Source organism: Mesorhizobium sp. M1E.F.Ca.ET.045.02.1.1 (assembly GCF_003952485.1).
Classification (GTDB): Bacteria; Pseudomonadota; Alphaproteobacteria; order Rhizobiales; family Rhizobiaceae; genus Mesorhizobium.
Genome location: NZ_CP034447.1, coordinates 1544977 through 1656603, shown reverse-complemented (window position 1 = coordinate 1656603; position 111627 = coordinate 1544977). Strand labels below are relative to the sequence as shown.

The 111627-nt window shown below is 63.5% G+C and carries 111 protein-coding genes, 1 tRNA gene and 3 pseudogenes (2 of these 115 cut by a window edge); 52 read left to right on the top strand and 63 right to left on the bottom strand.

Annotated elements, in window-relative coordinates; translation table 11 throughout:
• The 3 genes from EJ070_RS07745 to EJ070_RS07735 form a co-directional block, all read right to left on the bottom strand.
• On the bottom strand, positions 1–468 hold the 5' end (the start) of the coding sequence (locus EJ070_RS07745) for an ABC transporter permease (RefSeq protein ID WP_126090808.1). 528 nt of this gene lie to the left of the window's left edge; only the first 468 of its 996 coding nucleotides appear in the window; its start codon is at positions 466–468; the stop codon falls past the left edge of the window.
• Positions 465–2030, bottom strand: coding sequence for a sugar ABC transporter ATP-binding protein (locus EJ070_RS07740; protein WP_126095676.1), 1566 nt, complete (start codon positions 2028–2030; stop codon positions 465–467). Before EJ070_RS07740 ends, EJ070_RS07745 begins: the two co-directional genes overlap by 4 nt.
• 136 nt (positions 2031–2166) lie before the next feature.
• The gene (locus EJ070_RS07735) at positions 2167–3129 is read right to left on the bottom strand and encodes a sugar-binding protein (RefSeq protein ID WP_126090807.1); all 963 of its coding nucleotides are present in this window, start codon (positions 3127–3129) and stop codon (positions 2167–2169) included.
• A gap of 585 nt (positions 3130–3714) precedes the next feature.
• On the opposite strand from EJ070_RS07735, the gene EJ070_RS07730 reads away from it, so the two are divergent.
• Both EJ070_RS07730 and EJ070_RS07725 read left to right on the top strand, forming a co-directional pair.
• Entirely contained in the window at positions 3715–4821 is a 1107-nt protein-coding gene (locus EJ070_RS07730; RefSeq protein WP_189350428.1) for a LacI family DNA-binding transcriptional regulator, read from the top strand.
• Between the two features lie 98 nt (positions 4822–4919).
• A complete protein-coding gene (locus EJ070_RS07725; RefSeq protein ID WP_126090806.1) occupies positions 4920–5720 on the top strand; it encodes a class I SAM-dependent methyltransferase in 801 nt (266 codons plus the stop codon).
• Positions 5721–5861: 141 nt separating this feature from the next.
• On the opposite strand, the gene EJ070_RS07720 is transcribed toward EJ070_RS07725, so the two are convergent.
• From EJ070_RS07720 to EJ070_RS37000, 4 genes are all read right to left on the bottom strand, one after another.
• Positions 5862–6203 (bottom strand): putative quinol monooxygenase, encoded by a 342-nt coding sequence (locus EJ070_RS07720; protein WP_126090805.1) that lies wholly within the window; start codon positions 6201–6203, stop codon positions 5862–5864.
• A gap of 77 nt (positions 6204–6280) precedes the next feature.
• Positions 6281–6739 carry an antibiotic biosynthesis monooxygenase family protein gene (locus EJ070_RS07715; RefSeq protein WP_126090804.1) on the bottom strand — a complete coding sequence of 153 codons (459 nt, stop codon included), beginning with the start codon at positions 6737–6739 and terminating at the stop codon, positions 6281–6283.
• A gap of 119 nt (positions 6740–6858) precedes the next feature.
• Complete coding sequence (locus tag EJ070_RS07710) at positions 6859–7629, bottom strand: glucose 1-dehydrogenase (RefSeq protein WP_126090803.1); 771 nt, start codon at positions 7627–7629, stop codon at positions 6859–6861.
• A gap of 197 nt (positions 7630–7826) precedes the next feature.
• Positions 7827–7994 (bottom strand): hypothetical protein, encoded by a 168-nt coding sequence (locus EJ070_RS37000; RefSeq protein ID WP_245464992.1) that lies wholly within the window; start codon positions 7992–7994, stop codon positions 7827–7829.
• Between EJ070_RS37000 and EJ070_RS07705 the strand changes: the two genes are divergently transcribed.
• Together EJ070_RS07705 and EJ070_RS37430 are read left to right on the top strand one after the other, a co-directional pair.
• The gene (locus EJ070_RS07705; protein ID WP_245464934.1) at positions 7920–8789 is read left to right on the top strand and encodes a LysR family transcriptional regulator; all 870 of its coding nucleotides are present in this window, start codon (positions 7920–7922) and stop codon (positions 8787–8789) included. The two genes, EJ070_RS37000 and EJ070_RS07705, sit on opposite strands and share 75 nt — an antisense overlap.
• Before the next feature lie 345 nt (positions 8790–9134).
• Positions 9135–9263, top strand: a complete 129-nt coding sequence (locus EJ070_RS37430; protein ID WP_281059647.1) for a hypothetical protein — start codon at positions 9135–9137, stop codon at positions 9261–9263.
• Here EJ070_RS37430 and EJ070_RS07700 read toward each other — a convergent pair.
• Genes EJ070_RS07700 through iolE form a run of 7 tightly spaced genes read right to left on the bottom strand, consistent with a single transcriptional unit; the run spans position 9250 to position 16343 of the window.
• On the bottom strand, positions 9250–10188 hold the full coding sequence (locus EJ070_RS07700) for a sugar phosphate isomerase/epimerase (RefSeq protein ID WP_126090802.1): 939 nt from the start codon (positions 10186–10188) through the stop codon (positions 9250–9252). The genes EJ070_RS37430 and EJ070_RS07700 overlap by 14 nt on opposite strands.
• A 33-nt stretch (positions 10189–10221) precedes the next feature.
• Positions 10222–11214 carry an inositol 2-dehydrogenase gene (gene iolG, locus EJ070_RS07695; protein WP_126090801.1) on the bottom strand — a complete coding sequence of 331 codons (993 nt, stop codon included), beginning with the start codon at positions 11212–11214 and terminating at the stop codon, positions 10222–10224.
• A gap of 60 nt (positions 11215–11274) precedes the next feature.
• Entirely contained in the window at positions 11275–12093 is an 819-nt protein-coding gene (locus EJ070_RS07690) for a carbohydrate ABC transporter permease (RefSeq protein WP_126090800.1), read from the bottom strand.
• Positions 12090–12995 carry a sugar ABC transporter permease gene (locus EJ070_RS07685; protein ID WP_189350426.1) on the bottom strand — a complete coding sequence of 302 codons (906 nt, stop codon included), beginning with the start codon at positions 12993–12995 and terminating at the stop codon, positions 12090–12092. The genes EJ070_RS07690 and EJ070_RS07685 overlap by 4 nt, the downstream gene beginning before the upstream one ends.
• Positions 12995–14308 (bottom strand): extracellular solute-binding protein, encoded by a 1314-nt coding sequence (locus EJ070_RS07680; protein ID WP_126090798.1) that lies wholly within the window; start codon positions 14306–14308, stop codon positions 12995–12997. The genes EJ070_RS07685 and EJ070_RS07680 overlap by 1 nt, the downstream gene beginning before the upstream one ends.
• A complete protein-coding gene (locus EJ070_RS07675) occupies positions 14305–15402 on the bottom strand; it encodes an ABC transporter ATP-binding protein (RefSeq protein ID WP_126090797.1) in 1098 nt (365 codons plus the stop codon). Before EJ070_RS07675 ends, EJ070_RS07680 begins: the two co-directional genes overlap by 4 nt.
• Positions 15399–16343 (bottom strand): myo-inosose-2 dehydratase, encoded by a 945-nt coding sequence (gene iolE / locus EJ070_RS07670; RefSeq protein WP_126090796.1) that lies wholly within the window; start codon positions 16341–16343, stop codon positions 15399–15401. Before iolE ends, EJ070_RS07675 begins: the two co-directional genes overlap by 4 nt.
• Positions 16344–16913: 570 nt before the next feature.
• Here iolE and EJ070_RS07660 point away from each other — a divergent pair.
• Positions 16914–18419 (top strand): PLP-dependent aminotransferase family protein, encoded by a 1506-nt coding sequence (locus EJ070_RS07660; RefSeq protein ID WP_126090795.1) that lies wholly within the window; start codon positions 16914–16916, stop codon positions 18417–18419.
• 406 nt (positions 18420–18825) lie between these two features.
• Here EJ070_RS07660 and ggt read toward each other — a convergent pair whose 3' ends face one another.
• The 5 genes from ggt to EJ070_RS07635 all read right to left on the bottom strand — a co-directional run bounded on the left by ggt (position 18826) and on the right by EJ070_RS07635 (position 23518).
• Entirely contained in the window at positions 18826–20418 is a 1593-nt protein-coding gene (gene ggt / locus EJ070_RS07655) for a gamma-glutamyltransferase (RefSeq protein WP_126090794.1), read from the bottom strand.
• A gap of 37 nt (positions 20419–20455) precedes the next feature.
• Entirely contained in the window at positions 20456–21148 is a 693-nt protein-coding gene (locus tag EJ070_RS07650; protein WP_126090793.1) for an ABC transporter permease, read from the bottom strand.
• Positions 21145–21858: an ABC transporter permease gene (locus EJ070_RS07645; RefSeq protein ID WP_126090792.1), complete on the bottom strand. Its 714-nt coding sequence runs from the start codon at positions 21856–21858 to the stop codon at positions 21145–21147. The genes EJ070_RS07650 and EJ070_RS07645 overlap by 4 nt, the downstream gene beginning before the upstream one ends.
• Positions 21859–21932: 74 nt before the next feature.
• Positions 21933–22784: a transporter substrate-binding domain-containing protein gene (locus EJ070_RS07640; RefSeq protein WP_126090791.1), complete on the bottom strand. Its 852-nt coding sequence runs from the start codon at positions 22782–22784 to the stop codon at positions 21933–21935.
• A 65-nt stretch (positions 22785–22849) separates the two neighbouring features.
• Positions 22850–23518 carry a GntR family transcriptional regulator gene (locus EJ070_RS07635; RefSeq protein ID WP_126090790.1) on the bottom strand — a complete coding sequence of 223 codons (669 nt, stop codon included), beginning with the start codon at positions 23516–23518 and terminating at the stop codon, positions 22850–22852.
• 300 nt (positions 23519–23818) lie between these two features.
• Between EJ070_RS07635 and EJ070_RS07630 the strand changes: the two genes are divergently transcribed.
• From EJ070_RS07630 to EJ070_RS07615, 4 genes are all read left to right on the top strand, one after another.
• Positions 23819–24715: a LysR family transcriptional regulator gene (locus tag EJ070_RS07630; RefSeq protein WP_189350424.1), complete on the top strand. Its 897-nt coding sequence runs from the start codon at positions 23819–23821 to the stop codon at positions 24713–24715.
• Between the two features lie 173 nt (positions 24716–24888).
• Positions 24889–27264, top strand: coding sequence for an aminotransferase class III-fold pyridoxal phosphate-dependent enzyme (locus EJ070_RS07625; RefSeq protein WP_126090788.1), 2376 nt, complete (start codon positions 24889–24891; stop codon positions 27262–27264).
• A 135-nt stretch (positions 27265–27399) separates the two neighbouring features.
• On the top strand, positions 27400–28497 hold the full coding sequence (locus EJ070_RS07620; RefSeq protein ID WP_126090787.1) for a polyamine ABC transporter substrate-binding protein: 1098 nt from the start codon (positions 27400–27402) through the stop codon (positions 28495–28497).
• Between the two features lie 255 nt (positions 28498–28752).
• Complete coding sequence (locus EJ070_RS07615; RefSeq protein ID WP_245464832.1) at positions 28753–29685, top strand: acetylxylan esterase; 933 nt, start codon at positions 28753–28755, stop codon at positions 29683–29685.
• 225 nt (positions 29686–29910) lie between these two features.
• On the opposite strand, the gene EJ070_RS07610 is transcribed toward EJ070_RS07615, so the two are convergent.
• The 4 genes from EJ070_RS07610 to EJ070_RS07595 are packed head-to-tail and all read right to left on the bottom strand — an operon-like array spanning position 29911 to position 33640.
• Positions 29911–30684 carry an ABC transporter permease gene (locus tag EJ070_RS07610; RefSeq protein WP_126095673.1) on the bottom strand — a complete coding sequence of 258 codons (774 nt, stop codon included), beginning with the start codon at positions 30682–30684 and terminating at the stop codon, positions 29911–29913.
• On the bottom strand, positions 30668–31498 hold the full coding sequence (locus EJ070_RS07605) for an ABC transporter ATP-binding protein (protein ID WP_126090786.1): 831 nt from the start codon (positions 31496–31498) through the stop codon (positions 30668–30670). The genes EJ070_RS07610 and EJ070_RS07605 overlap by 17 nt, the downstream gene beginning before the upstream one ends.
• A 12-nt stretch (positions 31499–31510) precedes the next feature.
• The gene (locus EJ070_RS07600; protein WP_126090785.1) at positions 31511–32512 is read right to left on the bottom strand and encodes an ABC transporter substrate-binding protein; all 1002 of its coding nucleotides are present in this window, start codon (positions 32510–32512) and stop codon (positions 31511–31513) included.
• A gap of 45 nt (positions 32513–32557) precedes the next feature.
• Positions 32558–33640, bottom strand: coding sequence for a 4-oxalomesaconate tautomerase (locus EJ070_RS07595; protein WP_126095672.1), 1083 nt, complete (start codon positions 33638–33640; stop codon positions 32558–32560).
• A 115-nt stretch (positions 33641–33755) separates the two neighbouring features.
• Between EJ070_RS07595 and EJ070_RS07590 the strand changes: the two genes are divergently transcribed.
• Together EJ070_RS07590 and EJ070_RS07585 are read left to right on the top strand one after the other, a co-directional pair.
• A complete protein-coding gene (locus EJ070_RS07590) occupies positions 33756–34655 on the top strand; it encodes a LysR family transcriptional regulator (protein ID WP_126090784.1) in 900 nt (299 codons plus the stop codon).
• Positions 34656–34695: 40 nt separating this feature from the next.
• Complete coding sequence (locus EJ070_RS07585; RefSeq protein ID WP_126090783.1) at positions 34696–34920, top strand: ATP-binding protein; 225 nt, start codon at positions 34696–34698, stop codon at positions 34918–34920.
• A 103-nt stretch (positions 34921–35023) separates the two neighbouring features.
• Here the strand turns inward: EJ070_RS07585 and EJ070_RS07580 are convergent, their stop codons facing one another.
• The 3 genes from EJ070_RS07580 to EJ070_RS07570 are packed head-to-tail and all read right to left on the bottom strand — an operon-like array spanning position 35024 to position 38579.
• Positions 35024–35839, bottom strand: coding sequence for an alpha/beta hydrolase (locus EJ070_RS07580; RefSeq protein WP_126090782.1), 816 nt, complete (start codon positions 35837–35839; stop codon positions 35024–35026).
• 8 nt (positions 35840–35847) lie between these two features.
• Positions 35848–37335, bottom strand: coding sequence for an NAD-dependent succinate-semialdehyde dehydrogenase (locus EJ070_RS07575; RefSeq protein ID WP_126090781.1), 1488 nt, complete (start codon positions 37333–37335; stop codon positions 35848–35850).
• A complete protein-coding gene (locus EJ070_RS07570) occupies positions 37332–38579 on the bottom strand; it encodes an iron-containing alcohol dehydrogenase (RefSeq protein ID WP_126090780.1) in 1248 nt (415 codons plus the stop codon). Before EJ070_RS07570 ends, EJ070_RS07575 begins: the two co-directional genes overlap by 4 nt.
• Positions 38580–38805: 226 nt before the next feature.
• On the opposite strand from EJ070_RS07570, the gene EJ070_RS07565 reads away from it, so the two are divergent.
• The 4 genes and pseudogenes from EJ070_RS07565 (at position 38806) to EJ070_RS07550 (ending at position 40633) form a co-directional block, all read left to right on the top strand.
• Complete coding sequence (locus EJ070_RS07565; protein WP_126090779.1) at positions 38806–39504, top strand: GntR family transcriptional regulator; 699 nt, start codon at positions 38806–38808, stop codon at positions 39502–39504.
• Positions 39505–39512: 8 nt separating this feature from the next.
• Positions 39513–39731: pseudogene (locus tag EJ070_RS07560) on the top strand (ATP-binding cassette domain-containing protein); the annotation flags it as partial.
• Positions 39732–39735: 4 nt separating this feature from the next.
• Positions 39736–39966: pseudogene (locus tag EJ070_RS07555) on the top strand (ABC transporter substrate-binding protein); the annotation flags it as partial.
• A gap of 73 nt (positions 39967–40039) precedes the next feature.
• A complete protein-coding gene (locus EJ070_RS07550) occupies positions 40040–40633 on the top strand; it encodes a DJ-1/PfpI family protein (RefSeq protein ID WP_126090778.1) in 594 nt (197 codons plus the stop codon).
• Between the two features lie 350 nt (positions 40634–40983).
• On the opposite strand, the gene EJ070_RS07545 is transcribed toward EJ070_RS07550, so the two are convergent.
• The 11 genes from EJ070_RS07545 to EJ070_RS07495 form a co-directional block, all read right to left on the bottom strand.
• The gene (locus EJ070_RS07545) at positions 40984–41895 is read right to left on the bottom strand and encodes an ABC transporter permease (protein ID WP_126090777.1); all 912 of its coding nucleotides are present in this window, start codon (positions 41893–41895) and stop codon (positions 40984–40986) included.
• Positions 41892–42992: an ABC transporter permease gene (locus EJ070_RS07540; protein ID WP_126090776.1), complete on the bottom strand. Its 1101-nt coding sequence runs from the start codon at positions 42990–42992 to the stop codon at positions 41892–41894. Before EJ070_RS07540 ends, EJ070_RS07545 begins: the two co-directional genes overlap by 4 nt.
• A complete protein-coding gene (locus tag EJ070_RS07535; RefSeq protein ID WP_126090775.1) occupies positions 42989–44512 on the bottom strand; it encodes an ABC transporter ATP-binding protein in 1524 nt (507 codons plus the stop codon). Before EJ070_RS07535 ends, EJ070_RS07540 begins: the two co-directional genes overlap by 4 nt.
• Before the next feature lie 2 nt (positions 44513–44514).
• Complete coding sequence (locus EJ070_RS07530; protein ID WP_189350612.1) at positions 44515–45609, bottom strand: BMP family ABC transporter substrate-binding protein; 1095 nt, start codon at positions 45607–45609, stop codon at positions 44515–44517.
• Positions 45610–45642: 33 nt separating this feature from the next.
• A complete protein-coding gene (locus tag EJ070_RS07525) occupies positions 45643–47022 on the bottom strand; it encodes an amidohydrolase (protein WP_126090773.1) in 1380 nt (459 codons plus the stop codon).
• A gap of 1 nt (position 47023) precedes the next feature.
• Positions 47024–47677, bottom strand: a complete 654-nt coding sequence (locus EJ070_RS07520) for a glutathione S-transferase family protein (protein ID WP_126090772.1) — start codon at positions 47675–47677, stop codon at positions 47024–47026.
• Positions 47674–48519, bottom strand: coding sequence for an aromatic ring-hydroxylating dioxygenase subunit alpha (locus EJ070_RS07515; RefSeq protein WP_126090771.1), 846 nt, complete (start codon positions 48517–48519; stop codon positions 47674–47676). The genes EJ070_RS07520 and EJ070_RS07515 overlap by 4 nt, the downstream gene beginning before the upstream one ends.
• Positions 48516–49166, bottom strand: coding sequence for a Rieske (2Fe-2S) protein (locus tag EJ070_RS07510; RefSeq protein WP_126090770.1), 651 nt, complete (start codon positions 49164–49166; stop codon positions 48516–48518). Before EJ070_RS07510 ends, EJ070_RS07515 begins: the two co-directional genes overlap by 4 nt.
• Before the next feature lie 162 nt (positions 49167–49328).
• Positions 49329–49562, bottom strand: coding sequence for an acylphosphatase (locus EJ070_RS07505; protein ID WP_126090769.1), 234 nt, complete (start codon positions 49560–49562; stop codon positions 49329–49331).
• Between the two features lie 488 nt (positions 49563–50050).
• Positions 50051–50869, bottom strand: coding sequence for an ergot alkaloid biosynthesis protein (locus EJ070_RS07500; protein WP_126090768.1), 819 nt, complete (start codon positions 50867–50869; stop codon positions 50051–50053).
• Positions 50859–51326 (bottom strand): nuclear transport factor 2 family protein, encoded by a 468-nt coding sequence (locus tag EJ070_RS07495; RefSeq protein ID WP_126090767.1) that lies wholly within the window; start codon positions 51324–51326, stop codon positions 50859–50861. Before EJ070_RS07495 ends, EJ070_RS07500 begins: the two co-directional genes overlap by 11 nt.
• A 59-nt stretch (positions 51327–51385) precedes the next feature.
• On the opposite strand from EJ070_RS07495, the gene EJ070_RS07490 reads away from it, so the two are divergent.
• Positions 51386–51997 (top strand): TetR-like C-terminal domain-containing protein, encoded by a 612-nt coding sequence (locus tag EJ070_RS07490; protein ID WP_126090766.1) that lies wholly within the window; start codon positions 51386–51388, stop codon positions 51995–51997.
• Positions 51998–52285: 288 nt separating this feature from the next.
• On the opposite strand, the gene EJ070_RS07485 is transcribed toward EJ070_RS07490, so the two are convergent.
• Entirely contained in the window at positions 52286–52741 is a 456-nt protein-coding gene (locus tag EJ070_RS07485; protein WP_210211974.1) for a MarR family transcriptional regulator, read from the bottom strand.
• 280 nt (positions 52742–53021) lie between these two features.
• Here EJ070_RS07485 and EJ070_RS07480 point away from each other — a divergent pair, with 280 nt between their 5' ends.
• Positions 53022–53849 (top strand): alpha/beta hydrolase, encoded by an 828-nt coding sequence (locus EJ070_RS07480; RefSeq protein ID WP_126090764.1) that lies wholly within the window; start codon positions 53022–53024, stop codon positions 53847–53849.
• Between the two features lie 90 nt (positions 53850–53939).
• Positions 53940–54722: an alpha/beta hydrolase gene (locus EJ070_RS07475; protein WP_126090763.1), complete on the top strand. Its 783-nt coding sequence runs from the start codon at positions 53940–53942 to the stop codon at positions 54720–54722.
• A 273-nt stretch (positions 54723–54995) separates the two neighbouring features.
• On the opposite strand, the gene EJ070_RS07470 is transcribed toward EJ070_RS07475, so the two are convergent.
• The gene (locus tag EJ070_RS07470; protein WP_126090762.1) at positions 54996–55865 is read right to left on the bottom strand and encodes an NmrA family NAD(P)-binding protein; all 870 of its coding nucleotides are present in this window, start codon (positions 55863–55865) and stop codon (positions 54996–54998) included.
• 119 nt (positions 55866–55984) lie between these two features.
• Between EJ070_RS07470 and EJ070_RS07465 the strand changes: the two genes are divergently transcribed.
• Positions 55985–56878, top strand: coding sequence for a LysR substrate-binding domain-containing protein (locus EJ070_RS07465; protein WP_126090761.1), 894 nt, complete (start codon positions 55985–55987; stop codon positions 56876–56878).
• 469 nt (positions 56879–57347) lie between these two features.
• On the opposite strand, the gene EJ070_RS07460 is transcribed toward EJ070_RS07465, so the two are convergent.
• Both EJ070_RS07460 and EJ070_RS07455 read right to left on the bottom strand, forming a co-directional pair.
• A tRNA-Arg gene (locus tag EJ070_RS07460) sits at positions 57348–57424 on the bottom strand.
• Between the two features lie 160 nt (positions 57425–57584).
• On the bottom strand, positions 57585–58490 hold the full coding sequence (locus EJ070_RS07455; RefSeq protein ID WP_126090760.1) for a LysR substrate-binding domain-containing protein: 906 nt from the start codon (positions 58488–58490) through the stop codon (positions 57585–57587).
• A 160-nt stretch (positions 58491–58650) separates the two neighbouring features.
• On the opposite strand from EJ070_RS07455, the gene EJ070_RS07450 reads away from it, so the two are divergent.
• Positions 58651–59556 (top strand): alcohol dehydrogenase catalytic domain-containing protein, encoded by a 906-nt coding sequence (locus EJ070_RS07450; RefSeq protein WP_189350422.1) that lies wholly within the window; start codon positions 58651–58653, stop codon positions 59554–59556.
• Positions 59557–59766: 210 nt separating this feature from the next.
• On the opposite strand, the gene EJ070_RS07445 is transcribed toward EJ070_RS07450, so the two are convergent.
• Positions 59767–60693 carry a DUF1003 domain-containing protein gene (locus tag EJ070_RS07445; protein WP_126090758.1) on the bottom strand — a complete coding sequence of 309 codons (927 nt, stop codon included), beginning with the start codon at positions 60691–60693 and terminating at the stop codon, positions 59767–59769.
• Positions 60694–61241: 548 nt separating this feature from the next.
• Between EJ070_RS07445 and EJ070_RS07440 the strand changes: the two genes are divergently transcribed.
• Positions 61242–61691: a universal stress protein gene (locus tag EJ070_RS07440; protein WP_126090757.1), complete on the top strand. Its 450-nt coding sequence runs from the start codon at positions 61242–61244 to the stop codon at positions 61689–61691.
• Positions 61692–61976: 285 nt separating this feature from the next.
• Here EJ070_RS07440 and EJ070_RS07430 read toward each other — a convergent pair whose 3' ends face one another.
• Positions 61977–62999 (bottom strand): D-alanyl-D-alanine carboxypeptidase family protein, encoded by a 1023-nt coding sequence (locus EJ070_RS07430; protein WP_126090756.1) that lies wholly within the window; start codon positions 62997–62999, stop codon positions 61977–61979.
• A 444-nt stretch (positions 63000–63443) separates the two neighbouring features.
• Between EJ070_RS07430 and EJ070_RS07425 the strand changes: the two genes are divergently transcribed.
• Positions 63444–65252, top strand: a complete 1809-nt coding sequence (locus EJ070_RS07425) for a methyl-accepting chemotaxis protein (protein ID WP_126090755.1) — start codon at positions 63444–63446, stop codon at positions 65250–65252.
• Between the two features lie 330 nt (positions 65253–65582).
• On the top strand, positions 65583–66689 hold the full coding sequence (locus EJ070_RS07420; protein ID WP_126090754.1) for a hypothetical protein: 1107 nt from the start codon (positions 65583–65585) through the stop codon (positions 66687–66689).
• Positions 66690–66799: 110 nt separating this feature from the next.
• Here EJ070_RS07420 and EJ070_RS07415 read toward each other — a convergent pair.
• Positions 66800–67254, bottom strand: a pseudogene (locus tag EJ070_RS07415) (LysR family transcriptional regulator).
• Between the two features lie 77 nt (positions 67255–67331).
• Between EJ070_RS07415 and EJ070_RS07410 the strand changes: the two are divergent.
• From EJ070_RS07410 to EJ070_RS07395, 3 genes are all read left to right on the top strand, one after another.
• Positions 67332–68249, top strand: a complete 918-nt coding sequence (locus EJ070_RS07410) for an alpha/beta hydrolase (protein ID WP_126090753.1) — start codon at positions 67332–67334, stop codon at positions 68247–68249.
• 372 nt (positions 68250–68621) lie between these two features.
• Entirely contained in the window at positions 68622–69233 is a 612-nt protein-coding gene (locus tag EJ070_RS07400) for a nucleoside triphosphate hydrolase (RefSeq protein WP_126090752.1), read from the top strand.
• A 150-nt stretch (positions 69234–69383) separates the two neighbouring features.
• The gene (locus EJ070_RS07395; protein WP_126090751.1) at positions 69384–69698 is read left to right on the top strand and encodes a hypothetical protein; all 315 of its coding nucleotides are present in this window, start codon (positions 69384–69386) and stop codon (positions 69696–69698) included.
• An 11-nt stretch (positions 69699–69709) separates the two neighbouring features.
• Here the strand turns inward: EJ070_RS07395 and EJ070_RS07390 are convergent, their stop codons facing one another.
• The 3 genes from EJ070_RS07390 to EJ070_RS07380 all read right to left on the bottom strand — a co-directional run bounded on the left by EJ070_RS07390 (position 69710) and on the right by EJ070_RS07380 (position 72055).
• The gene (locus EJ070_RS07390; RefSeq protein WP_126090750.1) at positions 69710–70414 is read right to left on the bottom strand and encodes a glutathione S-transferase N-terminal domain-containing protein; all 705 of its coding nucleotides are present in this window, start codon (positions 70412–70414) and stop codon (positions 69710–69712) included.
• Positions 70415–70587: 173 nt separating this feature from the next.
• Positions 70588–71796 carry a beta-ketoacyl-[acyl-carrier-protein] synthase family protein gene (locus EJ070_RS07385; protein ID WP_126090749.1) on the bottom strand — a complete coding sequence of 403 codons (1209 nt, stop codon included), beginning with the start codon at positions 71794–71796 and terminating at the stop codon, positions 70588–70590.
• 4 nt (positions 71797–71800) lie between these two features.
• The gene (locus EJ070_RS07380) at positions 71801–72055 is read right to left on the bottom strand and encodes an acyl carrier protein (RefSeq protein ID WP_059188710.1); all 255 of its coding nucleotides are present in this window, start codon (positions 72053–72055) and stop codon (positions 71801–71803) included.
• A gap of 202 nt (positions 72056–72257) precedes the next feature.
• Here EJ070_RS07380 and EJ070_RS07375 point away from each other — a divergent pair, with 202 nt between their 5' ends.
• The 4 genes from EJ070_RS07375 to EJ070_RS07360 all read left to right on the top strand — a co-directional run bounded on the left by EJ070_RS07375 (position 72258) and on the right by EJ070_RS07360 (position 74146).
• Positions 72258–73124, top strand: a complete 867-nt coding sequence (locus EJ070_RS07375) for an urease accessory protein UreD (protein ID WP_126090748.1) — start codon at positions 72258–72260, stop codon at positions 73122–73124.
• Positions 73125–73160: 36 nt separating this feature from the next.
• Positions 73161–73463 carry an urease subunit gamma gene (locus tag EJ070_RS07370; protein ID WP_041003069.1) on the top strand — a complete coding sequence of 101 codons (303 nt, stop codon included), beginning with the start codon at positions 73161–73163 and terminating at the stop codon, positions 73461–73463.
• 25 nt (positions 73464–73488) lie between these two features.
• On the top strand, positions 73489–73743 hold the full coding sequence (locus EJ070_RS07365) for a DUF1272 domain-containing protein (protein ID WP_126090747.1): 255 nt from the start codon (positions 73489–73491) through the stop codon (positions 73741–73743).
• A 97-nt stretch (positions 73744–73840) separates the two neighbouring features.
• A complete protein-coding gene (locus EJ070_RS07360; RefSeq protein WP_126090746.1) occupies positions 73841–74146 on the top strand; it encodes an urease subunit beta in 306 nt (101 codons plus the stop codon).
• A 34-nt stretch (positions 74147–74180) separates the two neighbouring features.
• Here EJ070_RS07360 and EJ070_RS07355 read toward each other — a convergent pair whose 3' ends face one another.
• Both EJ070_RS07355 and EJ070_RS07350 read right to left on the bottom strand, forming a co-directional pair.
• Entirely contained in the window at positions 74181–74708 is a 528-nt protein-coding gene (locus tag EJ070_RS07355) for a hypothetical protein (RefSeq protein WP_126090745.1), read from the bottom strand.
• 234 nt (positions 74709–74942) lie between these two features.
• Positions 74943–75314 (bottom strand): hypothetical protein, encoded by a 372-nt coding sequence (locus EJ070_RS07350; protein ID WP_126090744.1) that lies wholly within the window; start codon positions 75312–75314, stop codon positions 74943–74945.
• Between the two features lie 164 nt (positions 75315–75478).
• On the opposite strand from EJ070_RS07350, the gene ureC reads away from it, so the two are divergent.
• The 8 genes from ureC to EJ070_RS07310 all read left to right on the top strand — a co-directional run bounded on the left by ureC (position 75479) and on the right by EJ070_RS07310 (position 81707).
• Positions 75479–77194, top strand: coding sequence for an urease subunit alpha (ureC, locus tag EJ070_RS07345; RefSeq protein ID WP_189350610.1), 1716 nt, complete (start codon positions 75479–75481; stop codon positions 77192–77194).
• A 90-nt stretch (positions 77195–77284) separates the two neighbouring features.
• On the top strand, positions 77285–77878 hold the full coding sequence (locus EJ070_RS07340) for a hypothetical protein (protein WP_126090742.1): 594 nt from the start codon (positions 77285–77287) through the stop codon (positions 77876–77878).
• Between the two features lie 58 nt (positions 77879–77936).
• Entirely contained in the window at positions 77937–78542 is a 606-nt protein-coding gene (locus EJ070_RS07335; RefSeq protein WP_126090741.1) for a glutathione S-transferase family protein, read from the top strand.
• Positions 78539–79132: an urease accessory protein UreE gene (locus EJ070_RS07330; RefSeq protein ID WP_126090740.1), complete on the top strand. Its 594-nt coding sequence runs from the start codon at positions 78539–78541 to the stop codon at positions 79130–79132. The genes EJ070_RS07335 and EJ070_RS07330 overlap by 4 nt, the downstream gene beginning before the upstream one ends.
• Positions 79098–79790: an urease accessory protein UreF gene (locus tag EJ070_RS07325; protein WP_245464933.1), complete on the top strand. Its 693-nt coding sequence runs from the start codon at positions 79098–79100 to the stop codon at positions 79788–79790. The genes EJ070_RS07330 and EJ070_RS07325 overlap by 35 nt, the downstream gene beginning before the upstream one ends.
• Positions 79787–80227 (top strand): DUF3995 domain-containing protein, encoded by a 441-nt coding sequence (locus tag EJ070_RS07320; protein WP_126090738.1) that lies wholly within the window; start codon positions 79787–79789, stop codon positions 80225–80227. The genes EJ070_RS07325 and EJ070_RS07320 overlap by 4 nt, the downstream gene beginning before the upstream one ends.
• Positions 80224–80856 (top strand): urease accessory protein UreG, encoded by a 633-nt coding sequence (gene ureG / locus EJ070_RS07315; protein ID WP_126090737.1) that lies wholly within the window; start codon positions 80224–80226, stop codon positions 80854–80856. Before EJ070_RS07320 ends, ureG begins: the two co-directional genes overlap by 4 nt.
• Before the next feature lie 83 nt (positions 80857–80939).
• Positions 80940–81707 (top strand): class II aldolase and adducin N-terminal domain-containing protein, encoded by a 768-nt coding sequence (locus EJ070_RS07310; protein ID WP_126090736.1) that lies wholly within the window; start codon positions 80940–80942, stop codon positions 81705–81707.
• 358 nt (positions 81708–82065) lie between these two features.
• Here EJ070_RS07310 and EJ070_RS07305 read toward each other — a convergent pair whose 3' ends face one another.
• A complete protein-coding gene (locus EJ070_RS07305; protein WP_126090735.1) occupies positions 82066–82698 on the bottom strand; it encodes an HAD family phosphatase in 633 nt (210 codons plus the stop codon).
• Positions 82699–82901: 203 nt separating this feature from the next.
• On the opposite strand from EJ070_RS07305, the gene EJ070_RS07300 reads away from it, so the two are divergent.
• Positions 82902–83861: a sugar-binding transcriptional regulator gene (locus EJ070_RS07300; protein WP_126090734.1), complete on the top strand. Its 960-nt coding sequence runs from the start codon at positions 82902–82904 to the stop codon at positions 83859–83861.
• A 63-nt stretch (positions 83862–83924) separates the two neighbouring features.
• On the opposite strand, the gene EJ070_RS07295 is transcribed toward EJ070_RS07300, so the two are convergent.
• Positions 83925–84116, bottom strand: coding sequence for a hypothetical protein (locus tag EJ070_RS07295; protein ID WP_348639594.1), 192 nt, complete (start codon positions 84114–84116; stop codon positions 83925–83927).
• A 104-nt stretch (positions 84117–84220) separates the two neighbouring features.
• On the opposite strand from EJ070_RS07295, the gene gcvA (EJ070_RS07290) reads away from it, so the two are divergent.
• The 9 genes from gcvA (EJ070_RS07290) to EJ070_RS07250 all read left to right on the top strand — a co-directional run bounded on the left by gcvA (EJ070_RS07290) (position 84221) and on the right by EJ070_RS07250 (position 94398).
• Entirely contained in the window at positions 84221–85129 is a 909-nt protein-coding gene (gene gcvA / locus EJ070_RS07290; protein ID WP_126090733.1) for a transcriptional regulator GcvA, read from the top strand.
• Positions 85130–85297: 168 nt separating this feature from the next.
• On the top strand, positions 85298–86608 hold the full coding sequence (locus EJ070_RS07285) for a sugar ABC transporter substrate-binding protein (protein WP_126090732.1): 1311 nt from the start codon (positions 85298–85300) through the stop codon (positions 86606–86608).
• Between the two features lie 140 nt (positions 86609–86748).
• Positions 86749–87621, top strand: a complete 873-nt coding sequence (locus EJ070_RS07280) for a sugar ABC transporter permease (protein ID WP_126090731.1) — start codon at positions 86749–86751, stop codon at positions 87619–87621.
• Positions 87622–87827: 206 nt separating this feature from the next.
• Positions 87828–88652 carry a carbohydrate ABC transporter permease gene (locus tag EJ070_RS07275; RefSeq protein ID WP_126090730.1) on the top strand — a complete coding sequence of 275 codons (825 nt, stop codon included), beginning with the start codon at positions 87828–87830 and terminating at the stop codon, positions 88650–88652.
• Positions 88653–88695: 43 nt separating this feature from the next.
• Positions 88696–89700, top strand: coding sequence for an ABC transporter ATP-binding protein (locus tag EJ070_RS07270; RefSeq protein ID WP_126090729.1), 1005 nt, complete (start codon positions 88696–88698; stop codon positions 89698–89700).
• Positions 89701–89710: 10 nt separating this feature from the next.
• Entirely contained in the window at positions 89711–90481 is a 771-nt protein-coding gene (locus EJ070_RS07265; RefSeq protein ID WP_189350420.1) for an L-iditol 2-dehydrogenase, read from the top strand.
• A 150-nt stretch (positions 90482–90631) separates the two neighbouring features.
• Complete coding sequence (locus EJ070_RS07260) at positions 90632–92110, top strand: mannitol dehydrogenase family protein (RefSeq protein WP_126090727.1); 1479 nt, start codon at positions 90632–90634, stop codon at positions 92108–92110.
• Positions 92111–92131: 21 nt separating this feature from the next.
• Positions 92132–92815, top strand: coding sequence for an HAD-IA family hydrolase (locus EJ070_RS07255; RefSeq protein WP_126090726.1), 684 nt, complete (start codon positions 92132–92134; stop codon positions 92813–92815).
• A complete protein-coding gene (locus EJ070_RS07250; protein ID WP_126090725.1) occupies positions 92812–94398 on the top strand; it encodes an FGGY-family carbohydrate kinase in 1587 nt (528 codons plus the stop codon). Before EJ070_RS07255 ends, EJ070_RS07250 begins: the two co-directional genes overlap by 4 nt.
• Before the next feature lie 12 nt (positions 94399–94410).
• Here EJ070_RS07250 and ugpC read toward each other — a convergent pair whose 3' ends face one another.
• The 6 genes from ugpC to EJ070_RS07220 all read right to left on the bottom strand — a co-directional run bounded on the left by ugpC (position 94411) and on the right by EJ070_RS07220 (position 100850).
• Positions 94411–95499, bottom strand: coding sequence for a sn-glycerol-3-phosphate ABC transporter ATP-binding protein UgpC (gene ugpC, locus EJ070_RS07245; protein WP_126090724.1), 1089 nt, complete (start codon positions 95497–95499; stop codon positions 94411–94413).
• A 3-nt stretch (positions 95500–95502) separates the two neighbouring features.
• Positions 95503–96549, bottom strand: coding sequence for an NAD(P)-dependent alcohol dehydrogenase (locus EJ070_RS07240; protein ID WP_126090723.1), 1047 nt, complete (start codon positions 96547–96549; stop codon positions 95503–95505).
• 15 nt (positions 96550–96564) lie between these two features.
• The gene (locus EJ070_RS07235) at positions 96565–97392 is read right to left on the bottom strand and encodes a carbohydrate ABC transporter permease (protein ID WP_189350418.1); all 828 of its coding nucleotides are present in this window, start codon (positions 97390–97392) and stop codon (positions 96565–96567) included.
• Positions 97389–98255, bottom strand: a complete 867-nt coding sequence (locus EJ070_RS07230; protein ID WP_126090722.1) for a sugar ABC transporter permease — start codon at positions 98253–98255, stop codon at positions 97389–97391. The genes EJ070_RS07235 and EJ070_RS07230 overlap by 4 nt, the downstream gene beginning before the upstream one ends.
• 163 nt (positions 98256–98418) lie before the next feature.
• The gene (locus tag EJ070_RS07225; protein WP_126090721.1) at positions 98419–99693 is read right to left on the bottom strand and encodes an extracellular solute-binding protein; all 1275 of its coding nucleotides are present in this window, start codon (positions 99691–99693) and stop codon (positions 98419–98421) included.
• Between the two features lie 239 nt (positions 99694–99932).
• Positions 99933–100850 carry an AraC family transcriptional regulator gene (locus EJ070_RS07220; protein WP_126090720.1) on the bottom strand — a complete coding sequence of 306 codons (918 nt, stop codon included), beginning with the start codon at positions 100848–100850 and terminating at the stop codon, positions 99933–99935.
• Positions 100851–101088: 238 nt separating this feature from the next.
• Between EJ070_RS07220 and EJ070_RS07215 the strand changes: the two genes are divergently transcribed.
• Positions 101089–102492 carry an MATE family efflux transporter gene (locus tag EJ070_RS07215; RefSeq protein ID WP_126090719.1) on the top strand — a complete coding sequence of 468 codons (1404 nt, stop codon included), beginning with the start codon at positions 101089–101091 and terminating at the stop codon, positions 102490–102492.
• Positions 102493–102521: 29 nt separating this feature from the next.
• Here the strand turns inward: EJ070_RS07215 and EJ070_RS07210 are convergent, their stop codons facing one another.
• On the bottom strand, positions 102522–103640 hold the full coding sequence (locus tag EJ070_RS07210) for an acetylserotonin O-methyltransferase (RefSeq protein ID WP_245464831.1): 1119 nt from the start codon (positions 103638–103640) through the stop codon (positions 102522–102524).
• A gap of 175 nt (positions 103641–103815) precedes the next feature.
• Positions 103816–104358: a cupin domain-containing protein gene (locus EJ070_RS07205; protein WP_126090718.1), complete on the bottom strand. Its 543-nt coding sequence runs from the start codon at positions 104356–104358 to the stop codon at positions 103816–103818.
• 123 nt (positions 104359–104481) lie between these two features.
• On the opposite strand from EJ070_RS07205, the gene EJ070_RS07200 reads away from it, so the two are divergent.
• A complete protein-coding gene (locus EJ070_RS07200) occupies positions 104482–105501 on the top strand; it encodes a helix-turn-helix domain-containing protein (protein WP_210211973.1) in 1020 nt (339 codons plus the stop codon).
• Positions 105502–105735: 234 nt separating this feature from the next.
• Here EJ070_RS07200 and EJ070_RS07195 read toward each other — a convergent pair whose 3' ends face one another.
• From EJ070_RS07195 to speB, 4 genes are all read right to left on the bottom strand, one after another.
• Entirely contained in the window at positions 105736–106380 is a 645-nt protein-coding gene (locus EJ070_RS07195) for an amino acid ABC transporter permease (protein ID WP_126090717.1), read from the bottom strand.
• Positions 106377–107045 carry an amino acid ABC transporter permease gene (locus EJ070_RS07190; protein ID WP_126090716.1) on the bottom strand — a complete coding sequence of 223 codons (669 nt, stop codon included), beginning with the start codon at positions 107043–107045 and terminating at the stop codon, positions 106377–106379. The genes EJ070_RS07195 and EJ070_RS07190 overlap by 4 nt, the downstream gene beginning before the upstream one ends.
• Before the next feature lie 89 nt (positions 107046–107134).
• Positions 107135–107935 (bottom strand): transporter substrate-binding domain-containing protein, encoded by an 801-nt coding sequence (locus EJ070_RS07185; protein WP_126090715.1) that lies wholly within the window; start codon positions 107933–107935, stop codon positions 107135–107137.
• Positions 107936–108092: 157 nt separating this feature from the next.
• The gene (gene speB / locus EJ070_RS07180; protein ID WP_126090714.1) at positions 108093–109148 is read right to left on the bottom strand and encodes an agmatinase; all 1056 of its coding nucleotides are present in this window, start codon (positions 109146–109148) and stop codon (positions 108093–108095) included.
• Positions 109149–109355: 207 nt separating this feature from the next.
• Between speB and gcvA (EJ070_RS07175) the strand changes: the two genes are divergently transcribed.
• The gene (gcvA, locus tag EJ070_RS07175) at positions 109356–110330 is read left to right on the top strand and encodes a transcriptional regulator GcvA (protein WP_126090713.1); all 975 of its coding nucleotides are present in this window, start codon (positions 109356–109358) and stop codon (positions 110328–110330) included.
• A 177-nt stretch (positions 110331–110507) separates the two neighbouring features.
• Positions 110508–111627, top strand: partial view of a nicotinate phosphoribosyltransferase gene (gene pncB / locus EJ070_RS07170; protein ID WP_126090712.1) — the 5' portion only. Its footprint extends 185 nt past the window's final position; the window shows 1120 of its 1305 coding nt (coding positions 1–1120); the start codon lies at positions 110508–110510; the stop codon falls past the right edge of the window.

Genomic DNA, 111627 nt, shown 5'->3' with positions numbered 1-111627 from the left:
AGAGCGCCCGGCCGTGAGGAACTCGAGATCCGGGAAGTTCTGGCCGAAGGCGAAACCTGCCGTGCCGTCGGCGGTGTAGAACCGGGCGACGCCGCGATAGATCAAGAGGCCGCAGAGCGTCACCACGAAGGGCTGCATCTTGAGCCGCGTGATCAGCCAGCCATGCACGAAGCCGATGATGGCGCCGAGCGCGATGATCAGCGCGAAGGCCAGCGGCCAGTCCATCTCGCGCACGGCGATGAAGTCGATGAACAACGTGCCGAGCAACGCGACCAGCGAACCGACCGAGAGCTCTATGCCGCCGGTGATGATGACGAAGGCCTGGCCGATGGAGAGGATGCCGAACAGTCCGATCAGGTTGGAGGTGTTGGCGAGGTTGATCGGCAAAAGGAAACGCGGATTGATGGCAGTCACCACCGCGCCGACCACCAGGATCAGGACCAGCAGGCCGAGATCTTTCTTGCTCATTGCGCTCCTCCCGCAGCTTGCACCAGCTTGGGCTTTTTGCCCACCGCCAGCAGAAGCACGTTTTCCTGGCTGAAATCGTCCCGGTCGAGAATGCCGGAGATCTGTCCCTCATGCATGACGGCGATGCGGTCCGAGACGCCGATCACCTCTTCCATGTCGCTGGAGATCATCAGCACCGCGACGCCGGCATCCGCCAACGACCTCATCAGCCCGTAGATCTCGGCCTTGGCGCCGATATCGATGCCGCGAGTCGGCTCGTCGAGGATCATCACCTTGGGGTTCATCGCCAGCCATTTGGCCAGAACCACCTTCTGCTGGTTGCCGCCCGAAAGCGTGCCGGTGCGGGTGAGCACCGACGGCGCCTTGATGCCGAGGTCCTTCTTCTGCTTTTCGGCGGTTGCGAGCTCGGCGCTGGTCGAGACCAGCGAGCGCTTCGCATGGGCAGGCAGGTTGGGCAGCGAGATGTTCTGCGCGATCGAGAGGTCGAGCAGGATGCCGGTAAGCTTGCGGTCTTCCGGCACCAGGAAGATGCCGTTCGCCACCGCGTCGGCGGCCGATCCGACATCGAGCGCCTTGCCGTCCAGCGCGACGCTGCCGCCGAGCCGCTCGTCGACGCCGAACAGGACGCGCGCGAGCTCCGTGCGGCCGGAGCCCACCAGCCCGGCGAGGCCGAGGATCTCGCCGCGCCTGATTTCGAGATCGACCGGGTGATCCGGATAGGCTGGGGTGCGCACCGCGCTGGCCGAGAGCGCCACGCCGCCCGGAGCGCGCCCCGCTTCGGCGGCCTTCTCGCGCTCCTTCAGCATGCGGCCGATCATCAGCTTGACCATCTGGTCGTGGTTGATATCGCTCTTCGGCAAGGTGCCGGCAAGCATGCCGTCGCGCAGCACCACGACGCGATCGGCGACACGCTCGACCTCGTGCAGGCGGTGCGAGATGAAGATGACGCTGATGCCTTCCGCCCGCAGCCCCTTGATCACGTCGAGCAGCTTTTCCGTCTCGGCGATCGGCAGGCTGGAGGTCGGCTCGTCGAGGATCACCAGCCGCGCCTTGATCGACAGCGCCTTGGCGATCTCGACCATCTGCTGCTGCGCCAGCGACAGCGAGGCGACCGGCGCGTCGGCCGAGAAATTGGCGCCGACGCGCTTCAACAGCGGCGCCACCATCTCGCGCAACCTGGCGCGGTCGACCAGCCTCAGCGGCCCGGCCTTCAACGGCTCGCGGCCGAAGAAGACGTTGGCGGCGACGTCGAGATTTTCGAAGAGGTTGAGCTCCTGGTGCACGAAGGCGATGCCGGAGCCGATGCTGGCTTCCACGGTCAGCCCGTCATGCGCGACGCCGTCGACCGTGACGGTGCCGCTGTCCGGCCGCGTCACGCCGCCGAGGATCTTCATCAGCGTCGATTTGCCGGCGCCGTTCTCGCCGACCAGGCCGATCACCTCGCCCGGCTTGACCTCCATGGAGAACCCGTCCAGCGCCACGACGCCGGGATAGGTCTTGCGCACGGCCTCGAGGCTCAGGAACGGAGCGGACTGGACGATGGATGGGTCGGAATAGTTCATCGCGCCATGGTTCATCGCGCCACAATTCATGACGCATCTCAGCAGCCGGTGGGCTACAGACTGACGGGCCTCGCGAGGCCCGTCAATACGGACGCCGGCCCAAGGCGAACCTTGAGCCGGCGCAACGGTTCATCGATTAGTTGCCCGCCATCGCCTTCAGATTGGCGGCGTAGGCGTCGACATCGTCCTTGCCGATGATCTTGGTCGGCACGATGATCAGGCCGCCGGCCGGAATGCCCGACTTGTCGCCCTTGAGGTAGGAAGCCATCAGCTTCATGCCCTGATAGGCCCATTCGAAGGGCTGCTGCACGACGGTCGCTGCAACCGTGCCTTCCTTGACGCCGCCCAGCGTGATCGGATCGTCGTCGAAGCCGACGACGGTGATCTGGCCGAGCTTGCCGGCGTCGCGCAGCGCTTCATAGATGCGCGGCGTGTTGTAGGAATAGAAGCCGACCATGCAGGTGATGTCGGGGCTGGCGACCAGCGCGTCCTCGACATTCTTCTTGGCGCGCGCCTGGTCGATGTCGTCGCCGCGCACGTCGACCAGCTCGATCTTGCTGCCGGCGAGCCCGTCCTTCATGCCCTGGATGCGCTCCTTGGCGTTGTCGGCGCCGAGCAGGCCGACGAAGCCCAGGCACTTGCCGCCGTCCGGCATCGCCTTCTTGGCGATCTCGGCCGCCTGCTTGCCGGCATCGACGTTGGACGAGCCGATATAGGCGACGCGCTTGGTCTGCGGGGCGTCCGAGTCGGTGGTGAACAGCGCCGTCTCGGACGCGATCTTGTTCAGCCCGTCGGTCGAGGTCTTGGGATCGACGGCCGAGACCATGATGCCCTTCACGCCGGCCGTCACCAGATCGTCCATCAGGCGTTGCTGGATGGCGACCGAAGACTGCTCCGGATATTTGAGCTCGAGAGTGTAGTCGGGCAATTCGCCCTGCGCCTTCTTCACGCCGGCTTCCGCCGCCTTCCAGAAGTCTGACGCGCCGTTGACGACGAAGGCCAGCGTCGGCTTGTCGTCGGCGCGCGCGGTCGCGCTCGCAGACAGTCCGAGAGCCAAGGCCGCCGCGGCGACGGATGCGTTACGGATCATGGATTTCATGGTTCAACCTCCCTTTTTGAAACTCATCCCTGATGTGTCGGCTGCGGCCTGGACGCCCTCCTCCTCAAGGGGCTTGCCCAAGGTCTGGCAACTTAAGAACGGCGCAAATCCAGCCGCGACCAAGACACTAGACACTCATTTGGCGTTCGTAAATAGTCCGATTTGTCTGACATTTTCGTGAGAGCGAGGGCAGCCCTCCTCCGGCGGCTTGCCGGCCAGTCGCCACGCGTTCCTCCCACTGCCGCCACCGGCCGGAAGCCCCGGTTCGGTCGCGGCGAGTTGACAGTAAAACGCTTACAGCTATTAGTAAAGAGTATTAGTTATGAAGCTGGCATGGCGTATCCGCGGCGGCGACGGCCATATCCAGCCACGCAAGCGGGATGAGGATGGTGGCGGCAGGAAGGCACCTCGCTGAGGCGAGAATCACCGGCAATTCTCCGGTTTCACGGGATCGGTCATCTGTTTTTCGTTGACAGACGGAGCGGCTGGCGAGGAAGATGTCATCCTTGATAATAGTTATAAATTTGGCGCTTCCGCGCCGCACTTGACCACCTTGCCGTTGCCGGCGGGGTTTGGGAAACGACCATGAGCGAAACGACGGAACTGCGCGATCCCCCGGAGACGTCCAGGCGACGCAACGCCAAGCCCAAGGGCCGCGTCACCATGACCGACATCGCGCGAGCCGCCGGCTGCTCGCAAGCGACGGTTTCCTTCGTGCTCAACAATTCGCCGGGCATCCGGCTGTCGCAGCAGACGCGCGACCGGGTGGTCGAGGCAGCGAGAGCGCTCGGCTATTCGCCGCCGGTCTTTTCGGCGCTCCGCCCGGCGGTGACGCCGTTCGAAGGGCTGGACGGCGTCATCGGTTTTGCCGTCGACCAGCTCGCCACCAGCCCGGAGGCGGTGGTCGCCATCGAGGGCGCGCGCCAGGCTTCGTGGAACGCCGGCAACGTGCTCCTGGTCGCGCAGACCATGGGCGACGCCGTCATGGAGCCGAGGGTTATCCAGGCGCTGACGAGGCGCGGCATCTCGGCGCTGATCTACATGACCATCTTCACCCGCGAGATCGCCGCGCCCGATTTCCTCTACAGCCTCGACATCCCGGTCATCCTGCTCAACTGCTACACCGCTGATTATGCCTTCCCGGCGGTGGTGCCCTCCGAGATCGCCGGCGGCCAGAGCTCCACCCGTCACCTGATCGGCCACGGCCACCGCCGCATCGCCACCATCACCGGCGAGCCTTGGATGCAGGCGGCGCAGGACCGGCTGAAAGGCTATCGCCGCGCTTTAGCCACCGCCGACATCCCCTTCGATCCGGAACTGGTGGTCGAGGGCGACTGGTCGGCCAGCGCCGGTTATGCGGCGACCGTCAAGCTACTCGCGCTCAAAGAGCGCCCGACCGCCATCTTCTGCCAGAACGACCGCACGGCGATCGGCTGTTACGAGGCGCTGAAGGAAGCCGGCCTGCACATCCCCCAGGATATTTCCGTGGTCGGCTATGACGACGAGGAGATCGCCCGCCACCTCTTCCCGCCGCTGACCACATCGATCCTGCCGCATCTCGCCATGGGCCAGTGGGCGATCGAGCAGCTCGAGACGCCTCCGACGCCCGGCCGCGGACGCTACCCCATCACCAAGCTGGAATGCCCGTTGGTGGAACGTGAAAGCGTTGCGACCGTGAATTCGCCCACATAACCGCCTTCGCCTGCCCCGCTATCCTTGCCGCGACAATTGCCTCGCGCCTTGGCAGCAATTGCGTCGAGGTTTAGCGTGGGCTGATATGGGAGGTCCCGATGGCGTCTAGCTTTACCGTTCACGCAGCGTCCGGTTATGAGCAGCTCATGGGGCGCTGGAGCCGAAAACTTGCGCCGCTGTTCATCGACTTCGCCGGCTTGTCCGCCGGCGAAAAGATCCTCGATGTCGGCTGCGGCACCGGCAGCCTGACCTTCGAGCTGGCGAAATCCGCCGGTCTCGCCGAAATCCAGGCCATCGACTTCTCAGCCGTCTTCGTCGAGGCGGCGAGAGAGCGCAATACCGATCCGCGCGTCACCATCCAGCAGGCCGACGCCACCGCGCTGCCTTTCGAGGACAACACATTCGACCGCGCGCTGGCCCTGCTCGTGCTGCACTTCGTGCCGGAGGCCGGCAAGGCGGTGGCCGAGATGCGCCGCGTGGTGCGGCCGGGTGGCGTGGTCGCGGCCGTCGTGTGGGATCATCTCGGCGGCATGCCGGGCATGCGCATGATGATCGACACGGTTGCCGCGCTGAGCGAAAGCGGACGCCAGATGCGTAGCCGCTATTGCTTCCAGCCGATGATGCAGCCCGGCGAGATGAAGCGGACCTTCGTTGAACAGGGTCTCACCGATGTCACCGAAACCCAGCTGATGATCCGCATGGATTATGAGAATTTCGACGACTACTGGGCGCCGATCGGTGCCGGCGAAGGCCCGCTCGGCAAATACATGACCACGCTGGACGCGGCGGAGCGGACGCGCGTCGAAGCCGCCGTTCGCGACGCCTACCAGGCGGGGCGGCCGGATGGTGCGAGATCGTTCGCCAATGTAGCCTGGGCCTGCAGGGGGGTGGTGGGCTAAACGGGCCCACGGTGCCGGCGATTCAGCGCATGGACCGCTCCGGCCGTTTCATCTATGTCGGCACCTTCACCAAGCTTCTGTTTCCGGCGCTGCGTGTGATGGCGACGCGCGCTCCTGGCGCAGCCCGCGTCGCGGTGAGGTTTAGAAGGTTGGGTTGGCGAAGGGCGTCTTCATGGAAAAGCGCCGCAGGTCCATGTCGCCCTCGAGCACTTCGCAGAGGGTCGCGACGAAGGCCTGCATGTAAGGGAGGCGAAAGTGGTCCTCGAGATCGGATGCGTGGCGCCAGTTCTCGTAGAGCATCCACACGTCCGGATCCTCGTTCGAGACGTGCAGGTCATAGTTGATGTTGCCCTCTTCGGCGCGAGCCTGCTCGTAGAGGCCATGCAAGCGGCGGCCGAGTTCGGCGCCCTGGCCGGTCTTGGCCCGCAGGAAGGCCACGAGGGTTAGCTGGTCGGCGCTGGGGGTATGGGCTTGGGTGGTCACGGGGTGTCCTTCAGGGTTGGAACGCGAGGGAAGAGGGGCGGCGGGCGGTATGCCCGCCGCCCCGTGCGCGCCGCGGCTCAGCAGCACTCGGGGTTGGCGGCCGGGTCCGAGATCGTCGGGGCGGTGCGCGGTGCCGGCTGCATGTCGGCCACGAAGCGCGCACCGCCTTCGGTGATCGGCCTCTTCAGGTCACGATCGAACATGGCGAACAGCGTTTTAGTGTACGGCCGCTCGAAGTGCTCGTTCAGGTCCGCTTCCGAGCGCCACTGCTCGTACAGAACGTAGTGGCCGGGGGCGTCCATCACCTTGTGCACGTTGGTGATATTGCCGGGCACCAGTCGCGCGCAGGTAACCGAGCGGTGGAACACCTGCTCGAAGTCGGCCTCCTTGCCTGGCTTCACGTCGAAATCGACGACGATGTTGACTTCGCCATTCGGGCTCGGCTCGACCTTGATCTGAGCCATGGCCGAATGGGCGCTCAGCATAGCGCCGGCCACGGCCAGGGCGCTCAGGGTGTGCTTCAGCAACTGTTTCATTTCAGGGGTCCTTCGAAGAGTCGGGTTCGGGGCAGTTCAGAGGGCTGGCCAAGCGCGATGCGTGGGGAACCACGCCCGCCGCGCTCGGCCCCGCCGCGGCGGGAAATCAGGTCGAGGCTTCAGGCGATCGAGTAGCCGCCGTCGGCGAGTAGGCTGTGGCCGGAGACGTAGGAGGCGTCGTCGGAGGCCAGGAACGCCACCACGGCGGCCATCTCCTCCGAGGTGCCCATCCGACCCGGCACAGAGGCTTTGCCGAACTCGTCCTTCGCCTCCTTCGACGGCCAAATGCGGTCCTGAAATGGCGTGTCGATCAATCCAGGGGCGATGGCGTTGACGCGCACGCCCTGCTTGAACAGCTCGATCGACGCGGTCTTGGTCATGCCGATGACGGCATGCTTGCTTGCCACATAGAGCGAGGCATTGCCGAAGCCGATCACGCCGCCCATGGAAGCGTTGTTGATGATGGCGCCGGAGCCTTGCGCCAACATGGCCTTGGCTTCGTGCTTCATCGACCAGAAGACGCCGCGGACGTTGGCGTTGAAGATCGTGTCGTAGATCTCGTTGGTCTGCTCGATGAGTGGGGAGAAGCTGCCTTCCGTCCCGGCGTTGTTGAACGCCACGTCGATACGGCCATAGGTCGAGACGGTCTCAGCGACCAGGTCGATCACGTCCTGTTCAACGTTGATGTCGGCGACCCGGGCAGTGGCTTCGAAGCCCTCGGTCTTGATCTGATCTACGAGGGTCTTGAGCAGGGCCTCGCTGCGGGCGCTGGCCATGACCTTGGCGCCTCGGCGAGCCAATTCCAGGGCGCTGGCGCGCCCGATGCCGGAACTGGCGCCGGTGACCAGGATCACCTTGCCCGCCAGGGTTTGAAGGGGTTTGTCAGACATTGTCGCACCTTTCATCGTTCCTTCGGCGAGCGGGCTGTGCTTGCCGATGAGTACGAGAAGGAACTTAGTCCGAGCGGATTGCTCAGATTAGACGCTCAATTCAGCTCACGGTGATGACTCAAATAGCGCAATGCAGAGCGCGTGATGGCGATGGAGCGAGACGCCGGGCCGGCCCGTCGCCGGACGCGCTCATGAGTCTAGCTGCACAGCGGAATATCGATTAATGATAAGGAGAGAATAATTTGGGGGATGCGGTGACCGGTGCCGAGCTTGCGCAACTCGCGACCTTCATTGCCGTCGCTCGCCATAGAAATTTCCGTAAAGCTGCGCTCGAACGCAATGTAGCGTCCTCTGCCGTCAGCCATACAATACGGAGCCTCGAAGAACGTGTGGGTGTTCGGTTGCTCCACCGCACAACTCGGAGCGTGGCTCTGACTGAAGCCGGCGAACGCTTCCTTACCGAACTGCAGCCCGCCTTCACCCAGATCGCCAAGGCGCTAGACGGCCTCAACTCCTACCGCGGCACGCCCTTCGGCACCGTCCGGATCAACATCCCCACTTCGATTGCGCCGTTTGTGCTGGACCAGGTCATGGGACCGCTCATCAAGCAGAACCCGGGGCTGCACCTGGATATCGAAGCGACGGACCGTCTGGTCGACATCGTGAAGGACGGCTTCGATGCTGGCATCCGCTTCGGCGAACGTCTCAGCCAAGACATGGTGGCGGTGCACATCAAGCCTCGCCTACGCTTCGCGGTCGTCGGCTCGCGCGCGTACTTTGCCGATCGCCATCCACCGACGACGCCTGCGGATCTGCGGGACCATGCCTGCATTCGTTACCGCTATCCGAGCGGCGCAATTTACAATTGGCAGTTTGAAAAGAACGGCGAGGAGGTCGATGTCGAGGTCGCGGGACCTGTGACCCTCGACGATCAGATCCTTATGGTCCAGGCTGCGCTACAGGGATGCGGCCTGGCCTATGTTTGGGAAAACTGGGCGGAGTCCCATCTCACAAGCGGAGCCCTAGTTCGTTGCCTTGACGACTGGTGCGCACCCGATGATGGACTTTATCTCTACTATCCTAGCCGGCGGTATGTGTCCGCCGGGCTGCGGGCGTTGATCGACATGCTCCGCGCGCCCGACAGACGAGGACGAACTTAAGCCCAGCTTCCTCTGAACGCTGCGCTTCTCTAGAGAGCAATTCCAGGAAAAGTGCGTAGCGGTTTTCCGTCCGGAATTGCGCAAAAACAAATGCTTAGATGGGTCAGCGATTCTGTGAAAAGCTGAACCGCTCTAGGCTGCGCGCCACTGCTCCGTTGCGGATGGCGGGCGCATTTGCCAACGCCTCTCGCACTCCAGCCGCATCAAAAACCGTTCTGAGGGAGCATCCGTGCCGCAGGAACACGGCGCCAAACGGCACATGACTAGTCAGCGGGTAATGGCGTCGCCTGCGATCCGGTCGCCAGCGATCGGGAAATTCGCAACCTGTTCATCGGCCTGATCATCGTGCTGGCACTCGATCCCATCGACCAGAACGTCGTCGCGACAGCACTGCCGCGGATCGTCACCGAATTGGGCGGAATCGGCGGCGGCATCGGCCTTCCGGGTCGATCCGCCTGCATCAAGCCAGATTGATGGCGACGTTGCGCAGCAACGCCACGGATTTGCGCATGCCTTCCATCGGCGACAGCATCATGTCCTCGTGCTCGATGGACAGCACGTCGTCGTAGCCGACCTGCTTCAGCGCGGCGCAGAACTGCCGCCACCAGGTCTCACCGTGACCGTAGCCCAGCGTGATGTAATTCCAGGCCCTATCGGCATAGTGGTTTGGCGGGCGCGCATCGAGCACGCCGTCGATGGCCGCCGGTATCGGTTCGATGCGTGTATCCTTCGCATGTACATAGTAGATCGCAGAGCCCAGCTTGCGGACGGCAGCGATGGGATCGGCGCCCATCCACATCGGGTGGCTGGGGTCATAGTTCGCGCCGACCGTCTCGCCGACGGCGTCGCGCAGCCGGAACAGAGTCTGGACGTTGTAGACGGCCTGATGGCCGTGCAGTTCCAGGCAAAGCTTCCTGATGCCGAGATTGTTCGAATACTTCACCAGATCGCGCCAGTAGGGAATGATGCAGTCGTCCCACTGGTAGCGCTGGATGTCGACGCATTCGGGCGGCCAGTCGGTGATGATCCAGTTGGGGTTGGCATCGCCTGGGCCGCCTGGCAAGCCGGACATCATCACCACGCGATCGATGTCCATCAGGCTCGCCAGGCGGATCGTGTCCTCGGTCACCTGATGGTGCTTCTTGCCCTGCGGTCCCGGATGCAGTGGGTTGCCCGAGCAGTTGAGCGCAGCGATCGTCAGCCCGTGGTCGCGGACCCTGGCGGCGAATTCGGCGCGCGTCGCGGCACTGTCCAGCATGGCTGGGAGATCGATATGCGGCGCGGACGACCAGTTGCCGCAGGCGAACTCCAGTGTCTCGAGCCCGAGTTCGGCCGAGGCGCGAAGCATCTCGTCAAAGGAAAGATTGCCCAGGCTGTCGGTGATCATGCCAATCTTCATCTCGGGACTCCCGTTTGACTTGAGACCATCCGCTCAGGGCTTCACAGGCTCGAACCTGCCGGACCTGGCGGAGGCGAGGGCCGCCTCGCAAAGGATCATGGCCTTGCGGCCGTCGCTGGCCGTGACGGCGGGCTTGCTGCCGGTTTCGACGCAAGTGATGAAGTGATCGATCTCCGATGCGTAGGACTCGGCGTAGCGTTCGACGAAGAAGTAGAAGGGCTTGTCGCGCGATATGCCCCTGTCGCCGTACATCTCTACCGAGGTCGGCATCCGGTTGCCGGCCTGCAGCATGCCGTCGGCGCCATGCACCTCGATACGCTGGTCATAGCCATAGGCGGCCCTGACGCTGTTGTTGATGTGGCACTGCCGGCCGGACGCGGTTCGCAGGATGAACATCGCGGTGTCGTAATCGCCGAGCTTCCTGTATTGCGGCGCCACCAGCGAGGAGCCGGTGGCGAAGAGTTCGACCGGCTCCTCGCCGAGCAGGTTCCGAGCCATGTCGAAGTCGTGGATGGTCATTTCGCGAAAGACGCCCCCACCCCCGGCCAGCGCTTCCTCGGTTTCGGGTTCGGGGTCTCGGCTTGTGATGATGACCTGCTCGACGGCGCCGATCTCGCCGCCGGCAAGGCGCTCCTTCAGCGCCCGGAAGCTCGGATCGAAGCGGCGGTTGAAGCCGATCTGGAACGGCACGCCCGCTTTCTCGACCGCGGCCAGGCACTCGTCCGTGCGCTTGAGGTCGAGATCGATCGGCTTCTCGCAGAAGATCGCCTTGCCTTTCGCCGCCGCGGCCATGGCAAGCTCGGCATGCGTGCGCGTCGCCGAAGCGATGAACACCATCTTCACCGACGGATCGTTCATCACCGCCTCGGTGTCGGCGATCTCGGCGCCGGTAACGGCAGCAACCTTGGCAGCCGCCTCGCGATTGGGATCGACGATGTAGCGCAGCCGCACCCTTGGATGACGCGCGAGATTGCCCGCGTGCACGCGGCCGATCAGTCCCACCCCGAACAGACAAACATCCATCATGCGTTCGACTTTCCTGTCAGGTCGCGCCTGTCGTGGCCCGTTCATGTTTCGCCGGCGCACTCATTTGACAGCGCCCATGGTGAGCCCGCGCACCAGATGGCGCTGCACCAGGAGCGCGAAGAAAACGATCGGCAGCGCGCCGATGACGCCGGCCGCCGACATCGAGGCCCAGTCGGTGTCGATGCGGCCGATCAGCGTCGCGGTACCGCGCGGCATGGTCATGGCGCGCGGCGTCGCCGTCAGTGCCAGCGCGAAGAGAAATTCGTTGAAGGTGACCAGCACCGCGAAAATGGCGGTCGCCGCGAGCCCGGGAGCGGCCAGCGGCAGGGTGATGCGGCGGAAGGCGCCGAAGCGCGAATCGCCGTCCACCATCGCGGCTTCCTCGAGATCGACGGGAATTTCGCGGAAGAAGCTCTCCATCATCCAGACGCAGAAGGTGACGTTGAAGGCAGTGTAGGTGGCGATCAGTCCCAGCCAGCTGTCGAGCAGGCCGAGGCTGAGCATCAAGAGATAGACCGGAATCAGGATGACCACCGGCGGGATGATGCGCAGCGTCAGAAGGAACAAGCCAACCTTGCCCTCCATCGCAAGCGGCAGGCGGAAGCGGGCGATGGCATAGGCGCCCATGGCGCCGGCGACCAGCGCGATGGCGACGGAGAAGAAGGTCACCACCAGCGAGTTGGTCAGGTAGGAGCCGAACTGCTTTTCGGTGAACAGCCTGACGTAGTTGTCGAACGTCGGCACATGCGGGTAGAGCGTGCCTTCCTGGGTTATCTCCCGGTTGGACTTCAGCGAAGTCGAGACCAGCCAGTAAATCGGCAAAAGCACCACGGCCAGCACGAAAATCGTCGTCAGGATGCGCGCCACACGGGTACTCATGACGCATCCACCCTGCGCAGAAGCCTGATGGCGCTGAAGGCGAGCGCGAGCACCACGAGGCCGATGGTCACGAACAGCGCAGCCGCATAGCCGGTCTGTTGGAACTTGAACGCGGTGTCGTAACCGTAGATCGAAACCAGTCTGGTCGCCTCGCCCGGCCCGCCGCGCGTGAGCACGAAGACCTGGTCGAACGTGCCGAAGGCATCGATGGTTCTGAGCACGATCGCCACCGCCAGCACCGGCCGCATCATCGGAAAGGTGAGATCGGCAAAGACCCGCCAGGCCCCCGCCCCGTCGACGCGCGCCGCCTCGAACGGCTCGTGCGGCAGCGATTGCAGCCCGGCGAGCAGGATCAGGAACATCAGCGGCGTCCATTCCCAGACGTCGAGCACGACAAGCCCAATGAAGGCGTTGAGCGGGTTGCCGAGGATCTGCGCCTCGCCGCCGCCCATCGCCTCCGAGAGCGCCGTCAGCATGCCGGCGTCGCTGGCGTAGATCAGGCGGAAGACGATGGCGACGACGACCGGCGTGACCACCATCGGAATGATGAGTACGGTCCTGAGCAGGCGGATGCCCTGAAACTCCCGCAGGCAAAACAGCGCGAGCGCAAAGCCGAGCACGGCCTCGAAGGATACCGACAGCGCGACGAACTTCACCGTGACCCAGAGCGAATTCAGGAATTGTCCGTCGCTCCACAGATGCACATAGTTCTGGAAGCCGACATCGGCGACCGGCGAGCCATAACGATAGGCTCTTGTGCTGGCGCGCAGCCCATCCCACAGCGGATAGACGAGCACGCCGAGCACGATCATCAGGCCGGGCGCCAGCATGAGATAGGGGAGGGCGAGGTCGAGCCCCGCCCCCTGCAGGCGATATTTGCGCGCCTGCGCTGCTGCGCGCATCAGTAGTAACCGGCCGTGGTCAGGTAGTCCTTGACCTGCTTGGCGGCTGTGTCGAGCGCGGCGCCGCCGCCGGAACCGGCCTGCAGCGCCTTGTTGAGCTCGATGCCGAGCAGTTCCTCCACCTTCGCCCAGTCCGGCGTGCGCGGCCTCGGCAGCGAGCCGGCGTCGAGCTGCTGCAGCGCGACCGGGATCAGCCGGTTGCCCGGCTTGGCGATGCCGAAGGCGCTGCGCTTGACCGGGATCGAGCCCGCTTCCGACAGCTTGGCCTGGGTTTCGGCGCTGACGTACCATTTCAGGAACTCAATCGAGTTCGCCTTGTTGGGCGCCGATTTCGGCACGCCTGCGATGAAGATGCCCATCTGGCCGATCGCCGACTGCTGCTTCGGCACGACGCCGAAATCGAGCTTGCCCGCCACCTTGGTCTGGGCGGGATCGTCGGCCTTCAGCGCATTGCCCGAATACTGGATGATGGCGCCGGCATCGCCGCCCAGGATCGCCGCACCTTCCTGGTCGGAATCGAACTCGACCACGCCGTTCGGCGCGTTCTGCTTCATCGTGCCGACGAAGAAATCGGCCGATGCCTTGCCTTCCGCTGAATTGAAGATCGGGTTCCACTTGTCGTCGAAGAAGGAGCCGCCGAACGACAGGAAGACCGGATACCAGCTGGTGACGATGGGGTTGCCGGAGACGCCGCGGAAGACGACCGGGTACTTGATCTTGCCGGCCGCCACTCCTTCCTTGCCCTTGGCGATGACATCGTCCCAGGTCTTGGGCGCGCCGTCGGTGAAGACGTCGTTGCGGTAGGTGAGCGTCTGCAGGTCGCCGACGAAGGGCACGCAGATCAGTGTCGGCTTGGCGCTTTCGAAGCCCTTGACGCGCGGCCCTTTCTGCGGCGGCCAGTAGCCCATGTCGATCATCGAGCCGATCCAGTCCTTGTCGGAACCGTCGATGCCGCCGGCGCCGAGATCCTCGAGCACGTTGGCGGCGCCGAACTGCGGCACCCATGGATCGTCGAGCAGATAGAGGTCGTACTGGCCGGCGCCGCTCTGGGCGTCGGCGAACCACTTCTCCAGCGTCACGCCATATTCATCCTCGAGGAACTCGATGTCGAAGCCCTGCTCCTTGGCGAGCGGGATGATCTTCTGCTTGAACGGCGTCAGTCCGCCATCGGCGAAGGCGCCGATGATGACCTTCTTGCCGGCTGCCCTGGCGGATATAGGCAAGCCGAGCGTGGTGAGGGCCGTGGTGGCTAAAGCCAGGCCGAGCCCGCCTTTGATGACGGAGCGGCGAGTAAGTCTGCTGGAATGCATCATTTCTCTCTCCCATTGCTGTTGACCCTGTGGACGGCGGTGAGGCCGGCCGCATTGAAGAAACAGGCGTTCGCCGGGTCGAAGGCGACGCCGATGCTTTCGCCGACCGCGCCCCTGAAATCGCGGCCGGCCCGTACCGAGACGTTGCCGCCTTCGAGGCGGACATTGACCAGCGTCTCGTTGCCCATCGGTTCGACGACATAGATTTCGCCGGGCAGCGCGCCCGGCTCGCCCGGCTGGGCGACGCTGCAGTCTTCCGGGCGCAGCCCGATCTCCACGATCTCGGCCAGGCGGCATTGGGTGAGCCGCGTTCGCTCCAACGGCACGATCCTGCCGCCGGCGATCACGCCTTGCTCGCCAAGCGCAGCCGGCAGGATGTTCATCGGCGGGTTGCCGACGAAGGTGGCGACGAAACGGTTTGCCGGGCGGTCGTAGATGTCGATGGGCGGCGCCATCTGCTGCAGCTCGCCGCCATGCATGACTGCGACGAGGTCGGCCATCGTCAGGGCCTCGACCTGGTCGTGGGTGACGTAGATGGTGGTGGCGCTGAGGCGCTGGCAGAGCCGCTTGATCTCGCCGCGCATGGTGAGCCGCAGCCGCGCGTCGAGATTGGACAGCGGCTCGTCCATCAGGAAGGCCGCCGGGTCGCGCACGATGGCGCGGGCCAGCGCCACGCGCTGGCGCTGCCCGCCGGAGAGCTGGCGCGGCCGTCGGTCGAGCAGATGGCCGATTTCGAGGATGGCGGCGACCTCGCCGATCTTGGCCTTTCGCCCGGCTTCGGGCGTGCCGCGGATCCACAGCGGATAGCCGATGTTCTCGGCGACCGTCATCTGCGGGTAGAGCGCGTAGCTCTGGAAGACCATGGCGATGTCGCGGTCGCGCGGCTGCAGCCGGGTGACGTCGCGCTCGCCGATGAAGACCTTGCCGGCGGTCGGCATGTCGAGTCCGGCCAGGAGGCGCAGCGCCGTCGTCTTGCCGCAGCCCGACGGGCCGAGCAGGGCGAGGAATTTGTGGTCCGGCACGGCGAGGTCGAGCGATCGCAGCACGTTGAGCGCGCCGAAATTCTTGACCACGCTTTTGAACAGGACCGAGCTCATCGCCCTCCCCGCCGCTCCGCGCTTGCTCCCAAGCCCTTCCGCTCGTCGACCGTGAAGCCGGCCTTGCGGGCGAGGTCGCGCAGGTTGCGGTAGCCCATTGTAGCATAGGTCAGCGGATGCGCCTTGGCCGGGTCCTGCTCGGCCTCCACAACCAGCCATCCGGCATAGCCCTTGTCGGCGAGGATTTTCAGCAGGCTCGCATAGTCGATCGCGCCGTCGCCGGGCACCGTGAAGATGCCTTCCATCACCGCGCCCATGAAGCTCATGTCGGTGTCACGTGCCTTCTTCAGCACCGCCGGGCGCACGTCCTTGCAATGGACATGGACGACGCGGCCGACATGCCGGCGCAGCAACTGCTCCGGGTCGCCGCCGGAGAAGGCGCAGTGGCCGGTGTCGTAGAGCAGCCCGACCGCCTCGCCGGTCATCTTCATCAGCATGTCGATCTCGGCATCGGTTTCGACGATCGTGCCCATATGATGGTGAAAGGCCATGTCGACGCCGAAATCGGCAAAACGTTCGGCCAGCCGCGTGATCTTTTCGCCGTAGGGCTTCCACTCCTCGGCTGCGAGCTTCGGCCGCTGCGAGATCGGGTCGTGGATCGCGCCATGGCGGCCGCGCGAGGTGTCGGCATAAACGACATGGCTCGCCCCGAGCTCCTTGAGCAGCGTCAGATGCGGGCGGATCGCCTCGAATTCTTCGTCCACCTCGCGTTCGCAGATGCGCCCGTCATACCAGCCGGAGACCAGCGCCAGCCCGTAACGGTCGAGGATGGGGCCGAGCGTGCGGGCCTCGCGCGGGAACTTGCCGCCGAGCTCCGTTCCCGCAAAGCCCGCTTCCGCGGTTTCGCTGAGGCACGTCTCGAGCGGCGTGTCGCCGCCCAGTTCCGGCACGTCGTCATTGGTCCAGGTGATCGGATTGATGCCAAGTCGAACTGTCGTCATTGCTCGCTTTCCGCCTGCGCCCGAAGGCTGCAGGGTGTTCGTTTCGGGAGGGAAATGGCTGCGTGTGCTTTCGGAAGGAGGCAAAGCCTGCCATTTTCGTTTGGCCAGACGCCCTCCCAGAGCCTTGCCTAAACGCCTCGACGTCTTACCCCAACGTCAGCGATTGGAGTCTACGCCGCTCTGTCTCCATCGCGAGGGCCAGTTTTCCGGAAAATGAAGGAACCAGTTCAAGTCCGCCGACGGCTGTGGCAGGATGGGGAGGGAGAACCATGGAAGGGTGTGGCATATGGAAGAGCTGAGGTTCGCTGCCAGACCCGAGTGTCGATCGTCGGCGCGAGGCACCCCCCTCTGGCCTGCCGGCCATCTCCCCCGCAAGGGGGGAGATCGGCAGCTGCGCTGGCGGTTCCATGCTTGCGGCGCTGGAGATTGGCGAAAGCCGGAGCGACATCTGATCTCCCCCTTTGCGGGGGAGATGGCCGGCAGGCCAGAGGGGGGGTGGCGGGAACTCGACGCTGCAAAGCGAGCTTTTCGGAAGCTTCCATTGCCAGCAGGCCGCAGAGACTAATACCCATGCGCCCCCTCCACCCCAAACCCCAAGCCTTCCCCCTCGACATGCTCGCCGTCAACCGCTCGAGCCCCGAGCACCTCTCCCGCCAGCTCTATCACGGCCTCGTCGCCATCATCCGCAACCGCACGCTGGCGCCGGGGTCGGAGCTGCCTTCGACGCGCGCTCTGGCCGCCGAGCTCGGCCTTGGCCGCAACACCATCGTCTCAGCCTACGACCAGCTCGTCACCGAAGGCTATCTCGCGAACCGCCAGGGCGCCCGCCCGGTGATCGTCGACCTGCCCGACGGCCCGCGCGAGACGCCGGCCGAAGCGTCGCCGGTGCCGCTGCGCGCGCCCTCGCGGCGCGGCGAGCAACTGCTCAGCCAGCCCTGCCACCACGGCACGCCGGGGCGCTTCGCCTTCCACCCCGGCATGCCGGATCACGCGAGCTTCCCCTTCGGAGTCTGGGGCCGGCTGGTCGCGCGCCGCGCCAGCCATGGCGAAACCCTGTTCGGCACCTATGAGGTGACCGGCCATCCGGCGCTGAAGGAGGCGATCGCCGGCTATCTCTATTCCGCGCGCGGCGTGCGCTGCCAGGCGGAGCAGATCGTCATCACCACCGGCGCGCAGGCCGCCTTCGATCTTCTCGCCCGCCTGCTGCTCGACCCCGGCGACACGGTGTGGATGGAGGAGCCCGGCTATTACGGCGCCAAGGCCGCCTTCACCGTGGCCGGCGCAAAAATCCTGCCCATCCCGGTCGATCAGGAACGCGGCTGGCGCCTCGACGCGCCGGATTTTTCGCCCCGCCTCATCTATGTGACGCCGGCCTGCCAGCATCCGCTCGGCATCACCATGCGTATGGAGGAGCGGCTGCGCCTGCTCGACATCGCCGAGACCGCCAACGCCTGGGTGATCGAGGACGATTTCGACGGCGAATACCGCTTTCAAGGCAGGCCCGTGCCGGCGATCCAGAGCATGGACCGCTCCGGCCGCGTCATCTATGTCGGCACCTTCGCCAAGCTGCTGTTCCCCGCGCTGCGCATCGGCTTCATGGTGCTGCCGCCCGACATGGCCGGCCGCATCGCCAACGCGCTCTCCACCACGGGCCAGTTCGCGCCGCTCCTGCTGCAGGCCGCGCTCGCCGATTTCATCACCGAAGGCCATATGAGCCGGCACCTCAAACGCATGCGCCGCATCTACGCCCAGCGCCGCCAGCTTTTCCGCGAGATCGTCGCCGAGCGCCTGCGCGACGAGATCACGCTCTCCCCCGCCGAAGCCGGCATCCAGGTGGTGGGCTATCTGAGGGAAGGCATCGACGACATCCAGGTCAGCCAGGCGGCAGCGAGGAGGGCCATCAACGTCTCGCCGCTGTCGAAATATTTCCAGAACACGGCGGCGACCCAAGGGCTGGTGCTGGGCTATGCGGCGTGCGACGCAGCACAGACGCGGGAGGGCGTGGAGCGGCTGGCGGCGGCGATACGCGAGACGCTGGGAATGCCGCGTGCGACTGGTCGCAGGCCAACCGCATAGGGCAGCGCAGCCCCCGCTCCGTCTCGGCGCTGCGCGCCGAGCCACCTCTCCCCCATTTCATGGGGGCGAGGAAACGACAATCACCGAGGTCGCGACTCTCGCAAGCTTGGTTTTCCTCGCCCCCACGAATGTGGGGGGAGAGGTGGCTCGGCGAAGCCGAGACGGAGCGGGGGAAGCGCCCCATGCGATTACCCGCATGCAGCCCTCACGCCCGCCGCGCCACATGAAGGCAAGTCGGCCTCCAAAAACAGCCGAAACAGATGTTAGCCGATGATCCGGTTTGCTAGCCAGGCAGACGCAGGGTGCTCAGATTCTGCTCCGCCGCGTTGCTTGCAAAGTCGGCGCTCGGAGCAATTTGCGGGTTGCTTTTGCACCTCGATACATGAACCGCGAACAGCCAGGGGCACTAAATCCCCAGAGCAATGCCGTCTTTCCTTGGTTCCGACGCGCCGGTCAAAGTGCCGTTCTCCCAATCGATCCGGATCGCCTGAGCGCCGCCGATCGGCTCATCCGCGGGAGAAAAAGTGAAGCCTCTGCGTTCGAGCTCGGCTTTAGCCGCACCGTCAATCGTATGCTCTGCCTCCACTCTTGTTCCGTCCGATGTCGGCATCAGGCGCGGCAGATTGATCGCCTCCTGCAGGTCCATTCCGTAATCGAGGACCTTGGATATCAGATGGGCATGGCCGAGCGCCTGATAGTAGCCGCCCATGACGCCGAACGGCATTTCCACCCTGCCGTTGCGCGTCACCATGCCGGGGATGATCGTGTGAAGCGGCCGCTTCGATGGCCCGATCCGATTGGGATGACCGGGCTTGAGCGAGAAGCTCTGGCCGCGATTATGCAGGATGACACCCGAGCGAGGCGAGACGAGGCCGGCGCCGAAACTGTCAAAGATGGAGTTGATGAAGCTTACCGAATTCCGATTTCGATCGACGACCGAGATATAGACGGTATCGCGATGAAGTGGCATTTCGAAGGGCGGCAGGTCTGTCAGCGCGTTGCTCAGGTCGATCATTGCCGCAAGCCTGTCCGCCAATTCGTCGGACAGCAGGTGGTCGACCGGGACGTCCGCCTTATCTGGATCGGCGATCCAGGCGTCGCGGGCGGCATAGGCAAGGCGCGTCGCCTCGATCTCGACATGCAGCCGGTCGGGCGACTGCGGGTCCCGCTTGGCGTGGAAACGGTTCAGGATGTTGAGGATCAGGAGAGCGATGATGCCCTGGCCGTTCGGGGGACATTCATGGACCGTGTAACCGCGAAAATCGGTGGTCACTGGGGTCACATACTCGCCCCGCGCATTCGCGAAGTCTTCCAGCGTGTGGAGCCCGCCGAGCGCGTTCAGATAGGACACTATGTCCTCGGCGACCGACCCCTCGTAGAATGCGCCGCGCCCCTCTGCAGCAATGCGTTTTAACGTATGTGCCAGCTCTTGCTGCCGGTGAACCTCTCCGATCCTCGGCGCCCGTCCGCCGGGAAGAAAAATTCGCGCGGCCGTGGCGTCGGCCGCGAGCAGTTTTTGTTCAAGGGACCAGTCGCGATGAACGCGGGGAGTGATGGCATAACCCTCCTCGGCAAACCGGATGGCGGGCGCAAGCACGTCGGCAAAGGGGAGCGAGCCGTGATCGGCGTGCAGGCGTATCCACGCGTCGATCGCCCCAGGGACCGTTACCGCCGCTGGCGACTGGCGTGGCACCTCCGTCAGTCCCCGCTCATTGAACCAGTCGGCAGTGAGGGCCGCCGGCGTGCGGCCGGACCCGTTATAGGCGATGACCTTGTCGGAGCCGTTGGGCGCATAGAGCGCGAAACAGTCGCCGCCGATGCCGGTCGAGCCCGGTTCCACGACGCATTGGACTGCGCAGGCGGCAATGGCGGCATCCATGGCGTTACCACCCGCTTGCATGATCTGCAGTGCAGTGAGGGTGGCGGAAGGATGCGAGGTCGCCGCCATCGCATGTCGCGACACGGCAACGGACCGGGTCGGCTTCTCGAAATCGCGCATTTCGTTAGTTCTCCTCGTCATTGCGGCGAGACATGTCTCAGGCCCGCGCCCGATAGGGGGTGAGCCGGATTTCCAGCGCGTTCAGTGCCGAGATGATTGTGAAATTGAGGGTGAGATAGATCGCGCCGGCAGCCACGAAGACCTCGACGGCGCGATAGGTCTGCGAAATAAGCCCCTGCGCGATCCCGGTGACCTCCATCAGCGTGATGATCGATGCAAGCGACGTGCCCTTGACCATGAGGATGATCTCGTTGCTGTAATTCGGGATCGCCTGGCGCAGGGCCAGAGGCAGCACAATCAGGCGCAGCGTGAGCAGCTTCGACATGCCGGAGGCTGTAGCGGCCTCGGTCAGTCCGCGCGGCACAGCCTTTATTGCGCCGCGCAGGATCTCGCTTCCATAGGCAGCTTCATTGAGACTGAGCGCGATGATGGCGCACCAGTAAGGCTCGCGGAACAGCCACCAGATTCCGATCGCCTGGAGCGACGGCCGAAACTGGCCGAGACCATAATAGATGAGGAAGATCTGCACCAGCAGGGGTGTTCCGCGAAAGACTGCAACGAAGGCACGGATGGGCCATACCACGATCCGGCGATTTCCCTGTTGGGCGAGCGCGAGCAGCAACGCCATTAGGAAACCGATGCCCATCGAGGCTGCGGTGAGCTGCAGGGTCAACGGCAGGCCAGCAAGCAGGACGGGAATGATCTCGAGAAAGAAGGCGAAGTCGATCACGCGTGGACCATGCCTCTCCAGGCCCGCGCCTCGCCATAACGGAAGACGGAAGCGGTCACGGCGGCGATGACGAAGTAGAGCGCGGCGGCCGCAATATAGAAGATGAAAGGTTCTCGCGTCGAACCTGCTCCGATCTGCGCTTGGCGCATCAGTTCGACGAGGCCGATGACGGAGATCAGTGCCGAGTCCTTGAGTACCAGCTGCCAGACATTGCCGAGTCCCGGCAGGGCGTGGCGCATCAGTTGCGGCACAATGATGAGGCGCAGCGATTGAGATCGGGACAGGCCGAGCGCCTTGCAGGCGTCGAACTGGCCGCGATCCACGGCCTGGTAGGCGCCGCGATAGACTTCTCCCTGATAGGCGCCCGATATGATGCCGATCGCCAGGACACCGGTTGCAAAAGTCGGCAGCCCGACGAAGCCGGCGCTGCCAAAGAACTTGCCAATCTGCGTCAGGGCGATGCTGCCGCCGTAGTAGAGGAGGTATATCGTCAGCAAGTCGGGCACACCGCGAAATACTGTGCCGTAGACATGGGCGAGCCAAGCGGGGACGCCGCGGGACGAGAGCCGACCGGCCGCCGCCGCGGCGCCGAAGGCGGCGCCGAGGATAAAGCCGAGAACGGACAGTGCAAGCGTAACAGAGGATGCGACAAGCAGAGCGGCTCCCCAGCCGCCCTCTTGCAAACCCAAAATATGCATAGGATTGGTCATGTAAGTCGTAGCCTTTCAGCGCGCTGCCCGACGCAAACGGCTCGCGCCGCTCCGCCAGGCAGGTCCGCCAGCGCTTACTTGACCGGCGTCACATCCGTCTTCACCCATTTTTCCGAGATGCGTTTGATGGTCCCATCGGCGATCGCGGCGCTGATCGCGTCGTTCAGCATCTCCTTGAGCTTGGTGTCTTCCTTGCGCAGTCCCGCACCGGTTCCGGCGCCGAATAGGCCGCCGACGAAGCCCGGACCAGCGAGCGTGAAGCCGGAGAATTCAGGTTTTGCGAGCGTCGCGGCAAGTGCTGTCTTCTGGGCGAATATTGCATCGATGCGACCCGCAGCCAGATCGAGATCATGCTGCTCGGTCGTCTTGTATTCGCGGATTTCCACCGTGTCGCCGAAGTATTTCTTCAGGAATTCGAGCATCATCGTGGCCGCCTGTACACCGACCACCTTGCCCTTCAGCAGCGGCTTCAGCTTCTCGATCGCAGCCTTGGACGCAGCCTCGTCATCCAGTTTGAATTTTTCAGTCGAAACACCGAGTTTGCCGAGCTCGCTATCCTTGGCGACTGCAAATCCGCCCGGATCGATCGCATAAGGCTGGGTGAAGTCTATGGTTTCGAGCCGCTTCGGTGTGATGAACATGCCGGCCATGATCACATCGAACTTGCCGACCTTCAGCGATGGAATAAGACCGTCCCAGTCCTGGGCGATGATGGTGCATTTGACCTTCATCCTTGCGCAAAGATCATTTGCGAGCTCGATCTCCAGCCCGTCGAGCTTGCCGTCTGCGTTGGTGAAATTCCAGGGCGCGTAGGCACCTTCGGTCGCGATGGTTATGGCCTTTGGAGCATCCTCAGCGAATGTGGACTGGACAAAGCTGAGCATGCCGAATGCGGCCGCGACGGCGGCCAGGCGATGAATTTTCATATAGGTTCCCCTTTCTTGTGCTGATCTGGCTGTTCCGGTGGCCGGTTCTGGTCTTTTTGCCGGACTTAGGCCCTTTCTCCTGCCGGCGTTGATCCCCGGCTCGGAGTCACGAATTCGGCCAACATTGGTGCCGTGCCGAGAATATGATCCTGCATGACCTGTTCCGCATGCACAGCGTCGCCCGAGCGCAAGGCGGCGATCACGGCGGCATGCTCCTCGCGCGCAGAATGCGGCTTGTCACAATCGTCGAACCAGATGCGCATGTAAGGCTCTATGACCACATGCAGCGCCGATATCTGGTGGATGAGCTTGGGCCTCTGGCTCAACGCACAGATACGGCCGTGGAATTCCTGGTGGCGGACCACCCAGTCGCTGCTACCGCTCTGCCCGGCGCGTTCCATGCGATCGAGTAGGTTCTCGAATTCTTCGAGCGCCTCCTCATCGATCCGTGGCATCGCCAGCCTGACGGCGAGTCCTTCCAGAACCGAACGTATTTCGAAGATCTCGTAAAGCTCATCGACTGTGAGGCCGGCCACGACACACCCCCGATTGGGGCGGAGAACGACCAGTCCGTCGGAAGCCAGGCGCCGAAAGGCTTCCCGCACAGGCATGCGGCTCATGCCGATCTCGGCCGCGATGTCTTCGGGAATGAGCCGGTCACCCGGTTTGTAACGACCTAGGCGAAGCGCCCGCTGGAGATGCCGGTACGCTTCCTCCTCTGCAGTGGCGGACATGCGTGGCTCGACGGAGAAGGCTGCTGGCACTTGGCACCCAAAAGTATTTTTGTATCCACGTATCATCAAATCCGGATTTGGTTGCGACGTCAATACCCGGTCGGACCGGAGCGGGAGATGAGGCAAGGGAAGGGCGATCATCGCTCCTTCGCAGGCGCGGGCGTACGTTTGTTCCCAGCAGGTCAATCACAAAGTCGTCCGCCTCGATTACGCTCCGGCGGAAATGACCATTTGCACGCTGCATCATCCGCCTACGTCTGCCGGAATTGCCAACCAGTACATTTGGTGCAATCTGCTTTCATGAAGATATCGGGTTCCGATCTCCATCTGTTTCGTGTCTTTGAAAGCGTGGTCCGCAATGGCGGCATGTCCGCAGCGCAGATGGAACTGTCGCTGAGCCAACCCACAGTCTCCAATCATCTGACGGCGCTTGAACAGCGGCTTGGCGTGAAGTTGTGTGAACGGGGCCGTCGCGGGTTTTCGCTGACGGATGAAGGGCGTCGGGTTTACGAAATCTGTACGGAAATCACCGGGGTGCTTGAAGCCGGTTCGGCCCGGCTTTCGCGTGTTCGAAGCGCTTTGGCGGGAAAGGTCGGCGTCGGCATTGTCGACTGCTTAACGACCGACCCAAGTTTCCGGCTTGCCGACGCTATTGCCGAGCTTTCCAAAGCTGCGCCGGAAATCGAGCTTGATCTCAAGATCATGTGCCCCAACGATATAACGAAGGCGGTGGCGGAAAACGAAATAGATATTGGGATAGGCGGCTCCGACATCAAAGTCGCAAGCGTGCAATACCAGATCATCTACCAAGAGGAGCACGCGGTATTTTGCGGTTCGGCTCATCCTTTGTTTTGCCGAAATGACGAGATGATTACAAGTGAGGAATGCTACGGCCATCCATGGGTAGAGAGAGGATATTGGTACGGGATTAGGCGTCACCGCTTCGACACCGCCGCGAACCGGGTAGCCTTTGATATTGAGGCGCAGCTTCTGATGGTCTTGTCGGGCGCCTACCTCGGGGTCCTGCCGATACATTTTGCCCGCGTGTTCGAACAGCAGGGGCGTCTTCGCCGACTTCCCATAGCCGACGAGGCTTATTCCGCCGATATCGAGGTCGCCACGCGAACAGGCGAGCAGGCCGCCAACGTCGCCTATGTCCGCGACGCGATCATCAGGGCGCACCGGATGCATTTGTAAAAACCAATGTATCCGTTCTCTGAATGATATTCTTGCCACGTCGATAGAGGTCTAGCCTCTCGTACGGCTGGCGATGCGCAGCGCAAAAATGCCACCTGCGGACTTCCCTGCCAAACGTGCAACTGCGACGTGGTCGCCGCGTCGGGTATCGATATTTGGCCTTAAGGTATGGAATGAGCACGGACGCTCTTCTGCTTCGCAACCTTCCTAATTTTTCGCCGGAAGCGACAAGGCGCCTCGTGGCAACCCGGTATGGGATCGACGGGACGTACAGGCGACTGGCTTCCGAGCGCGATCTGTCGTGGCGGATCGAAGGCACTGATGGCCGCGACGTCGTCGTCAAGATATCGAATATAGGCGAACCTGAAGGTGTCGTGGATATGCAGGTCAAAGCCCTGAACCATATCTGCGAGCGCGATCCGACCCTGCCGGTGCCTCGCGTTGTGCCCTCCCTCGCTGGCGCCCCATATGAATGGATCGAGGACGAGCGCGGCTGCCGGCACATGATGCGTGTGCTTACTTTCCTTCCGGGGAAGGTCATGGAGCAGGTTGAGGAAGCCTTTTCCGCCGCCACTCGGTTCAACATCGGTGTGATGGTTGGACGGCTTGCCCATGCGCTGCGCGATTTTTTTCATCCATACGCGGGCAGCAATGTGCACCTCTGGGACATTTCACGTGCCCTGGCCTTGCGCCCGCAGATCGCAAAGATCTCGGACGCCAGGCTTCGGCAATTGTGCGAGGAAATCTTCGAGCGTGCCGAGCGCTTTACCCTTCCCCAATTGTCGAAGACGCGTCGCCAGGTCGTGCATCAGGATTCGCATGGCGGCAATATCCTGGTCGATCCTAACGACAGCACATCGCCGGTGGGCATCATCGATTTTGGCGATATGGGCCACAATTCCATTGTCGCGGACATTGTGACTGCTTCCGAGACATTCGCGGACTTCGATGACGATCCGATCGCCTACCTTTGCGACGTCGCATCAGGTTTCGATTCGACATACCCGCTTGAAGAAAATGAGATCGATCTCCTTTTCGATGCGCTGCTCCTGCGCCTCGCCATGGCCACTGTCATCGTGGAAGCGAGAGAAGCCACCGATGAATCCGGCATCCCGCATATCGACAACGCCAGCCACTACCCTCGGATGATGGAGTTGCTGAGCCGTCAAGGTCGCGCACAGGCGGCCCGCCGGCTTCGTCAGGCATGCCGGTTTCCGGTGTATGGCGCCACGAGCAACGATGGCGAGCATCTCGCATATGACTATGACGGGCTCAGGCATGAGCGCGAAGCTCACCTGGGACCGATTTGGCATTTCTACAACAAGCCACTGCACATCACGCGGGCTCACGGAGCCTGGATGTACGGTGCCGATGGCACCGCCTATCTGGATGTTTACAACAACGTCCCTCAGATTGGTCATTGCCACCCGCACGTGGCGAAGGCGATCTTCCGCCAGGCCGGCGCGTTGAACACCAATACGCGGTATATGTGCGATGTGGCGGTCGAGTACGCGGCGCGCCTGACTGCCGACCTGCCTGATCACCTCGACACCTGCATCTTCGTCAACTCGGGCAGCGAAGCCAACGACCTGGCGATGCAGATAGCCATGTCGCTCAGCAGACACGACGGCGGTTTGATCATCGACCAGGCCTACCATGGCTGCACCGAGCTCACGACCGCGCTCTCCAATGAAAACTGGCGTCACCTTCCGGCCGAAGAGCATCCCAGACGGATTGAAATCTTGATGGCCCCGGATATGTACAAGGGTCCTTTCGCCAACGCCCCCCAAGCTGCGGCAAAGTACGCTGCCGATGCGGACCGGGCGATAGCCGCCCTGCGCGAAAGAGGCCACAGGCCGGCGGCATTCATGGTCGACACCGCCCTATGTTCAAGCGGTGTGCTGCGGGCGCCTGAAAACTATTTCAACCTCGTTGCGGAAAAGGTCCGATCGGCGGGCGGGTTCGTCATTGCGGACGAGGTGCAGGCCGGTTGTGGCCGCATGGGAACGTTTTGGGGGTTCCGGGCAAACGGGCTCAAGGACGAAAACATCGATTTCATAACAATGGGCAAGCCGGTTGGAAATGGCCACCCTCTGGGCGTCGTCATTCTCGGCTCGGCACTCATGAAACGGTTTCTCGATGGCACCTATCCGCTGTTGTTCAGCACATTCGGCGGCAACACCGTCGCATGCGCGGCCGGCATGGCTGTGCTGGACGTCCTTGAGCGAGAGGACCTGATCAAGCGGAGCGCCGCCATCGGGGAGTATCTGCGCCAGGAGCTTGGGCGCCTGGCCGAACAGCACCCCGTAATCGGCGACGTACGCGGGCTTGGAATGATGACTGGCGTGGAATTGGTGACGGATCGCCTGACGAAGGAACCGGCCATCATACGGACCGAGCGACTGATTGATGACATGCTTGCCCGCAACATCCTCATCGGGAAAAGCACGCCTAACACGCTCAAGCTACGTCCCCCGTTGATTTGGTCGCGCGACGAAGTCGACATCTTCGTCAGCGCTTTCGATGACAGCTTGAGAAGGCACAAATGAGCCCCCCATGCATTCGCTAGAGAACGGATGCCAGGCCGGCCTCAAAAGGGGAGGTCAACGCCTCTCTCCTTGCCTTCGAGAATGGTGCAACGGCCTGCCACGAGAATGGCGGGCGCCACAAACAGGAGGACCTGAATGAAGAAGGAGCTACTCGGACTGGCGGTCACGATGACGGCCGTCCTGTTTTCCGCAGGCGTCTCGTTGGCGCAGGACAAGGTCGTCAACGTCTATAACTGGTCTGATTATATCGACAGTTCCATCCTTGATGATTTCACCAAGGAGACCGGCATCAAGGTCGTCTACGACACCTTCGATTCGAACGAAATTCTTGAGACCAAGCTGCTTGCCGGCGGCTCCGGCTATGACGTGGTGGTTACAACCGGACCTTTTCTGGCCAGGCAAATTCAGGCCGGCGTGTTCCAGAAACTCGACAAGTCCAAGCTGCCGAACTTAAAGAACATGTGGCCCGAGGTGATGGCGCGCCTGGCCAAGTATGACACGGGCAATGAATATGCCGTCAACTACATGTGGGGCACGACCGGCATCGGCTATAATGTCGACAAGGTGAAGGCAGCTCTCGGCGACGTGGCGATCGACAGCTGGGACGTGCTCTTCAAGCCGGAGAATGCGGCCAAGCTGAAGGACTGCGGCATCAATATCGTCGATGCGCCCGAGGAGACTTTGGCCGTTGCCATGAACTATCTCGGCAAGGATGGTGACAGCAAGAAGAAAGAAGACCTCGAAGCCGGCGGTGACATCTACACGAAAATCCGCCCCTACGTCCGCACCTTCAACTCCTCTGCCTATATCAACGATCTGGCGAACGGCGATAAATGCATCAGCATCGGCTGGTCAGGTGACGTGCTGCAGGCCAAGAACCGCGCCAAGGAAGCCAACAACGGGGTCAAGGTCGAATACCTGATCCCTAAGGAAGGCACCTATATGTGGTTCGACAACCTTGCGATCCCTGCTGACGCTAAGCATGTCGATGAGGCGCATGCCTTCATCAACTACCTGATGCGGCCGGAAGTCATTGCCAAGTCAACCAACTATGTCCAAACAGCCAACGGCAATCTGGCCTCGCAGAAGTTCATCGACCAATCAGTGTTGAAGAACCCTTCAGTTTATCCGACGCAGGAAACGCTCAAGAAGCTTTTCACTATTTCTTCATACGGGTCGAAGGAGCAGCGCGTACTCACCCGCCTCTGGACCCAGATCAAAACGGGCAGCTAAACGGGACATGGATGGGGCGGTCGCCGCCCCATTTTTTTCCGGCGGCACCTCTGGGTGAAGGTCTGCCGCCACCTGACGGCCATGCGCGGAAGAATGGGGGGATGCCGGAATCTGTTGGACCGGTAACCCGCAGATCCACGCTCGCGCTCGGATCCGAATGCGGAGCCATCCATATCAATCGCCGATTTTGTCTCTAATTTAATTTGGGAGGAACAATGCCGTTCCAAGATCTGATCCAGCCTCAACTAGGCGCCTATGTCAGCAAAGTCGCCACGCCGGGCGACTTTGCCCAGTTCTGGGCCTCGACTATCGCTGAGGCCCGCTACGCCGGCGGCGCGGTCAGCATCGTTCCGGCGCAGACAACGCTCAAGGCGGTTCAGTCACTTCGACGTCACCTTTCCGGGATTTGGGGGACACCCGATAAAAGGATGGCTGATCCTGCCCACGCACCGCCAGGGGCGTCTGCCCCTGGTCGTGCAGTATATCGGCTATGGCAGCGGTCGCGGCCTGGCGCATGAGCAGCTGCACTGGGCGGCGTCAGGGTTTGCATATTTTCGAATGGATACACGCGGGCAGGGAAGCGACTTGAGCGTCGGCGAGACCGCCGATCCGGTCGGCTCGACCTCTTCCTTTCTCGGCTTTATGACGCGCGGCGTGCTGGATAAGAATGACTACTATTACCGGCGCGTGTTCACCGATGCCGTGAGGGCGATAGATGCTCTCCTAGGGCTGGACTTCATCGATCCCGAGCGCATCGCGGTTTGCGGTGACAGTCAGGGCGGCGGCATCTCGCTTGCCGTCGGCGGAATCGATCCCCGCGTCAAGGCTGTAATGGCCGACGTGCCGTTTCTTTGTGACTTTCCCCGCGCTTTGGGGACTGCCGTCCGCGATCCCTATTTGGAAATCGTTCGTTTCTTGGCGCAACATCGCGAGAAGAAGGCGAAAGTCTTTGAAACGCTCTCCTATTTCGACTGCGTCAACTTCGCCCGGCAGTCCAAAGCGAAGGCGCTGTTTTCGGTGGCCCTGATGGACGAAGTTTGCCCGCCCTCTACCGTTTATGGCGCGTTCAATGCCTACGCGGGGGACAAGACCATCGTAGAATACGAATTCAACAACCATGAAGGTGGGCAAGGCTACCAGGAACGCGAACAGATGGCGTGGCTCAGCGAGCTGTTCGGTGTCGGCTGAAGTGAGCGGACCAGGACGGTTCGCGGGTTCCAGGCACCTTCGCGTCGCAGATCCGCTCCGGCCAAGTGCATCCCAATTGCCCGGCGTGGAGCAGGCGGCCTTTCTTGCGTTCCACCATCGTTCCCAGTTTCGGACCCAGAGAGTGCGCAGAATGCCTGCGCTCTCCCTCCTTGGCTGGGAGGGAGAGCGCTTGTGAACAAGCTTCTCGGTTGCCGCTAAAGATCCTCACGCAGGCCGTTCGGAAGCGCTCGGTCGCCACTTGATGAGATGCTTCTCGGCGACGTCCAGGATGCTGTCGATAATCAGGACGAAGATCGCGAGGATCAGGATCCCTGCGAAGACACCGACCGCATCGAAATTGCCTTCCGCCTGAGCGATCAGATAGCCAAGCCCGGCGGAGGAGCCGAGATACTCGCCGATAATCGCCCCGACGACGGCAAAACCGACCGAAGTGCGCAATGAGGACAGAATCCAGCTTGCCGCCGCCGGGAAGTAGACGTGACGAAGCAGGTCCGACCGCTTGGCTCCGAGAATGCGCGTGTTCGACAGCACAACCGGGTTCACTTCACGAACGCCCTGCATGGCGTTGAAGAAAGTGACGAAGAACACCAGCGTGACGGCGAGCGCCACCTTGGACCAGAGACCGAGGCCGAGCCAGAGTACGAATATCGGCGCAAGCACGACGCGAGGGATCGCGTTCAAGCCTTTGATGAAAGGATCCAGAATGCGCGCGGCCGAACGACTGAGGCCGAGCCAGACGCCTGCTGCCACGCCGAGTGCCGTCCCGACCAGGTAGCCGAGCACGGTTTCCGTCAGGGTGATGGCCACATGCTTATAGAAGCTGGCGTCCACTACCCAGGACGCCACCTGCTTGAGGATGTCGACCGGAGCCGGGAAAAAGAAGACGTCGATGATGCCCGCCGCGACACCGAGCTGCCAGCCGCCGACAATTGCCACCAGCAGTACGACTTGGATGAGGCGTTCAGTCGTGGCGTTCATAGCTTTTCTCCACTTCGCTGCGCAGCGATGACCAGATGTTGCGATAAAGATCCATGAAGCGTGGATCGAGCTTGATTTCAGCGACATCGCGGGGGCGTCGGAGATCGACGGGGAAGCTGTCGATCACGTGCGAGCGCGGTCCGGCGGCAAGCACCACGACCCGATCCCCGAGAGCGATCGCCTCCTCAAGGTCGTGCGTGATCATCACCACGGCGCGCCGTTGCTCCTGCCAAAGCCGCAACAGCTCATTCTGCATCAGGTGGCGGGTATGGATGTCGAGTGCCGAGAAAGGCTCGTCCATCAGGATGACCTTGGGGCCGGTAATCAGTGCCTGTGCCATCTGCACGCGCTTGCGCTGTCCGCCGGAAAGCTGATGCGGGTAGCGATGCTCGAAGCCCTTCAGACCAACCTTCGCCAGCCACTTCATCGACTGCTCGCGTCGTTCGGCAGCGCCTGTGCCCTTGAACATGGGGCCAAGTTCGACATTCTCGAGCGCAGTCTTCCAAGGAAGCAGTGCATCCTGCTGGAACAGATAGCCGATATCGTTTTGGATCCCGCGTACCGGCTGACCCTCAATCGCGACAGTACCGCTCGAGGGCTTCAGCAGCCCGGCAATCGCGTTAAGAATCGTGCTCTTGCCGCAGCCGGTCGGCCCAACGATCGCAAGAAACTCGCCATCGGCGACAGCCAAGTTCACATTCTGCACGGCCACATAGGCGCCAAAGGACATGGTGACCTTGTCGATGGAAACCATCGGCTTCGCATGATGCGGACTGTTCGTCGGGGATACGGTTTTCACTACGGCCAATGCCATGACCTCCTCCTGTCAGTTGGCGGCGACGTTCGGGACTTTGTCGACGAACTCGTTCGTGTAGGTTCTCTTGAGGTCGATCTCAGCCGCAGCGACTTTTTCATTGAAACTCTTTAGGACTGCGAGCGGAGTCTTGATATCTTCCTCATTTATGCGCCCGTCCTTCGAAAAGATCGCCTTCGCGTTCTCTACCGCCTTGACGTAGGTTTCACGATCGCCGGAGATGAACTCCTTCGGCAGCTTGTCGACGATCTCTTCCGCGGAGTGACTGTTCATCCACTCGAGCGCCTTGACCGTCGCATTCGTGACCTTCTGGACGGTCTCCGGATTTTTCTCGATATAGCTCTGTGTGGCATAGAGGACGGAGGTTGGGTAAATCCCGCCATAGATCGCCTTGGCTCCCTCGTCGCTGCGACCGTCGATCAGGATCTTGCCGACGCCCTTGGCCGCTATAAAGGTTGCCGCCGGGTCGTAGTTGACGAGGAGGTCGACCTTGCCCTGTTCAAGGGCCGCGACGGCGGCAGACCCGGAGCCCACGCCGATCAGCGAGACGTCGTTCGCGGACAAGCCGTTGCGCTGCAGGTAATAGCGGACGAAGAAATCGGAAGACGAGCCTGGCGAGGTGATCCCAATTTTTGCGCCTTTGATCGTTTCCGGTTTTGCCGGGTCGAAAGTGCTGTTCTTGCCGCCAGCCAACACGAGCCCGGAATTGCGGGCGAGCTGCACGAACGCCACGACAGCCTTCTTTTGCGCCTGCATCTGGATCGTATGGTCGTAGAAGCCTACGGCGATATCCGTCGAGCCGGCGACAAGGGCCTGAAGCGTCTTCGACCCGCCCGATGCGAAGTTCTCGACGGTCACCTCCAGGCCTTCCTTTTCATAAAGGCCAAGCCCCTGGGCGACCGGAAAGGGAAGATTGTTGAGATTGTAAGAGCCGACGCTGATGCGGACCGGATCCGCGAATGCGGAACCGGCAAACACGACGGTTGCCGCGAGGGCGAGCATGAGCTTGCGCATGATATTCTCCTCCTGTTGGTGGCGCCCTCCTGGCGGCCACGGTTATTATGCCGCGCAACCCAGTTGCGGGACAGGTTTTGCAAATACATGTCCTTCGAACAGCCGGCGGGCGGTGCGAAGGATTCCGGCGACGACTTTGCCGTCCCTTTCATACAGCTTGACGTCCAGGTGGCCGCTTGGGTGCTCTATGGAAAGCACGACTGGAGGGATCCGCCTGCCGATCAGAAGCGAAGCAACAGTATCCTGGCTGATACAGGCCGTGGCGATCCCCACGGCGCCCGTGGTTGCGAGCGACGGGTGACATTGATGCGGCATGAAATACCGCACGCTGATGTCGCCTCCCGACTTTGGCCGGGAAATCAGCACCGGCTTCGGCGTTACCTGATTGCTTACATCCCCAAGGCCCATCCGTTCGCCGGCAGCGATGCGAAGCTTCTCCAGCCGTCCCAGCAATTCCCTATCAGCATTGAGTTCAGCCGCGGATTCGAAGCCGGTTGCGCCGACCGAGTCTGCCTCGATCAACATCATCGGCATTGCGCAGTCGATGCAGGTGACAGCCACACCATCGATCAAGTCTACCGGCTTGCCGGTGGGAAAAAGCCGTCCGGTACGAGCTCCCGCCGCGTCCACGAAGGTCAATGCGATCGGCGCTCCACGGCCGGGCACGCCGTCAATGGCAGCTTCACCGAGATAGGAGACGCTGCCGTTTGGAGTGGGAACTTCGGCCTCGATCAGCTTGCTGGTGTTGACGTTATGGATCCGGACGAGCGTCGTTTCTCCACGAACCGGGACAAGTCCAGCTTCAATGGCAAACGGGCCGACCGCAGCCAGCATGTTGCCGCAGTTCGGGGAGGTGTCGACAATCTGCTGGTCGACCCGCACCTGGGCAAACAGATAATCCACGTCGGCGCCTGGAATGCTGGCAGGCCCGACGATGGCCACCTTGCTCGTGACCGGATTGCCGCCACCGATGCCGTCTATCTGCAACGGATGACCCGAGCCCATAACGGACAGGAGGATCTTGTCCCGCTCGATGGCGTCCGCAGGAAGATCGTTTGCCAGGAAGAACGGACCTTTTGAGGTGCCGCCTCTCATCAGAACGCAAGGGATCGCCAACAGGTCATTCATCGCTTGTGCTTGCATCAGAATTATGTCATCGCCGTATCAATCGGCGCTCTTTGATCCAATTATTGGAAAACACATTTATTTTGTGAAATGCTAAGAATCGGAGGATTGATGCAACATGAGCATTAATTGCGAGATCCTTGACCTTCGAGCCTTCCTGAGCGTCGTAGAGTTGGAGAGCTTTCATCGCGCGGCCGAAGCTCTGCATCTGTCACAGCCCGCGTTGAGCCGCCGCATTCAAAAACTGGAGCAGGCTATCGGAGCACCCATTTTGGAACGGACAACCCGGCACGTATCCGCGACGGCTCTCGGTACAGAACTCGTGCCGCTCGTGCGACGCATGCTGGAGGAGTTTGACGGCTCTCTGTTTGCTGTTCGTGACGTTGGAACCAACCGAGGTGGATTGGTGACGATCGCGTGCCTCCCCACTGCGGCATTCTACTTCCTGCCGACCGCCATCCGGCAGTTCAATGAGGAGTACCCGAACATCCGCTTTCGCATCCTCGACTTGCCGGCGACCGACGGTCTTCAAGCCGTGGCGCGCGGTGAGGTGGAGTTCGGCATAAACATCATGGGCACCTCGGATCCGGACCTGACCTTTGATCGGCTCGCGGAAGACCCATTTGTGCTTGCAGCGCGCAAGGATCACCCTCTGGCTGCCAAACCATCGGTCGGCTGGGCGGAACTAGAGCCCTATCATCTGATCACGGTTCATCGATCAAGCGGCAACAGAACGCTGCTCGACGCGGCGCTGGCAAAATCGAACATCAAGCTTCGCTGGTTCTACGAGGTAACCCATCTGTCCACCTCCCTTGGGTTGGTGGAGGCAGGCCTCGGGATTTCCGTTCTGCCACGAATGGCAACCCCGGGAGAAGACCATCCGTTTCTGATCACCCGCCCAATCCGCAATCCCGAGATATCACGCACGATCGGCGTGGTTCGCCGTCGCGGCGGCACCTTGTCGCCTGCGGCAGAGCGATTCCTTAAGATGCTGATAGGTTTATGGGGCAGTGATTGAGAGGCGCTAGGAAATCGCCAGCCGTAAAGCCAGAAGCCTTATGCGGCCAGAAAGGAGTCGGTACCGCTTGCGGAAAAGCACCGGGTTGGGCCTCTCCGTCGTTCGTGGGATCGCCCGGGCTCACGGCGGCGATGCATTGGCCCGTTCCGAACCCGAGGGCGGCACCATCATTGAAATTCGGCTGCCGCTGACGGCAGCCGGCCGCAAGGATGCGCCAAGCAGAGTTGATCTCGCCGGTACAATGCCTGGCAGCCGATTCGTCTGACCTCTCAAGATGTGAGTGTTGCCCGCAGTACACCGGATATGTTTGGCGTCACGTGAGTTCGGACTTGAAGAGCTGAATTGGGCGAGCCGGCCTTTGTGGCCTTTCACACGGTCAACAGACGAGCCAACAATGCAGCGGCCGGTGTGCCAGCCAAGCCAAGGTCGCGGACGCTGCTCATGTGATTTGCCGCTGCAAGGCTCGTGCGCGAGACGGCAAGCCCTTGCCGTTCGAAACGCTCCGCAAGCGTGGCGGCCTGGTTGTGGAACGGCGGCGTTTCATCAGCTCCAACGGATAGCTCGACGCGCACTGAAGGATCGAAGCGATGATTTATCGGGGAGAACCGCTCGACCTCGTCGTCGGTGATCGCGATCTCAGCAGCGAGAAACGACTCCTGCGACGGCCTTAGATCGTAAATACCCCCCAGCAGCAGCGCGCCTTTGATGCCTGATGGCCGGCCGTCCCCGCCGAAAAGCATCGTCGCGAGATGAGCGCCAGCGGAATGGCCACTTACCGTCAGTTGATCAGGATCGCCGCCGTAGCTCGCGATGTGGTCATGTATCCATTGCCTCGCGCGGCGTACCTGATCGACGATCGTCGCCATTCTCACGGTCGGCATCAGTGCGTAGCCTACGATGACGGCAATCGCCCCCGCGTTGGTAACAGTGTCCGCGACGTAGGAATAGTCGCGCTTGGAAAACATGCGCCAGTAGCCGCCGTGGATGAAGATGTGCACCGGCAGGCGATCGCGTTTGCCCTGCGGGAAAAACAGATCGACGGTTTCCCTCGGGTCGGGTCCGTAAGCGAGGTCGGCGGCCATCGGAACTTTCGCCCTGGTCTCCGCGCTTCTGCGGACGATCTCGGCGACGATGTCGTCGAACTCGGGGACGTGATCGCGAATACGGAATGGATCTTTCGCCATCTGTCTGCTCACATCGTCACGGCGATGTATTTCGCCTCCATGAACTCGGCTATGCCGTGCTTCTGGCCGCCCTCACGCCCGAGCCCGCTCTGCTTGACGCCGCCGAAGGGCGCGGCGGGGTCCGACATCAGGCCGCGATTGAGCGCGATCATGCCGGACTCGATCTTCGATGCCACGCGCATGCCCTTTGCAAGGTCGCGCGTGTAGATGTAGGCGGCAAGGCCGTATTCGGTGTCGTTCGCCTTTGCGATGACCTCCGCCTCATCTTCGAAGCGGCTCACCGGTGCCACGGGACCGAATATCTCCTCGTGAGCCATGACGGCGTCGGCCGGCACGTCGCTCAGCACCGTGGGTGGATAGAAAAATCCCCTGCCTTCAGCGATCGCGCCGCCGCACAGAACCTTCGCGCCGCGAGCGACCGCGTCCTGAACGAGCCGATCGATCTTGTCCACGGCCTTCCTGGTGATCATCGGCCCGCATTCGGTTTCTGAGTCCGTGCCCGGGCCGACGGCGAGCGCCGCCATGCGTTTGCGCAGGCCTTCCGCGAACGCATCATGGATGCCCGCCTGGACGTAGAGCCGATTGGCCGCCGTACAGGCCTCGCCGGCGTTGCGCATCTTGGCGATCATCGCGCCGTCGAGGGCTGCCTCCAGATCGGCGTCGTCGAAGACGATGAACGGAGCGTTGCCGCCAAGCTCCATCGAACAGGAGATGACGTGTTTCGCCGCCTCGGCCAGAAGCACGCGGCCGATTCCGGTCGAGCCCGTGAAGGACAGCTTGCGCACCCGCGCATCGGCCAGCATGGCCGCCGTCACCGGGCCGGGGTTCGAGGTCGTGATGACGTTGACGACGCCAGGCGGCACACCTGCCTCTTCGTATAGAGCTGCAAGTGCATAGGCGGTCAGCGGTGTCTCGCTGGCGGGCTTCAGGATGACGGTGCAGCCGGCTGCAAGCGCCGGCGCGATTTTGCGTGTCGCCATCGCCGCCGGGAAATTCCACGGCGTTATCAGCACGCAGATGCCGATGGGCTGGTAGTCGACCACGATCCGGTTTGCGCCAGACGGCGCGAGGCCGAACTCGCCGCTGATGCGCACCGCTTCCTCCGCGTTCCAGCGGAAGAACTCGGCCGCATAGGCGACTTCGCCGCGCGCGTCGCGCAAAGCCTTGCCGTTCTCCAGGGAAATCAGCGCGGCCAAGGTCTCGGCACGTTCGGTCATCAGCTCGAAGCAGCGCCTCAGGATCTCGGACCGCCGGCGCGGCGGGGTTTCGCGCCAGCTTGCAGCTGCCTCCGCGGCCGCATCAACGGCGGCAGCAGCGTCGGCCAGCGTGGCATCGGGAACCGCCGCGATCACGGCCTCCGTCGATGGGTCGACCACTTCGATGACGCGGCCGTTGGACGAGGGGGGCCATTGCCCGCCAATGTAGAGCCCATGCGAAAATGGAGTGTAGTCGGACATGTCGGAATCCTGCTCAAAAAGCTCCAGGGAAATGTTCATTGGAATCGGGCTCCATCCCTCATCATCGCGGCCGACATGTCGCCGCCATAGGCTGCCCTGACCAAGCGCTGCATCGCTGGCAGGTCGAAAGGGCGGGGATTGTTCTTGATCAGCCTGTCGATGCCGAGCGCCTGTTCCGCCGTCCAGTCGATCCTGTCCTCGGGAAGGCCGAGGTCGGCCAGCGTCCGGGTTATGCCGATGGCGTTGAACAGTCGCGCAACTTCCCTGATCGTGGCGTCCGCCAGCTGATCGGCGTTGCGGTCCTGGCGCGGCAGGCCAAGGGCAGTGCCGATTTCGGCGATCTCCGGCGTTGCGGCGGGCAGGTTGTAGCCCATCACGTAGGGGAGCATCGTCGCGACGCCCAGCCCGTGCGGCGTGTGAGTGAGCGCGCCGACCGGATATTGCACCGCATGGGCGGCGGCGGTTCCCGCCGTACCGAAGGCGCAGCCCGCGGCCAACGCGCCCATCATGACATCGGCGCGTGCATTCTCGTTCGACCCGTCACGATAGGCTGCTTCGAGGCTGCGGCCCAAAAGTCTGATTGCCAAAAGGGCGAAATGATCGGTCAGCACGCTCTTGCCGACGAAGACATGTCGTTGCGGCAGATCGGCATCGGCGTAGCGTCTTGCCGCGGTGAAGGCCTCGATCGCATGCGTCAGCGCGTCGGCACCGGCGATGGCTGTCAGGGAAGGGGGGCAGGTCGTCGTCAGATCCGGGTCGCAAAGCGCAACCGCGGCAATGAGGTGGGGGCTGGAAATGCCGACCTTGAGCGTCCGCTCCGGGTCGGAGATCACAGCGACCGGGGTCACCTCGGAGCCGGTGCCGGCCGTGGTCGGCACAGCGATCAGGGGCAGGGTGGGGCCCGGCACCTTGAACTCACCATAGTAGTCCTGGAGCTTGCCGCCATGGCTGAGCAGCAGCCCGGCGCATTTGGCCATGTCGAGGCAACTGCCGCCCCCAACCCCGATCACCATGTCCGGCTTGAAGCCTTTTGCTTCCGCGACACAGGCGCCGACGCTGTCGCGAGGCACGTCAGGCAAGGTCCGGTCGTGGACGAGTGTGTCGACCCCGGCAGTTTTCAATCCATCGAGGATTTCGACGAACTCTGACGTCTTGGCGAGGCGTTCGTCGGTGCAGATGAATGCGCGCCGGCCATATCGATCGGCAATGGCAGGCAGCGCATGGCGCTGGCCTTTACCAAAGAGAATTTCGCGCGGCAGGCGCGCGGCTGCAAACAAGGTCATGGACTGAGATCTTTCAAAACAAACCGATTGGCCAAGTGCCGCGATCGTCGCCGAGCCTGACTTGCGGGTCCCAGGGTTCAGCTTTCTTGCCGGTCCTGGCCGCCAGGCGCGGCCATAAAGGGTTCCCTAGCTCATTTGTTCGTATCCTCTATAAAATCGTATAGGATATAGTATTGAATTGACCGGAGCATCATGTTAGGGCTCGCTCCTGTCAAGAGGCAAAACGATGCAAGACCCCGATCTGACCGTCGACAACGAAGCTCGCTCTAGCGGCCGCATCCAGCGCGCCAACAGCTTGGCGGGCGATGTTTACGAAGCAATTTTTGCACAACTGATGTCGCTGAAGATTCCGCCGGGATCTCGGATTACCGTGGACAATCTTGTCAGGGAATTCGACGTTTCACACACGCCCATCCGCGAAGCGCTCGGTCGTCTGGAAGGCGAGGGCCTGGTCGTAAAAACTCACTTGATCGGCTATCGCGCCGCCCCGCAAATTACTCGGCGCCGGTTCGACGAGCTTTATGAATTGCGTCTTCTGCTCGAGCCCGCCGCCGCGGCCAAGGCCACGGCAACGCTTGACGAGGGGCGCCTCGCAGCTCTGCAGGAGGCGGCCGGCGTAATGGCCCGGCGGGTGGGTAAAGACGAGCGCCTCCGCTATTCCAACTTTGCGCGGCAAGACGCGATCTTTCACGACAAGATCATGGAGTTCGCGCAGAACGAGCTCATCCGCGAGACACTGAACCACCAGCATACCCATTTCCACATCTTCCGCCTGATGTACCACTCGCGCGTCACCGAAGAAGCGTTGGACGAGCACGAGGCCATTCTCGCCGCCTTCGCTGCCGGCGATGCGAGCGGCGCCGCCCATGCGATGCGCATCCACATCGAGAATTCGCGGGACCGACTCCTGCCTGCCTTCGAGTGACCGCTGCTATGTCCATTGCCGCTCGCATTGACAGAGATCGCGCTGTTGCGCCGGTCACCGCCCAGCCGGTCGCGCCCGTGCTGCGCGCCGAAAGCGTTTCCAAGCAGTATGTCGCCGTCACCGTGTTGTCGGATGTCACGCTCGATATCCTGCCCGGCGAGATCCATGCGATCATCGGCGAGAACGGGGCCGGCAAGTCGACGTTCATGCGGCTGCTTTCCGGCTACATCGCTGGCGCTCGGCGGCAACGGGATGAAGGACATCGTCAAGAAGGTGATCGACGGCGAAGCCATGACACCGGTCGAGACACCTTACCCGCCTTCGATGATCAAGACCGCCATCTACATGACAGTGGCGAACCTGATCGGCCAGGCGCCGGTCCGCGGCCACGTCAAGCTCGATGCGCCGCTCATCACCCAGGCCAACGCCAAGGAATACTACTTCCCGGATTCTTCCTTCTGACAATCGGCAAATCCAATTTGCGACAGCCAAGGCGCGACAGGGCCTTGGCATTTCAAAATCGAAAGGACAAGTCATGCCAGCCAAGAAGATTCTGATGCTGACCGGTGAGTTCACCGAGGAATACGAAATCTTTGTCTATCAGCAGGCGATGGAAGCCGTCGGTCACACCGTCCACGTCGTTTGCCCCGACAAGAATGCCGGCGACCTGATCAAGACCTCGCTGCACGATTTCGAGGGTGACCAGACCTACACCGAGAAGCTTGGTCACTATGCTCTGATCAACAAGACGTTCGCCGACGCGGAGAAACAGCTCGACCAGTACGATGCCGTCTATTGCGCCGGCGGCCGCGGACCGGAATACATCCGCACGGACAGGCGCATCCAGGCAATGGTGCGCCATTTCCACGAAACGAAGAAACCGATCTTCACTATCTGCCACGGCGTGCAGATCCTGATCGCGGTCGATGGTGTCGTACGCGGCAAGAAGGTAGGCGCGCTGGCGGCCTGCGAACCGGAAGTGACGCTCGCCGGCGGCACCTATATCGATCTATCTCCGACGGAGGCCTATGTCGACGGCACAATGGTCTCGGCCAAAGGCTGGACGGCGCTCGCAGCCTTCATCCGGGAATGCCTGAAGGTGCTCGGCACGGAAATCCGGCACGGCTAGCAGACGGCGCACTTCTCCTTCAAGATCGGTCACCGCGCTTTCGTATCGAACGCGATGGATCTTCGCCGGGAGCACCGTCTCCTAGCTGCCAACCGCTTCGAACCGTTGCTCAAACTCGCGACGCGGTTCGCGGCGAAGTTCCGCTGCCCGCAATCGGCGTTGGTGCGGTGCGTTCATCGTTTTTGAAGCCGGCACCTCTGCCGGCCTGCCGGCAGGATTGGCCCGGGATCAGCTCGGCATTTTAAGGCATGGTCTTGAGGATTGCGTGCAGCCCTTCATGCCCCAATTTAGGGACGGTCCGATCTGCGCTCAGATGTCGGGTTATTGCGCGCCCGGGCGGCGAGCGAACACTATTGTTCGAAAGGCTCTCCCAGCGAAGCCACGCCGTTGAGCTTGAGCAAACGCCGGTTCGAAGAAATGATGCCCAGCACGACGATTGTCACGAGATAAGGTAGGCTCGATAGAAGTTGCGAAGAAACGTCGAGCCCAGTTGTCTGGGCCGCGAGGCTTGCGAGGGACACGGCGCCGAAGAGGCAAGCACCGAGGAAGATACGGCTGGTAAGCCAGGTGCCGAAGACCACGAGCGCGATCGCGATCCAGCCGCGCCCGGCGATCATGCCATCGGCCCAGAGCGGAGTGTAGACCACGGCCGCGTAGGCACCGGCGAAACCCGCCAACGCGCCGCCGAAAGCGACCGCGGCGAAACGCACTGCGATTACCGGATAGCCTAGCGCACGGGCCGCCTTGGGATTCTCGCCGACGGCGCGCACGACAAGGCCGGTCTTGGTGTAGGCGAATATCGCCCAGATGGCGACGGTCGCAGCAAGCGAGAGCCACACGACGACGTCCTCGACGAACAGGCCGCCGATGACCGGGATATCTGAAAGCCAGGGCAATGAAAGCTTCGGTAGGCCTTTGACCGTGAGGCTCTCATAGCTCTTGCCGAACAGTGCCGAGAGGCCCTGGCCGAGTATGCCGATGGCGAGACCCACCGCGACCTGGTTGGCGCGGAACCCCAGCGCGATGACGGCAAAGACAAGGGAAAGAGCCGTGCTGGCGAGGCCCGCGGCGACGAAACCAAGGAGGTGGCCGCCGCCGTGATAGACGATGATGAAGGCGATGACCGCCCCCAGGGCCATCAGTCCCTCCACGCCGAGATTGAGGACGCCGGCCCGCTCGGCCACCATTTCGCCCAGCGCGGCCAAAAGGAACGGCGTGGCCGCCGCCAGCATTCCGGCGACGATGAACTCGAGGGCATTCATGGAGCGCTTCCGTGGGCGGCATGGCGCCATTCGAGCCGGTAGCGGACGAAGGCGATGGCGACGAGATAGGCGAGCAGCAGGCTGCCCTGGAAGACCCGGACCGCGGCGACGGGCAGGTTTGCCGAGACCATGGCGTTGTCGCCGCCGATATAGAGGGCCGCCATGAGCAGCGCGGAAAAAACGATGCCTATCGGGTGGAGGCCACCCAGATAGGCAACGATGATGGCCGCATAGCCGTAGCCGGTCGAGATGGAGCGCTGCAACTGGCCGAGCGGCCCCGCCACCTCGGCCGCCCCGGCGAGGCCTGCCGCGAAGCCGCCGATGAGGAGGGAAAGCCAGATCGCGCGTCCTTCGTTGAAGCCGGCGTATCCGGCCGCGCGCGGCGCAAGGCCGCCGACCTGCAGCTTGTAGCCAGCGAAACTCCTCTGCATGAAGACCCAGGCCGCAAGGGAGAACGCGAAGGCGATAAGCAGCGAGACGTTGACGCGGGTGCCGGGGATCAGGATCGGCACCATCGCGTCGTACTGGAACATCACCGACTGCGGGAAGTTGAAGCCGGCCGGGTCCTTCCAGGGGCCGAGAAGCAGATAGTTGAGCACCTGCGCGGCAACGAGCGCCAGCATGAGCGAAACGAGAATTTCGTTTGCGTTGAGCCGCACGCGCCAGAACGCTGTGAGCGAGGCCCAAAGCGCGCCGCCCAGTGCGCCGAGGACGAGCATGGCGGGCCAGATCCACTGGCCCGTCGCCTGCGGGAGCCAAATGGGAACGGCCGATGCGAAGATCGCGCCGAGGATGAACTGACCTTCGGCGCCGATGTTGAAGACCTTTGCGCGAAAGCCGATGGCAAGCCCCTGCGCGATCAGCAGCAGCGGCCCCATCTTCAGCAGGACTTCCGAGAAGGAGGCCCAGGACAGGAAAGGCTCCAGAAGCATCGCGTGGAAAACAGCGGCCGGATCTCGGCCCATCAGGAGGTAGAGCGCGAGATTGAGCAGCGTCGCCAGGCCGAGCGCGGCGGGCGGGGCGACCAGCTTGATTGCAAGCGAGGCGTGCTCCCGGCGAACCAGAACGGGAAGGAACGGCCGAAACAGAGCGCTCATGCGGGGACCTTTTCGGCCGTCGAATGCGCGCCGATCATGTAGCGGCCGATCTCCTCGGGTCTGGTGTCGCGCGTCACCAGCGGCGGGCTCAGCCGGCCCTGATGGATCACCTGGATCGAATCGCAGAGCTCGAACAGTTCCTCGAGTTCCTCCGAGATGACGAGGATGGCCATGCCTTCGTTGCGCAGCGCGACAAGGCGCCGGCGGATGGCGGATGCGGCGCCGATATCCACGCCCCAGGTGGGCTGCGCCACGAACAGCAATTTCGGGGACAGCATGATCTCGCGGCCTATGATGAACTTCTGCAGATTGCCCCCCGAAAGCGCCCCGGCCTCCGTTTCGGAACCCGGCGTGCGCACGTCGTATTGCCGGATGCAGTCCTCCGTGAAAGCCTTGGCGCGGGCCGTGTCGACGAGGCCGTGTTTCAAGAGGCCGGAGGGATGGGCGGTCAGAAGGCTGTTGAGGACGAGCGACATTTCCGGCACCGCGCCGCGGCCCAGCCGCTCCTCCGGAACGAAGGCGAAGCCCAGCCGCCGGCGGGCAGCCGCATCGAGCGCGCCGACGTCCCTTCCCATCATGAAGATACGCTGTGACTTTTCGCGCGGCAGCACCGTCTCGCCCGAGATCAGCGCCGCGAGCTCGCTCTGCCCGTTGCCCGAGATGCCCGCGATACCGAGGATCTCGCCCGCCCGGACCGTCAGGCTGACGTCGGAAAGCGTCGCGGCGAAGGGATCGTCCGGCCGATGCTCGAGGCCAACGATTTCAAGGCGCTTTTCTCCGCCGGAATGCGCAAGCGCCGGCATGGGCTGAGGCATGTCGCGGCCGATCATCATGCGGGCGAGGTCGTGCGCGTCGTGATCGCGGGGATCCACATGGCCCGTGATGCGCCCGCCGCGCAGGATGGTCGCGCGGTCGCAGACCGCGCGGATCTCCTCCAGCTTGTGCGAGATGAACAGAATGGACACGCCGCCGTCGCGCAGCCGCCGCAACGTCTCGAAAAGCTTGTCCACCGATTGCGGCGGCAGGACGGAAGTCGGTTCGTCGAGGATCAGGAGCTGCGGTCGGGTCATCAGGCAGCGGATGATTTCCACCCGCTGCCGCTCTCCGACCGAGAGAGCATGTACGTGGGCAAGCGGATCGACCTCCAGGCCGAAGTCGCGGCCGAGCTTACGGATGCCTTGCGCAAGGTCCGATTTTTTCCCGGGCACGACCAGCTGGATGTTCTCCACCACCGTCAGCGTCTCGAACAACGAGAAATGCTGGAAGACCATGCCGATCCCCTTGCGTCTCGCATCCGCCGGGGACGCGAGCGCGAGGGGCTCTCCTTTCCAGCTCGCCGTTCCGGCGTCCGGCTGTTCGACGCCGTAGATCAGCTTCATCAGCGTCGATTTGCCCGCCCCGTTCTCTCCGAGGATTGCGTGGATCGAGCGCGGAGCCACGTCCAGATCGATGTCCCGATTGGCATGGATCTGGCCGTAGCTCTTGGAGATGCCGCGCAGCGACAGAAGCGGGGCGGTCATGGTTACTTGGGCAGCGGCGTGGTGACACCCTTGACGTGCCAGTCCATGGCGACGATCTCGGCCTCGGTCATTGTCTTGCCGGCGGGAACGCCTTCGCTGCCGTCGGCCTTGGCGATCGGACCGGCAAAGGGCGAGAAGCTGCCGTCGGCGATCTTGGCTTCAACCTCCTTGATCTTGGTCATGATGTCGGCCGGGATGCCCGGGTTCCAGTCGACGACTTCGACGACCTTGTCGCCGACACCCAAGAAGGCGTTGGCGCCCTTGAAGGTACCGGCAAGGTGGGCGTCGACCGAGGCTTTGAAGAAGGGCGACCAATCGGTCGCCACGCAGCCGAGATAGGTCTTGGGCGCGTATTTCTTCATCGACGAGTTGAGGTTGAAGGCGGGGATGCCGGCCTCCTCGCAGGCCGCAATGACGGAAGGCGTGTCCTGCGCGTTGGAGAAGATGACGTCGCATTTCTGCGCCAGCAGCGCCTTGGCGGCTTCCTGCTCCTTGGCCGGATCGAACCAGGAGTTCACCCATACGACCGAAATCTCGACATCGGGCTTCACCGCCTGTGCCCCCAGCGTGAAAGCGTTGATGGAGGTGATCAGCTCGGGAATGGCGAAGGCGGAGACCGAGCCGAGCTTGCCGGTCTTCGAAAGCGCGGCCGCCGCCATGCCCATCAGGTAGGTGCCCTGGGAATATTGGGCAGCAAAGGGCGAGAAGTTCGGCGCCACCTGAAAACCGGAAGCGTGCAGCACGGTGACGTCGGGATTGCGGCGCGCGATCTGCAGGGCGCCGTTCTGGTAGCCGAAGGAACCGGCGATCAGGAACTTGTTCCCGTCGGCGACCGCCTTGTTCATGATGCGGTCGGCGTCGGGGCCTTCCTGAATGTTCTCGATGATGGTGACCTTCACCTTGTCGCCGTAGGCGGCCTTGACCGGCTCGAGCCCGTCGGCCAACGCACGGCCCCAGCCGACGTCGCCGACCGGTGAGGGGACCACAAGCACGATGCCCAGCGGTTCATCGGCGGCAAGCGCGCGGCTACCCACCGCGGCGACGAGCCCGGTAGCGGCAGCGCCCTTCATCAATGTTCTGCGGGTAAGATTTGTCAGCATGTCGGTTCCCCTTGCTTTTGGTTTTGGCTTCTAGAATTCCACAGTCGCGAGCGCCGCCTCGGCTTGCGCGAACAGCCTGGCCTCGTCGAGCCCCGGGAATTCTCCCTTGGCCCAAACGACACGGCCGTTGATCATCGTCATGTCGGTCGGCGAGCCGATGCCCACCTTGGCCAGCAGGCTCAGCGGATCATGCCGCGTGCCGACATAGTCCATGCGCCGCGTGTCGATGGCGAACAGGTCGGCGGCCATGCCGGGCGCCAGCCTGCCGATGTCGCCGCGCCCGAGCAGCGCCGCGCCCCCGGTCGTCGCATAGCCGAGGAAATCGGCCGGCGGCGGCACCGGATGGTCGCGCGTCGACGCCGCCAGACATTGCAGCATGTAGGCGGAATGGATGCAGTGCATCAGGTTGGAATTGTCGTTCGAGGCGGCGCCGTCGCAGCCCAGTCCGACACTGAGCCCGAGGGCCGACATCGCCGGTATGTCGGTGATTTCGGCGCCGACGAGATAGACCGGCTCAGGGCAATGCGCGACGCCGGTGCCGCTCGCCGCCATCTTGCGCAATTCGTCGTGGGTCAGCTCCCAGCAATGGGCATAGAAGGCATCCGGCCCGCAGAAGCCGATCTCGGCGCAATAGTCGACCGTGCGCAGGCCGTGACGGGCCTGCATGACCGGGCTTTCGCCCTCGCCGACATGGGTATGCATGCGCACCTTGCGGTCGCGCGCCAGCGCCACCGATTCCACGAATGTCTCGCGATAGCAGTTGACCGGCTGGCAGGGCGCGACGACGACCTGGCGCATGCCGAAGCGACCGGCATCATGGTAGGCGTCGATCAGCCGGGCGCAGTCGGCGATGAACTCGTCCGTCGTTTCCAGCATGGCGTCGGGGATGGTCGAGCCTTCCGATTTCGGCAGCGTGTTGCCGCCACGTCCGGCATGGAAGCGCATGCCGAGCAGTTCGGCCGCCTCGAACTGCCGGTCGATCAGCCTTTTGCCGGCATGCCGCGGAAAGCAGTACTGATGGTCGAACGCCGTCGTGCAGCCGTGCTTTATCAACTCTGCCATGGCCGTGACCGATGCGTGATAGAAGCACTCCTCGGTCAGCCGCGAGAAGATGGGATAGATGCGGTCGAGCCATTCGATGACCGACAGCTTCGTCCAGTCCAGATCGGCGCGGTTGCGCACGAAGCACTGAAAGAAGTGGTGATGGGTGTTGACGAGGCCGGGATAGACGAACCAGCCGGCAGCATCCTGCGCGACGGTCCCGACAGGCATCTCCCCGTTGTCGAGGCCTTCGCCGATGGCCCGTATCGCCGGGCCGTCAGTCAACACATCGACATTGCGACGGACGCGCGGACCGTTGCCATCGTCCACGATGACCGCAGCGCAGTTCTTCAACAGATAGCCCGCCACGTCAGGTCTCGCCTGGGACGGGCTCGGGTCTGAGCTCGTGCAGCCGGTGGATGCCGGGCATCTCGATGAAGCCGTCGAGACCGCGGATCGCCCGCGACCACAGCCGGATCACGGGATAGGGATCGAGCGAGACGCCGCCGTCCGGCGCCAGCGCCACATAGGGAAAGCAGGCGATGTCGGCGACACTCGGCCGGTCCGACGCGAGGAAACGCTGGCCACGGATATGCTGTTCGACGAGGCCGGCTTCCAGCTCCCGCAGGGCCGTTGTCCCCTGTCCCTGAAGGACATCGATATTGCCCGGACGCAGCAGCATCTCATGCAGGCGCGCCGCCCCCAGGCTGGCGGTTAGCCGATGCGAGAAGGAAAGCCATTGCTGGACCCGCGCCGCCTCTGCGGCCGTATCGTTGCCCAGCCATTGCGGTGCCGCCTTCGCGGCGAGGTAGACCAGCATGGCCGAGGATTCGGTCAGGACGAGGTCGCCATCCTCCAGGATCGGGATCGAACCCGCCGGGTTAAGCGCCATAAGTTCGGGACCGCGATGCTCGGCACCAGGATGGAAGTCGACGGGCCGGATGTCGAGCTTCACCCCGGCCAGCGCAGCCATCAGGCGCGCCTTGTAGCAGCTCGGCGACAGCACATAGTCGTAGAGCTTCATTGCGCCACCAGTTGCGCGCCGTAGGTGTAGCCATGGCGTTTCAGCCAGCGCCGGTAGGCAACCGACGTCAGGTCGGCTCGCGTGGGAATCTCCATGCCGGGATCGAGCGGCAGCAGCCCCGGAATCTGGTTTTCAAGGATCGACCGGTCCTGGACGAAGATCGTCTGCTGGAAATGGATCAGGTCTGTCATCGGCGTCTCGTCGTCGAACAGCGCCATCCATGGCCACACGTCGCACAGGTCTTCGGCAAGAGGCTGCACGAAAAGCGTAATGACGTCCCATTCGCCCGGGCGCGGCGGACAGGTCTTGTAGAGGATCGAGCAGGTCGGCGCAGGCACGCGATACATGTATTCCGTGGTTATGCCGCCTTGCGCCGACTTGGCGGCCTGCGGCTGGTAGAACTTAACCTGGGTCGCCCAAACCTCGTCCTCGTCCTCGCGGATCTCGACCTTGTAGCTCTGGACCTCGGTATGCGGTTCGGCCCCCAATATGTCGGTATGGACGAACGGAAAATGCGCAATGTCCAGGAAGTTCTCGACCGCGCGCAACGGCGAGCAACGCACGCGCACCACCCCGACATCGACAAGCCGGCGGCCGGGCTGATCGGCCTCGGGGATCGCAAACAGCGCCTTATGCGGATCACCGGGCGACGCCCAGACATGGCCATAGCGCACGCAGACCGGCAGGGAGCGTCCGTTGCCCCCCGTGACCATGGCGTTTCCGTCGTCGCCGAGCCGCACCTCGATCGGTTCGCCCATGAGGGCCGTCTTGCGCCCCTGCGCATCGAGCTGGCTGGCCAGGCCGACCGGATACCATTCGTCGATCATCGCATTGCGGGTCATTGGACGGCCCTGCCGCGCCGAATGCTCTCGGCCGCCCGCCGCAGTGTTTCGGCGGCCCGCGAAGCGGCGATCCGCTCGGTCGGATTGGCGTCCTCGCCCACCAGAACATGCATGAGCGTCCGCGCTTCCCCTTCGGGGGCAAGCAGCAGCCGCAGCGTCCGGCCATCGTGGGTATGGTCGAGCAGGCCTCCCTCGGCCTTCGCGCCCGCGGCCGCCTCCAGCGCCGCAGCGTCCGCTTCCACCATCATGGAACGCAGCGGGGTCACGCCGTCGAGCGGCGGCGGCGGGGCAGCGGCTTCGCCGACGGAGATCCATATGAGCCCGCCGCTGTCCTCGACGGCCTGGGTCGCGACGCGAATCGTCTCCGGCGGCGCAAGACCCGGATGGGCCGGGATGCGCAGGCAGTTTCCCGCCTGGGCATAGCTCCAGCCGTGATAGATGCAGGACAGGGCCTCGCCGCGCACGAAGCCATGGGAAAGCCGCATGCCGCGATGAGGGCATCTGTCGGCGAAGGCCGCCGCACGGCCGGAGCGGCTTCGCCAAAGGGCAATCGGTCCGACTGGGGATTGCGCCGGCATCACGGTTCCCGCCGGCAAGTCCGCGGAGAGGGCAACAGGCATCCATGAGCCGGTCGGATAAGGCGGCATGCATCAACTTTCAAACAACACCAGCATCTTCCCGAGCGCAGCTTCGCGGTCAAGGATATGCTAATAGGCCCGGGTTACGTTTGCACAACATTTCCTCACTGGCAATAATGCCCAAAAAAGGGGCACTCACGTCTCCCGGGCAAAGGCAGCGAGCTTCAAACCCTAGCTCGATTCGTTGTCGATCGGCGTCCGGCGAATGGTCTCGACCCAGACATCGATTGGTCCAAGAGAGCACCCCATCTCCATCATATCGATCAGTTCGGCCGGACCGGCGACGTCGAGCTCGATCCGATCGGGACCGGCAACGCATATGGCCTGCGCGAGCCCGAGCTTGGCGGCATGACGCTCGATCCACGGAAGGAAGGATGCCGCCTCGACATCGCCGAGGATCGTCATGTGCTCCCGCCAGGAATATCGATTTTGCTCGCTCACAGAAAACCTCGGCAATGAAACAGATATATATCTATCTATCTGCATTGTGCTCAATCGCTGAAGCACCCTGACCAAGCACCATGAACAGGCTGTGGTGTGGGGCTTGTGATCCCTCAATCCTCTATGACGTCCGCAAATTTTCGTCTGTGAGTAAGTTTCTGTCGCAACGCGCCAACGGGAGTATCATTGGAGGCATCTATTTTTGAGGCGTCGCCACGCCAGACCAGAAGTCGAAGATGGGAATGACCGCTATGTTCGATAGCGCGAACGCTGTGAGGGTGTCTCGCATACCGGGCAATGCGGAAATCTCCTGCCAGATCTGCCGGGTGCGATCGGCCTCCAACCCGTGGTCGGATTATGCGAGCATCCACGAGAACAGGTGAACAAGTCGCTACAGTCGAACAAGCGATACGCTTGTCACGCTGCTCACGTCATCCCTTTTCCCAGCGACCTTAGTTCCGGAGGATAAACTCATCGGCCGTTGTTGGCTGATGACCGGTCATCCTAAGCACGCCATCGGTCACGCGGTCCTCACTTCCCTGCTCGATGTTTGCGTCCATCGCGGCGAGCACTTTCGCATAGGCTTCGTCCAGCCCGCCTCGCCGATAACGCTCGGCGAGCAACTCGACGGTCAGACTTACATGCTCGATCTTGCGCCCGAGTGCCTTGGTGAGCTTGGCCGCTATGTCGGCATAGGACAATGCCTCCGGCCCGGTCAGAATGAAGTCCGTATTCCATGATTTTCTTGCAAGGAGCGCTTCAACTGCCGCGTCGGCGATATCGCCCACGTCAATGAAGCCGACCTTCCCGGCACCGGTCGCAGAATATATCGCACTCTCGTCCCTGATTGTTGCGAGATGCTGTTGTTCCGAGAAGTTCTGCATGAACCAGGTGGGGCGCAGGACCGTCCATTCCGGAGCCTTTCGTTGCAGATAGGCATGAACCTGCCCCATCATCGGCCCGCCGGCTTGCAGTGACGATGCGCTCAAGAGCACGAAACGCTGAACGCCACTGGAGAGCGCGATGTCGAGAACAGGCGGCACGATCGCTCCGTGGTCGCTACTGTCCGTCGGCGCGACGATGTAAACGGCGTGGATGCCTTCGAACGCGCGCCGGGCAAGTTCCGGCTGCTGCCAGTCGAAGGCGACGTCGCTTTCTGTTGCGGGCTTGCGAGTGCCGATCTTGGGAGTGGTGCCGCGTCCGACGAGCTTATTTGCAACGAGGCGTCCGGTCTTTCCCGTGCCGCCGATAACGAGGACCTCAGCCGTCATGTTTCGCACCCTTGGTCCGAGTTTCATTTGCCGCGTGCGAACCAGCTGAGGCCGCAAGCACCACAAGCGGATTCCAGTAGTCGCGATAGCGAGCGATCCGACCATCTTTCAGGTCGAGCATTGACACATAGTCCTGGTCGTAACGAGCGCCTGTTTGATTGGCGTATCCCTTGCAGCTGAACTCGATCGCGGCCGCGTCGCTCTGGGCTGAAACAAGAACCCGGCCGAGGGCCATGGACTCGATCGTGATCAACGTCGCGACCGTCGGAAGATAGGCTTCGAGCGCCGCCTTGCCGTCGAGCCTGCTGGTCCCGCCTGGCGGCGTGAACGGGAATTCGAAGAGAATGTCGTCCGTGCACATATCGAGGAAGGTTCTGGCGTCAGGGGCCAGCACGTCTCCCAGGGCCTGCCGAAGCAGGGCGGAAAGACTGGGGAAGAGATCGTGGTTTGTGGTCACGCGTCTTTACTCCTTCTGGATGGAACGATATCGTTCCGTTCATATAGAGGGATAGCTGGATGGAACGCAAGAGTATCGACGAAAATTTCCGACGGAAGCCGACCGGGGCCGCTGTCATGCGATCCGATCTGACGGATGCGCTCTACCGGGCCTTCTTTGAAGAATGGGCCGAGCATGGGTACACTGGACTGAGTCTGGAACGCGTTGCGGCGCGGGCGGGTGCGGGCAAAGCCGCCATTTATCGTCGCTGGCCCTCGAAACTGGCTATTGCCTCAGAGGCCGTCGAAAAGCTTGGCTTGGCCTTGACCGAAGTTTCCGACCGAGGCGGACTGACGGAAGAGCTTGAGGCCTATCTTCTCATGATGCGGCGGGCGCTCAGACATCGGCTTGTCAGAAGAATTCTGCCCGACCTCTATGCGGAGGGCGCGCGGTCCAACGAGCTCGCGCCCTTGCTGGCGAAATTCGCCGGCGCGCGACGTGGCGCCGGTGTTGCCATGATCGAGCGCGCTATCAGCCGCGGTGAGTTGCGACACAACATTGATCGCGAACTTGCCTTGGACCTGATACCTTCGGTTCTCTATTGGCGGATGATCATCTTGAAACGGCGGGTCACCAGAGAGCAAATCGGCCGGCAGGTGAAAGCTCTTGTCGCCGCTCTGAAGGCGAGCTGACTCCGGCTTGCCGCAGGCCCAGCTTCGTCGAGAAAGTTCCGCAGGCATTCGGCGAACTCAAGGCACAAATTGCTTGCGTTCGTGTATCCGCTTTGTCTGCATGCCTGTCGCCTGTCGCCTGTCGCCTGTCGCCTGTGGTCTTGCTCGCGCGAGCGCGTCGGCAGCGCTTCAAGCGGTTGGTACCGACGTCAGCCAACCTGCTGCAAGTTAGCAGACGCTCATCTTCATATCACCGTAGAAGGGGTCGTTTGTGGCAGAGGGCGAAATGCTACCTTACGCGGACATCTCTTAGGACGACTCTGACCTTTCGTCGGCGCCGCGCTGGAGCCGCTGTTGCACGAGCAGCATCTTGTCTTGCAGTTCCTTCAACTCATCCGTGGAAAAGCCCAATGCGCCCGCGACGCATGCAGGAACGCGCTCCGCCTGTTGCTTCAGCGACTTCCCCTGCTGCGTCAGGCGAATTCGCACCTGCCGCTCGTCTTTCGGGTCACGCGTCCTCGAGATCAGCTGCAATGCCTCGAGCCGCTTTAGAAGCGGTGTCAGCGTGTTCGACTCCAGCGACAGCGCCTGACCGATTTCCTTCACGGTCTGGTCGTCCTGCGACCATAGGCTCACCATCACCAGATACTGCGGATAGGTGAGGCCGATTTCGTCGAGGAGCGGCCGGTAGAACTGATTGAAGGCGTGGCCGGCTGAGTAGATCGAAAAGCATAGGAAGTTCTCCAGCTTCAGGAGGTCCGACATTGGGTTGGTCCTTTCCAAGGGCATTCGTCTCATCGTCCTAAAATAAATCGTGTACGCTTTAATCGCAAGCGCTTGACAGCAGGATTGGCATAAACTAGATAGATCGTGCACGATTTAATCGTCAACGAATGAAAAGGAAATGAAGCCCATGGGCCGGAACACATTCGAAATAACCCGCCGGGACACGCTCTTTCTCGGGACGGGCCTCGCGGCCTTCATGGCCGCCCCAACGCAACTTTTCGCCGCAACTGCAACGCTCAACTCACAAGGAGATTTGATCATGAGCACCATCACCACCAAGGACGGAACGAAGATCTTCTACAAGGACTGGGGTCCGCGCCAGGGTCAGCCCATTGTGTTCGCGCATGGTTGGCCGCTCTCTTCGGACGCCTGGGATGCCCAGATGCTTTACTTCGGAGGGAAGGGCTTCCGTGTCATCGCCCATGACCGGCGCGGCCACGGCCGTTCCGATCAACCCTGGGACGGCAACAACATGGATCAGTATGCCGACGACCTTGCCGAGGTCATCGAAGCGCTCGACCTGAGGAACGCCGTGCTCGTCGGTCATTCCACCGGCGGCGGCGAAGTCGCACACTATATCGGCCGCCACGGAACCGGCCGCGTTGCCAAGGTCGTGCTTGTCGGCGCCGTTCCCCCGCTGATGCTGAAGACCCCGGAAAACCCCGAAGGCACCCCGCTCGAGGTGTTCGATTCCATCCGCGCCGGTGTCGCGACAAATCGGTCGCAGTTCTACTACGACCTGACGATACCCTTCTATGGCTTCAATCGTGAAGGTGCCAAGGTGAACGAGGGCTTCCGCGAGAGCTTCCGCCTCCAGGGTCTCGCCGGCGGCATCAAGGGCCAGTACGATTGCGTTCGCGAGTTCTCGGAGGTCGACTACACCGAGGATCTAAAGAAGATCGACAGGCCGACGCTGATCATCCACGGCGGCGACGACCAGATCGTTCCGATCGCAGCCTCAGGCGACAAGGCTTCCAAGCTCGTCAAAGGCTCCACCTACAAGGTCTATGAGGGCAGCTCGCACGGGCTCGCTCAGCTCGAGGCGGACCGCTTCAACGCCGACGTGCTCGAATTCGTCAAGGCCTGATCCTCATCCGTGAAAACACAGCTCCCTCAGCCGCTTGCCTTCAGGCGGTTGGGGGAGACGACCACCACTATCAATCCAAGGAGATAAACCATGCGTAATTCGATCATCGCATTGGCTGCCCTGGCGGCAGCCTCCACCGCAACCGGCCCGCTTATCGCTGCCGAAGACAACAAGCCGACAATCGTTCTGGTTCACGGCGCCTTCGCCGATTCATCGAGTTGGAACGGCGTTGCCGATCTTCTGCTCAAGGACGGCTATCCCGTCGTCGCCATCGCCAATCCGCTGCGCAGCGTGAAGTCGGATGCCGACTATGTGTCGCGCGTGGTTGAGAACATCGGAGGGCCGGTCGTTCTTGTCGGCCACTCCTATGGCGGCGCGGTGATCTCGACTGCGGCCAATGGCGCCGAGAATGTGAAGTCGCTGGTTTATGTGGCCGCCTTCGCTCCCGACGCCGGTGAATCGGCGGCCGATCTGGCCGGCAAGTTCCCCGGCGGCACGCTCGGCCAAGCGCTTGCGGCCCCGGTCAAGCTCGCGGACGGCAATGTCGACCTCTATATCGACCAGGCCAAGTTCCACGGCCAGTTCGCCCAGGACGTTCCTGCCGAACAAGCCGCGCTGATGGCCGCAGGCCAGCGTCCAATAACGGAAGCGGCGCTGACCGAAAAGGCGGGAGAGCCGGCCTGGAAGGCTTTGCCGTCGTGGTTCGTCTATGGCGATGCAGACAAGAACATCCCGCCAAAAGCCTTGGGCTGGATGGCCGAGCGGGCGCACTCGAAGGGAACGGTCGTCATCGGCGGCGCCTCCCACGTCGTGATGGTTTCTCGTCCCGACAAGGTGGCTGACCTCATCGAGAAAGCGGCGACCGCAGAGTAAGCCACAGGGCGCCGGCGGCATGACTGCCGCCGGTGCCTCCTCTCCGTCGCGCTTCCGAGCATCGGCAATTCTTGTCCCGAGCCGCCTCCGGTCGAAAAACGTGAGCGACCGCCTTCGGGAAGTGCCGCGAAAGTCCGGGAAGGCGCGAGCACGACCGTCAGCTTGGTACCGCGTGGTGTCCGCTTTCGGGCAGTGGCAAGGGCACCATTCGACGCCGCGCTTTTCGTCGACTGGCTGCTCGACGCTGCGGCTCGCGATCGCGTGGCGCGGCCTTTAGGCCGCGCTCGCGATCCCGGCCGCAAAGTCGCGATAGGTGTGCAGGGGGCGGCCCAAAATACTGGTCAGCCGTCCAACGTCATCGGCCTCCGGGATCATGCCGTCGCTGACATAGCGCTCGGCCATCAGGCGCATCTCGTAGGCCGTCCATTTCGGCATGAAGCTCGCCATGTTCTGCTCGAACGCGCCGGGATCGTCGCCCCCATAGGCCACCGGGCGACCCAGAAGGTCCGACCAGATCTTAGCCACGTCGGGGCCGGTCAGCGTATCGGGGCCAACCACGTTGATGGTCTCGATCGGCAGCTTGCCGGGTGCGGAGTCGCGGCGGATCAGCTCGATCGCGGCTACTTCGGCGATGTCACGGGCGTCGACCATGGCTACGCCCTTGCTGCCGATCGGCATCGGATAGACGCCGTGCTCCACGATAACGTCCTTTACCATCGACTCGTTGTCGATGAAGTAGGTCGGACGCAAGATGGTGGCGCTGAAGTCCATCTCCACCAGCATGCGCTCGGCGCCGAACTTCACGGCGAAATGCGGGACGTTCACCGCCTGATCGGCTTCGAACACCGAGAGATAGACGACACGGTCGACGCGCGCTTCGCGAGCAACGTTGAGCGTGATGATCGCCTGGGCAAATTCGTCACCCGTGACGGCATTGAGTAGGAAGAGCGTGCTCACGTCTTTGAAGGCGCCGCGCAGTGCATCGATGTCGAGGAGATCGCCCTTGGCGACGTCGACACCGGTCGGGAAGCTGGCTTTCGCGGGGTCGCGGGTCAGCACACGCACCGTCGCGCCGCGCTGAAGGAGTTGGTCGACGACATGGCGGCCGACGCGGCCGGTGGCACCTGTAACGAGGATGGTCATTGGGGGTCACTTTCTGTTTGAGTTAAAAGGCACACTCAAAATGAGTGATCCACATACATCCCGATAGATGGTATGTTTGGACAGATCGTCTCATTGGTGGAACAGAAAAGAACAAAATCGTGGATCTTCTCGCTCTTGCCGACTTCAATCTGGTGGCCCGCCACGGCGGGTTCGGAAAGGCCTCGCGTGCCGCAGGCCGGCCAAAGGCGACTCTTTCCAGACGCGTGGCCGATCTCGAGGCAAGTCTTGATCTGCGCCTGTTCGAACGTGGTGCGCGGACGCTCAAGCTCACGGAGGAGGGACGAGCCCTGTTTGAACGAACGGGCTTTCTGCTCACAGAACTTGATGAGACGGCGAAAGCGATCGCTTCGGGCGGCCATAGCCCGCGTGGCCGGCTACGCATCAGCGCGCCACTGCTCTTTTCTCAGACCGCGATCGGAAAGCTCGCGGCCGGCTTCGTCCTTAGATACCCGGAGGTTCGGTTGGAGATCACCACGGAAGACAGGGCCGTGGACATGATCGAAGAAGCCTACGACCTCGTCATCCGGGTCAACCCGGAGCCGGATGCCACCCTTGTTGGGCGAGTGTTCCTGCGCGATCGGCTGGTGGTGGTGGCCAGTCCGCACCTGACGCCCCCAGCCTCGGGAGGTCTCGTTCCCGCGATCAGTCGAGGCTCGTTGAATGAGTCCGAAGCCTGGCAAGTCACGACCTCGTCTGGCAAGTCGACGATTAACGCCAAGCCAGTGCTCAGCCTGGCGTCGTTCGTCATGGTCAGGGATGCGGTGCGCATGGGGCTCGGCGCCGCGCGCCTCCCGTTGTCGCTTGCAACCGGCGATTTGGCTGCCGGCACGCTAGTGCATTGGGGGGATGTGTCAGGGCCCGAGACGGCGCTTTGGGCCCTTTATCCCTCGAGGCGTTTGCTCAGCCCCCGCGTGTCAGCGTTCCTCGACTACTTGAAGGAAGCCTTCCCGCAGGGGACGGCTGATGAATTGGCAGCCTATGTCGCGGACTGAACAATTCGGCCGACCTTCCCTATGAACCCACCTCTGCAGCGATCAAAACGGCGAACAAGACAAGCGGAGTAAGTGGGAAAACTCCCGGTGGCGCAGCACGCTCAACACCGCAGCCGCCATGGTGACGACCGTTGGTGCCAGCGCAACGCGTGTTTCTGACCCGAGAATCTACGAAGCAGACCGACCGCTTTCGGTCCCATTTCGGTCATCTCCGAGATCCGGAAGATTGGACCTGCGGCGGGGCCAAACTCTCCCCGTTGTGCGTTGCCCACGTGGGCAACGCTCAACCTTCGTTTTTGAAGCTCGTCCGCCGGAAACTAGCGTTTCGCATTGTTCTGCCCCGAAAATCTGCGGGATGTGGCGACATGGTTTTGCCCAAACTCGGGTTCTCAGCGCTTACGCCGCTCAGCCCTAAAGAACTTCAGGCAAGCAAAGCGTAGGGCTAACTTCTTGATGCGCAAAGAGAAATTGGCGCACCCGACAGGATTCGAACCTGTGACCTCTGCCTTCGGAGGGCAGCGCTCTATCCAGCTGAGCTACGGGTGCTTCCCGGGAAACCGGAAAACGAACCGGCCGATGAGCCGGCCAGCCACGGCTTCTTAGCGGAAGCCGCCCCGGGCTTCAACGGCCAAGTGCCTCATATGTGAAATCGCTGCGCGATCCGGCCAACATATCCGTTTGAGCCGAGGCAACTGCCGCTGTTCAGCTAACCCGGTCGAGACTTCCGGCTTTCCGCAACCCGGTTGGCCTTGAGGAACTGGCGGACGGAAGGCGCGGGGTTGCGCTGCCGCCATGCCAACCAATAATCGATCGTGTGCTTCCACCACGGCAGCGACCTGAGGACCAGGCCCGGAGTTTCGGCGCGCGCGATGCTGGCTTGCGCGAAGGCGCGCCCGGCGCCGGCCTCCACGAGACCGAGCAGCGCCGAGAGCTGCGCAACTTCATAACGGATGTCGGGATGAAACCCGGCATTTGAGCATTGCTGCAGGAACCGGTCGCGCCAATACGCGTCGCCTTCTCTTGGAAGTGCCACCCACGGGCTTGCCTCAAGATCGCTCGGGGTGATCGATCGCCTCGAGGCCAGGTTGTCCTCCGTGGATACGACAAGCCTCATGCTGTCGGACAGCAGCTTGCTGCTGGCAATGCCGTCGGGCCATTTGCGCGGCGTGTAGAGGATTGCGATATCGAGCTGATTGTTTGCGAGTGCGCTGAGCTGGGTTTCCGTGCTGGCGGCGACAAGATCGACGACAAGTGACGGAGCATGAAGCCGGAGGTTCCGCAGATGAGCGCTGAGAACCCCGCCTTGCATGGCGCCATCGACGTAGCCAACGCGGATACGCCCGCTCTCACCGCTCGACAGCGCGCGCGCATGGCGGACCAGGCCATCCGCCTGGGCGACGACGGCCCTCGCGTCTTCGGCCACTGCCGCGCCGATCGGAGTTAGGGCAATCCGTTGGCGTTGGCGGGCGAACAGTTCGACGCCGAGCTCGGCCTCCAACTCGCGTATCGCACGACTCAGAGGCGGTTGCGAGATGTGCAGCCGTTGCGCCGCGCGTGTGACGTGCCCGCAATCGGCGACCGCTAGGAAATAGCGCAGGTGCCGAAGCTCCATTTCATACCCGCCAGGTATCAATCAGATCCAAATCGGTCTTTGACTGTATCAATTCGAAGCGCGACCTTCCAGCCTTGATTGATCGTAGACGGGAAGCCTGATGAAAGCTGTCGTGTTTGATAGGCCCGGAGTTGCTGAGGAGGTTCTCAAGAATAGGGACATGCCTGTTCCCGCATGCGGCCCCCGGCAGGCCCTCGTGCGCGTCACGGCTCGCGTTGTCCAGCCGGCCGACTGGCTCTTCGTCGCCGACAAATATTCGACGAAGCCGTCTTATCCGCAGGTCGCCGGATTCGATGGGGCCGGCATTGTCGAGGCGATCGGCGCTGACGTGCGTGAGCTGGAGGTAGGGCGGCGCGTCGCATTCCGAAGCCCGGGCGCCTGGGCCGAATACGCACCCGTGCCGGTCGAGCGTATCTATCCGGTTCCGGCCGAGTTCGCGCAACGGCTCTCCGACGATATCGTCTGCCAGTTTCCGCTCAATCCGCTAACCGCGTGGGGCCTCTTGGACCTGGCCTCCGTCAACGCCGGGGAGCGGGTGCTTCTTACCGCGGCGCGGTCCGTCGTCGCCGCCGTGGCCGGTCAATTGGCCCGCGAGCGAGGAGCCGTCGTCGAAAGGCTCTATCGCCATGACGGGGGCTATAAGCTGCGCGATTGGGAAAACCGGACGATAAGCATCGGCGATAGCGTCGCCGATGCGCTCGCGGACGCCAAGCCGTACGACTTGATCCTCGATCCCGTAGGGGGGCCCGACACGTTGGCCCTCATCGCGCGCGCCGCGCAAGGGGCAAGCCTGTTTTCCTACGGCGTTCTCGACGATCGCCCGATCGAGATCAAGGCATCGACCTTGCTTTACAAAGCGCTGCGCTGGCGGGGCTTCGCCGTAAGTGTCTGGCAGAACAAGGCAAGCGCCGAAACCTTGGCCACTGCCGCGAGGGACTGCTGGTCCATCCTTTCGCGATATCCCGAAAAGCTGCCCGTCGTCGCCCGATATCGCCTCGAAGAATTCGCTATGGCGTTGCCTCGCGCCCGGACGAGCGCGGGCGAAGGCAAGGTCGTGCTCATCTGATTTGCGACGGAGCAAGCGCGGTGCCTGACACATTCAACCCGGCTATCGGCAAGTCGCCGCGGGCATGCTTCAACGGCCAATTCGGATGGTGGCATATTAAGGCACCGGGACGGTGGCACGAGCTCCGGCATCAGAAGGTCAGGCGTCGGTGGTCGAGGCGGCTTGCGGACCTGCCCCGGCTTAGCGCTTACTGATGCCGGGGCGCGGGCCTCACCCCTCCGCCCCAGCCTTCGCCACTCTCCTCCGCACCCCCCTTGCCGCCCGCTTCTGCTTCTTCGCGGTCAGCTCGTGCATGGCGTCGAGCTGCATCTGCTGCATTTCGGCCAGGCGCTGCCATTGGCGCGAGATGAGATAGTCGAGCTTTTCGTGCAGGTGCCGCACTTCCAGCTCGGCCTTGAGGTTCACCCGGTAGTCGTTGAAGGAGCGCAGCCGGTCTTTGGCTTCCTGCCGCTTCTGGCTCATCATGATCACTGGCGCCTGGATGGCGGCGATGCAGGAGAGCATGAGGTTGAGCAGGATGAACGGGTAGGGGTCGAAGGCGCTCGTCGCGCCCTCGGCGAGGTTGAGGCCGATCCAGATCAGAAGCACGGCCGCGAACGAGATCAGGAACCACCAGCTGCCGCCGAACTCGGCCATGGTGTCGGAGACGCGGTCGGCAAACGAGCGGTGCTCCTCGAATTCCTCTTCCGAGTTTTCCGAGATCGTGTCCTGTCTCGCGATCGATTCCACCACCTGGCGGTCGAGCTCGGAGAATTCGCCGTGCTCCTGCTGCAGCAATTCCTCCATATAGCGCATGCGGTAGCGGGCGAGCTCGGCGCGGCTGACGCGGGCGCCGCGCGGCAGGTCCGGATGGTCGGCGCGGATGCGGTCGGCGAGGCTGGGCCTGAGATCGTCGATGCGCACCAGGTCGCGCTTGCGGAATTTCCGGCCGCTGATCGCCGACGGTTTTTTCTTGGGCTTGGCCCTGGTCGCGCCGGGCGGGGTGGGCTCCGAATCCGGCACCTCCGGCGCTTCGAGGACCTCGTCGGCCGCCTCATGCGCGTCTTCCGGAACGGTGGCCGCCTCGAGATATTCGCCGCCGCTTTCGTTCTCGTCGTCTGCTTGCTTCTGCGCGGATGCCTTGGGATCGCCGGCCATGCTCAGTGCTCCTGTTCTCGGCTTTCGAGTACGATACGCCAAGCCGGCGCGGCATATCCATCGTGACTGTGAAGGTGGTGTGACCGAACAAGTTCTTGTGATGGGCGGAGCGCGAGCCGCTTCGCCGGCCGCCGCGTACAATTGTCGATGGCGGCGCAGCCCCCGCTCCGTCTCGGGCTTCGCCCGAGCCACCTCTCCCCCATTTCATGGGGGCGAGGAAATGCCAATCGCTGAGGGCGCGACCTTTGCAAACTTGGATTCCTCGCCCCCGCGAGAGCGGGGGAGAGGTGGCTCGGCGAAGCCGAGACGGAGCGGGGGAGCGCCATCCGCGATTGTCCGCCGCTTCTGGGGACAGGCCCGGAGAGAGGAATTGAGCTGCGCCCGGATGCGTTTGCGGGAAGCCCGCTGGAGCAATCGTCTCCGGCGGCTGGCCTTGATCCGAATCAAGCCGCCCTCTGTGGTTGGCCTGCTAGCAAAACTATATCGGGGTGACCGGTCAGGCGCCCGCCACTTGGGGCGCGCGCGTCGCCCCGCATGAAGAGGGATCCATGTACAAGCACATTCTCATCGCCACCGACGGTTCGGAGCTCGCCGGCAAAGGCGTCGCCCACGGCCTGGAACTCGCCAAGGGCCTCGGCGCCACTGTGACCTTCATCACCGTCTCCGAGCCGTTCCCGACGCTCGCCTGGGGCGGCGCCATGGCCGGCTATGTCGCCGGCGACGAGCTCACCTACTATGAGGAAAGCGCACGCAAATATGCCCGCGAGGTGCTGGACAAGTGCAAGGCCGACGCCGACGCGCTCGGTGTGCGCGCGAAGGTGCTGCATATCGAGAACAGGACGCCCGCCGAGGCGATCCTCGACACGGCCCGCACCGAGGCCTGCGACCTCATCGTCATGGCCTCGCACGGCCGCCGCGGCCTCGGCCGGCTGGTGCTCGGCAGCCAGACGGCGGAGGTGGTGTCGCTGACCGAGGTCCCGGTGCTGGTGGTGCGGTAGGGCACGTCGATATTCAGCCGCCCTGCGAATGGCGGCTTCCTGCGCTCCGGCCGGCACAAGGCGAGATAGGTAGCGTTCCTTCACACCCCCCTCTGTCCTGCCGGACATCTCCCCCGCAAGGGGGGAGATCAGATGTCACGCCAGCTTTCGCCAATCACCAAAGTGCGAATTGAGTGCGCCGGCCTCACGTCTGCCAATCTCCCCCCTTGCGGGGGAGATGTCCGGCAGGACAGAGGGGGGTGCTGTCCCGCCGGCGTCTCAGATTTTCTCCACCGCCGCGACGCTCTATTGCGCCGGCAGCAGTGGCGAACTGGGCGAGGCCAGATCCGGCGACGGCAAATCGGACGCCGCCAAACCCGGCAGCGACGAACTTGGCGCCGTCGTGCCGGGCGCCGGCACACCCGGAAGCGGCGAGGCCGGCTGCTGCCCGGCATACATCAGCTGCGTCTTCGCATCCGCCACCGTCGCCGTAAGACTCCGCTGGATCAGCGCCTCGACATGGTCGTTGCGCTGGCGCGCGCTTTGGGCGCCCATCACCACCACGATCAGGTGCCTGCCGTCGGCATTGTAGGAGGTGACGATGTTGTAGCCGGAGGCGCGGATATAGCCGGTCTTGATGCCGTCGACGCCGCGCACCCGTCCCAGCATGTCGTTGTGGCCGCGCACCAGCCGGCCGCGGAACATGAAGTCGCTTTCGGAAAAATAGTGGAAATGCTGCGGAAAGCGGTGCTCGAGCGCGATCCCCAGCACCGCCATGTCGCGCGCTGAGGTCACCTGGCCGTCGTCGGGCAGGCCGCAGGCGTTGCGGAAACTGGTGCTCGCCATGCCGAGCTGGCGGGCCTTGGCGGTCATCATGCCGGCGAACTGGTCCTCGCTGCCGCCACCCAGATATTCGCCGACAGCCACCGCCACGTCGTTGGCCGACTTCACAACCATGGCGCGGATGGCGGAATCGACGTCGATCGTCTCGCCGCGCCGGAAGCGCAGCTTCGTCGGCGGCTGCGAGGCGGCGTGGTCGGAAACCGGGATCTGCGTCTCCTTGCTCACGCGGCCGCTCTCCAGCGCCTCGAACAGCATGTAGAGCGTCATCATCTTGGTGAGCGAGGCGGGGTAGCGCTGCGCCGTCGAGTTCACCTCGAACAGCGTCTTGCCGGTCGAGGCGTCGACCACGATCGCCGCATATTTCTGCGGCTGAGCCGGGACGGCAAGCACGCTTTCCGGCGGCGCCGCGGTGGTGCAGCCGGCAACCAGCAGCAAAAACGCAAAAGCGACGAGTAATTTATGGAGGAGAAGCAAGGGACGGGACAAGACTGTTCTAAAACTGTTGCTGAGATGCGAGGACGCTAACGTAACGCATGTGCCGCGTCCAACTGGTTAATGGCGATAACAAGGCATTTGCCCAGGTTTTAAAGGCTTGCGCCGTCGCCGACGCTGCCAATCTCCCCCCTTGCGGGGGAGATGCCCGGCAGGGCAGACGGGGGTGCTGTCCCGCCGACCTGTCAGTAAGCAGAGCTATATCCTCAGGCGGAGCCTCGGTTTAACATGGCTCAACTCGAACCGCCGCGATCCTTCACACCCCCCTCTGTCCTGCCGGACATCTCCCCCGCAAGGGGGAGATCGGATGCTGCTTAGGCTTTCGCCAATCGGCAACGTTGCAGCGGATGGGGCCGTCCGCACCGGCTCAGCCCCCGCTTTGCCATCACCACCCCCTTGCCGCTATGATGCACGCGGCTTGGATTTGGGGGGAATGGCATGTCGGAAATCGCCACGGGTACGACCTCGCTGCTGCGGGCATCGCTCAGCCGCACCGGCAAATGGGCGGGCAGCGTCGCTTTCCTCAGCGGCGCGGTGTCCGACGTGCTCAACCCGCTGGGGCCTTTTGCCGCCTATATCGCGCTCATCGCGGCGGTCGCGGCGGCGATCATCGCCATCGCCATGGTGCTGCGCCTGGTGCTGGCGGCCAAGGCCATGCCGGCGCTGATCTTCGCAACAAGCGCCGCCGCGATCGCCGGCGGCGTCTATGGCGTCCAGCAGGAGACCAACTCGCAGAACGGCGTCATCGCCGCCCTGGTGCCGGCGGTCGCGCAACTGCAGCAGTCGCTGGGCATCGTCTCGGAAAAGGTGGCGAAGATCGAAAAGACGGTCACGGAGACGCAGAAGACGGTCGAGGCGGTCAAGAAGTCCACCGACACGGTGGCTCAGAAGACCGACCAGATCGCCTCCGCCCAGCAGCAGCAGACGGCGCAGGGCGCCGAGACGCAGAAGGCCGTCGAGGCGGTCAAGCAGACGGCCGACACTTTAGCCGCCGGCCAAAAACAGCAGCAGGCGCAGGCCGAAAAGCTGCAGGCGACCACCGAGCAGATCGCCGCCTCTATCGACACGATCGCCAAGGGCTTTGCCCAGCTCGCCGCGCAGGGCGGCGCGATCGCCGATCCCAAGCGTCCCGACGAGTTCTATCACAATGCCCGCGTCTATGAGCTGGCGGGCGATATGCTGAATGCCCGGCGCGCCTATCTCGCCTTTGCCGGCTTCGACGTCGACGCCATCGACCCCTATACCCGCTTCGCCACGCTGCTGAGGGTCCAGGACGGCAAGGCCGGCGCCCGCGAAGTGTTCGGCCAGCTCGCCGAAAAGGCCAAGGCGCCGTCGATCAAGCTCGTCCATCTCCTGCAGTTCGACGATGCCCAGCGGCTCGGCAAGCTCAACGCCTTCATATCGGCCAACCCTGACTATGCGCCGGCTTACTTCCTCGAGGCGCAGGAGTTCTCCGAGGATCGTCTCGGCAGCCAGACGCTCGCCGACAAGCGCAGCGAAGCCCAGGCGCTGACCAAGTTCGTTTCCTACGAAAAAGATGGCGGCCTGCTCAAATATTTCGTCGACCAGAGGGAGTTGGCCGACTGGCTGGACCGCAGCCGGACCCGGCTGGCCGCGCTCGGCGACGTGCTCGACCCGTCGCGCTTCGTGCCGACGCTGACGCCGACGCGCTCCAACGCCGGCTGGTCGATGACGATCTCGCTCCCCGAACCGGCGACGGCGATTTCCTGGCGGCTCGGCGACTCTGGCCCGTTCACCGATACCGGCCTGATGGCGATGAACGACCAGCGCACCGGCAAGCCGATGCCCAACCCGAGCTTCGAGCTGCCCGACAGCACCGCGGCCACCAATATCGGCATAAAATATCTCGACATCAGGGGCCGCGAGACCGGCCCGTTCGACATCCGCTTCGATCCGGATTCGGCCCTCCAGCAGGGCAACAAGCAGATCCTCGACCAGTTCTGGACTTCGTGGATCGCCTTCGACGCCAGCGGCAACCAGGGCCTGGTCTATTTCACGCAGATGCTGTCCTTCCGCTGCGCCATCAAGGAGGTGCGTTACAGCCTGAACGACACCGCGCTCGACAAAGAGCTCAAGATGCCGCCCTGCGACGCCAAGGACCCGTATGCGATTCCCGCCGACTACCAGCCCTATTTCAAGGTCAAGGACGACGTGACGTCGATGGCGGTGCAGGTGACTTATACCGACGGCACCAAGTCGCCGGTCAGGGAGTATAAGCGGCAGTAGCGGAGCGCCCACCCTCCCCCTTGTGGGGGTGAGCGGCCGGTTCGCAAAGCGAATTCGTCGTGCCGGTGGCACGACGAAAGGCCAGCGAACGCTGGGACGCTGCGGAGCAGCGGGGACCCGGCAGATCCGCGCAGCGGATCGGGGTGGGGGTCGAAGAAGATTCTTTTGGTTGGACCCCCACCCCGTGGAGCGATCTCCGCCTTGCTCCGACCGCTCGCCGACCCTCCCCACAAGGGGGAGGGTGGCGCTGATGCAAAATGCCTGTCGCCCCGCTTGCGCAGCCCGCGCCAGGTAGGCTTTTCTGCTGCACAAGATTCGCGGGATAGAGCAATGGATACGGTCACGATCGGCGCAAAGGGCATCTCTGTCACCCTCGATCTCGCCGTCGGCCACATCGCCGCCATGGAGGTCGAGGCCGATGGCCGCGTCCTGAAGCCGCTGCACCGCGCGCCCTGGGTCGGCTCGCCGCGCGAGAGCCTGCCGGAAGGCCTGCCCGAGGGCACGGTCCGCCTCTCCGGCGATTTCCTCTGCGCGCCGTTTTCCACCAGCGATGTCGAGGCAGCGCCCCTGCATGGCTGGACGGCCAACAGTGAATGGGATGTCGTCGAGAACGGCGCCGTTGCCGGCGGCTGGCGCGCCGTCTTCCGGCTGCGCCGCAAGGTCATGGGCGCCGCCGTCGACAAGATTTTTATCCTGCGCGACAACCATCCCTTCCTCTATCAGGAGCATGTCTTTTCCGGGGGGGCTGGCGCCATTTCCGTCGCCCACCACCCGATGACCGCGATGCAGGACGGTGGGCGTCTGGCCTTCTCGCCAAAACGCCTGGCGGTCACGCCGTCGACTCCGCTGGAGCCCGATCCGGCGCGCGGCCGCTTCCGTTTCGCCTATCCCGCCCACGCCACCGATCTGGCCCATTTCCCGATCGCAGCCGGCGGTACCACCGATCTCGGCGATTACCGCATGGAAGACCGGCGCGAGGATTTCATCACCCTGGTCGAGGCCGATCATGGCGGGCCGGGCTGGACCGCGCTGGCGCGGCGCGCCGAGCAGGATCTGGTGCTGGTGCTGAAGAATCCGGCGGAGCTGCCGGTCACCATGCTGTGGTTCAGCAATGGCGGGCGCGACTACGCGCCCTGGAGCGGCCGCCATGTCGGCGTGCTCGGCATCGAGGACGGCCGCGCCGCGGTCGGCCATGCCGCCTCGCTCGGCGACAACTGGCTGAAGCACGAAGGCGTGGCGACCGCCTTCGCCCTTACGGAAGGGCGCAGCGTCTCCTTCCGTCATGTCATCGGCGCCGTGCCTCTGTTCGGCGGCGAGCCGCCGCGCGACATTGCGACCGCGCAAGGACGGCTGCGCATCCTCGGCGCCGACGGCACGACGAGGGACATACCCTTCGACAGCGATTTCCTGCGGCTTGGCCGGTCCGTTCCGGCTTGAGCATTCGGCGTTAATTTCCCGAGGGTTGGCCGAAGCCCTTGAGTTCGTCATTCCAGGGCGAAGCAGGAGCGAAGCTCCGTCGCGGAGACCCTGGAATCCATGCCGTGACTTCAGCCGAAGAATGCTGCAAAGCAAAATTCTGCACCGCAGGCGGCGCTGGTGTGTAACGGCATGGATCCTGGGGTCTGCGCCGCGTCGCTTCGCTCCAGTCGAAGCTCCACCTCATCGTGCGCCGCCAGAAACCGCGCGATGCGATCGGACAGGATGGAAGTGTCGGTGATCTCGATCGCGCCTAGCCGGAACGGGCCGGAAAGGGCGCGCGGATGGCCGCGCGCGTCGGCCGCGGCCTCGGTGACCAGTGCCTCGATCCTCCCCGCATAAGCAAGGAGACGCGCGCCAGCAGCGGTCAGCCGGATACCGCGCGGCATGCGTTCGAACAGCGGTTCGCCGAGTTCGGTCTCGAACTGGCCGATGCGCGCGAAAGCGCCGACTGAGCGGTTCCCAGCCGGGCTGCGGCAGCCGTGATGGAGCCGCATTCCGCAGCGTGAAGTGCGCGCAGGTCCATAAGGCATCGTATTATGCGATGCCAGATGTCGCAATGCATCGCTTGTTGCGAGGAAAGGTGAAGGGTAGGTTCCTGTCATGCCAGCGGAACTATATCATAAGATCGCGACCACATCCTCGCTCGATATCGCCTTTGAAGAGCACGGCCCTCCAGACGGCATGCCCGTCATCCTGCTTCACGGCTGGCCCGACGACGTCCGGACGTGGGACGAGATTGTTCCCGGTCTCGCGGAAGCGGGCTATCGCGTTCTCGTGCCATGGCTGCGCGGCTTCGGGCCGACGCGGTTTCGCGATCCGGACGCCATGCGGTCCGGTCAGCTTTCGGCCTTGGGCCGGGACGTGCTCGACTTCGCCGACGTGCTCGGGATCGAGCGCTTCGCCATGGTGGGACACGACTGGGGCGCGCGGGCGGCCTATATCGCCGCCTGCCTCGCGCCGGACCGCGTTATGGCCTGCACCGCTCTGTCGGTCGGCTGGGGAACCAACGACCCCGACCAGCCTCTATCCTTCGGCCAGGCGCAGAATTACTGGTATCACTGGCTGATGGCGCTGCCGCGCGGCGAACGACTGGTCCGGGAAGACCGGAAGGCATTCACGCGCTACATCTGGTCGATCTGGACCGGCGGCTGGGCGATCTCCGACGAAGCGTTCGCGATTACCGCCTCCGCGTTCGACAATCCCGACTGGGCCGATGTCGTGCTGCATTCCTATCGGGTGCGCTGGGGGCTCGCCGAGCCCGACCCGTCATGCGCGGCTCTGGAAGCTCGGCTGCGGGGCGATCCGGCGATCCGTGTTCCGACGCTCGTGCTTCACGGCGAAGCCGATCCATGCAACGCGCCTGCCACGTCCGAAGGCAGGGAGGCGCTGTTCGACAACGGCTACCGGCGGCATGTACTTCCGGGCATCGGGCATTTCCCCCAGCGGGAAGCATCCGATGCCGTCCTGCGTCATCTGCTGCCATTCCTCACATCGGCGATAGGAATGCCAGCGCCATGAGCGAGGTCTCACCAATCATGCCGTCCCTTCCGGGCTTCGGGCCGCGCATCCGGGTCTCGTCGAGTTTCCCGTCCGTCACACGCGCGGAGGAACCTCGACCGGGCTGGTCATCCACGAGCGATACGCACCGGAAAATCCGGCGTTGCGCGAGGAGTTGCTGCGCCACCTGATGGGCGTTCCGCTTGCCGGCGACAGTCCCGGCTATCGTCAGATCGCGGGATTGGGGCGTGGCCCTGCGACCAGCAACAAGGTCTTCTTCGCCGACATGGCTTGCCAACGAGCGGCTAAAACTTCTGCGTCGGGGATCCCAGGTTTGAAATTTCCGCCGACTGCCGCCAAGATGCGGACCAAATCGCTAGCGGAGAGGCGCTGATGTCTGACCTAGCCCATATCACCGCCGCCATCTTCAAGCGCGCCGGCAAGGCCAAGCGCTTCGTCGTCGCCATTGCCGGCCCGCCGGGAGCCGGCAAGTCGACGATATCGGGCAGGCTGCATGAACTGCTGCCGGAGGGCGCATCGGAAGTCGTGCCGATGGACGGCTTCCATTATGACGACATCCTGCTCGACCGCCGTGGCCTGCGCGCGCGAAAAGGCGCGCCGGAAACCTTCGACTTCGCCGGCTTCGAGACGCTTTTGAAGCGCATCCGCTCCGGCGAGCCGGACATCGCCATTCCGGTCTTCGACCGCAGCTTGGAATTGTCGCGCGCGGCGGCCGAAGTCATCGGCGCCGATACCAAGTTCATCCTGGTCGAGGGCAACTATCTGCTGCTCGACGAGGAGCCGTGGTCGCGGCTTGCGCCTTTGTTCGATTTCACCATCTTCGTCGACGTGCCGCGGGGCGAGCTCGAGCGCCGCCTGATGGAGCGCTGGCGCGGCCATGGCAAGTCCGACGAGGACGCGCGCGCCTGGATCGCCTCCAACGACATGCCGAATATCGAGCGCGTGCTGGCGCATCGCCGGCAGGCCGATCTGGTGATTGGTTAACCTGCTCAATTTTCACTATTTTTGGACGGGAACCTTAAGACTTACAGGTCGTTATGGCCGATATCCCGATTGTCCGGCGCTGAGGCAATTCCAGGAAAGGTGCGCAGCGGTTTTCCGTCCGGAATTGCGCAAAAAAAACGGAGCCGTCTGATGGCAACCAAGACCAGAAAACCCGCGCCCGCGAGAAGCAGGGCCAATCAATCCAAAGCGACGCAATCGAGGGCCGGCGCCGCACCGGCGACCGCCGAGCGCTCCAAGGACGCCAAACCGGCCTTCGGCAAGGCTGCTCCCAAGAAAGTGGTGCACGGTGCAGCGCACAAGGCCGCCGCGAAACCGCATAAGCCGGTGGCGAAGTCGGGCCCGATCCGCACTGTCGCAAGCGTTGCGACCGGCGCGGTGGTGGCCACCGCCCGGCTTGCCGCATCCGTGCTCGGCCGAGGCCGCGCAAAGGCCAAAACGAAGTAGGGGCCTGCGCCTCAACCCCTTGCCGGGATGGTCAAGCCCCTCTGCACGGCCGGCCGTGCAAGGCCTCGCTCCAGCCATGCCGCGACGGTCGGAAAATCGTCGAAGCCGACGAGGTCGCGCGCTTCGTAGAAGCCGATCAGGTTGCGCACCCAGCCAAGCATCGAGACGTCGGCGATGGTGTATTCGTCATCCATGATCCATTGCCGGCCCTTGAGCCGCGTTTCCAAAACGCCGATCAGCCGCCGCGACTCGTCGCGATAGCGTTCCAGCGGCCGCTTGTCGGCGATCTCGCGCCCGGCGAACTTGTTGAAGAAGCCGACCTGCCCGAAGATCGGGCCGATCGCGGCCATCTGGAAGAACACCCACTGGATCGTCTCGTAGCGGCGGATGGGATCGGCCGGGATGAGCTTGCCGGTCTTGTCGCTGAGATAGAGCAGGATGGCGCCGGATTCGAACAACCCGATCGGCTTTCCGTCGGGCCCATTCGGGTCGATGATCGCCGGTATCTTGCCGTTCGGGTTGAGCGACAGGAATTCCGGCGTCCAGCTCTCGTTCTTGCCGATGTCGATATAGTGCGGCTCGTAGGGCAGGCCGATCTCCTCCAGCGCGATCGAGATCTTCACCCCGTTGGGCGTCGTGGAGGAATAGAGCTGCAGGAGGTCTGGTTTTTTGGCCGGCCAGCGCTTGGTTATCGGAAAGGCGGACAGGTCGGTCATCGGGAGGCTCCGGGTGCGGATTGGCGCCGAATGGCGGGCGTGGCGGGTGGCAAGAATTAGGACCCTGACCCCTCGGGATCAATATGCCGGTGAGCGGCTTGCCGTGCACGGACAGTCAACCAGGCAATTCCCCCGGGATGGAAACGCGTTCGGGCGGATGGCTGACGGTTGTATCAGATCGCCTTGAAGCCCAGCACCGCATTGGTGCCGCCGAAGGCAAAACTGTTGCTGAGGGCTACGCGCACCTTGCGTTCGCGCGCCACATTCGGCGTCACGTCGAGATCGCATTCGGGATCCGGCTCACGGAAATTCGCCGTCGGCGGCACGATGCCATTGCGGATCGCCATGACACAGGCGATCAGCTCCAGCCCGCCCGACGCGCCGAGGCAATGCGCGTGCATCGACTTGGTCGAGGACACCGAGAGCGCACGCGCATGCTCCCCGAAGACGCGCTTGATCGCCGCCGTCTCGATCTGGTCGTTGGCCTTGGTGCCGGTGCCATGCGCGTTGAGATAGTCGACATCCTCGGGGTTGAGCCCGGCATCCACCAGGCAGAAGCGCATCGCCGCTTCCGGCCCCTCGATCGTCGGCGCGACGATGTCGGAGGCGTCGGCCGAGAGGCCCACGCCGGCGACCTCGGCAAGGATAGTGGCGCCGCGCGCCACGGCGTGATCGTAGCTCTCCAGCACCGCCATGCCGGCGCCTTCGCCGAGCGACAGGCCCTGGCGGTCGGCCGAGAACGGCCGGCAGGTATCGGGCGAAAGCACCCTCAGCGCTTCCCAGCCCTTGAGCACGCCCCATACCAGCGGCGCTTCGGTGCCGCCGGCGACCATGACGTCGGCGCGGCCGAGCCGGATCTGATCGACCGCCGAGGCAATGGCGTGATTGGCCGAGGAGCAGGCGGAGGTGACCCCGAACACCGGCCCGCGCAGGCCGAGATTCATGCTCACCTGGCCGGCGGCCGCACCCGGCATCACCTTCGGCACGGTGAAGATGGCCGCGCGGTTGCGTCCCTCGATCAGGATCGCGCGGTAGTTTTCCTCGATCGTTTCGAAGCCGGCGACGCCGATGCCGACGACGGCGCCCATCCTGTAGGTATTGTCGGCATGGGCGACCAGCCCGGACTGCCGCATCGCTTCCCGCGCGGCAATCACCGCCAGGAGGCTGAAACGGTCCATCGACACCACCTGCTTGCGGTCGATGCCGTGATCGGGCAACTCCTTGATCTCGCAGCCGACCTTGACCTTCAGGTCATGCAGCGACGGATTGTCGATCGGGCCGATTGCCGAGCGGCCGGCGCGCATTGCGTCCCAGATCGCCGGCACATCGCTGCCGAGCCCGCATATCCCGCCAATGCCGGTGATGACGACGCGCTTCAGCATGCAATCAGGCTTTTTTCGCGATCAATTCGCGAACCGCCTCGACCATGTCGCCGACGTTCTTGAGGTTGCTCCAGGCATCGACCGTGTTCATCTCTATCTCGATGCCGTACTTCTCCTCGAGATCGAAGATGATCTCGGTCAACTCCAGCGAATGGATGCCAAGCGTGTTGAGATCGGTGCTGGTGGTGATTTCCTCGCCGCCAGTCTCGGCATGAGCCTTGATCTTTTCGATGATTTCAGTCGTTAGCTGGTCAGCCATTCGGTTCCTTCCCCTGTCGTTTCCCGACGCCAACTGATCAGCGCCCCTTCGTCCCCGGATTCACAAACGTCGGCGCCCCCTATCTCGCCAGGCATCGCGTAACCGATCCAAGGTGGCTCCCTCTATAGAAACGGAAACGATGTCAAGCAACAAGCTATATATCGACAAAGCCACCGGAGTGCTTAACGTTGGCGCCGTGAACATGATCGACCCTACCTTGGCTTCCCAGCCTGCCGCCCAACGTGTTGCAGGGCGAGGCAGGCTTTTCTGCGGCAGAGCTGGTGGCCGGACCCGGCTCCGGCGTCTTTATCAGGACGGATCGGCCAAGATTCGCATGCCGGCGGTGCACGGCGATCCGCTCGAGGCCGTGCTGATCAACACGGCCGGCGGCTTGACCGGCGGCGACCGGCTTGGCTGGGAGATCGAGGTCGGTGAGGGCGCCTCGGCCTCCATCACCACCCAGGCCTGCGAGAAAATCTATCGCGCCGCATCCGATCGCGCCGAGACGACAGTCAGTCTGGATGTCGGCGCCGGTGGCCGGATCGCATGGCTGCCGCAGGAAACCATCGTTTTTGACCGGGCGGCCTTTGTCAGGACGCTCGATGTGAAGCTTGCCGCGGATGCCGAGGCGCTGCTTCTGGAAGCCACGCTGTTCGGCCGGGTGGCGATGGGCGAACGGACAGTTCTGGGCAACTTCCACGATCGCTGGCGGGTTCGCCAACATGGCAGGCTCATCCATGCCGAGGATTTCCGCATCGGGCCGGACATCGCAGCCAGGCTCCGGCGCCCGGCGGTCGCCGGCGGCGGGCTTGCCGTCGCGACACTGCTTCTTGTCTCGCCGCGCGCGGAAAGCCTGCTGGAGCCGGCCCGCGCGATCGTCGGCGATCCCGTCGTCGGTGCCCCCATAGTCGGGGATTGGGGAGGCGCCAGTTTGTGGAGCGTCGGCCAATCTGGCAAGCTTCTTGCGAGGCTCACCGCCGGCGATGGCTACCAGCTCCGCAAACGGTTGGTGCCGCTCGTCGAACTGCTCAACGGGCGGGCGGGCCTGCCCAAATTATGGTCACTCTGACCTCGAATGGCTTGATCTTGAATACTGGGAAGACGCATGAACCTGACGCCGCGTGAAAAGGACAAGCTGCTGATCGCCATGGCGGCGATGGTGGCGCGAAAAAGGCTGGAACGCGGCGTCAAGCTCAACCACCCAGAGGCGATCGCGCTGATCACCGACTTCGTCGTCGAGGGCGCCCGCGACGGCCGCCCGGTGGCCGAGTTGATGGAGGCCGGCGCCCATGTCGTCACCCGTGCCCAGGTCATGGACGGCATTGCCGAGATGATCCACGACGTCCAGGTCGAGGCGACGTTTCCCGACGGCACCAAGCTGGTGACCGTGCACGAGCCGATCAGATGAGGGCCGATCCGGTGAGGAGGAACCGATGCTGGAACTGAGGCCCAATTGCGAATGCTGCGACAAGGACCTGCCGCCTCAGGCGACGGATGCGCTGATCTGCACCTTCGAATGCACCTTCTGCGCCGACTGTGCGGAAAACGTGCTTGGCGGCGTCTGCCCGAACTGCGGCGGCAATTTTTCGCCGCGGCCGATCCGGCCGGCGGCGATGCTGAAGAAATACCCGGCCTCGACCAGGCGCGTGCTGAAGGCCGAAGGCTGCGGCCCGCGCAAGGCCGCGTGAGCAATACGACCGCTGAAGAAAGGCATGCAGATGACAACAGCTCCGATGATACGAACCGCGCTCGCGGCGATTGCTTTCGGCGTGTTGTGAGGGCGCGATGATCCCGGGCGAAATCATTACGGCACAAGGCGAGATCGAGCTGAACAAGGGCCTGCAGGCGGTGACGCTCAAGGTCGCCAACAGCGGCGACCGCCCTATCCAGGTCGGCAGCCACTATCATTTCTACGAGACCAACGAAGCGCTGAAATTCGACCGCGAACGCGCGCGCGGCATGCGTCTGGACATTGCCGCCGGCACTGCCATGCGCTTCGAGCCGGGTCAGGAACGCGACGTCACGCTGGTGCCGCTCGGCGGCAAGCGTGAGGTCTATGGATTCCAGCAGAAGGTGATGGGCAGGCTGTGAGGTCCGGCAAGCTGTGAGGTCTGGGGCGCTCAAATCACTTCGGAGGCTTGGCGGCCGCATAGATGACGATCTTGCCCGGATTGTCGAATTCGACGGCAAGCACGTCCTCCGCGAGCACGCGCCGCGAATCGATGGCGTTGAACAGCAGCGCGTTCGCCTCGATCTCCTGCCGCAACTCCGCGACGTCGTCCTTATGCTGCTCAACCTTGTCTTCGATCATCGGCGGTGGCCCGCCCTCGCTGCGCGCGGCGTCCGTCAGGAATACGATGTCGACCGTGTCGAGCTTGGTCGTCTTGCGCACCGTGCCGATATTGTCGCGTGTGCGGTCGATAGCGGTGATGACCTTGCCGGCCTCCGTCTTCGACAGCGCCTCTTCCTGCCGGATGTCGGAATCGACGATCGCCGCACCCGGCTTGTTGCTGTCCAATGGCGGCTTGCCGTCCAGTGGCGGCTTGCCGTCCACAGGCTGCGCCGGGAACGCGGCATGCGGGACGGCGGCCATGAGAAGCATGGCCACGGCCGTAGCGGGGAACGCAATTGTGACGCGCGGGGCAGCCGCCATGGCTCGATCCTGACTGACCTTTTGGCGGGGCGAAAAAAGCGAAACGACTCTCGTCGGCCGGAAGTTCCCTCAGCCTTGCCGTTAGCGGGCCCGAATCTGGCCTGCCAGCGCTTGTGGAGCGGCTTTTCCAGAGCGGTTCAGCGTCTGGAGGAACCGCCGAACCGCTCTAACCATTTGTCTTTACGCAATTCCGCGCGGAAAGCCGTTGCACACTTTTCCTGGAATTGCTCCGGGTCAGCTCGCCTTCTTGGTGATCAGGGTCAGCGCGCCGTTGGGCTGCAGGCTGGCGGCGATCACCTGCGCCGAGCTTATTCCCTTGGCTTCGAGTGCGGACTTCACCTTGGGCGTCGCGTCGATCGATTTGCGCAATGTCTGCAGGCCGGCGTCGCCGCGTTGCGCCACGATCTGGTTGACCTGTGTTTGCGTGTCCTTGGGCAGTTCGGTGATGTCGACGATGTTTACACTCTCGATCGTCGGAGCCTTGGGCGTGGCGGGAGCAGGCGCCGCCGGCGCTGGGCTGGGCTGAGGCGAGGGCTGCTGCTGGGCGCTGGCGGCGCCCGCCAGCGCCAGGCTGACAGCGGCCGCGAAAAGTATCGTCTTGCGCATGGATATTCCTTCCATCGGTTTGGCAAACGGTCGTTTTGGGCTGACTCGGCCACCTCAACCGCCAAATGGGATCGGAAGGTGTCGCCGAGCGGGTCATTCAGTGACCATTGGATGGCGACAATGTGCGCGACACACTCAAATAACCTCACTTTCGGGAGCAATCGCTGATGGCCAGACTAACCCGTGCCGCTTATGCGCAGATGTATGGCCCGACCGTCGGCGACAAGGTGCGGCTCGCCGACACCGAGCTGTTCGTCGAGGTCGAGAAGGATTTCACCGTCCATGGCGAGGAGGTGAAGTTCGGCGGCGGCAAGGTCATCCGCGACGGCATGGGCCAGAGCCAGGTCGCGAGGGCGCAGGGCGCGGTCGATACCGTCATCACCAACGCGCTGGTCGTCGATGCCTTGGCCGGCATCGTAAAGGCCGATATCGGTCTGAAGGACGGCCGTATCGCAGCCATCGGCAAGGCCGGCAATCCCGACACTCAAGATGGCGTCACCATCATCATCGGCCCGGGCACCGAGATCATTGCAGGCGAAGGCAAGATCCTGACCGCCGGCGGCTTCGACGCGCACATCCATTTCATCTGCCCGCAGCAGATCGAGGAAGCGCTGATGAGCGGCATCACCACGATGCTGGGCGGCGGCACGGGTCCGGCGCATGGCACTTTGGCCACCACCTGCACGCCTGGCCCCTGGCACTTGGCGCGCATGATCCAGTCCTTCGATGCTTTCCCGATGAACATTGGCCTGTCCGGCAAGGGCAACGCATCCCGGCCGGCGGCGCTCGAGGAAATGGTGCTTGCCGGTGCCTGCTCGCTGAAGCTGCACGAGGACTGGGGCACGACGCCTGCCGCGATCGACTGCTGCCTTTCGGTCGCCGACGACTACGACGTGCAGGTGATGATCCACACCGACACGCTGAACGAATCAGGGTTTGTCGAGAACACGGTGGCGGCGATCAAGGGCCGCACCATCCACGCCTTCCACACCGAGGGCGCCGGCGGCGGCCATGCGCCCGACATCATCAAGGTCTGCGGCCTGCCCAACGTCATCCCGTCCTCGACCAATCCGACGCGGCCTTACACCGTCAACACGCTTGCCGAGCATCTCGACATGCTGATGGTCTGCCATCATCTGTCGCCGTCGATCCCTGAGGACATCGCCTTTGCCGAAAGCCGCATCCGCAAGGAGACGATCGCGGCCGAGGACATCCTGCACGACATCGGCGCCTTTTCGATCATCTCCTCCGACAGCCAGGCCATGGGCCGCGTGGGCGAGGTGGCGATCCGTTGCTGGCAGACAGCCGACAAGATGAAGCGCCAGCGCGGAGCGCTGCCGCAGGAAACCGGCGACAACGACAATTTCCGCGTCCGCCGCTACATCGCCAAATACACGATCAACCCGGCGATCGCGCATGGCCTGTCGAAAGAGATAGGCTCGGTCGCGGTCGGAAAGCGCGCCGATCTGGTGCTGTGGAACCCTGCCTTTTTCGGCGTCAAGCCGGAGATGGTGCTGGTTGGCGGCACGATCGCGGCCGCGCCCATGGGCGATCCCAATGCCTCGATCCCGACACCGCAGCCGATGCACTACCGGCCTATGTTCGGCGCCTATGGCAAGGCGCTGACCAACTCCTCGGTGACCTTCGTCTCGAAGGCCGCCTTCGATGCCGGCCTGCAGGGCAGGCTGGGCGTGGACAAGGCCATGGTCGCGGTCGAGAACACGCGCGGCGGCATCGGCAAGCATTCGATGGTGCTCAACGACGCCACGCCGCATGTCGAGGTCGATCCGGAAACTTATGAGGTTCGCGCCGACGGCGAGTTGTTGACCTGCGAGCCGGCGACCGTGCTGCCGATGGCGCAGAGGTACTTTCTGTTCTGACGGCGACGTTTCCGGTGAACGGCCAATTTCCGTTGCGGCTCGAAGGTGGACCTTGCACTATGCGGTTGAGCAACTGCACAGCGGACAACCATGGCAGCAGAAATCGCCTCTCCCCACGACATCTTCCCGCATATCCGCATCGTCATGGGCATGGTGGTCGGCCTTGGCGTCACCCGGCTGCTCTCCGGGGTCGCCCGCATCGTCCAGCATCCCGGCCAGTACCGGCTCTATGCTGTGCATCTCGCCTGGGTCGGCTCGGTTCTCTTGATGCTGGTGCACTTCTGGTGGTGGGAGTTCGGACTCTACGCCATCCAGTCCTGGACCTTCGGCAAGTACCTTTTCATCATCTTCTATGCCATCACGCTCTTCCTGCTCTGCGCGCTGCTGTTTCCGGATTCGATGCTCGACTACACCAGCTATGAGGACTATTTCTATTCGCGGCGTGCCTGGTTCTTCGGCCTGCTTGGCGCCACCTATCTGCTCGATATCATAGACACGCTGCTCAAAGGCCCGGAGCATTTCGCCCGTTTCGGCAATGAATATCTGATCCGCACGCCGGTGTTCGTGGCGCTTTGCCTGGTGGCAATCCTGGTGCGCGACCGCCGCTTCCACATCGCCTTCGTCGCCGCCGCCCTCATATACCAGATATCCTTCATCCTGCGGCTCTTCGACACCATCGTCTGAGCGCCATTGGGTGGATGGCCGGGATGGTCTAGGTTTCTGGGAAAGGCAGGGTTCAATCATGTACAAGGCCGTCGGATCGCGAGGTTCCCGCGTCAGTCGCGTGCTCTGGATGCTCGAGGAACTCGGGCAGCCCTATGAGTTCGTCGAGGTCAAGCTGCGCTCGCCCGAGGCCTATGCGCTCAATCCCTCAGGCAAAGTGCCGATCCTGATCGACGGCGATCTCGAGATCACGGATTCGGCCGCGATCTGCGTCTACCTGGCGGACAAGCATGGCGAGATGGGCATGGGCGCCAATCCCGGCCTCGCTGGCCGTGCCGAGATGGATTCCTGGATGCATTTCGCCCAGAGCGAGCTGGAAGCGCCGCTGTGGAACAAGCTGCGGCACCGGTTCCTCTTGCCCAAGGATGTTCGGGTCGATGTCGGCCCGGCCGCGGCCTATGATTTCGCATCCGAAGTGAAGGCGCTGGACCGCCGGCTCGGCGACAGGCCGTTTGCGCTCGGTGACCGCTTTTCGGCCGTCGACGTGCTGCTCGGCGACATCGGCGGCTGGGCCCGCGCCGGCCGGTTCCCGATCGACTCTGATCTGGTTAATGCATATTTCGATCGCGTCTTGCAGCGCCCAGCCCGCGCCCGCGCTCAGGCGAATGGAGGAGCCCTCAAATGAAGCTCAACATCAACACCGATTTCACCAAGTTCCCGCGCGCCGTCTCGGTGCTTCCCGCCGGCGAGGCGGGAGCGGCGACGCCTTTCGACAAGGCCGTGTTGCCGCATGACGAGCGGCATTTGCGCCGCCGGGCCATCGAGACGGCGGCCGGCGGCAAGATCCTGGTCGACCTGCCCGAGCCGGTGGCGCTGAACGATGGCGACCGGCTGGTGCTGGAGGACGGCCGTCAGCTCGAAATCGTCGCGGCGCCGGAAGAGGTCTACGACATCCGCGCCCGCGATGCCGTGCATCTCACCGAGCTTGCCTGGCATATCGGCAACCGCCATCTCGCTGCGGCGATCGAGGCGGACCGCATCCTGATCCTGCGCGACCATGTCATCAAGGCGATGCTGGAAGGGCTCGGTGCCACGGTGAGCGAGGTTTCGCTACCCTTCAGTCCGGTGCGCGGCGCCTATTCCGGACATGGCCACGACCATGGTCATGATCATCATGCGCATGATCATCATGGTCACGACCATCACGATCATCACGATCATCACGATCATGATCATTCGCATGACCATCATCACGACCACCATCACCATGACTGAGCCCGGCATAGCGCTGCTGCGCCTGATGGCCTGGCTGTCGCCGTCCTTCCCGGTCGGCGGCTTCTCCTACAGCCATGGTCTCGAAAGCGCGGTGCATGATGGGCTGGTCGCCAACCGCGACGATCTTGCCGGCTGGCTGGAGACGCTGGTCGAGATGGGCTCTGGCTGGAACGATGCGGTGCTGTTTGCCGAAAGCTGGCGGCGCGCGCGCGACGGCGGCGATCTGGCGGAAGTTGCCGCCCTGGCCGAGGCGCTTGCCGGCTCGCAGCAGCGGCACATGGAAACCATGCTGCAGGGCGCGGCCTTCCTCAAGGCGGCGTCGGCCTGGCCGTGTCCCGCGCTGGAGCGCCTGCCGAGCGACTGCGCCTATTGCGTCGCTGTCGGCGCGGTCGCCGGCAGCCACGGCATCGGTCTCGCCGAGGCGCTGTCCGCCTTCCTCCAGGCCTTCTTCTCCAACCTCGTCCAGGCAGGGATCAGGCTCGGCGTCGTCGGTCAGGTCGACGCCGTCGCATTGTTAGCCGGCTTCGAATCTCTGGCTCTTGCAACGGCGTCGCGAGCGGCCAATTCCTCGCTCGAAGATCTCGGTGGCGCGGCCTTCATGTCCGACATCGTGGCGATGAGGCACGAAACGCAGTATTCGCGGCTGTTCCGCTCATGACCGTCCTCGCTTTCACCCTCTCCCTCGTCCTGCTCCTGATCACCACGCTGCATGTCTATTGGGGCATAGGCGGCATCTGGCCGGGAACGGACGCGAAATCCTGCGCCCATGCGGTTGTCGGTTTCCGCGGCGTCGACGAAATGCCGTCGCCTGTCGCGAGCTTTGCCGTCGCCGCTTGCCTGGCGCTCGCCACCCTGTGGCCGTTGGCGCTCGAAGGCGTCTTCGCCGCGCCCTTTCCAAAGGAGGGGCTGGCTGCCACCGCGCTGCTCATCGGCCTCGTCTTCCTCGGCCGCGGCATTGCCGGCTTCACGCCCTGGTGGCGCCGGCTCACCCCGGAACAGCCCTTCGCGCGGCTCGACCAGCGCCTTTATTCGCCGCTCTGCCTGTCGATCGGGCTGGGCTTCGCAGTCCTTGCAATCTCGGAGTTCCCGGCATGACCCAACCCAACGGTCCCCTTCGCATCGGCATCGGCGGTCCTGTCGGTTCCGGCAAGACGACGCTCACCGAAAAGCTCTGCAAGGCGTTGCGCGATCAATTCTCGATCGCCGTCGTCACCAACGACATCTACACAAAGGAAGACGCCATGATGCTGGCCCGCCTGCAGGCGCTGCCGGAGGAGCGCATCGTCGGCGTCGAGACAGGCGGCTGCCCGCACACCGCCATCCGCGAGGACGCCTCGATCAACCTGCGGGCCATTGCCGAGCTGAACAGAAAATTTCCCGACCTCGACATCGTCTTCATCGAGTCCGGCGGCGACAATCTCGCGGCCACCTTCTCGCCGGACCTCGCCGATTTGACGCTTTATGTCATCTCGGTTTGCCAGGGCGAGGAGATCCCCAGGAAGGGCGGCCCGGCCATCACCCGCTCCGACTTCCTCGTCATCAACAAGAGCGATCTGGCACCCTATGTGAACGTCAACCTTGACGTGATGGAGGCGGACGCCGCCCGCATGCGCGGCAAGCGCCCCTTCGGCTTCACCGACCTGTCGCGCGGCAAGGGTCTGCAGGCGGTGATCGATTTCATCGTCGAGCATGGCGGGCTGCAATCGGCGCGGCCTGCCGCCTGAGCGGAGAGCCGGCCTGACCCACCAGTTTGCGGTTGCTGGTCGCCGCCATGCACGGCATGCTTCGGAAAACTGGAGGATTTTCGATGAGCATCGCCCGCCTGAAGAAGGAACCGCTGACCAACCTGCCTTATTACGAGGAGCGGGTCGATCTCGCCGCCGCTTTCCGCTGGACGGCACGGCTCAACATGCATGAGGCGGTGGCCAATCATTTCTCGCTGTCCGTCAACGAGGACGGCACAAAATTCCTGATGAACCCCAACCAGGTGCATTTCTCGCGCATCAAGGCGAGCGACCTGCTTTTGATCGACGCCAACGATCCGGACACGCTGTCCGGCCCCAACGCGCCAGACCCCACGGCCTGGGGCCTGCATGGCGCCATCCACCGCAACGTGCCGCATGCGCGCTGCGCCATGCACGTGCATTCTATCCATGCAACGGTTCTCGCCTCGCTGGCCGACTCGACCTTGCCGCCGATCGACCAGAACTCGGCCATGTTCTTCAACCGCCATGTCGTCGACGCCCACTATGGCGGGCTGGCCTTCGAGGAGGAGGGCGAGCGCTGCTCCAAGCTGCTCGTCGATCCCAAGGTCAAGGTGATGGTCATGGGCAATCACGGCGTGATGGTCATCGGCGATAGTGTCGCCGACACCTTCAACCGCATGTTCTATTTCGAGCGTGCCGCCGAGACCTACATCAAGGCGCTGTGGACCGGCCGGCCGCTGCGCACGCTCTCCGACGAAATCGCTGAAAAGACGGCGCGCGAGGTGGACGACTATCCCGGCCAGGCCGAGCGCCATCTTTCCGAACTGAAAGCGATCCTCGACGAGGAAGAGCCGGTCTACCGGAACTGAAGCTTCTTCCTTCTCCTCCGGTCACGCCACGCAATGCACACAACTTCTGTGACTGGCGTGACTGATAAGGCCGAGGCTTGATTGCCACGTGGTTCCCCCAATCCGTCGCTGCTTCGCAGCGCCACCTTTCCCCCTCCGGAGGGAAAGGAAGGGAGCGTTGCTGGACGAGCGTCGACGGCAAAAAGCTTGGCGCCTTTCCTCTACCCCGTCGATCGGGGGAGAGGTGGCTCGGCGTGGCCGAGACGGAGTGGGGGTCGACCCCGCTACTAGACAATGCATGCGCCAAGCTGCCATGCACGCTATAGCCAAAGATCAGCCGCAACGCGGATGAGGGGCAGCGCCTACTTTGGCGATTTTCTCAAAGCCCCAACTGCGCCCGCAGCTCGTCCGCGCTGTTGATCACGATGGCGCCGGGCGGTCCTTCCATCGGCGCCTCAGGCCAGAAGATCGTCTTCATGCCAGCCGCCAGCCCGGCCATGGCGCCGGTCTGGCTGTCGTCGATTGCGACCGCATCGGCCGGATCGACGCCGGCGAGATAAGCGGCGCGCAGGAAGGGTTCCGCATGCGGCTTGCCTTGGCGCACGTCGTTGCGGCTCACTGTGTGCATGCCGGGATAGACAAGCCCCACCGCGCCGAGATTGGCGTCGACGATCAGCCGGTCGGAATTGGACACCACCGCCTGCTCGACGCCCAGCGCCCGCAATTGGTTGAATACCTCGATCGCGCCGGGGCGCGGCTTCAGCGTCTCGGCCATCGGCAGATAGTGGTCGTATTTGCGCACGATCCAGTCGTCGAAGGGCAGGTCGAGCCCAAACTGGTCGCGCAGCATCTCGTAGACCGGCCACGCCGCGACGCCGAGCACCCGCTCGTGCAAATTGGTCGGCGGCGCTATGCCGACGCTTCGCAGTGCAGCCACCAGTGCTGCCTCGTGCAGCGGTTCGCTGTCGACCAGCGTGCCGTCCATGTCCCAGAAAACCGCTTTCGGCGTCATGCAAGGCTCCTTTGCCGATCCCCTTAATGCGTTTGCGCGCCGAGATAAACCGTCCCGCTGGCAATTGGTTGGCGCAAGGGCGGATTGGTCCGTTCGGGACTGCTGACCGCCGCAAGCAATTGCCCTTTCAATTGACAATTGCGCATAGCCGCTTTCGTTGTAATCTATAGCGCCCGTCAACAAAGCGGGCGGGGAGGCAGGATGTGAACGCGCGACAGGAAACCGGCAGCACCAGGTTGGACGACGCCGCGCGCGCCGGCTGGCTTTACTATGTCGCCGGCAACACGCAGGACCAGATCGCCGCCAAGCTCGGCATCTCCCGGCAGACGGCGCAGCGGCTGGTGTCGCTGGCGATGTCTGAAGGCTTGATCAAGGTGCGGGTCGATCATCCGATCGCCAATTGCCTCGACCTCGCCGCGCGGCTGAAGTCGCGCTTCGCGCTGGATCTGGTCGAAGTGGTGCCGAGCGATCCGACCTCGACCTCGACGACGATCGGCGTCGCCGAGGCGGCGGCGGCCGAGATCGAGCGGCGGCTGCGTTCGCCGACGCCCATCGTCATGGCGATCGGCACCGGGCGCACGCTGAAGGCGGCGATCGAGCTGCTGCCGCCGATGGAGTGCCCGCAGCACAAGGTCGTGTCCTTGACCGGCAACATCTCGCCCGACGGCTCGGCCGCCTTCTACAACGTCATCTTCACCATGGCCGATCGGGTCAAGGCGCGCTCCTTCCCGATGCCGCTGCCGGTCATCGCCTCCTCGCCGGAAGAGCGCGATATGCTGCTCAACCAGCCGATGATCCAGCCGACGCTGGCGCTCGCCGCAGAGGCCGATGTCACCTTCGTCGGCATCGGCGACCTTGGCCCGAAGGCGCCGCTCTATGAGGACGGCTTCATCTCGGAAGGTGAGCTCAAGGCATTGCAGAAAGCCGGCGGCGTCGCCGAGATCGTCGGCTGGGTGTTCGACCGCGAGGGCCGCATGATCGAAGGCATCACCAACGATCGCGTGTCCTCCGCGGCCTTGCCGTCGCGCGAGAAGTCGCTGGTCATTGCGCTGGCCATGGGCGAGCGCAAGTTGCCGGGCATCCTGGCCGCCGTGAACCGGCGGCTGGTCAACGGCCTCATCACCGACGAACGGACGGCGGCAGCCCTGCTCGGCAGCGCATGAGCAGAGCCGCAGGCTCCAAATGGATCATGCGCCGGCGGGCAGCCGCCAATAAAAAAGAGCCGGCTATTTGTAGTGTCCGCGCGGATCATTGCCGTCGAGGAAGCCCATGTCGCGCTGCAGATGCTCCGACAGTTCCCTTACATCGACATAGCCGCGCCGGCGGCTGGCGAACCATGAAAACTCCCGCGCCAACAGCGAAATCCAACCGCGGGCCGGGGACGAAACGACTTTTTCCTGTATCGTGGTCATGATCATCAGCCTTCGCCATGCTTGAACTGGGTTGATCGTCGACCCCACATATCGGTGTTAGCGGCCAGTGCTTCCAATCAAACGTCGATCATGACCCATAAAGAGGCCTTATGCCCGATCTCAGCGCCCGACAGTTTGCCCAACTCCCGCCGCTGCAGGCGATCCGCGTGTTTGAGGCCGTGGCCAGGCACCTTTCCTTCACCAAGGCCGCCGAGGAACTCGGCATGACGCAAGCCGCCGCGAGCTATCAGATCAAGCTGCTCGAGGAACGCATAGGCGCGCCCTTGTTCCTGCGCAGGCCCAAGCAGATCGAACTGACCGAGCCCGGCCAGCGCCTGGCGCCGGCCGTCAGCGAGGCGTTTTCGTTGCTGAGCGGCGCCTACTCGGCCGCCCGCGCCGGCGCGGAAGGCGTGCTTTGCGTTTCCACCTTGCTTACTTTCGCCTCGAACTGGCTGGCGCAGCATCTGGGCTCTTTCCAGGTCGCGCATCCCGCGCTGGCCGTGCGCGTCGATACCTCGAACCGCGTCGTCGATTTCGCCCGCGAGGACATCGACATAGCCATCCGGTCCGGCGGCGGCAAATGGCCGGGCGTGGAAACGCATATGCTGTTCAAGGCCGACTTCACCCCGGTGCTCAGCCCCAGGCTCGCGGCCAGCATCGGTGGCGTCAACGAACCGGCCGACCTGCTCAAGCTCCCCATCCTCGATCCGGGCGACATCTGGTGGCAGGAATGGTTCGCGCTCGCGGGTCTGCCGGCCGAGGAACTCGCCAGCCGCCCCGGTACCAGCATGGGCGCGCAGGCCTATGAGGCGAATGCCGCCATGGCCGGCCACGGCGTGGCGATCCTGACCAGGGCGCTGTTCAAGAACGAACTCGCCGACGGCCGGCTGATCCAGCCCTTCGACCTGGTCGGCGACGATGGTCATGCCTACTGGCTGGTCTATCCCACGGCGCGGCGCAACGTGCCGAAGATCCGCGCCTTCCGCGATTGGATCCTCGCCGAGATCGCTTGCCAGTAGCCGGACGCGGCCCAACCATCGAAGCGGACTTCCGCCACGCGCCGCCAAAGCGCATGGCGTCGATTTGTGCTGCGCTGCAGCATCGATTCCGCCTTGACATAATTCACGCTAGGTGAGTAATTGCTCACAGCCAAGGCAAATGCTCATCTTGGTTTTAGGGAGGAATTGATGAAACTTCGCACGCTCACCCTGGGCCTGTTGTCGGCCAGCGCCCTCGCTTTCGCCGCGCATGCCGAATCCATCACCATCGCCACCGTCAACAACGGCGACATGGTCCGCATGCAGAAGCTGACGGACGACTTCACGAAGGCCAACCCCGACATCAAGCTCAACTGGGTCACGCTTGAAGAGAACGTGCTGCGCGAGCGCGTCACCACCGATATCGCCACCAAGGGCGGCCAGTACGACGTGATGACCATCGGCACCTATGAGGTCCCGATCTGGGCAAAGCAGAGCTGGCTCTTGCCGCTCGACAAGCTTGGCGACGACTACGACGTCAAGGACATCATCCCGGCCATTGCCGGCGGCCTTTCGGTCGACGGCAAGCTCTACGCCGCGCCCTTCTACGGTGAGAGCTCCTTCGTCATGTACCGCAAGGACCTGATGGAGAAGGCCGGCCTCAAGATGCCCGATGCCCCGACCTGGGACTTCATCAAGCAGGCTGCCGACAAGATGACCGACCGCGCCAATGGCGTGAACGGCGTCTGTCTGCGCGGCAAGGCCGGCTGGGGCGAGAACATGGCCTTCCTCACCGCCATGTCGAACTCCTTCGGCGCCCGCTGGTTCGACGAGAACTGGAAACCGCAGTTCGACCAGCCTGAATGGAAGAACACGCTGCAGTTCTATGTCGACCTGATGAAGGCCGATGGCCCCGAGGGCGCTTCGTCCAACGGCTTCAACGAGAACCTTGCGCTGTTCCAGCAGGGCAAGTGCGGCATGTGGATCGACGCCACCGTCGCCGCTTCCTTCGTCTCGGATCCGAAGGCCTCGCAGGTCGCCGACAAGGTCGGCTATGCGCTGGCGCCCGACAATGGCCTCGGCAAGCGCGGCAACTGGCTGTGGGCCTGGTCGCTGGCGATCCCGGCGGGTACGCAAAAGGCTGACGCCGCCGAGAAGTTCGTATCGTGGGCAACCAGCAAGCACTATGCCGAGCTGGTCGCCTCGAAGGAAGGCTGGGCCAACGTTCCGCCCGGAACGCGCTCCTCGCTCTATGCCAATCCGGAGTACCAGAAGGCGGCGCCCTTCGCCAAGATGACGCTCGACTCCATCAACGCCGCCGACCCGACGCATCCGACCGTCAAGCCGGTGCCCTATGTCGGCGTGCAGTTCGTCGCCATCCCTGAATTCCAGGGCCTCGGCACCACCGTCGGCCAGCTCTTCTCAGCCGCCCTTGCCGGCCAGTCGAGCGTCGACGATGCGCTGAAGCAGGCCCAGGACGCAGCCACCGCGGCAATGACCGAAGGCGGCTACATCAAGTAAGGCTCCTCCCGGTGCCGAACGCCGGTAGCGCATCATGACCGGCATTGGCCGCCCGAAACCCAGTTCGGGCGGCCACCTTCACAATCAGGAAAATTGTGGCACAACGCTAGAATCCGGCTGACATTTGGAGGGTGACCGTCATGGCTACTCAGCAAACCCGTTCGCTTGCCCGTTTCATGATGGCGCCATCGGTGATCCTGCTGTTCATCTGGATGATCGTGCCGCTGGCCTTCACGCTGTGGTTCTCGTTCCAGCAATACAACCCGCTCAACCCGATCCGCGACGGTTTCGTCGGCTTCTCCAACTACGCGCTATTCTATTCCAACCCGGCCTTCCTGCAGTCGATCCTCAACACGCTCGCCATCGTCGTCAGCGTGCTGGTCATCACCGTGGTCGGCGGCATCCTTTTGGCGTTGCTCCTCGACCAGCCGATCTGGGGCCAGGGTTTCGTGCGCATCCTCGTGATCTCGCCGTTCTTCGTCATGCCGCCGGTTGCGGCACTTGTGTGGAAGAACATGATCATGCACCCGCAATACGGCGTCTTCGCCGATATTGCCCGCTTCTTCGGCGCCAACCCCATCGACTGGTTCGGGCAACACCCGCTGACGGCGGTCATCCTCATCGTCGCCTGGCAATGGCTGCCCTTCGCCACGCTGATCCTGCTCACGTCACTGCAATCGCTTGACACTGAGCAGAAGGAGGCGGCCGAAATGGACGGCGCCGGCTTCCTCAGCCGCTTCTGGTATCTGACGCTGCCGCACATGTCGCGCGCCATCACCGTCGTCATCCTGATCCAGACGATCTTCCTGCTCTCGATCTACGCCGAGATCCTGGTCACCACCAATGGCGGCCCAGGCTACGCCTCCACCAACCTGCCCTTCCTCGTCTACCAGAAGGCGCTGCTGGAGTTCAAAATCGGCCAGGCGTCCGCAGGTGGCGTCATCGCGGTCATTCTCGCCAACATCGTCGCCTTCTTCGTCATGCGCGCCGTCGGCAAGAACCTGGACAAGTGAGGGGGAGACGATGCCACTTGCGCTGAACCACCCCCACTCCGTCCCGCTGCGCGGGACACCTCTCCCCCTGCCCGGGGGAGAGGAAACGCCTGCACCGAAGTCGCGCCCTTCCTCTACCCCGTCGATCGGGGGAGAGGTGGTTTGCGCAGCAAACCGGAGTGGCGGTCGACCCTGCCGCCAACATCGCCGATACGGGAGGACCTGACATGGCACGCGCAGTCACCACCCAGCACAAGACGATCGCCACGACCGCGGCCTGGATTGTCGCCCTGCTGATCTTCTTCCCGATCCTCTACACGATCATCACCTCGTTCAAGTCGGAGCAGGAGGCGATCCAGGGCTTCGCGCTCATCCCGTCGGGCACCACCGAAAGCTATGCCGAGGTGCAGGCGCAGAGCGGCTACTTCAAGTTCTTCCTGAATTCGGTGATCCTGTCGGTCGGCTCGACCGTCCTGGCGCTCCTGATCGCCGTCCCGGCGGCATGGTCGATGGCGTTTTCGCCGACCAAGCGGACCAAGGACATCCTGATGTGGATGCTTTCCACCAAGATGATGCCGGCCGTCGCGGTGCTGTTCCCGATCTACCTGATCTTCCGCGACACCGGCCTGCTCGATAGCCGCATCGGCCTCACCGTCATGCTGATGCTGATCAACCTGCCGATCGTGGTCTGGATGCTCTACACCTACTTCCGCGAAATCCCGGGCGAGATCCTCGAAGCGGCGCGCATGGACGGCGCCTCGCTGTGGAACGAGATCATCTATGTGCTGACGCCGATGGCGGTCCCCGGCATCGCCTCGACCATGCTGCTCAACATCATCCTCGCCTGGAACGAGGCGTTCTGGACGATCCGTCTGACCACCACGGACGCAGCACCCCTTACCGCCTTCATCAGCTCCTTCTCCAGCCCGCAAGGCCTGTTCTGGGCCAAGCTGTCGGCGGCCTCGACACTGGCGATCGCGCCGATCCTGATCATGGGCTGGTTCAGCCAGAAGCAGTTGGTGCGCGGCCTGACATTTGGCGCCGTGAAGTAGCCGCGCGCCAGCCGCGGACGACCAAATCCCCCGGGAGGAAGCCATGGGAAACATCACGCTCAAGAACGTCTCCAAGTCCTTCGGGTCGACGGTGATCATTCCGAACATCGACCTCAATATCGAGGACGGCGAGTTCGTCGTGTTCGTCGGCCCGTCGGGTTGCGGCAAGTCCACGCTGCTCCGCCTGATCGCCGGGCTCGAGGACACCAGCGGCGGCACCATCAGCATCGATGGCCGTGACGTGACCCAGGAGGCGCCGGCCAAGCGCAAGCTTGCCATGGTCTTCCAGTCCTACGCGCTCTACCCGCACATGACGGTCGCCAAGAACATCGCTTTCCCGCTGAAGATGGCGGGCGAGGACCAGGCGACCATCGACAAGAAGGTGAAGGACGCAGCGCGGGTGCTGAACCTCACCAACTATCTCGAGCGTCGCCCGGGCCAGCTCTCCGGCGGCCAGCGCCAGCGCGTCGCCATCGGCCGCGCCATCGTGCGCCAGCCGTCGGCCTTCCTGTTCGACGAACCGCTGTCGAACCTCGACGCGGCCCTTCGCGGCACCATGCGGCTGGAGATCAGCGAGCTGCATCATCAGTTGAAGACGACGATGATCTACGTCACCCACGACCAGGTCGAGGCCATGACCATGGCCGACAAGATCGTCGTGCTCAACGCCGGCAACATCGAGCAGGTCGGCTCGCCCATGGAGCTCTACCGCACGCCGAAGAACCTCTTCGTCGCCGGCTTCATCGGCTCACCCAAGATGAACCTCATCGAAGGCGCGCCGGCGGAAAAATACGGCGCCAAGACCATCGGCATCCGGCCCGAGCACATCAACATCTCGACCACGGCCGGCGACTGGAAAGCGACGGTCGGCGTTGCCGAGCATCTCGGCTCCGACACCTTCCTGCATGTCCAGACAGACGGCGTCGGCACGATCAATGTGCGTGCCGACGGCGAGGTGGCGGTGAAGCATGGCGACACCGTCTATCTGACGCCCGACAAGACCAAGCTCCATCGCTTTGGCGCCGATGGCAAGGCGCTGGCCCAGTGAGGACGGGGCAGTGAGGCTGAAAGGCAAATCGGCGCTGATCACCGGATCGGCGCGCGGCATCGGCCGGGCCTTCGCCGAAGCCTATGCGCGCGAAGGTGCGACGGTGGCGATTGCCGACATCAACCTGGAGGCCGCGGAAGCCACGGCGAAGGATATCGGCTCAGCGGCTTACGCTGTCCAACTCGACGTCACCGACCAATCCTCGATCGAGGCGGCGGTGAAAGCGGTCGAGGCCAAGGCGGGCGGCCTCGACATCCTGGTCAACAACGCGGCGCTGTTCGACCTGGCGCCGATCGTCGAGATCGGCAGGGCGGGCTATGACAAGCTGTTCTCCGTCAACGTCGCCGGCACGCTGTTCATGCTGCAGGCGGCGGCCCGCTCGATGATCGCCGCTGGCCGGGGCGGCAAAATCATCAACATGGCGAGCCAGGCCGGGCGCCGTGGCGAGCCGCTGGTCGCGGTCTATTGCGCTACCAAGGCCGCTGTCATTTCGCTCACCCAATCGGCCGGACTCGACCTGATCAAGCATCGCATCAACGTCAACGCCATCGCGCCGGGCGTCGTCGACGGCGAGCACTGGGACCACGTCGATGCGTTGTTCGCCAAATACGAGAACCGGCCGAAGGGCGAGAAGAAGCGCCTGGTCGGCGAAAGCGTTCCCTATGGCCGCATGGGCCGGGCGGAAGATCTGACCGGAATGGCGGTTTTCCTCGCCAGCGACGAGGCTGAATACATTGTCGCCCAGACCTACAACGTCGATGGCGGCCAATGGATGAGTTGAAGTGGATGAGTTGAGGGGGAAGGCGCTTCTCCCTTCCTCCGGGGAGGATGCGTCACGGGGCAGGTGAGGGGCAGCACGGAACAACCGGCGCCGTCCCTCACCGCTCAGGCGGAATTGTTGGGCTGCATATCGGCCGAAGGGTAAAGTAAGATGACCGTGAAACTCTCTTCCTCGAATCTCGCAAAGCTTCCTTCGAAGGTTTCCGGCCCGAAATACGACCGCTCTTCTCTGAAAGCCGGCATCGTGCATTTCGGCGTCGGCAACTTCCATCGCTCGCACCAGGCCGTCTATCTCGACGACCTGTTCAATTCCGGGCTCGGCCATGACTGGGCGCTGATCGGCGCCGGCGTCTTCGAGGGCGAGAAGGCCGGCCGCGCCAGGCTTCAGGAGCAGGATTGGCTGACCACCGTGGTCGAGCAGGACCAGGGCCATATGAGCGCCCGCGTCACCGGCGCGATGATCGATTTCCTGATGCCCGGCGATGCGAAGGCGATCATCGAGCAGCTCGCCGACCCGGCGATCAGGATCGTCTCGCTGACCATCACCGAAGGCGGCTATTTCATCGACCCGGCCTCAGGCAAGTTCAACCCGGCCCATCCCGACATCGTCGCCGACGCGCAGCCGGGCGCAGCGCCGAAGACCGTCTTCGGCATCATCCTGGCCGGTCTGGTGCGCCGCCGCGCCGATGGCATCGTGCCCTTCACCGTCATGTCCTGCGACAACATCCCCCACAATGGCCATGTCACCTCCGACGGCGTCATCGGCCTTGCCCGCCTGATCGATGAGGACCTTGCCGGCTGGGTGAGGGACAATGTCGCCTTCCCGAACGGCATGGTCGACCGCATCACGCCGGCCACCACCGATCGCGAGCGCGGCATCCTGGCGAGCGATTTCGGGTTGGAGGACAACTGGCCGGTCTTTTGCGAGCCGTTCAAGCAATGGGTGCTGGAAGATCATTTCACCGCCGGCCGGCCGCCGCTGGAAGAGGCCGGCGTGCAGTTCGTCAAGGATGTCTCTCCTTACGAGCTGATGAAGATCCGCATCCTCAATGGCGGCCACGCGACCATCGCCTATCCGGCAGGCCTGATGGACATCCATTTCGTCCATGAGGCGATGCAGGAGCCGCTGGTGCGCGGCTTCCTCGCCAAGCTGGAGCGCGACGAGATCATCCCGACCGTGCCGCCGGTGCCGGACACCGTGCTGGAAGATTACTACCAGCTCATCGAACGCCGCTTCTCCAACCCGAAGATCGGCGACACCATCCGTCGCCTTTGCCTCGACGGCTCGAACCGGCAGCCGAAATTCATCATCCCGACCATTGCCGACCGGCTGAAGGCGGGGAAAGGCGTCGCCGGGCTGGCGCTGGAATCGGCGCTCTGGTGCCGCTACTGCTTCGGCACCACGGACAGCGGCGCCGTCATCGAACCCAACGATCCGAGCTGGGACCGGATGCAGGCGACCGCAAAGGCGGCAAAAACCGAGCCCGGCGCCTGGCTTGCCATGGACGACATCTATGGCGATGTCGGCCGCTCGCCCGTTTTCGCGCAAGCCTTTGCCCATGCGCTCGACGTGCTCTGGGCCAACGGCGCACGCGAAACCTTGACCCGCTATCTCGCCGGCAAGCTCTGAAGCCCACTGGAATCGGCTGGAATGACGCCCGAACTGGTCATCTTCGACTGTGACGGCGTGCTGGTCGACAGCGAGGCGCTCTCGGTCTCGGCGCTGCTCGGGATGATCGAGCTCGCCGGCGGCACGGTCAGCGAGGATGCCGCCTACGAGCACTTCCTTGGCAAGAGCATGAAGAGCGTGCGCGAGATTCTCGGTCGCGATTTCGGGCTCAAAATCAGCGACCAGCATCTCACCGCCATGCGCGCCGACCTGATGCGCAAGTTCCGCGAGGAGCTGAAGCCGATCCCCGGCATCAAGGAGATCCTGCCGAGGCTCGGCCTGCCCTATTGCGTCGCCTCGTCCGGCACGCTGGAACGCATCCGCTACGCGCTCGACGTCACCGGCCTGCTGGGCATGATGGAACCGCATCTCTTCAGCGCCGCCATGGTGAAGCGCGGCAAGCCTGCGCCGGACCTCTTCCTCCATGCCGCCGCCACCATGCGCGCGCATCCGCGCAAATGCCTGGTCGTCGAGGACAGCCCGGCCGGCGTCGCCGCGGCGCGGGCGGCGGGCATGCGCGTCTTCGCCTTCACCGGTGGCTCGCATGCGGACAATCCCGCCTTGAAGGCGCGGCTTGCGTCGACCGAACCGGACTTTATATTCGCTGACATGCTGCAATTGCCCGATCTGATTGCAGGCCTGGGAGCGAGAGTAAAAGCATCTTGACGACGAGTTTCGTTTGCGCGGTCGATGTCGGCACCGGGAGCGCTCGCGCGGGCATTCTCGACCCCAAAGGCAATCTGGTCGGCCGTGCCGAGCGGCCGATCGCCATGCATCAGCCGAAGCCCGATCATGCCGAGCATGATTCGCAGGATATCTGGTCGGCCGTCTGTACCGCCGTGCGCGCCGCGCGCGAAAAAGCCGGCGTCGCCGCATCGGATATCGTCGGCATTTCCTTCGACGCCACCTGCTCGCTTGTGGTGCGCGACAGGCAGGGCGGCCAGCTCAGCGTCTCCGTCACCGGCGAGAAGCGCTGGGATACCATCGTCTGGCTCGATCACCGCGCCATCGCCGAGGCCGACGAATGCACCAGAAGCGGCCATGCCGTGCTCGACTATATCGGCGGCGTGATGTCGCCGGAAATGGAAACGCCGAAGCTGATGTGGCTGAAGCGCTACCTGCCAGGAACATGGCACGAAGCCGGCTATCTTTTCGATCTCGCCGATTTCCTGACCTGGAAGGCGAGCGGCTCGCTCGCCCGTTCGCAATGCACGCTGACCGCCAAATGGACTTACCTCGCCCATGAGAAGACGGGCTGGCGGCGCGATTTCTTCGAGCTCGTCGGTCTCGGCGATCTTTTCGAGCACGGCAACCTTCCGGAAAAGGCGAGCTCGGTCGGCGCCGATATCGGCCCCTTGACGACGCAAGCGGCTGCCGATCTGGGCCTGACCGAGAAATGCCGCGTCGGCGCAGGCGTCATCGACGCCTATGCCGGCGCGCTGGGTGTGCTCGGCGGCTTCGCCGGCGACGAGACCGACATCAGCCGGCATCTGGCGCTGATCGCCGGCACCTCATCTTGCGTCATGGCGATGTCGCGGGATCCGCAGCCCTTCGCCGGCGTCTGGGGTCCGTATTATGGCGCGGCGTTGCCGAGGCTGTGGCTGTCGGAGGGCGGCCAATCGGCCACGGGCGCGCTGCTCGACCACATCATCCGCTGGCACGGCGCCGGCGGCGAGCCCGATGCGGCGATGCATGCGAGGATCGCCAGGCGCGTCGCCGAGCTGCGCGCCACTGAAGGCGATGCGCTGGCGGCGAGGCTGCATGTGTTGCCTGATTTCCACGGCAACCGATCGCCGCTTGCCGACCCGCACGCGGTCGGCGTCGTCAGCGGCCTGACGCTCGATTCCTCCTTCGACAGCCTGTGCAAGCTCTACTGGCGCACCGCCGTCGGCATCGCGCTTGGGGTGCGCCATGTGCTGGAGGCGCTGAACGAGAACGGCTACCTGATCGACACGCTGCACGTCACCGGCGGCCATACCAAGAACCCGCTTTTGATGGAGCTCTATGCCGACGCCACCGGCTGCACGGTCATCGAGCCTTTGGCCGACGAGGCGGTGCTGCTCGGCACCGGCATGGTGGCGGCGACGGCCGCCGGGCTTTACCCCGACCTGAACGCGGCCTGCATGGCCATGCAGCAGGGCGGCAAGACGCGGCCTTCCAACCCGGCCGCCGGCGCCCGCTTCGACCGCGACTACCGCATCTTCCTCGAAATGCACCGGCAGCGGCAGGCGCTCGATGCGATAGGGTAGGCTGGCATCGACCTATTTCTTTCGCAGCGACAAGCCCGTCGTCGCATCGAACAGATGGATGCTTTCCTCATCGAATGTGTAGCGCACCGCCGCGCGCAGCTCCGGGCATTCGCGGGCCGGAACCAGCGCGCTGATCTCCTTGCCGCCGGAGCCGAACGTCACCAGCGCGTCGTTGCCATGAAACTCGATGAGATCGGCCGTGCCTAGAAGCAGGTTCCCGCCCGCGTCGCCGTTCGCCGTCTTCAGGTCCGGGGGCCGGATGCCGAGCACCGCCCGATCGCCGTGTTGCAGATGAAAATCCGAGCCGCTGACGACCAGAACGGTTCCGGCGCCATTCAGGGTCCACCCGCTCCTTGCTCGGCCGACCGTCACCTCGACAAAATTCATGTTCGGCGTGCCGATGAAACCGGCCACGAACATGTTGCTCGGCCGGCGATAGATTTCCGCCGGCGATCCGATCTGCTCGATCACGCCGTCCTTGAGCAGCACGATGCGGTCGGCAAGCGTCATCGCTTCGAGCTGGTCATGGGTGACATAGACGGTCGTGGTCTTAAGCGACTGGTGCAGCCTGGCGATCTCGACGCGCATATGGTTGCGCAGCTTGGCGTCGAGGTTGGACAGCGGCTCGTCGAACAGGAACACTTTCGGCGTCTTGATCATGGCGCGTGCGATCGCCACGCGCTGCTGCTGGCCGCCGGAAAGCTCGGTCGGCTTGCGGCCGAGATAGGGCTCGAGCCCAAGCGTCTTCGAAACCGCCTCGACCCGCTTCTTGATCTGGGCTGCCGGCACCTTCTGCCGCCTCAGCCCGAAAGCGATGTTGTCGAAGATCGTCATATGCGGATAGAGCGCGTAGTTCTGGAACACCATGGCGATGCCGCGGTCGCCGGGTTCGAGGTCGTTCACCACCTTGCCGCCGATCGACACCTCGCCGCCGCTGATGTCCTCCAGCCCCGCGAGCATCCGGAGCAAGGTCGACTTGCCGCAGCCGGACGGGCCCAGGAACACGACGAACTCGTGTTCCTCAATCGCAAGGTTGAGGTCGCGGATGACGGTCGTGGCGCCATAGGCCTTGTCGACATGGGAGCAGGTGATCGCGGACATGGGTCAGCCCTTCTCGCCGGTGAGCAGGATTTGCAGCTTGACGTCTTGCGGGTTGCCCTGTGCCGCCCGCTCGAACGCCTTGATGCTGTCCATGAAATCGTAAGTGCCGGTGATCAGCGGCTTGAGGTCGACCTTGCCCGAGGCAATCAGCTGCAGCGCGCGATCGAAGATGTTGGCGTAGCGGAACACCGTCTCGATACGCACTTCCTTCGAGATCGCCGCCGGCACGTCGAGGCTTACCGGCTCGACCGGCAGTCCGACCAGCACCACCGCGCCGCCGGGCCGCACCAGATCGAACAGATTGGCGAAGGCCTTCGGGCTCCCGCTCGCCTCGAAGACGATGTCGGCGCCCCAATTATCGGTCACGGCCCGTACCGCATCGGCCAGCGGTTCCTCGCCGATATTGACCGGCACGATGCCGGGATACTGCGCGGCGATCTTAAGCTTGGGCGCGGAGAAGTCGGAGATAAGCACTTTCGAGCAGCCGCCGGCCAGGGCAGCCAGCGCGATCATGATGCCGATCGGGCCGCAGCCGACCACGACGGCGACGTCGCCGGGAACGATGCGTGCCCGCGCGGCCGCCTGCATGCCGATCGCGAAGGGCTCGACCATCGCGCCTTCGGCGAAGGAGACGTTGTCCGGCAGCTTGTAGGTGAAGGCGGCCGGATGAACGGCGTAGGGGGCCAGCACGCCATGCACGGGCGGCGTCGCCCAGAAGCGGACATCCGGATCGACATTGTAGATGCCGAGCTTCGTCGCGCGCGACGACAGGTTCGGCACGCCGGGCTCCATGCAGACGCGGTCGCCGATTTTCAGGCTCGCGACGTTGGCGCCGATTTCGACGATCGTGCCCGACGCCTCATGGCCGAGCACCATCGGCTGGCGCACGATATAGCTGCCGATCGCGCCATGCGTATAATAATGCACGTCGCTGCCGCAGACGCCGACCGTATGGATGGCGATCCTGACGTCGTCCGGACCCATATCGAGCGGCAGCGCGATCTCGCGCAGCGACAGTTCGCCTTTTTTCTCAAGTACCAGTGCCTGCATCGGCCAATCCTCGCATCAAGTCTTTTTTTGCCGGAAAACGGAATTCAGAAAGCCGCTCAGCACGCCGAGGAACAGCAGCGGCGGCAGCGACAGAAGCACGACCGAGGCGTTGAGGATGCCCCACGGCACATTCATGCCTTGCTGCGACAGCTCCGAGGCGACGATCGGCAGCGTCTTGGCGTTGGAGCTCGACAGCATCAGCGCGATCAGGAACTCGTTCCAGACCAGCACGAAGCTGAAGGCGATAGCGCCCGCGAGCGAGCGTGCTGCGACAGGAAGCGCAATCCGCCAGAACACGGAGTAGGCGCCGTAGCCGTCGACGAAGGCGGCTTCCTCGATCTCCTTCGGCACGCCCTGGAAGGCGGGAATCGCCAGCCACATGATCACCGAGATGGTGAGCAGCGAATAGGTGACGATGAGCGCCGGCAAGGTGTCGTAGAGACCGACCTGAAGCCAGATCACCATCAGCGGAATAGCCACCGCCACCGGCGGCAGGAAGCGCAGCGACAGCACGAAGAACTGGATGTCGCCAGCGAAGCGATTGGGATAGCGCGCCACCGCATAGGCCGCCGGCAGGCCGAGCGCGACGCCGATCAGGACGGCCGAGCCACAGGCGACGACCGAGTTGTAGAGCCCGGTCAGCACGCTGTCGCGGCCGAGGATGTAGGAGATGTTGGCAAGCGTCGGCGTGAACACCAGCCGCGGCACGCGGGTGATGATGTCGACATTGTTCTTCAGCGCATTGAGCGCCGTCCAGACAAGCGGGAACACCGCCAGGAAACCGGCCAGCGCCAGCATGGCCTTGGCGATCAGGCGGCCCAGTCTTATCGGATATGGCCTCATGCCTGCACCCGCTTCCACAGGAAGGTGAAGGTGATGACGGTCGCGATCATCATCAGAACCGCCATGGCCGAGGCATAGGAGACCTTGCCGGACTCGATGAAACCCTGGGAGAAGGCATACATGTCGAGCGTTTCGGTCGCCACGCCCGGCCCGCCGCGCGTCATCACATAGATGAGGTCGAAGGAGCGCAGCGACTCGATCATCTTGACGAACATCAGGCTGATCAGCGGCGCCTTGAGCATCGGCAAGGTGACATAGGCATGGATCTGCCAGCGCTTCGCATGGTCGAGCCGCGCCGCTTCGATCGGCTGCGGCGGCAAGGTCTCCAAGAGCTTCAGCACGATGACGGCGAAGAACAGACCCCACTGCCAGACATCGACCGAGGCGACGGCGAACAGCGCCGTCGAGGCCTTGGACAGCGGGTCGAAGATCAGCCCGCCGGTGATGAGCCGGTAGGGATAGGTGGCGATGCCGTAGAGCGGGTGATAGGCGAACTTCCAGACGAAGGCCGCAGAGACGCGCGGCAGCAGCACCGGAATGATGAACAGCAGGCAGTAGATGTTGCGCAGGCGCGGCGCGGCGACCTCGAACATGAGCACGCCGAGCCCGATCGCCACCGCCATCGTTGCCACGACGGTGACGACCTCCCATTTCACCGACACCCAGACGGCGTTGAGGAAGCGGCGGTCGAGGAAGAGATCGGCGAAGTTCGAGAACCAGACCCAGGAATAACCCGGCGCGCTCAATTCGCGGTTCTGCAGGGCAATGACGATGGCATAGAGCGTCGGCACCATAGACAGCACGAGCAGGATTGCGAGCGTCGGAACGAGAAAGGTGACGGGCAGGGAAGAGCGTCGGCGCATTGCCTATCCTCGGGAATATCGGAGCAATTCCAGGAAAAGTGTGACGCGGTTTTCCGTCAGGAATTGCGTTCAAACAAAATGATCGGATCGCTGGCGGGACCCGCGGCGCACGGGTCCCGGCATTCCGACGAATGCCGGCGACCGCGCGCCACGGGCGGGAGGATCACTTCTTCTTCACCAGCTCGTTGGCGTAGGTCTCGAGCTCGTTGAGGCCACCCTTGATGTCGGTGCGGGTGCCGGTGACCAGCTCCTCGAGGATGATGCCCCAGCGGTCGCCGAGATCGGGCCAGCGCGGATCCTGCCAGAAGTTCACCGCCGTGACCTTGCCGGTGTCGGCCAGCGCCTGTCCGAGATCGGCGCCGTAGATGTCAGCGAATTCCTTGCTGGAGAGGATGCTGGTGCGGTTGAGCTCGCCGAACTGGTGCGCGTCGAGTCTGCGCTTCTCGTTCTCCTTCGACGTCGCCCAGGCGATGAACAGGCCGGCGCACTTCTTCGACGCTTCGTCCGCATTGGCCTTGGTGCCGATGGCGAGCCCATGTCCGTAGCCGCCGCCGGGCAGCGGCGAGGGCGGCGGCAGGAAGCCGACCTTGCCGACCACCTGCGAGGTCTTCGGATCGACCGCCATGCCCGACAGCGGCGTCGATTCGACGAGGATGGCGACCTGGCCGGAGAGGAAGGCGCCCGTCGATTCATCCCAGCTGCCGGTCTGCGTGCCGGGCGCCGAGTCCTTGAACAGGTTGAGGTAGGTCTCCGTCGCCTTCACGGCCGCGTCCGAATTGAAAGCCGGCTTGTCACCGTCGAACCATTTGCCGCCATAGGCTTTGAAGAAAGGCATCCAGCGCCAGACATTGGCGCCCGAGCCGCGCGCGCCGCGCAGGGCGATGCCGTAAACGCCCTTGTCGGGATCGTTCAGTTTCGCCACGTCGGCGATCAGCTCGTCGAGAGTCTTCGGCGGCTGGACGCCGGCGGCCTCCAGCACATCCTTGCGGTAGACCATCAGGTCGCCGCCGCCGGTCAGCGGCGCGAACCAGACCTTGCCGTCATAGGTGGCGACCTTCTGGCGGCCCGGATCGAAGTCGGCGAAGTCGTACTCGGCCGGATAATAGTCCGTCAGCGGCGCGATCCAGCCGGACGAGGCGAACAGCGCGACATTGGCCTCGTCGACATAGTAGACGTTGTAAATGCCGACGGTGGAGGCGTCGGCGCGCGACTTCGCGCGGCGGTCGTTCTCGTTGAGGTAGTCGATCTGGAAGCCGGCGCCGGAGAGCTTCTGGAACTCGTCCTTCGAGTCCTCCAGAAGCGTCAGCCCGTCGCGCGGCTGCGCCAGCACCTTGACCGGTGCCGAGCAGACCGGCGCCTGCGCCAGTGCCGCGGTGGATACGGAAGCGGTAAGCACGAACGCTGCGCCGAGGCTGGCAGCGAGCCGATTTGATTTCATTGATTTTTCTCCTCCAGGAACATTCGCGGGAAGCGGAGGTCCTCGGGCTAAGCGACCCTCACCGTCGCCCGGGCGACCTGCCACCCGTCGCCAAAATGAGGAGTTGGACAGGGCGAGACTAGAAGCCCTGTTGCGGAAAACCTGTACTTTTATGCATTGTGCGGCGCAAAAAATGGCGCAGGCAGAGTCTGTCTGTCACACGAGTATCAGTGCGGTGAGAGGCGCTGGATCTTCGCGGATCACGTCCGCAGCGCCAGCCGCTGCCGCGACAGCTTGCGGTAGGATGACGGCGTCATCTTGTGCTTGCGCAGGAAGGCGCGGTTGAAGTTGGAGATGTTCATGTAGCCGACCTGGAAACAGATGTCGGTGATCGGGATATCGGTATCGGCGAGCAGTTTGCAGGCTTGCCAGAGTCTCAGCTTGGCGACGTGGTCGCTGAAGCTGTTGCCGGTATTCTTCTGGAAGAAGCGAGAGAACGTGCTTTCGCTCATTCCTGCGAGCGCGGCCACTTCTGGCAGCTTCAGGTCTTCGGCGAAGTGCTGGAAGAGATAGGTCAGCGTGCGCTGGATGATGTCCAGCGAGGCGGCGTCGAGCACCGGCGAGAAATCCGGCGACGACAGGAGCTCGTACTCATCGGTCTTGGCCAGCATATCGACCAGTTCGAGGAACAGGCGGAAGCGGGTGAGCCCTTGCACGGTGCCCATCCGCTCCATCAGCTCTGCCCCGTCGACCGCGGTGCGGCCATGGAAGACCATGCCGCGCAGCGAACGCTCCAGGAACGGCTCAAGCTCGCGCAGCTCCGGCAGCAGCCCCGCCGAGCTGCGCAGCCGCTCCGGGTCGAACTGCAGCACGATATCGCGGCCCTCGATCAACTCTCCCGGCTGCACCGCCGTCACCCAGTCATGCGGCAGGCCGCCGCCGACGATCGTCAGGTAGCCCGGCCCGAACTCGCCGATATGGTCGCCGACCAGCACGACGCCTGAGGATTTCCTGAGCAAATGGATCTCGTATTCTGGGTGAAAATTCCAGACGTTGCGCTCCCATGGATAGTCGTCGAGCCGCCACAGGAAGCTCTCGCTCGCTTCGGTGACGATATGCTCGAAGGCCGGCACCGTTCGCGGGATCGCGGCCGTGTTCTTTCTGCGTCTGAACGGCATCCATTCCTCCCGGCATCTCACGCCGGCTCTGTGTCTTCGGACATCCGTAGCAGCACCCTGCGGGCAAGTGAACGCAGCCGCCGTTCGGCCTTCCTGCTGGATCAACGACTGGCCGCTCCTCCTCCCTTGCCAATATGTCGCATTTCGTTCACAAGACGACGCAAACGGCGCCATTTTGCGCCGTTTGCGTGCGGCTTCCGGGCATGATCCCGACGCGCCGTGGTCTGAAGAGCGGAAAATGTCTGCGATCGAAGCCGGCGCTCGCGCGCCGGAAAATCTTTGGCGTCAGGAAATCAGGGCGACGCTGGCGCTTGCCTGGCCGATGGTGCTCACCAATCTCGGCCAGACCGCCATGACCGCGACCGACGTCATGATGATGGGCCGGCTGGGGCCTGACACATTGGCCGCCGGCGCGCTCGGCTCCAACCTCTATTTCATGCCGCTGATCTTCGGCCTCGGCCTGATGCTGGCGACCTCGCCGATGATGGCGACCGAGCTCGGCCGCCGCCGCCATTCGGTGCGCGATCTGCGCCGCACCGTGCGCCAGGGCCTGTGGCTGGCGATCCTGATCTCGATCCCGATCTGGCTGTTCCTCTGGGATGGCGAAGAGGTGCTTTTGGCCATGGGCCAGAAGCCGGAGCTCGCGCATCAGGCCGGCATCTACCTGCACTGGCTGCAATGGGCGGTGCTGCCTTTCTACGGCTATATCGTCCTGCGTTCCTTCATCTCGGCGCTGGAGCGGCCGGGCTGGGCGTTGATCATCGTGTTCGTGGCGGTTGCCTGCAACGCCTTCTTCAACTGGGTGTTCATGTTCGGCAATCTCGGCGTTCACGCGATGGGCATTGCCGGATCTGGTCTCGCCACCTCGCTATCGAGCACGCTGATGTTTGCCGGCTTGGCCGCCGTGGTGGCGCTTGAGAAAAAATTCCGCCGCTATCGCCTGTTCGGCCGCTTCTGGCGCTCCGACTGGCCGCGCTTCCGCGGCCTGCTGAGGCTCGGCCTGCCGATCGCCGGCATCCTCGCCTTCGAGGTGACGATCTTCAATGCGGCAGCACTGCTGATGGGCCTGATCGACGCGGATTCGTTGGCAGCGCATGCGATCGCCATCCAGATCGCCTCGATCTCCTTCATGGTGCCGCTCGGCCTTAACCAGGCGGTCACCGTGCGGGTCGGCCTTGCGCATGGCGCCGGCAATCCGGAAGGCGTCTCGCGCGCCGGCTGGACCGCCTTTGTCATCGGCGTCTCCTTCATGGCGCTGATGGGGCTGGTGATGATCCTGTGGCCGCATCTTCTGATCAGCGCCTTCATCGATCTCGCCGATCCGGGCAATGCCAGGGTGATCGGGCTTGCGGTGTCGTTCCTGGTCTTTGCCGCGTTGTTCCAGATCTTCGATGGCGCGCAGGCGGTGGCCGCCGGCATGCTGCGCGGCCTGCACGACACCAAGGTGCCGATGATCTATGCCGCGATCGGCTATTGGGGCGTCGGCCTGCCGCTCGGCGTGCTGCTCGCCTTCCATTTCGGCCTCCACGGCGCCGGCATCTGGATCGGCCTGGCGTCGGGGCTGGCCGTGGTGGCGGCGCTGCTGCTCGTGCGTTGGCTCAGGCGCGACCGCATCGCGCTGGTGCTCTCCTTCGGGCATTGATCGACCGGCGATCCTGCGCCTTTTGCGTCTTACGGTTTGCGGCCGATCACGGCGCCGTTCGCGGCGGGTGCGTCGAACCAGACCGTCTCGATGTTGCGGAATCCGGCTTCTTCGAGCCACGCCGAATATTCGGCCGGCGTGTAGTTTCGCCCTTCCGTCTCGATCAGCATGTTGAGGCTCATCAGCGCAGCTGGCGCCGGCCCGGTCTTTTCGTTATTGACGAGAAGCTCGCTGATGACGACTGCACCGCCGCTCGGCAAAGCCTCGAAGGAGCGGCGCAGGAGGGTGCGGTCCTTCGCCTCGTCCCAATCGTGCAGGATCATCGACAGGAGATGCACGTCGTGATCCCTGGGAAGCTGTTCGAAGAAGTCGCCGCCGGCGGTCTCGATACGGTCGGTCAAGCCGGCCTCGGCGATTTTTCCCGCGGCGATCGCGGCCACATGCGGCAAGTCAAACACGGTCGCACGCAGTGCCCCATACTGTTTGCAAAGCTCGATGTCGTACGCGCCCGATCCGCCGCCGATATCCAGAAGGTGGCGGAATTGACCGAGATCCACGGCTTCGCCGAGCTTGCGCGCGGTCATCGTGGAGAGCGAATGCATCGCCTCCCAGAAGAGTGCCAGCGTCGTCGGATCCTCGCCGTCAAACATCGAGGATTGCACTGCCGGGTCCCACGTGGTTGGCCGGTTGGTGCGCAGCGCCTCGGCAAGTCTGCCCCAGCCCGGATAGAGCCGCTTGTCGGCCATCTGCACGAAGCCACCGAAGTAATACGGCTTCCCGCGCACGAGATAGGCTTCGCTTAGGGGCGTATTGCGATAACGGCCGTCCGCTTTCTCCAGAAGCCCGAGCGCAGCGCAGCCGGTCAACAGCATCTCGGCCGGGCGCGGATTGAGACCGGTCGCCTCCGCCAGCTCCGCAACCGTTGTGCCGGCACCGCCGGCAAGGTGACTGAACAGGCCCAGCTCGTGTGCTGCAGCCAGGGTCTTGAAAGCCCAGAAGCCGGTCGAAAGTGCCATGAGCGGGACGGCGGAAGGAAGCTCTTGCGTGGTGACGATCGGTTGATCGGCCGCACGCAACCTTGTCTCGCCTGAGATCGGCTGGCGGGCATGCGTTGTCGTGTGCGTAGCGGCGTGCTTGTGGTCGGGCATGGCGCTCTCCTCAGCTGTTGACGATGATCCGGATGCCGAAGGCGGCGCTCAAAGCGCCGAAAGCGCGGTGGCCACAAATCGGCACGAGATCGATCGCACTCTCATCGAGTTTCTCGATCGGGCGCATGCCGGCGATCGGAGCGAATTCTCTGTCTGGTATGCAATCACCTCCGCTTCATGCCCGTTCCGGATCAGCCCCGACCATAACCGAGAATATCGTAGCGGGTTCCGTTCCCCGGTTACGCCAGGCATGACGCGTGCCGTTCTGTACGACGACATCGCCGGGCGTGAGATGACGTTCCTCGTTATCGTCCAGTTCCAGCCAAAGCTCTCCCGACAACAGGACGATGTAGTCGATGGTTTGCGTTGTGTGCATTCCGGGGTGCTCCGGTTCGAAGGTCTCGGCGAGGCCGGGCAGTCTGCTGGCGTATTCGGCACCCGCGGCGCCCCAGTCATTGATGGTTTCCAGAACGCTGTCGGGCGGGAAGACGACCTTCATGAACCGGGTCTCGCCCGGCGCCGCTACGAGGGAGGTTATCGACGGGACCGGATCCGTTACTTTCCCCGGTATGGCAGGCTCGTTTTCGGTTGCCCAGAGGGTCGACACCACCAAACCGGGCACGTGCATGAAGACTTCGCGGTGGGGCTCGACAAAATTGTAAAGGAAGCGGGCTCGTCCGTCCCGGTCCTGTCCCGTTACGATGCGCTTGAATTCCATCTTTTCTCTCCGCTTGACTTGGACAAACGCGACTGCAGGACGCTTGCCGGAGGGTCTCGCAACTGCTGGGCTTCGCACGTTGCTATTCCCAACATAGGCGCCTGGCGAGTTGACGGAATGACAATGTTCCATCAAATTCTGCCAATGGATGAAGGCAGGTCTATCGCGCCGCCGGAACCTAGGTGCGTCGCCTTTGTGCTCATCGGCGATATGGTCGCGCTCGACCTTATCGGCCCGCTCGAAGCCTTCACGGTGGCACGCGCACATCCTTCGATGGGTGGCCGGGATCCCTATCTAACGCGCATACTGTCCGAGTCGGGCGGTCCCGTCGCCACGCGGAGTGGACTTCCGATAGCGACGGAACCGGTGGGGGCGTTGGACGGTCAGGTGATCGACACGCTGATCGTGGTCGGGTGCGGCGGCGGTCGCCTTCCCGCCGGCTCGGACGCATTTCTAGAATGGCTGCGCACGCGGGCTTCGAGCATGCGCCGGCTCTGTTCGGCCTGCACCGGCGCCTTTGCTCTCGCGGAAGCCGGACTTGCCGATGGCAAGACAATCACCACCCATTGGCGTTGGCTGGACGAACTGGCTCAAATCCGTCCGGCGGCCAAAGTCAAGCGCGGGCCGATCTACATCAAGGACGGAAACCTTTGGACGTCTGCCGGCGTGACCGCCGGGATCGACCTTGCTCTGGCATTGATCGAGGAAGACCTCGGACGACCGGTCGCAATGGACGTTGCGCGGACCCTCGTCGTCTATCTCAATCGCCCAGGCAATCAGGAGCAGTTCAGCACGGCGTTCGAGGCGCAGACCCGGGCTGATGGATCGATTGCCGACCTCATCACGTGGATATCGAGCAATCTTCATGAAGAACTCTCGGTGGACGCACTTGCGTGCAAAGCCTCCATGTCGCCAAGGACGCTCGCGCGCAGGTTCGTGCAAGAAACCGGTCGGACGCCCGCCAAGTTCGTCGAGCAATTGAGACTGGAAGCTGCCAAGCGTGCCCTGGAAGACGGCAAACTCCCGCTCAAGGGGATCGCGCGCCTTGTTGGTCTGGGGGACGAGCAGAGCCTGCGCAGGGCGATGCTCAGATCGTCCGCAATCACTCCAAGCGAATATCGCGCGCGTTTCCGACTCTTGTAGCTACGGCTTAGAGCAATTCCAGGAAAAGTGCGTGGCGGTTTTCCGTCAGGAATTGCGTAGAAACAAAGAGGCGGAGCGGTTCGGCGTTTCCGTGAAAGGCTGTAGGGCAACCCATCCTCAGTTCAACCGGCACGGATGCGTGTAACAATTGTCGGCCCGTTGGCGGGGTTTGCTCATATCGTGCAAGGCAACGTGGCGTATCACACCGCCGCATCAGCGCGATGTGCTCGTAGCTCAGCGAACTGCCGCGCGCTCGAGCCGCCGTGCATATTGCGTCAGCGGGAAGCACATGACGAAGAAGATCAGCGCCACCAGCCCATAGACGGTGAACGGCTCGAAGGTCGCATTGTTGATGGCGTTGGAGGTCCTCACCAGTTCCTCGAAGCCGATGATCGAGGTCAGCGCCGTCGATTTGATGAGCTGCACCAGGAAGCCGACGGTCGGCGCGCGCGTGATCGCGAAGGCCTGCGGCAGGATGATCAGCCTGAGCTCCTGCAGATAGTGCAGCCCGAGGCTGGCGCCGGCGTCCCATTGGCCGCGCGGCAGCGCATCGACGCCGCTGCGCCAGATCTCGGCGAGATAGGCGCTGGCGAAGAAGGTCAGCCCCAGCATCGCCGCCGTCCACGGCTCGATGCGCAGCCCGAGCATCGGCAGGCCGAAGACCATCAAAAAGAGCTGCATCAGCAGCGGCGTTCCCTGGAACAGCGCGATGTAGCCGGAAGCGATCCGCTTGATCCATTTGTTCTTGGCTATGCGGAAGAACAGCACGATGAGCCCGACCAGCGCGCCGCCGACGAAGGCGGCCAGCGATAAAAGCACCGTCCAGCGGGCGGCAAGCAGAAGGTTGCGCACTATGTCCCAGAAGGTGAATTCGATCATGACACGCCGGCTCCGAGTGCGCGGCGCCCGCCGCTGACCAGCAGCCGGCGCAGTCCCATCGACAGGCCGAGATAGACCAGGGTCACCACCAGATAGGTCTCGAAGGCGCGGAAGGTCCGCGCCTGCAGCATATCGGCCTCATAGGTCAGCTCGCGCACCGCGATCTGCGACACGACGGCCGATTCCAGCATCATGATGACGATCTGGCTGGTCAGCGCCGGATAGATCACCTTCAGCGCCTGCGGCAGCACGATCTTGATGAAGACCTGGCGAGGCCTGAGGCCGAGCGCAAGCGCCGCTTCAGTCTGTCCGCGCGGCACGGCGTCGAGACCGGCGCCGACGATTTCGATCGTGTAGGCCGCCATGTTGAGCGTCATCGCCAGCATCGCGGCAAGGATCGGATCGAGCCTGACGCCGAGGCTGGGCAGCCCGAAGAAGATGAAGAAGAGCTGCACCAGGAACGGTGTGTTGCGCATCACCTCGACATAGGCGGCGATCGCCATCCGGAGCGGCTTCGGGCCATTTCGTTTGCCGGCGGCGCCGAGGATGCTCAGCAAGGTCCCCGCCAGCGTGGTGACGACGATCAGCAGGACCGTCGTCGCCGCGCCGCGCGCGATCGCGCCCACGGCACCCGCAAGCCAGCCGAAGTCGAGGCTGTAGCCCATAGCGATTGGCCTTGTTGGAAAGCGCGTAGCGCAGGAAACAAGTGCGGGAGCGGTTCAGCTCTTCTTGCGGCGCTGAACCGCTCGGGAGATCAATCCTTGAGGTTGTCGGGATTAAGCGGCGTCTTCAGCCAGGCCTTCGAGCTCTCGTCCAGCTTGCCGTCGGCCAGCATCTTGGCGACGGCGTCGTTCACCGCCTTCTTCAGCCGGTCCTCGTTCTTGTTGAGGCCGATATGCGAGGGCGAGGTGAGCAACTGGAACTTCTGCTCCGGCTTCAGCGCTTCCTGCTTGGCCAGCACCTGCGCGCCGACGTCGTTGCCAACGACCATCAGTTGGGTCTGGCCGGAGATGAAGGCCTGGATGACGGAATTGTAGTTGTCGAAGCGGCGGATGTCGGCCGAAGAAGGTGCCGCCTCGGTCAGAGAGGTATCCTCCAGCGTGCCGCGGTTGACGGCGATCGACTTGTCGGCGAGGTCATCCTTGCCTTTGACGGCGAGCTCGGCCGGGCCGATGACGGCGATGTAGTAGGGCGCGTAGGCGGCGGCGAAGTCGATCACCTGCTCACGCTCCTTCGAGTAGCCGACGCTCATCAGGATGTCGACGCGCTTGTCGGTGAGATACGGGATGCGGTTCTGGCCGGTGACGCTGACGAGGTTGAGCTTCACCTTCAAGGAATCGGCGATCGCCTGCGCGACGTCGATGTCATAGCCCTTGATGCTCATGTCGGCGCTGGCCGAGGAGAAGGGCGGGAAGTCCGAGAAGATGCCGACATTGATCGCGCCGGCCTTGGTGATGTCGTCGACCGCGTCGGCTCTCGCCTGCGTGGCGAGGCCGGCGGCGGCGAGCATCATGGCTGCCGCGATGGCGGATTTCAGTGCATTGCGAAGTGTCATTATAGTTCCCCTGCTGGAAGCTTGTTATTGAAACCGGCCGCCGGCTCCAGCGCGGCGGCCGTGTTGGTTAGAGCAATTCCAGGAAAAGTGAGACGCGGTTTAGGCTTGGAGACTTCGCCATAGCTTCCGTCCGGAATTGCGTGAAAATAAACAGACGTCAGCCCTTCTTGATTGCCGGGCTGAACACCATGAGGCTGAGAATCTCGAACAGCACCTGCGCGCCGACATGGGCGGTGTTGGTGGTCGAGTCATATTGCGGCGCCACCTCGACGACGTCGCCGCCGACGATGTTGAGACCTTTCAGGCCGCGCAGCAGCTCGAGTACCTCGCGCGTCGTCAGCCCCCCGACTTCCGGTGTCCCGGTGCCCGGCGCGAAGGCCGGATCGATGCTGTCGACGTCGAAGGAAATGTAGGTCGGGCCGTCGCCGACGATTTTGCGCGCCTTCTCGATGATGGCGGGGACGCCGAAGCCGGTCACCTCCTCGGCGTGCACGACGGTCATGCCGGATTCATAGGTGAACTCCCACAGATATTCGGCCGAGCCGCGAATGCCGATCTGGATCGTGCGGGTGGGATCGAGCACGCCGTCCAGCACCGCGTTGCGGAACGGTCCGCCGTGGTGGAACTTGGTCATGTCGAACAGGCCGCTGGTGTCGCAGTGGGCGTCGATATGGATCAAGCCGACCGGCGCCTTTTTGCCGACGGCCTTCAGGATCGGATGGCTGATCGAATGGTCGCCGCCGACCGAAAGCGGCAGCACGCCGGCGTCGACGATCTGATTGGTGCGCTTTTCGATGTCCTCGTGGCTGATCTCCAGCCGGTAGCGGCTGCGGAACGGTGTGTCGCCGATATCGGCGACGCGAAGCTCGTGCGTCGGCGCGCATTCCAGCACATGGTTGTAGGGGCCGATGCGCTCGATGGCGCGCAGCGCCCGCGGTCCGAAGCGCGCGCCGGGTCGGTTGGTGACGCCGAGGTCCATCGGCACGCCGATCATCGCCACCTGCAGGTCGCCGAAATCGGGATTTTCGGCGGCCACCTGCCGGTAGGGCGCTGCGAGGAAGGTCGGGATGCCGGAATAGGGCGCCAGCCGCGTGCCTGACTTGTTGAAGATCTTGTCGGCGACCTTGCGGAATTTCGGGTCGAACATCTCGCCGCCATGGCTCTCGCCATATTTGCGGCGCAACGCTTCGAGCTTGCCGCGATCGTAACCCATGTCCGGTCCTCCTCTGTGACTGCTTGCAGCGCTGCCCGCACGGACAATTGCCAAGCCAGCTGGATCGTTGCCCGCCGGCTAGCCTTGCGGATTTCACGTCTCTTGAAGCTGTTCCGGGCAAAAGTGTCGGGCAGCTGCTTTGAAAAATCAATTGATATTGTTAGGGTCATCACTGTGAGAAAAACTCACAAACTTGTGGAGTTGTCCGTGGCCAAACGCCTGCCGCCGCTGAACCCGCTTCGCGCCTTCGAGGCGACGGCGCGCCACGCTTCGCTGACCAAGGCGGCGGGCGAGCTCAACGTCACCCACGGCGCCGTCAGCCACCAGATCAAGGCGCTCGAGCAGTCGCTCGGCGTGAAACTCTTCGAGCGCACCGGCCAGCGCGTGAAGCTGACGCCGCACGGCGCCGAGTTCCTGCCGGCGGTTTCGGCCGCCTTCGACGGCATCGCCGCCGCCACCCAGCGCATGACGAGGCCGGCAAGCGCCGGGGCATTGTCGGTCTCCTGCGTGCCGGCGCTGCTCTTGTTGTGGATGACGCCGCGGCTCGGCTCCTTCACCGCGCAATATCCGGACATCCAACTCACGCTGACCCCGTCCAACGACGCCAGGGATATTCGCGCCCCGCATATCGACGTCTGCGTGCATTACGGCGACGGCAGTTGGAGCGACTGCTGGATACGCAAATGGTCGGGCCTCGAACTGTTTCCGGTGGTCAGCCCGACGCTGATCAACAACCGGCCGATCCGCAGCGTCCGCGATCTTGCCGATCACGTCTTCCTGCATGGCGACGACGGCCGTGAGTGGCACACCTGGCTGGCCGCCGCCGACGCGCTCGATCTGGAGCGTGGCCGCCGCCACCATCTCGGCGACGCGCGCATGGCGACTGAGGCGGCAGTCCATGGCCACGGCGTGGCACTCGGCGACTCAGTGACAGCGCGCGCCTTGCTCGCCAGGGGCATGCTCGTCGCGCCCTTCACGCTGTCGGTGCCGGCGGTCGACGACTTCTATGTCGTCTGCCGCAACGAGATGCGCTCGGCGCCGATCGTCCAGCTCTTCATCGACTGGCTGTTCGCCGAGAAGGAGCGGGACGAGGGTCGGGCCGATGCGCCCGTGGCTGGCCGTGTGCCGAGCCGCAGGAAACGCCCGTCGCTCAAGGTGATCGGCGCCAGGGCAGCGTCGTGATGACTGGACTTGCATAGCTGCTTTTTGTCGGGCCAGCTCCCAAACCGGGCAGAACTTTCGGAAATTCGATGCTAAGAGGCTTGTGGCTAAAGCCGTTCCAGGAAAAGTGCGCGGGCAGTTTTCCGTCCGGAATTGCCTGGAACAAATCTAGAGCGAGCAACGAAGGCGGCAGCAAGTATGGCAAAGACCGATATAGCGCGGCGCGTCTATAACCACACCTGGAAGCTCGATCCGATCGTCCGCAGCCTGCTGGACACGGACTTCTACAAGCTTCTGATGCTGCAGATGATCTGGGGCATGTATCCCAAGGTCGACGCCACTTTCTCGCTGATCAATCGCACGACGTCGGTTCGCCTGGGCGACGAGATCGATGAAGGCGAATTGCGCGAGCAGCTCGATCACGCCCGCACGCTCCGCTTTTCCAAGAAGGAGATGATCTGGCTGGGCGGCAACACCTTTTATGGCCGCAAGCAGATATTCGAGCCGGAATTCCTCGCCTGGCTGGAAGACTTCCGCTTGCCCGGCTACGAGCTCTCCAAACGCGACGGCCAATACGAGCTCTCCTTCAGCGGCCCCTGGATGTACACGACGCTCTGGGAGATCCCGGCGCTTGCCATCATCAACGAGTTGCGCTCGCGCGCCGCCATGCGCTCCTTCGGACCGTTCGCGCTCGACGTGCTCTATGCCCGCGCCAAGGCCAAGATGTGGGACAAGACCGAGCGCCTGAAGGCCTTGCCCGGCATCCGCATTTCCGATTTTGGCACCCGCCGCCGCCACTCTTTCCTCTGGCAGCGCTGGTGCGTCGAGGCGCTGAAGGAAGGCATCGGCGAGGCCTTCACCGGCACGTCCAACGTGCTTTTGGCGATGGACAACGACCTCGAGGCGCTCGGCACCAATGCGCATGAACTGCCGATGGTGTTCGCTGCGCTCGCCAATTCCGAGAAGGAGCTGCGGGAGGCGCCGTACAAGGTGCTGCAGGACTGGCAGCGCTACTATGGCGGCAACCTCCTGATCGTGCTGCCCGACACCTTCGGCACGGCTGCGTTCTTGCGCGACGCGCCGGACTGGATCGCCGACTGGACCGGCTTCCGCCCCGACAGCGCGCCGCCGATCGAAGGCGGCGAGAAGATCCTCTCCTGGTGGCGCGAGAAGGGCAAGGACCCGAAGCAGAAGCTTCTCATCTTCTCCGACGGGCTCGAGGTCGAGACCATCGAGGAGACCTATCGTCACTTCAAGGGCAAGGTGCGCATGTCCTTCGGCTGGGGCACCAACCTGACCAATGATTTCGAGGGCTGCG

Bases quoted from the DNA above. Each gene is read 5' to 3' on its own strand.
- EJ070_RS07575 (WP_126090781.1), bottom strand. From the start codon at position 37,335: ATGAACATTTCCCTGGAGCTTTTTGAGCAGGATTCCGACATGTCCGAC.
- EJ070_RS07610 (WP_126095673.1), bottom strand. From the start codon at position 30,684: ATGAACGCCACGACTGAACGCCTCATCCAAGTCGTACTGCTGGTGGCA.
- EJ070_RS07725 (WP_126090806.1), top strand. From the start codon at position 4,920: ATGGCGTCTAGCTTTACCGTTCACGCAGCGTCCGGTTATGAGCAGCTC.
- EJ070_RS07215 (WP_126090719.1), top strand. From the start codon at position 101,089: ATGTCTGCGATCGAAGCCGGCGCTCGCGCGCCGGAAAATCTTTGGCGT.
- EJ070_RS07645 (WP_126090792.1), bottom strand. From the start codon at position 21,858: ATGACCAATCCTATGCATATTTTGGGTTTGCAAGAGGGCGGCTGGGGA.
- EJ070_RS07195 (WP_126090717.1), bottom strand. From the start codon at position 106,380: ATGATCGAATTCACCTTCTGGGACATAGTGCGCAACCTTCTGCTTGCC.
- EJ070_RS07285 (WP_126090732.1), top strand. From the start codon at position 85,298: ATGAAACTTCGCACGCTCACCCTGGGCCTGTTGTCGGCCAGCGCCCTC.
- EJ070_RS07545 (WP_126090777.1), bottom strand. From the start codon at position 41,895: ATGAATGCCCTCGAGTTCATCGTCGCCGGAATGCTGGCGGCGGCCACG.
- EJ070_RS07740 (WP_126095676.1), bottom strand. From the start codon at position 2,030: ATGAACTATTCCGACCCATCCATCGTCCAGTCCGCTCCGTTCCTGAGC.
- EJ070_RS07210 (WP_245464831.1), bottom strand. From the start codon at position 103,640: ATGCCCGACCACAAGCACGCCGCTACGCACACGACAACGCATGCCCGC.
- EJ070_RS07485 (WP_210211974.1), bottom strand. From the start codon at position 52,741: ATGTCGGACCTCCTGAAGCTGGAGAACTTCCTATGCTTTTCGATCTAC.
- ureG (WP_126090737.1), top strand. From the start codon at position 80,224: ATGACCCAACCCAACGGTCCCCTTCGCATCGGCATCGGCGGTCCTGTC.
- EJ070_RS07630 (WP_189350424.1), top strand. From the start codon at position 23,819: ATGAAGATATCGGGTTCCGATCTCCATCTGTTTCGTGTCTTTGAAAGC.
- EJ070_RS07230 (WP_126090722.1), bottom strand. From the start codon at position 98,255: ATGCGCCGACGCTCTTCCCTGCCCGTCACCTTTCTCGTTCCGACGCTC.
- EJ070_RS07535 (WP_126090775.1), bottom strand. From the start codon at position 44,512: ATGACCGCCCCGCTTCTGTCGCTGCGCGGCATCTCCAAGAGCTACGGC.
- EJ070_RS07675 (WP_126090797.1), bottom strand. From the start codon at position 15,402: ATGAGCTCGGTCCTGTTCAAAAGCGTGGTCAAGAATTTCGGCGCGCTC.
- EJ070_RS07615 (WP_245464832.1), top strand. From the start codon at position 28,753: ATGTCAGCAAAGTCGCCACGCCGGGCGACTTTGCCCAGTTCTGGGCCT.
- EJ070_RS07235 (WP_189350418.1), bottom strand. From the start codon at position 97,392: ATGAGGCCATATCCGATAAGACTGGGCCGCCTGATCGCCAAGGCCATG.
- EJ070_RS07425 (WP_126090755.1), top strand. From the start codon at position 63,444: ATGTCGGAAATCGCCACGGGTACGACCTCGCTGCTGCGGGCATCGCTC.
- EJ070_RS07510 (WP_126090770.1), bottom strand. From the start codon at position 49,166: ATGCCGCCTTATCCGACCGGCTCATGGATGCCTGTTGCCCTCTCCGCG.
- EJ070_RS07310 (WP_126090736.1), top strand. From the start codon at position 80,940: ATGAGCATCGCCCGCCTGAAGAAGGAACCGCTGACCAACCTGCCTTAT.
- EJ070_RS07400 (WP_126090752.1), top strand. From the start codon at position 68,622: ATGTCTGACCTAGCCCATATCACCGCCGCCATCTTCAAGCGCGCCGGC.
- EJ070_RS07735 (WP_126090807.1), bottom strand. From the start codon at position 3,129: ATGAAATCCATGATCCGTAACGCATCCGTCGCCGCGGCGGCCTTGGCT.
- EJ070_RS07625 (WP_126090788.1), top strand. From the start codon at position 24,889: ATGAGCACGGACGCTCTTCTGCTTCGCAACCTTCCTAATTTTTCGCCG.
- EJ070_RS07470 (WP_126090762.1), bottom strand. From the start codon at position 55,865: ATGACCATCCTCGTTACAGGTGCCACCGGCCGCGTCGGCCGCCATGTC.
- EJ070_RS07500 (WP_126090768.1), bottom strand. From the start codon at position 50,869: ATGACGGCTGAGGTCCTCGTTATCGGCGGCACGGGAAAGACCGGACGC.
- EJ070_RS07420 (WP_126090754.1), top strand. From the start codon at position 65,583: ATGGATACGGTCACGATCGGCGCAAAGGGCATCTCTGTCACCCTCGAT.
- EJ070_RS07635 (WP_126090790.1), bottom strand. From the start codon at position 23,518: ATGTCCGCCACTGCAGAGGAGGAAGCGTACCGGCATCTCCAGCGGGCG.
- EJ070_RS07225 (WP_126090721.1), bottom strand. From the start codon at position 99,693: ATGAAATCAAATCGGCTCGCTGCCAGCCTCGGCGCAGCGTTCGTGCTT.
- EJ070_RS07295 (WP_348639594.1), bottom strand. From the start codon at position 84,116: ATGATCATGACCACGATACAGGAAAAAGTCGTTTCGTCCCCGGCCCGC.
- EJ070_RS07455 (WP_126090760.1), bottom strand. From the start codon at position 58,490: ATGGAGCTTCGGCACCTGCGCTATTTCCTAGCGGTCGCCGATTGCGGG.
- EJ070_RS07595 (WP_126095672.1), bottom strand. From the start codon at position 33,640: ATGAATGACCTGTTGGCGATCCCTTGCGTTCTGATGAGAGGCGGCACC.
- EJ070_RS07270 (WP_126090729.1), top strand. From the start codon at position 88,696: ATGGGAAACATCACGCTCAAGAACGTCTCCAAGTCCTTCGGGTCGACG.
- EJ070_RS07320 (WP_126090738.1), top strand. From the start codon at position 79,787: ATGACCGTCCTCGCTTTCACCCTCTCCCTCGTCCTGCTCCTGATCACC.
- EJ070_RS07340 (WP_126090742.1), top strand. From the start codon at position 77,285: ATGGCAGCAGAAATCGCCTCTCCCCACGACATCTTCCCGCATATCCGC.
- EJ070_RS07375 (WP_126090748.1), top strand. From the start codon at position 72,258: ATGATCGACCCTACCTTGGCTTCCCAGCCTGCCGCCCAACGTGTTGCA.
- EJ070_RS07305 (WP_126090735.1), bottom strand. From the start codon at position 82,698: ATGACGCCGAAAGCGGTTTTCTGGGACATGGACGGCACGCTGGTCGAC.
- gcvA (WP_126090733.1), top strand. From the start codon at position 84,221: ATGCCCGATCTCAGCGCCCGACAGTTTGCCCAACTCCCGCCGCTGCAG.
- ugpC (WP_126090724.1), bottom strand. From the start codon at position 95,499: ATGTCCGCGATCACCTGCTCCCATGTCGACAAGGCCTATGGCGCCACG.
- EJ070_RS07715 (WP_126090804.1), bottom strand. From the start codon at position 6,739: ATGAAACAGTTGCTGAAGCACACCCTGAGCGCCCTGGCCGTGGCCGGC.
- EJ070_RS07395 (WP_126090751.1), top strand. From the start codon at position 69,384: ATGGCAACCAAGACCAGAAAACCCGCGCCCGCGAGAAGCAGGGCCAAT.
- EJ070_RS07640 (WP_126090791.1), bottom strand. From the start codon at position 22,784: ATGAAAATTCATCGCCTGGCCGCCGTCGCGGCCGCATTCGGCATGCTC.
- EJ070_RS07445 (WP_126090758.1), bottom strand. From the start codon at position 60,693: ATGGCCGGCGATCCCAAGGCATCCGCGCAGAAGCAAGCAGACGACGAG.
- EJ070_RS07520 (WP_126090772.1), bottom strand. From the start codon at position 47,677: ATGAAGCTCTACGACTATGTGCTGTCGCCGAGCTGCTACAAGGCGCGC.
- EJ070_RS07410 (WP_126090753.1), top strand. From the start codon at position 67,332: ATGCCAGCGGAACTATATCATAAGATCGCGACCACATCCTCGCTCGAT.
- EJ070_RS07685 (WP_189350426.1), bottom strand. From the start codon at position 12,995: ATGCGCGCAGCAGCGCAGGCGCGCAAATATCGCCTGCAGGGGGCGGGG.
- speB (WP_126090714.1), bottom strand. From the start codon at position 109,148: ATGGGTTACGATCGCGGCAAGCTCGAAGCGTTGCGCCGCAAATATGGC.
- EJ070_RS07385 (WP_126090749.1), bottom strand. From the start codon at position 71,796: ATGCTGAAGCGCGTCGTCATCACCGGCATTGGCGGGATATGCGGGCTC.
- EJ070_RS07355 (WP_126090745.1), bottom strand. From the start codon at position 74,708: ATGGCGGCTGCCCCGCGCGTCACAATTGCGTTCCCCGCTACGGCCGTG.
- EJ070_RS07390 (WP_126090750.1), bottom strand. From the start codon at position 70,414: ATGACCGACCTGTCCGCCTTTCCGATAACCAAGCGCTGGCCGGCCAAA.
- EJ070_RS07360 (WP_126090746.1), top strand. From the start codon at position 73,841: ATGATCCCGGGCGAAATCATTACGGCACAAGGCGAGATCGAGCTGAAC.
- EJ070_RS07440 (WP_126090757.1), top strand. From the start codon at position 61,242: ATGTACAAGCACATTCTCATCGCCACCGACGGTTCGGAGCTCGCCGGC.
- EJ070_RS07240 (WP_126090723.1), bottom strand. From the start codon at position 96,549: ATGCAGGCACTGGTACTTGAGAAAAAAGGCGAACTGTCGCTGCGCGAG.
- EJ070_RS07710 (WP_126090803.1), bottom strand. From the start codon at position 7,629: ATGTCTGACAAACCCCTTCAAACCCTGGCGGGCAAGGTGATCCTGGTC.
- EJ070_RS07660 (WP_126090795.1), top strand. From the start codon at position 16,914: ATGCGCCCCCTCCACCCCAAACCCCAAGCCTTCCCCCTCGACATGCTC.
- EJ070_RS07255 (WP_126090726.1), top strand. From the start codon at position 92,132: ATGACGCCCGAACTGGTCATCTTCGACTGTGACGGCGTGCTGGTCGAC.
- EJ070_RS37000 (WP_245464992.1), bottom strand. From the start codon at position 7,994: ATGGCTGACGGCAGAGGACGCTACATTGCGTTCGAGCGCAGCTTTACG.
- EJ070_RS07605 (WP_126090786.1), bottom strand. From the start codon at position 31,498: ATGGCATTGGCCGTAGTGAAAACCGTATCCCCGACGAACAGTCCGCAT.
- EJ070_RS07370 (WP_041003069.1), top strand. From the start codon at position 73,161: ATGAACCTGACGCCGCGTGAAAAGGACAAGCTGCTGATCGCCATGGCG.
- EJ070_RS07700 (WP_126090802.1), bottom strand. From the start codon at position 10,188: ATGAAGATTGGCATGATCACCGACAGCCTGGGCAATCTTTCCTTTGAC.
- iolE (WP_126090796.1), bottom strand. From the start codon at position 16,343: ATGACGACAGTTCGACTTGGCATCAATCCGATCACCTGGACCAATGAC.
- EJ070_RS07280 (WP_126090731.1), top strand. From the start codon at position 86,749: ATGGCTACTCAGCAAACCCGTTCGCTTGCCCGTTTCATGATGGCGCCA.
- EJ070_RS07585 (WP_126090783.1), top strand. From the start codon at position 34,696: ATGCGGCCAGAAAGGAGTCGGTACCGCTTGCGGAAAAGCACCGGGTTG.
- EJ070_RS07600 (WP_126090785.1), bottom strand. From the start codon at position 32,512: ATGCGCAAGCTCATGCTCGCCCTCGCGGCAACCGTCGTGTTTGCCGGT.
- EJ070_RS07580 (WP_126090782.1), bottom strand. From the start codon at position 35,839: ATGGCGAAAGATCCATTCCGTATTCGCGATCACGTCCCCGAGTTCGAC.
- EJ070_RS07380 (WP_059188710.1), bottom strand. From the start codon at position 72,055: ATGGCTGACCAGCTAACGACTGAAATCATCGAAAAGATCAAGGCTCAT.
- EJ070_RS07335 (WP_126090741.1), top strand. From the start codon at position 77,937: ATGTACAAGGCCGTCGGATCGCGAGGTTCCCGCGTCAGTCGCGTGCTC.
- EJ070_RS07680 (WP_126090798.1), bottom strand. From the start codon at position 14,308: ATGATGCATTCCAGCAGACTTACTCGCCGCTCCGTCATCAAAGGCGGG.
- EJ070_RS07730 (WP_189350428.1), top strand. From the start codon at position 3,715: ATGAGCGAAACGACGGAACTGCGCGATCCCCCGGAGACGTCCAGGCGA.
- EJ070_RS07505 (WP_126090769.1), bottom strand. From the start codon at position 49,562: ATGACGATCCTCGGCGATGTCGAGGCGGCATCCTTCCTTCCGTGGATC.
- EJ070_RS07365 (WP_126090747.1), top strand. From the start codon at position 73,489: ATGCTGGAACTGAGGCCCAATTGCGAATGCTGCGACAAGGACCTGCCG.
- EJ070_RS07570 (WP_126090780.1), bottom strand. From the start codon at position 38,579: ATGACCTTGTTTGCAGCCGCGCGCCTGCCGCGCGAAATTCTCTTTGGT.
- EJ070_RS07690 (WP_126090800.1), bottom strand. From the start codon at position 12,093: ATGAGTACCCGTGTGGCGCGCATCCTGACGACGATTTTCGTGCTGGCC.
- EJ070_RS07350 (WP_126090744.1), bottom strand. From the start codon at position 75,314: ATGCGCAAGACGATACTTTTCGCGGCCGCTGTCAGCCTGGCGCTGGCG.
- ggt (WP_126090794.1), bottom strand. From the start codon at position 20,418: ATGCGCGATTTCGAGAAGCCGACCCGGTCCGTTGCCGTGTCGCGACAT.
- EJ070_RS07275 (WP_126090730.1), top strand. From the start codon at position 87,828: ATGGCACGCGCAGTCACCACCCAGCACAAGACGATCGCCACGACCGCG.
- EJ070_RS07490 (WP_126090766.1), top strand. From the start codon at position 51,386: ATGGAACGCAAGAGTATCGACGAAAATTTCCGACGGAAGCCGACCGGG.
- EJ070_RS07220 (WP_126090720.1), bottom strand. From the start codon at position 100,850: ATGCCGTTCAGACGCAGAAAGAACACGGCCGCGATCCCGCGAACGGTG.
- EJ070_RS07550 (WP_126090778.1), top strand. From the start codon at position 40,040: ATGCCAGCCAAGAAGATTCTGATGCTGACCGGTGAGTTCACCGAGGAA.
- EJ070_RS07330 (WP_126090740.1), top strand. From the start codon at position 78,539: ATGAAGCTCAACATCAACACCGATTTCACCAAGTTCCCGCGCGCCGTC.
- EJ070_RS07480 (WP_126090764.1), top strand. From the start codon at position 53,022: ATGAGCACCATCACCACCAAGGACGGAACGAAGATCTTCTACAAGGAC.
- EJ070_RS07590 (WP_126090784.1), top strand. From the start codon at position 33,756: ATGAGCATTAATTGCGAGATCCTTGACCTTCGAGCCTTCCTGAGCGTC.
- EJ070_RS07260 (WP_126090727.1), top strand. From the start codon at position 90,632: ATGACCGTGAAACTCTCTTCCTCGAATCTCGCAAAGCTTCCTTCGAAG.
- EJ070_RS07620 (WP_126090787.1), top strand. From the start codon at position 27,400: ATGAAGAAGGAGCTACTCGGACTGGCGGTCACGATGACGGCCGTCCTG.
- EJ070_RS07540 (WP_126090776.1), bottom strand. From the start codon at position 42,992: ATGAGCGCTCTGTTTCGGCCGTTCCTTCCCGTTCTGGTTCGCCGGGAG.
- EJ070_RS07200 (WP_210211973.1), top strand. From the start codon at position 104,482: ATGTTCCATCAAATTCTGCCAATGGATGAAGGCAGGTCTATCGCGCCG.
- EJ070_RS07515 (WP_126090771.1), bottom strand. From the start codon at position 48,519: ATGACCCGCAATGCGATGATCGACGAATGGTATCCGGTCGGCCTGGCC.
- EJ070_RS07325 (WP_245464933.1), top strand. From the start codon at position 79,098: ATGACCATCATCACGACCACCATCACCATGACTGAGCCCGGCATAGCG.
- EJ070_RS07190 (WP_126090716.1), bottom strand. From the start codon at position 107,045: ATGGGCTACAGCCTCGACTTCGGCTGGCTTGCGGGTGCCGTGGGCGCG.
- iolG (WP_126090801.1), bottom strand. From the start codon at position 11,214: ATGATGGATGTTTGTCTGTTCGGGGTGGGACTGATCGGCCGCGTGCAC.
- EJ070_RS07565 (WP_126090779.1), top strand. From the start codon at position 38,806: ATGCAAGACCCCGATCTGACCGTCGACAACGAAGCTCGCTCTAGCGGC.
- EJ070_RS07475 (WP_126090763.1), top strand. From the start codon at position 53,940: ATGCGTAATTCGATCATCGCATTGGCTGCCCTGGCGGCAGCCTCCACC.
- EJ070_RS07205 (WP_126090718.1), bottom strand. From the start codon at position 104,358: ATGGAATTCAAGCGCATCGTAACGGGACAGGACCGGGACGGACGAGCC.
- EJ070_RS07185 (WP_126090715.1), bottom strand. From the start codon at position 107,935: ATGACACTTCGCAATGCACTGAAATCCGCCATCGCGGCAGCCATGATG.
- EJ070_RS07450 (WP_189350422.1), top strand. From the start codon at position 58,651: ATGCCTGTTCCCGCATGCGGCCCCCGGCAGGCCCTCGTGCGCGTCACG.